71 protein-coding genes, 3 tRNA genes and 1 pseudogene are annotated in these 91,823 nt (G+C 71.9%); 40 read left to right on the forward strand and 35 right to left on the reverse strand.

Features of this window, described 5'->3' with window-relative positions; genetic code table 11:
* Window positions 1–151 precede the first annotated feature (151 nt).
* The 4 genes from ACWGJB_RS01850 to ACWGJB_RS01865 all read right to left on the reverse strand — a co-directional run bounded on the left by ACWGJB_RS01850 (window position 152) and on the right by ACWGJB_RS01865 (window position 6,203).
* The gene (locus ACWGJB_RS01850; RefSeq protein ID WP_453378303.1) at window positions 152–2,752 is read right to left on the reverse strand and encodes a flippase-like domain-containing protein; all 2,601 of its coding nucleotides are present in this window, start codon (window positions 2,750–2,752) and stop codon (window positions 152–154) included.
* A 66-nt stretch (window positions 2,753–2,818) separates the two neighbouring features.
* Entirely contained in the window at window positions 2,819–3,295 is a 477-nt protein-coding gene (locus ACWGJB_RS01855; protein WP_453378304.1) for a DUF1003 domain-containing protein, read from the reverse strand.
* 190 nt (window positions 3,296–3,485) lie between these two features.
* A complete protein-coding gene (locus ACWGJB_RS01860; protein WP_453378305.1) occupies window positions 3,486–5,126 on the reverse strand; it encodes an ABC-F family ATP-binding cassette domain-containing protein in 1,641 nt (546 codons plus the stop codon).
* Between the two features lie 57 nt (window positions 5,127–5,183).
* Window positions 5,184–6,203, reverse strand: coding sequence for an oxidoreductase (locus tag ACWGJB_RS01865; RefSeq protein WP_453378306.1), 1,020 nt, complete (start codon window positions 6,201–6,203; stop codon window positions 5,184–5,186).
* A 65-nt stretch (window positions 6,204–6,268) separates the two neighbouring features.
* Here ACWGJB_RS01865 and ACWGJB_RS01870 point away from each other — a divergent pair, with 65 nt between their 5' ends.
* Window positions 6,269–7,252, forward strand: a complete 984-nt coding sequence (locus ACWGJB_RS01870; RefSeq protein ID WP_453378307.1) for an FAD-dependent oxidoreductase — start codon at window positions 6,269–6,271, stop codon at window positions 7,250–7,252.
* A gap of 4 nt (window positions 7,253–7,256) precedes the next feature.
* On the opposite strand, the gene ACWGJB_RS01875 is transcribed toward ACWGJB_RS01870, so the two are convergent.
* Window positions 7,257–9,212 carry a Xaa-Pro dipeptidyl-peptidase gene (locus tag ACWGJB_RS01875; protein ID WP_453378308.1) on the reverse strand — a complete coding sequence of 652 codons (1,956 nt, stop codon included), beginning with the start codon at window positions 9,210–9,212 and terminating at the stop codon, window positions 7,257–7,259.
* Between the two features lie 220 nt (window positions 9,213–9,432).
* Here ACWGJB_RS01875 and ACWGJB_RS01880 point away from each other — a divergent pair, with 220 nt between their 5' ends.
* Window positions 9,433–10,902: a M1 family metallopeptidase gene (locus ACWGJB_RS01880; protein WP_453378309.1), complete on the forward strand. Its 1,470-nt coding sequence runs from the start codon at window positions 9,433–9,435 to the stop codon at window positions 10,900–10,902.
* A 66-nt stretch (window positions 10,903–10,968) separates the two neighbouring features.
* Here the strand turns inward: ACWGJB_RS01880 and ACWGJB_RS01885 are convergent.
* Together ACWGJB_RS01885 and ACWGJB_RS01890 are read right to left on the reverse strand one after the other, a co-directional pair.
* Window positions 10,969–11,460 (reverse strand): annotated as a pseudogene (locus ACWGJB_RS01885) (macro domain-containing protein).
* Window positions 11,461–11,502: 42 nt separating this feature from the next.
* Window positions 11,503–12,972, reverse strand: coding sequence for an amino acid permease (locus tag ACWGJB_RS01890; protein ID WP_453378310.1), 1,470 nt, complete (start codon window positions 12,970–12,972; stop codon window positions 11,503–11,505).
* Window positions 12,973–13,277: 305 nt separating this feature from the next.
* On the opposite strand from ACWGJB_RS01890, the gene ACWGJB_RS01895 reads away from it, so the two are divergent.
* Window positions 13,278–14,000 (forward strand): MerR family transcriptional regulator, encoded by a 723-nt coding sequence (locus tag ACWGJB_RS01895; RefSeq protein ID WP_453378311.1) that lies wholly within the window; start codon window positions 13,278–13,280, stop codon window positions 13,998–14,000.
* Window positions 14,001–14,068: 68 nt separating this feature from the next.
* Here the strand turns inward: ACWGJB_RS01895 and ACWGJB_RS01900 are convergent, their stop codons facing one another.
* The 4 genes from ACWGJB_RS01900 to ACWGJB_RS01915 are packed head-to-tail and all read right to left on the reverse strand — an operon-like array spanning window position 14,069 to window position 19,701.
* Window positions 14,069–16,246: a 3-hydroxyacyl-CoA dehydrogenase NAD-binding domain-containing protein gene (locus ACWGJB_RS01900; protein WP_453378312.1), complete on the reverse strand. Its 2,178-nt coding sequence runs from the start codon at window positions 16,244–16,246 to the stop codon at window positions 14,069–14,071.
* Window positions 16,247–16,286: 40 nt separating this feature from the next.
* On the reverse strand, window positions 16,287–17,501 hold the full coding sequence (locus tag ACWGJB_RS01905; RefSeq protein WP_351743409.1) for an acetyl-CoA C-acetyltransferase: 1,215 nt from the start codon (window positions 17,499–17,501) through the stop codon (window positions 16,287–16,289).
* A gap of 38 nt (window positions 17,502–17,539) precedes the next feature.
* The gene (locus ACWGJB_RS01910) at window positions 17,540–18,553 is read right to left on the reverse strand and encodes an LLM class F420-dependent oxidoreductase (RefSeq protein ID WP_453378313.1); all 1,014 of its coding nucleotides are present in this window, start codon (window positions 18,551–18,553) and stop codon (window positions 17,540–17,542) included.
* Window positions 18,553–19,701, reverse strand: coding sequence for a CaiB/BaiF CoA transferase family protein (locus ACWGJB_RS01915; protein ID WP_453378314.1), 1,149 nt, complete (start codon window positions 19,699–19,701; stop codon window positions 18,553–18,555). Before ACWGJB_RS01915 ends, ACWGJB_RS01910 begins: the two co-directional genes overlap by 1 nt.
* 179 nt (window positions 19,702–19,880) lie before the next feature.
* Between ACWGJB_RS01915 and ACWGJB_RS01920 the strand changes: the two genes are divergently transcribed.
* Window positions 19,881–21,059: a saccharopine dehydrogenase family protein gene (locus tag ACWGJB_RS01920; protein WP_453378315.1), complete on the forward strand. Its 1,179-nt coding sequence runs from the start codon at window positions 19,881–19,883 to the stop codon at window positions 21,057–21,059.
* Window positions 21,060–21,075: 16 nt separating this feature from the next.
* On the opposite strand, the gene mmpA is transcribed toward ACWGJB_RS01920, so the two are convergent.
* The 4 genes from mmpA to ACWGJB_RS01940 form a co-directional block, all read right to left on the reverse strand.
* A complete protein-coding gene (gene mmpA, locus ACWGJB_RS01925) occupies window positions 21,076–21,222 on the reverse strand; it encodes a morphogenic membrane protein MmpA (RefSeq protein WP_453378316.1) in 147 nt (48 codons plus the stop codon).
* A 62-nt stretch (window positions 21,223–21,284) separates the two neighbouring features.
* Window positions 21,285–21,974 carry an endonuclease V gene (locus ACWGJB_RS01930; RefSeq protein ID WP_453378317.1) on the reverse strand — a complete coding sequence of 230 codons (690 nt, stop codon included), beginning with the start codon at window positions 21,972–21,974 and terminating at the stop codon, window positions 21,285–21,287.
* 125 nt (window positions 21,975–22,099) lie between these two features.
* Window positions 22,100–22,432: a plasmid stabilization protein gene (locus ACWGJB_RS01935; RefSeq protein ID WP_453378318.1), complete on the reverse strand. Its 333-nt coding sequence runs from the start codon at window positions 22,430–22,432 to the stop codon at window positions 22,100–22,102.
* Window positions 22,433–22,479: 47 nt separating this feature from the next.
* Entirely contained in the window at window positions 22,480–23,583 is a 1,104-nt protein-coding gene (locus ACWGJB_RS01940; protein ID WP_453378319.1) for a WD40/YVTN/BNR-like repeat-containing protein, read from the reverse strand.
* Window positions 23,584–23,786: 203 nt separating this feature from the next.
* Here ACWGJB_RS01940 and ACWGJB_RS01945 point away from each other — a divergent pair, with 203 nt between their 5' ends.
* The 5 genes from ACWGJB_RS01945 (at window position 23,787) to ACWGJB_RS01965 (ending at window position 29,124) form a co-directional block, all read left to right on the forward strand.
* On the forward strand, window positions 23,787–24,203 hold the full coding sequence (locus ACWGJB_RS01945) for an SsgA family sporulation/cell division regulator (RefSeq protein ID WP_453378320.1): 417 nt from the start codon (window positions 23,787–23,789) through the stop codon (window positions 24,201–24,203).
* A 295-nt stretch (window positions 24,204–24,498) separates the two neighbouring features.
* Window positions 24,499–26,136 carry an ABC-F family ATP-binding cassette domain-containing protein gene (locus ACWGJB_RS01950; protein ID WP_453378321.1) on the forward strand — a complete coding sequence of 546 codons (1,638 nt, stop codon included), beginning with the start codon at window positions 24,499–24,501 and terminating at the stop codon, window positions 26,134–26,136.
* A 98-nt stretch (window positions 26,137–26,234) separates the two neighbouring features.
* Window positions 26,235–27,011, forward strand: a complete 777-nt coding sequence (gene ddaH, locus ACWGJB_RS01955) for a dimethylargininase (RefSeq protein WP_453378322.1) — start codon at window positions 26,235–26,237, stop codon at window positions 27,009–27,011.
* Window positions 27,012–27,238: 227 nt separating this feature from the next.
* On the forward strand, window positions 27,239–28,213 hold the full coding sequence (locus ACWGJB_RS01960; RefSeq protein WP_453378323.1) for an acyl-ACP desaturase: 975 nt from the start codon (window positions 27,239–27,241) through the stop codon (window positions 28,211–28,213).
* A 65-nt stretch (window positions 28,214–28,278) separates the two neighbouring features.
* Window positions 28,279–29,124 carry a hypothetical protein gene (locus ACWGJB_RS01965; RefSeq protein WP_453378324.1) on the forward strand — a complete coding sequence of 282 codons (846 nt, stop codon included), beginning with the start codon at window positions 28,279–28,281 and terminating at the stop codon, window positions 29,122–29,124.
* On the opposite strand, the gene ACWGJB_RS01970 is transcribed toward ACWGJB_RS01965, so the two are convergent.
* Window positions 29,121–29,744, reverse strand: a complete 624-nt coding sequence (locus ACWGJB_RS01970; protein WP_453378325.1) for a hypothetical protein — start codon at window positions 29,742–29,744, stop codon at window positions 29,121–29,123. The two genes, ACWGJB_RS01965 and ACWGJB_RS01970, sit on opposite strands and share 4 nt — an antisense overlap.
* A gap of 179 nt (window positions 29,745–29,923) precedes the next feature.
* Between ACWGJB_RS01970 and ACWGJB_RS01975 the strand changes: the two genes are divergently transcribed.
* Window positions 29,924–30,436 (forward strand): hypothetical protein, encoded by a 513-nt coding sequence (locus tag ACWGJB_RS01975; protein WP_453378326.1) that lies wholly within the window; start codon window positions 29,924–29,926, stop codon window positions 30,434–30,436.
* Between the two features lie 205 nt (window positions 30,437–30,641).
* Here the strand turns inward: ACWGJB_RS01975 and ACWGJB_RS01980 are convergent.
* Window positions 30,642–30,717, reverse strand: a tRNA-Trp gene (locus ACWGJB_RS01980).
* Between the two features lie 90 nt (window positions 30,718–30,807).
* Here ACWGJB_RS01980 and ACWGJB_RS01985 point away from each other — a divergent pair.
* Both ACWGJB_RS01985 and ACWGJB_RS01990 read left to right on the forward strand, forming a co-directional pair.
* Window positions 30,808–32,211, forward strand: a complete 1,404-nt coding sequence (locus ACWGJB_RS01985) for a DUF2201 family putative metallopeptidase (RefSeq protein WP_453378327.1) — start codon at window positions 30,808–30,810, stop codon at window positions 32,209–32,211.
* Window positions 32,212–34,026, forward strand: coding sequence for an AAA family ATPase (locus ACWGJB_RS01990; protein ID WP_453378328.1), 1,815 nt, complete (start codon window positions 32,212–32,214; stop codon window positions 34,024–34,026). It abuts the gene before it with no gap.
* A gap of 3 nt (window positions 34,027–34,029) precedes the next feature.
* On the opposite strand, the gene ACWGJB_RS01995 is transcribed toward ACWGJB_RS01990, so the two are convergent.
* From ACWGJB_RS01995 to ACWGJB_RS02015, 5 genes are all read right to left on the reverse strand, one after another.
* A complete protein-coding gene (locus ACWGJB_RS01995; protein ID WP_453378329.1) occupies window positions 34,030–35,205 on the reverse strand; it encodes a ribonuclease inhibitor in 1,176 nt (391 codons plus the stop codon).
* Window positions 35,199–36,527, reverse strand: a complete 1,329-nt coding sequence (locus ACWGJB_RS02000; protein WP_453378330.1) for an SDR family NAD(P)-dependent oxidoreductase — start codon at window positions 36,525–36,527, stop codon at window positions 35,199–35,201. Before ACWGJB_RS02000 ends, ACWGJB_RS01995 begins: the two co-directional genes overlap by 7 nt.
* Window positions 36,528–36,557: 30 nt before the next feature.
* Window positions 36,558–36,629: transfer RNA gene (locus ACWGJB_RS02005), tRNA-Glu, on the reverse strand.
* A gap of 11 nt (window positions 36,630–36,640) precedes the next feature.
* Window positions 36,641–36,712 (reverse strand) — tRNA-Gly (locus ACWGJB_RS02010).
* 139 nt (window positions 36,713–36,851) lie between these two features.
* Window positions 36,852–37,145, reverse strand: coding sequence for a WhiB family transcriptional regulator (locus ACWGJB_RS02015; protein ID WP_453378587.1), 294 nt, complete (start codon window positions 37,143–37,145; stop codon window positions 36,852–36,854).
* 220 nt (window positions 37,146–37,365) lie between these two features.
* On the opposite strand from ACWGJB_RS02015, the gene ACWGJB_RS02020 reads away from it, so the two are divergent.
* Window positions 37,366–38,154, forward strand: a complete 789-nt coding sequence (locus ACWGJB_RS02020; protein ID WP_453378331.1) for a VOC family protein — start codon at window positions 37,366–37,368, stop codon at window positions 38,152–38,154.
* A gap of 12 nt (window positions 38,155–38,166) precedes the next feature.
* Here ACWGJB_RS02020 and ACWGJB_RS02025 read toward each other — a convergent pair whose 3' ends face one another.
* From ACWGJB_RS02025 to ACWGJB_RS02035, 3 genes are all read right to left on the reverse strand, one after another.
* On the reverse strand, window positions 38,167–39,204 hold the full coding sequence (locus ACWGJB_RS02025) for a LacI family DNA-binding transcriptional regulator (RefSeq protein ID WP_453378332.1): 1,038 nt from the start codon (window positions 39,202–39,204) through the stop codon (window positions 38,167–38,169).
* Between the two features lie 111 nt (window positions 39,205–39,315).
* The gene (ligD, locus tag ACWGJB_RS02030) at window positions 39,316–40,335 is read right to left on the reverse strand and encodes a non-homologous end-joining DNA ligase (protein ID WP_453378333.1); all 1,020 of its coding nucleotides are present in this window, start codon (window positions 40,333–40,335) and stop codon (window positions 39,316–39,318) included.
* Between the two features lie 111 nt (window positions 40,336–40,446).
* The gene (locus ACWGJB_RS02035) at window positions 40,447–41,004 is read right to left on the reverse strand and encodes a hypothetical protein (protein ID WP_453378334.1); all 558 of its coding nucleotides are present in this window, start codon (window positions 41,002–41,004) and stop codon (window positions 40,447–40,449) included.
* Window positions 41,005–41,158: 154 nt separating this feature from the next.
* Between ACWGJB_RS02035 and ACWGJB_RS02040 the strand changes: the two genes are divergently transcribed.
* The gene (locus tag ACWGJB_RS02040; protein ID WP_453378335.1) at window positions 41,159–42,223 is read left to right on the forward strand and encodes an ATP-dependent DNA ligase; all 1,065 of its coding nucleotides are present in this window, start codon (window positions 41,159–41,161) and stop codon (window positions 42,221–42,223) included.
* A gap of 122 nt (window positions 42,224–42,345) precedes the next feature.
* A complete protein-coding gene (locus ACWGJB_RS02045) occupies window positions 42,346–43,320 on the forward strand; it encodes a DUF3048 domain-containing protein (RefSeq protein WP_453378336.1) in 975 nt (324 codons plus the stop codon).
* Here ACWGJB_RS02045 and ACWGJB_RS02050 read toward each other — a convergent pair.
* Window positions 43,317–43,781, reverse strand: a complete 465-nt coding sequence (locus ACWGJB_RS02050) for a MarR family winged helix-turn-helix transcriptional regulator (protein WP_453378337.1) — start codon at window positions 43,779–43,781, stop codon at window positions 43,317–43,319. The genes ACWGJB_RS02045 and ACWGJB_RS02050 overlap by 4 nt on opposite strands.
* A gap of 223 nt (window positions 43,782–44,004) precedes the next feature.
* Between ACWGJB_RS02050 and pcaH the strand changes: the two genes are divergently transcribed.
* From pcaH to ACWGJB_RS02075, 5 genes are all read left to right on the forward strand, one after another.
* The gene (pcaH, locus tag ACWGJB_RS02055; RefSeq protein ID WP_453378338.1) at window positions 44,005–44,778 is read left to right on the forward strand and encodes a protocatechuate 3,4-dioxygenase subunit beta; all 774 of its coding nucleotides are present in this window, start codon (window positions 44,005–44,007) and stop codon (window positions 44,776–44,778) included.
* 6 nt (window positions 44,779–44,784) lie between these two features.
* Window positions 44,785–45,387 (forward strand): protocatechuate 3,4-dioxygenase subunit alpha, encoded by a 603-nt coding sequence (gene pcaG / locus ACWGJB_RS02060; protein ID WP_453378339.1) that lies wholly within the window; start codon window positions 44,785–44,787, stop codon window positions 45,385–45,387.
* A gap of 5 nt (window positions 45,388–45,392) precedes the next feature.
* Window positions 45,393–46,724 (forward strand): 3-carboxy-cis,cis-muconate cycloisomerase, encoded by a 1,332-nt coding sequence (gene pcaB, locus ACWGJB_RS02065; protein WP_453378588.1) that lies wholly within the window; start codon window positions 45,393–45,395, stop codon window positions 46,722–46,724.
* Window positions 46,721–47,842: a bifunctional 3-oxoadipate enol-lactonase/4-carboxymuconolactone decarboxylase PcaDC gene (pcaDC, locus tag ACWGJB_RS02070; protein WP_453378340.1), complete on the forward strand. Its 1,122-nt coding sequence runs from the start codon at window positions 46,721–46,723 to the stop codon at window positions 47,840–47,842. Before pcaB ends, pcaDC begins: the two co-directional genes overlap by 4 nt.
* A gap of 64 nt (window positions 47,843–47,906) precedes the next feature.
* Window positions 47,907–48,698 carry an SDR family NAD(P)-dependent oxidoreductase gene (locus ACWGJB_RS02075; RefSeq protein WP_453378341.1) on the forward strand — a complete coding sequence of 264 codons (792 nt, stop codon included), beginning with the start codon at window positions 47,907–47,909 and terminating at the stop codon, window positions 48,696–48,698.
* An 81-nt stretch (window positions 48,699–48,779) separates the two neighbouring features.
* Here the strand turns inward: ACWGJB_RS02075 and ACWGJB_RS02080 are convergent, their stop codons facing one another.
* Window positions 48,780–51,461, reverse strand: coding sequence for an ATP-binding protein (locus tag ACWGJB_RS02080; protein WP_453378342.1), 2,682 nt, complete (start codon window positions 51,459–51,461; stop codon window positions 48,780–48,782).
* Window positions 51,462–51,642: 181 nt separating this feature from the next.
* Here ACWGJB_RS02080 and ACWGJB_RS02085 point away from each other — a divergent pair, with 181 nt between their 5' ends.
* The 3 genes from ACWGJB_RS02085 (at window position 51,643) to ACWGJB_RS02095 (ending at window position 55,279) form a co-directional block, all read left to right on the forward strand.
* Window positions 51,643–52,914 (forward strand): MFS transporter, encoded by a 1,272-nt coding sequence (locus ACWGJB_RS02085; RefSeq protein ID WP_453378343.1) that lies wholly within the window; start codon window positions 51,643–51,645, stop codon window positions 52,912–52,914.
* 3 nt (window positions 52,915–52,917) lie between these two features.
* The gene (locus ACWGJB_RS02090; RefSeq protein ID WP_453378344.1) at window positions 52,918–54,060 is read left to right on the forward strand and encodes an anhydro-N-acetylmuramic acid kinase; all 1,143 of its coding nucleotides are present in this window, start codon (window positions 52,918–52,920) and stop codon (window positions 54,058–54,060) included.
* Window positions 54,061–54,226: 166 nt separating this feature from the next.
* Window positions 54,227–55,279 (forward strand): DUF2510 domain-containing protein, encoded by a 1,053-nt coding sequence (locus ACWGJB_RS02095; protein WP_453378345.1) that lies wholly within the window; start codon window positions 54,227–54,229, stop codon window positions 55,277–55,279.
* A gap of 153 nt (window positions 55,280–55,432) precedes the next feature.
* Here the strand turns inward: ACWGJB_RS02095 and ACWGJB_RS02100 are convergent, their stop codons facing one another.
* A complete protein-coding gene (locus ACWGJB_RS02100) occupies window positions 55,433–56,047 on the reverse strand; it encodes a TetR/AcrR family transcriptional regulator C-terminal ligand-binding domain-containing protein (protein ID WP_453378346.1) in 615 nt (204 codons plus the stop codon).
* A gap of 250 nt (window positions 56,048–56,297) precedes the next feature.
* Between ACWGJB_RS02100 and ACWGJB_RS02105 the strand changes: the two genes are divergently transcribed.
* A complete protein-coding gene (locus ACWGJB_RS02105; RefSeq protein WP_453378347.1) occupies window positions 56,298–57,131 on the forward strand; it encodes a phosphatase PAP2 family protein in 834 nt (277 codons plus the stop codon).
* A complete protein-coding gene (locus tag ACWGJB_RS02110) occupies window positions 57,128–58,090 on the forward strand; it encodes a hypothetical protein (RefSeq protein ID WP_453378348.1) in 963 nt (320 codons plus the stop codon). Before ACWGJB_RS02105 ends, ACWGJB_RS02110 begins: the two co-directional genes overlap by 4 nt.
* Before the next feature lie 85 nt (window positions 58,091–58,175).
* Here ACWGJB_RS02110 and ACWGJB_RS02115 read toward each other — a convergent pair whose 3' ends face one another.
* The 4 genes from ACWGJB_RS02115 to ACWGJB_RS02130 all read right to left on the reverse strand — a co-directional run bounded on the left by ACWGJB_RS02115 (window position 58,176) and on the right by ACWGJB_RS02130 (window position 62,774).
* Window positions 58,176–58,937, reverse strand: a complete 762-nt coding sequence (locus tag ACWGJB_RS02115; RefSeq protein ID WP_453378349.1) for a phospholipid scramblase-related protein — start codon at window positions 58,935–58,937, stop codon at window positions 58,176–58,178.
* A 67-nt stretch (window positions 58,938–59,004) separates the two neighbouring features.
* Window positions 59,005–61,053 carry a phosphocholine-specific phospholipase C gene (locus ACWGJB_RS02120; RefSeq protein WP_453378350.1) on the reverse strand — a complete coding sequence of 683 codons (2,049 nt, stop codon included), beginning with the start codon at window positions 61,051–61,053 and terminating at the stop codon, window positions 59,005–59,007.
* 199 nt (window positions 61,054–61,252) lie between these two features.
* Window positions 61,253–61,714, reverse strand: a complete 462-nt coding sequence (locus tag ACWGJB_RS02125; protein WP_450757520.1) for a hypothetical protein — start codon at window positions 61,712–61,714, stop codon at window positions 61,253–61,255.
* 124 nt (window positions 61,715–61,838) lie between these two features.
* The gene (locus ACWGJB_RS02130) at window positions 61,839–62,774 is read right to left on the reverse strand and encodes a hypothetical protein (RefSeq protein ID WP_453378351.1); all 936 of its coding nucleotides are present in this window, start codon (window positions 62,772–62,774) and stop codon (window positions 61,839–61,841) included.
* A gap of 395 nt (window positions 62,775–63,169) precedes the next feature.
* On the opposite strand from ACWGJB_RS02130, the gene ACWGJB_RS02135 reads away from it, so the two are divergent.
* The 4 genes from ACWGJB_RS02135 (at window position 63,170) to ACWGJB_RS02150 (ending at window position 68,887) form a co-directional block, all read left to right on the forward strand.
* Window positions 63,170–66,211, forward strand: coding sequence for an AfsR/SARP family transcriptional regulator (locus ACWGJB_RS02135; protein WP_453378352.1), 3,042 nt, complete (start codon window positions 63,170–63,172; stop codon window positions 66,209–66,211).
* Window positions 66,212–66,296: 85 nt separating this feature from the next.
* Window positions 66,297–66,962: a M15 family metallopeptidase gene (locus tag ACWGJB_RS02140; RefSeq protein ID WP_453378353.1), complete on the forward strand. Its 666-nt coding sequence runs from the start codon at window positions 66,297–66,299 to the stop codon at window positions 66,960–66,962.
* Window positions 66,963–67,149: 187 nt separating this feature from the next.
* On the forward strand, window positions 67,150–67,632 hold the full coding sequence (locus ACWGJB_RS02145; protein ID WP_453378589.1) for an RNA polymerase sigma factor: 483 nt from the start codon (window positions 67,150–67,152) through the stop codon (window positions 67,630–67,632).
* A 106-nt stretch (window positions 67,633–67,738) separates the two neighbouring features.
* Window positions 67,739–68,887: a C40 family peptidase gene (locus tag ACWGJB_RS02150; RefSeq protein WP_453378354.1), complete on the forward strand. Its 1,149-nt coding sequence runs from the start codon at window positions 67,739–67,741 to the stop codon at window positions 68,885–68,887.
* Between the two features lie 196 nt (window positions 68,888–69,083).
* Here ACWGJB_RS02150 and ACWGJB_RS02155 read toward each other — a convergent pair whose 3' ends face one another.
* Entirely contained in the window at window positions 69,084–69,761 is a 678-nt protein-coding gene (locus ACWGJB_RS02155) for a hypothetical protein (RefSeq protein ID WP_453378355.1), read from the reverse strand.
* 99 nt (window positions 69,762–69,860) lie between these two features.
* Between ACWGJB_RS02155 and ACWGJB_RS02160 the strand changes: the two genes are divergently transcribed.
* Complete coding sequence (locus tag ACWGJB_RS02160) at window positions 69,861–70,697, forward strand: hypothetical protein (protein WP_453378356.1); 837 nt, start codon at window positions 69,861–69,863, stop codon at window positions 70,695–70,697.
* A 19-nt stretch (window positions 70,698–70,716) separates the two neighbouring features.
* Here ACWGJB_RS02160 and ACWGJB_RS02165 read toward each other — a convergent pair whose 3' ends face one another.
* Window positions 70,717–71,826, reverse strand: a complete 1,110-nt coding sequence (locus ACWGJB_RS02165) for a toll/interleukin-1 receptor domain-containing protein (RefSeq protein WP_453378357.1) — start codon at window positions 71,824–71,826, stop codon at window positions 70,717–70,719.
* Between the two features lie 346 nt (window positions 71,827–72,172).
* Between ACWGJB_RS02165 and ACWGJB_RS02170 the strand changes: the two genes are divergently transcribed.
* The 5 genes from ACWGJB_RS02170 to ACWGJB_RS02190 all read left to right on the forward strand — a co-directional run bounded on the left by ACWGJB_RS02170 (window position 72,173) and on the right by ACWGJB_RS02190 (window position 81,036).
* Entirely contained in the window at window positions 72,173–73,345 is a 1,173-nt protein-coding gene (locus ACWGJB_RS02170; protein WP_453378358.1) for an FxsB family cyclophane-forming radical SAM/SPASM peptide maturase, read from the forward strand.
* Between the two features lie 253 nt (window positions 73,346–73,598).
* Entirely contained in the window at window positions 73,599–74,885 is a 1,287-nt protein-coding gene (gene fsxC, locus ACWGJB_RS02175; RefSeq protein WP_453378359.1) for an FxsC protein, read from the forward strand.
* Entirely contained in the window at window positions 74,882–78,826 is a 3,945-nt protein-coding gene (gene fxsT, locus ACWGJB_RS02180) for an FxSxx-COOH system tetratricopeptide repeat protein (RefSeq protein WP_453378360.1), read from the forward strand. The genes fsxC and fxsT overlap by 4 nt, the downstream gene beginning before the upstream one ends.
* Before the next feature lie 58 nt (window positions 78,827–78,884).
* Window positions 78,885–79,832, forward strand: coding sequence for a hypothetical protein (locus ACWGJB_RS02185; RefSeq protein WP_453378361.1), 948 nt, complete (start codon window positions 78,885–78,887; stop codon window positions 79,830–79,832).
* Between the two features lie 34 nt (window positions 79,833–79,866).
* Window positions 79,867–81,036 carry a hypothetical protein gene (locus ACWGJB_RS02190; protein WP_453378362.1) on the forward strand — a complete coding sequence of 390 codons (1,170 nt, stop codon included), beginning with the start codon at window positions 79,867–79,869 and terminating at the stop codon, window positions 81,034–81,036.
* 64 nt (window positions 81,037–81,100) lie between these two features.
* On the opposite strand, the gene ACWGJB_RS02195 is transcribed toward ACWGJB_RS02190, so the two are convergent.
* Entirely contained in the window at window positions 81,101–81,670 is a 570-nt protein-coding gene (locus ACWGJB_RS02195) for a PadR family transcriptional regulator (RefSeq protein ID WP_453378363.1), read from the reverse strand.
* Window positions 81,671–81,723: 53 nt separating this feature from the next.
* Here ACWGJB_RS02195 and ACWGJB_RS02200 point away from each other — a divergent pair, with 53 nt between their 5' ends.
* The 5 genes from ACWGJB_RS02200 to ACWGJB_RS02220 form a co-directional block, all read left to right on the forward strand.
* Window positions 81,724–82,119, forward strand: coding sequence for a nuclear transport factor 2 family protein (locus ACWGJB_RS02200; protein WP_453378364.1), 396 nt, complete (start codon window positions 81,724–81,726; stop codon window positions 82,117–82,119).
* A gap of 86 nt (window positions 82,120–82,205) precedes the next feature.
* Window positions 82,206–82,595, forward strand: coding sequence for a class I SAM-dependent methyltransferase (locus tag ACWGJB_RS02205; RefSeq protein WP_453378365.1), 390 nt, complete (start codon window positions 82,206–82,208; stop codon window positions 82,593–82,595).
* A gap of 596 nt (window positions 82,596–83,191) precedes the next feature.
* Window positions 83,192–84,493 carry an MFS transporter gene (locus ACWGJB_RS02210; RefSeq protein WP_453378366.1) on the forward strand — a complete coding sequence of 434 codons (1,302 nt, stop codon included), beginning with the start codon at window positions 83,192–83,194 and terminating at the stop codon, window positions 84,491–84,493.
* A gap of 265 nt (window positions 84,494–84,758) precedes the next feature.
* Window positions 84,759–89,798: an amino acid adenylation domain-containing protein gene (locus tag ACWGJB_RS02215; RefSeq protein ID WP_453378367.1), complete on the forward strand. Its 5,040-nt coding sequence runs from the start codon at window positions 84,759–84,761 to the stop codon at window positions 89,796–89,798.
* Window positions 89,795–91,823, forward strand: a 2,029-nt coding sequence (locus ACWGJB_RS02220) for a condensation domain-containing protein (RefSeq protein ID WP_453378368.1), incomplete at its 3' end; no start/stop codon positions are given. The genes ACWGJB_RS02215 and ACWGJB_RS02220, both read left to right, overlap by 4 nt.

Raw genomic sequence — 91,823 nt, forward strand, 5'->3', positions numbered from 1 at the left:
TTTTTATCTCCCCCACGGGGGCGCGGGGGGGGGGGGGCGCGGGGGGGGGGGGGGGGGGTGGTGGGGGGGGGGGGGGGTGGGGGGGGGGGGGGGCCCCGCCGCCCCCCGCGCCCCCAAGGGGCGCGTTTCCTCTCCTCGTCACACGTAGCCGTCACACGTAGCCGCGTCGCTGGACGAAGCCGAGGGCCAGGGCGCCCAGTGGGACGTTGAGCCAGAACGTGAGCAGCCGGTAGACCAGGACCGCCGAGGTGGCCGGGCCGGCCGGCACGCCGAGCGCGGTCAGGCCGGCGATGAGGCCCGCCTCGAGCGCGCCCAGCCCGCCGGGAACCGGGGCCGCGTTGGCGAGCAGGCGGGCCGCCATGTAGGCGGCGCCGAGCTGGACGAAGGGGAGGTCACCGCCGAGCGCGTGCAGGCTGAGGGCTAGTCCGACGACCTGGACGAGGGGCAGGCCGAACATGCCGACGACGCCGAGGGCGAGTTTCGCGGGGTCGGCGGCGATCCCGGTCAGGGTCGATCCGGCCGCGCGCAGGAACGGCCACACCTTCTCGCGCAGGAAGCGGCGCCCCGGCGGGGTGAGGCCGAGCAGACCTCCGGCGGCCAGCACCACGGCGATCACGGGCAGGGCGTACGACCCGGCGGGCAGGTCCGGGTGCACTCCGCCGTGGCGCTGTCCGGCGGCGGCGAAGAACACGGTGGCCACCACGACGTTGGAGACCGCGCCGGCCAGACTCTGCAGCCCGACGGAGGCCGTCGCCGCGCCGGTCTCGATCCCCGTCTTCTGCAGGAAGCGCAGGTTCAGCGCCATGCCGCCGACATTGCCGGGGGTGATCCGGTTCAGGAAGGAGCTGGCGAACTGCACCTGGTACGTGGCCCGGAACGGCAGCCGCCCCGGGATGGTGCCCAGTTGCAGACAGGTCGAGAACGCCTGGGAGACGAAGGTGACGGGGACGACCGCGAGCAGCCACCACCAGTTCGCGTCGCCCAGCGCGCGGAGCGCGGCCGGGGCGTTGGCGAGCTGCGGCAGCACGAGATGGAGCACCAGGAACGCGCCGGCCAGGCCCAGGACGCTCTGCCAGGTGAACCGGGCGAGCCGGGCCGGCTTGGCGGCCGGGGCGTCGCATGCCGTGCGCACCTCGGCGGTGAGGTCGTGCATCAGGTTCGGCCGTCCGCCGGGGCGCAGGGTGCGGCGCCGGGTGCCCGCGGCGGCCTCCCGGGCGCGCGCCTGGTCGTAGCGGGCCACCTCGCGGCGCGCGGGACCGATCAGGGCGAGCGGTTGCAGATACGGCAGCGCGCTCACCAGCCGCTCGGGGCCGAGGCCGGCCAGGGCGCACGCCGTGGCGCGGACCGGTCCCACGCGGACGGCGCAGGTGGCGAGCAGTTCCGCGAGATCGCCGCCCAGTGTCTCGGGCGACGCGTTCAGCTGCGCCCGGGCGAACGCGGTGAGCCGGGGCCTGCCGTCCGGTTCGACGAGGATGTGCTCGGGGCGCAACGCCCGGTGTGCCAGCCGGTGTTCGTGGATGCGGGCCACGGCGGCCCACACCTCGCCGAGCAGCGTGTCGGTCAGTTCCTCGGCGGGGAGCGCGGACAGCGGGCGGGCGTCCTGCCCGACGGTCACCACGACCGCCCCGCCGCCGGTCACCGGGTAGGCGATGACCGGTTCGGCGACCCGGGCGCCGGTGCGGGCGGCGAAGACCAGCATGAGCAGTTCGTGTTCGGCGGCGGCGAGCGGTGTCTGCTCGCCGGGGTCGGCCGGGTGCCGCAGCAGGGTGCGCCGGGCGAGCCGGTGGAACAGGTCGCGGTTACGGTCCTCGGCGGCGAGGGCGCGTACGGTCAGCCGCGCGCCCTCGGCGGTCTCCGCGCCGTAGCGGAGGCCCTCACCGGGGAGTTGACGGTCCGCCGGGAGTTCGTGGAGGGCTGCCAGGGGGATCCCGCAGGCGATCAGAGCGTCGGCGACGGCCTGGGCCGGCGGCCGGTCGGGCGGGCCGCCGGCCAGGAGCAGCACGGCCGATCCGGCGGTGCCGCCGACGACGAGCGCCCCGAGCGCGTCCAGCGGGACCAGCGAGGCGGCCAGCACTCCTAGCACGGCGCACCCGACGGCCAGGGCCCACAGCGCCCGCCGCCACGGCCGTGTCAGCCAAGGGCCCGCGGCGACGACCGCCGACGCGCAGGCCGCCAGGTACACGGCCGACGGCCAGCCCGCGTGCACCAGTCCGCCGCGGCCGACGAGCACCTCGGGCCAGGACTCGGGTCTGCTCTCGGCCAGCGCGAGACGGGTGAGCGTCCAGCCTACGGCCGCACCCAGGGCCGCGGCGGGCAGCACCCTCGACACCGCGTCCAGGCGCCGCCGTACGACGAGGACGACCAGGGCGGCGAGCGGCGCGAGCACGGCGATCGCCTGCAGCGTGCCGACCAGTCCGTCGCGCAGGTCCGGCGGCAGCGCGGTGGCCGCGGAGAGCAGGCCCTGCTGCGCCCTGCGGGCGAAGTCACGGGTGGCGACCGCCAGCAGCACCGTCACGACGAGGGCGGCCAGGGAGACCAGCAGCCGCAGCAGGTCGGCGGCGCGGCGCACGTCGTGCGGCGGCCGGGCGTCGACGACGGGGGCCGCCGCGCTGTCCCCGGCCGCGCCCACGAGGTCCGAGGACAGCAGTAGGCCGTGCCGGTCGGTCATGTCCCGCCGCCGGCGGGGATGCGAGGACGGCCCATGCGCGGACTCCTTCGGGCACAGGTCCGGCTCGCCCGGACGCCCGCCCATGGTTCCATGCGACAACGGCCCGCGCCTCGGTCAGATGACTGTACGCAGACACAGTTGTCCGACGGCTCAGGTCCCCGCGGGCGGCCCGGCGGTGCCGTTCATCCGGGCGCGGTTCTCCGCGAGCAGTTCCTGGACGCGCCGTTCGACCTCCGCGGGGTCGACGCCGAGGGCGCGGCCCATGTGGATGGACCACACCTCCGAGCGGATGTTGGTCTCGAAGTCCAGGTCGGCGCGGACGTTCTCGCGGGCGGCCTGGCGGTTCTGGCTCACCATCACGAAGGTGGAGAGGAAGATCGCCTCCAGGCTGACGATCATGGTGAGCAGTCCGAAGGGGAACGGGTCCCAGATCGCGTCGTCGCCGAACACGCCCTCGTTCCAGACGATCCAGACCGCGAACCAGAGCGCGTGCAGATAGACGAACGTCATGGTTCCGGCGAAGGCGGTGATGGCGTCCGCGATCCGGTCCTGGGTCCCGCGCATCCGCGCGACGACGTCCTGTTCGTGCACGATCCGGACGGGCGGCCGTTTCGGCGATGTGGTCATGGGCTCTCCCTGCCTGATGATCCGCGTCGGATCGCAGCGTACGGGGGGTGGGCCATGGCGCCGTAGGGGGTGCCGAGTGGGTTGTTCGGCGGCTGCGTGTGTGTGTGGGGGGGTGCTCGCGCCCACGCGGCGGAGCCGCATGTCGATACAGCCCCGCGCCCCTGACGGGGCGCTTCCGGACCGGAAGTTGTCAGCGTTCCGTCACTTTGCCCGCCGAGACCTCCAGGCGGCGGGTCACGTGGACCGCGTCCAGCATGCGGCGGTCGTGGGTGACCAGGAGGAGGGTGCCCTCGTAGGTGTCGAGGGCCGACTCCAGTTGTTCGATGGCGGGCAGGTCGAGGTGGTTCGTCGGCTCGTCCAGGACGAGGAGGTTGACGCCCCGGCCCTGGAGCAGCGCCAGCGCCGCACGGGTCCGTTCCCCCGGCGACAAGGTGGCCGCGGAGCGCAGGACATGGTGCTGTTTGAGGCCGAACTTGGCCAGCAGAGTGCGGACTTCGACCGGCTCGGTGTCCGGGACGGCCGCGCAGAAGGCCTCCAGCAGGGCCTCGCTGCCGTGGAAGAGCTTGCGTGCCTGGTCGACCTCGCCGACCACGACTCCGGAGCCGAGCGCCGCGTGCCCCGCGTCCAGCGGCACCCGGCCCAGCAGGGCGGCGAGCAGCGTCGACTTGCCGGCCCCGTTCGCACCGGTCACCGCGACCCGGTCGGCCCAGTCGATCTGCAGGGACACCGGTCCGAACGTGAAGTCCCCGCGCCGTACTTCCGCGTCCCGCAGGGTGGCCACCACGGCACCGGAGCGCGGGGCGGCCGCGATCTCCATGCGCAGCTCCCACTCCTTGCGCGGCTCCTCGACCACGTCCAGGCGTTCGATCATGCGCTGGGTCTGGCGGGCCTTGGCGGCCTGCTTCTCGCTGGCCTCGCTGCGGAACTTGCGGCCGATCTTGTCGTTGTCGTTGGACGCCTTGCGCCGGGCGTTCTTGACGCCCTTGTCCATCCAGGAGCGCTGCATCTGCGCACGGTCCTGGAGGGCGGCCTTCTTGTCGGCGTACTCGTCGTAGTCGTCGCGGGCGTGCCGGCGGGCCACCTCGCGTTCCTCCAGGTAGGCGTCGTAGCCGCCGCCGAAGAGGTTGATCTGCCCCTGGGCGAGATCGAGTTCGAGGACCTTGGTGACCGTGCGGGTGAGGAACTCACGGTCGTGGCTGACGACGACCGTGCCGGCCCGCAGGCCGGTCACGAAGCGTTCGAGCCGTTCCAGACCGTCCAGGTCGAGGTCGTTGGTCGGCTCGTCGAGCAGGAAGACGTCGTACCGGGAGAGGAGCAGGGAGGCGAGACCCGCGCGGGCCGCCTGGCCGCCGGAGAGGGAGGTCATCGGCTGGTCGAGGTCGACGGCCAGGCCCAGGGAGTCGGTGACCTCCTCGGCCCGCTCCTCCAGGTCCGCGCCGCCGAGGCCGAGCCAGCGCTCCAGAGAGGTGGCGTACGCGTCGTCGGCCCCTGGTGCTCCGTCGACCAGGGCCTGAGTGGCCTCGTCCATCACGCGCTGTGCCTCGGCGACGCCGGTGCGGCGGGCGAGGAAGGCGCGCACGGTCTCGCCCGGCCGGCGCTCCGGCTCCTGGGGCAGGTGGCCGACGGCCGCGGTCGGCGGGGAGAGCCGCAGCTCGCCCTGCTCGGGGGTGGTGAGCCCGGCGAGCAGCCGGAGCAGGGTGGACTTGCCCGCGCCGTTGGCACCGACCAGACCGATCACGTCCCCGGGCGCGACGACGAGGTCGAGTCCGGTGAAGAGGGAGCGGTCGCCGTGCCCGGCGGCGAGGTTCTTGGCGACGAGGGTGGCAGTCATCAGAAGGCCGATCCTAATGCGCCGGGGAGCACACCTTCAGCCCCGTTTCTCCGCCGGTCAGCGCGTCGCCGCCACCAGGACGCTCCCGGAGGTCCGGGCCACGACATAGACCCCGTCCTTGGCCGCCTTGCCGTCGAGGGGGATGCGGTGGCTGCCGGGTTCCAGGACGCCGTCGAAGAGATCCTGGGCGCGCAGGCGGGAGAGCCGGTCCAGGCGGTACGCCGTGAGCCGGACCCGGCAGGGCGAGGTGACCTCGATGCCGGCCGTGCCGTCGGCGGCGACCAGGTGGGTCAGTCGGCGCTGCGGGAGCGGGCTGCGGTCGAGGGCGTGCTCGATCTGGGCGACGAGGAGGGGCACGATCGGGGCGAGCCCGTCGACGTAGGCGACCTCCACTCCGGCCCGGTCGAACGCCTTGCGTACGGCGGCCCGCTCGGTCTCGCCGACCGTGGGGCCGAAGGCCACGGCGCCGTAGCCGCGGAGTTCCTCGGCGGGGACGCCCTCGGCGTCGCGGGTGATGTCGGCGCCGATGCCGATGGTGCGCAGGGCGGCGGCCAGCTTGGCGAGGAGGGCGACGCGGGCGCCGATCAGCAGGACCCGGCGGCCCGGCGGGGGGCTGGAGTCTTCGAGGAGGGCGCCGAGGGCCTCGCGGTACTCGGGGCCGGGGAAGCGGAACGGGCCGATGCCGTGGTAGCCGTTGAGCTCCAGGTCGGCGTGTTCGTCGGTCTGCCAGGCGAAGTCCCGCCAGACGTAGTCGTCGCCGTCCCGCTCGATGACCGCGGTGACCGCGCCGCAGGCCAGGTCCTCGCACTCCGGGCAGCCGTAGATGATGTACCGCTCGCCGGGCAGCGGTGCGTCGGACTCCAGTAACAGGCTGCGGACCTGGGCGGTGAAGATCGCGGGCGGGATGTCGGAGGCGAGCGGGGAGACGGCGTCCAGGTCGGAGAGCTGGAAGAGCAGCGGGGACCCGTCGACGACGAAGTCCACGAAGTCCCGGTGAACCTGGTAGCCGCCGTCGGCGCGGACGCCGCCGGCGCGCATCGCCGGGGCCAGGCCGAAGGTCGCGTATGCGGCAGACATGCTGTGAGTATCCCCAGAGTGGGACGATCTGAGCGCAGCATGACATATTCGGCTAGCGTCCGGGCATGGACCGTGAGCTGGGTGACGAAGTGATCGTGGTCGGCGGCGGGGTCGTCGGGCTGACCACGGCGGTGGTGCTGGCCGAGAGCGGGCGCCGGGTGCGGGTCTGGGCGCGGGAGAGCGGCGAGCGTACGACCTCCGCGGTCGCGGGTGCGCTGTGGTGGCCGTACCGTATCGAGCCGGAGCGGCTGGTCGGCGACTGGGCGCTCGAATCCCTCGCCGTGTACCAGGAGTTGGCGGCACGGCCGGAGGAGACGGGCGTACGCCTGGTCGAGGGCGTACACGACGGGCTGCGGCTGGACGAGCTGGGTCCGTGGGCGGCCCGGGTGCCGGGGCTGGCCGACACGGCCGAAGGCCTCTCGGCGCGGCTGCCGTTGATCGACATGCCGGTCCATCTTGGGTGGCTGCGGGAGCGGTTGGGAAAGGCGGGCGGGAAGGTCGAGGAGCGGGGGGTGCGCGCGCTGGCCGAGGTGCCGGCGGCGGTCGTGGTGAACTGCTCGGGGCTCGGGGCCCGTTCGCTCGTGCCCGATCCGGCCGTGCGTCCCGTGCGCGGGCAGCTTGTCGTGGTGGAGAATCCGGGGATCAGCACCTGGTACACCTCCGTCGACAAGGCCGAAGGGGGGCCTGTAGGAGGGGCCGAGGGGGGTTCCGAGGGGGGTGTCTCCGCCTACTTCTTCCCGCAGCCCGGCGGGCTGCTGCTCGGGGGCACCGCGGAGGAGGACGCCTGGTCCCTGGAGCCGGATCCTGACATCGCGGCCGGGATCGTGGCGCGGTGTGCGGCGGTACGGCCGGAGATCGCCGGGGCCCGGGTGCTGGGGCACCGGGTGGGGCTGCGGCCGTACCGGGACGCGGTCCGGCTGGAACGTGAACTCCGCCCGGACGGGCGGGTGCTGGTGCACAACTACGGGCACGGCGGGGCCGGGGTCACGGTGGCCTGGGGCTGCGCCCGTGAGGCGGCCGGGCTGGTGGAGCCGGGCCCGGCCGCCTGAGCGGTCAGCTCGCGGGGACGCGCTGCACGGTACGCGGGACGCGCACGCCGGTCAGGGCGCCCGCCTCGGGAGCGGTCCAGCGCGCGGAGGTCGCGCGGGCGAACGCGGCCGCTCCCCCGACGAGCGGGACCTTGGCCGAGGTGCGGGACAGGTCCACGGTGAGCGTCGGGGTGCTGGACGGCGGATCGATGAGGTCCTTGTCCGTGCCCGCGACGATCAGCGCCAGTCGGTGCCCCTTGGGTACGACGTGGTCGGTGGCCGCCAGGTCGAGGGTGATCGTGTACTTCTTCCCCGGGGTGAGCGGGACGCCCTTGCCGGGGTCGGCGTAGGTGCCGAGGTCGGCCCAGCCGCGGCTGAAGACCGTGTAGTCGACGGCCTTGGTCCTGGCCGCGGTCTTCAGGAAGCAGGCGCTGTCGCCGGCCGTGCTCTTCCCCCAGCAGGTGCGGTCGCTGAGGGTGGTGATGCCCTCGGCGGCGTCGGCGTAGTCCCGGATGGTGTCCGGGCCGAGGTCGACCAGGACGGCGGTCAGGTGGGCGGTCGAGGTGGTCGGGGTGGCGGTGACCGTGACCTTGGAGGAGCCGGACAGCCGCAGGTCGTGGGTGAGCGGGGCGGTGAGGAAGCCGGCCTTGTCGGAGGTCGGGGTGGCGATCTGTGCGGCCCAGTCGGTCTCGCTCTGCTGCGGGTCGTCCGTGAACGTCTCGGTGCCGGAGCTCCGGCTCAGGCCGAGGGTGCCCACACCTGCCTGGGTACCGCCGGCCGGGCGCAGGGTGGTGGCCGCGGTGCCGCGCGGCGGCCAGACGGCGGAGGTCACCCACTGGTCGGGGTGGCGTTCGACGTCCGCCATCGGCTCGCGGTCGATGCCGTTGTGGTAGCCGAGGAGTTCGTGGTCGAACCAGCGGTGCAGGGTGTCGACCCAGGCGCCGCGCCGGTAGTCGAAGGGGTCGACGTGTCCGGTCTGGGAGAGCCAGATCTTGCGCTCGACGCCGTTCTTGGCGAGCGCGTCCCACCACTGGCCGAAGTTCTTGGTACGGACGTTGAGATCCTGCATGCCGTGCACGAGGAAGACGCTGGCCCGCACCTTGGCGGCGTCCTTGACGTAGTCCCGCTCGGTCCACAGGCCGGTCCAGTCGCCGGTGCGCGGTGCGCCGTCGACCAGCTTCTGCTGTACGGCACCGCATCTGGCGTAGGCCGCGTCGCTCTCCACCGCGCCGGCCAGCCAGTCGGGCCCGGAGTCGTAGAGCGGGGCGCCCTGGGCGAAGTAGTAGTCGTACCAAGAGGAGATGGAGCTGATCGGGACGATCGTTTTGAGGCCCTTGACGCCGGTGGCGGCGACGCCGTTGGCGATGGTGCCGTCCCAGCTCTTGCCGATCATGCCCGTCCTGCCGTTGGTCCAGCCGGCCTTGACGGCGGTCGTGCCGGTGCGGCTGCTGTAGGCCTTGGCGCGGCCGTTCAGCCAGTCGACGACGGCCTTCGCGGACTGGATGTCCGAGCGGCCGCCGACGTCGACACAGCCGTCGGAACGGTTGGTACCGGCCAGGTCGACACCGACGACGGCGTAGCCGCGGGGCACGAAGAAGTTGTCGTAGAACAGCGGCATCTGGACGACGTTACCGCCTGCGTCGTACGTCTTGAGCTGGCTCTCGTTGCCGCGTCCGCAGCAGGAGTAGTACGGGCTGGCGTCCATGATGACCGGCACCTTGCGGCCCTGCGCGGCGGGTTCGGCGGGCCGGACGATGTCGGCGGCGATCCGGTCGGTCTTCCCGTCGCCGTCGGAGTCGAGGCCGGTGTCCACCCAGACGGCCTCGCGGATGGCGTGGGCGTAGGAGTAGACCGGTTGGCTCTCGCGCGGGGCCGCGCCGGCCGCCTGGGCCGCGACCGGGCTGAGGAAGGCGGCCGTCAGGGCTGCGACGGCCGCGATGACGAACGGTCTCCAGATCGTGAAGCGCGTGCGTTTCGGCATGCCGCGGACGCTACCCCGGTCAACTCCTGTGCAGAAGAGGGCACCTGAGGGACCGACAGGACTGATTGCGGCCGAATGGCGATCGTGTGACAGCAGGGGCCGTGGACAGGCCAGGGGTCACAGGGACTCAATAGGCTCCGAACAGTTTCGTGCTCCATCGACTTGGCGTTCCCGCCCGGGCGTGGCGGGCGCCTCGGCCCCCTACCGACCTGGAGTTCTCGTGCACCGCAGAATCCTCGCGCCGGGCGCACTCGCGGCGGCCTCCCTGCTGCTGGCGATCCCGGCATCGGCCGCGAGCTACAGCCCCGGCGCGCCGGGCATCGGCGACCCCTACTACCCGTACTACGGCAACGGCGGTTACGACGTCTCCCACTACGATCTGCGTCTGCAGTACCAGCCGGCCACCGACGAGCTGGCCGGTACGGCGACGATCCTGGCGCGGACCACGCAGGACCTGTCCAGCTTCGATCTGGACTTCCTCCTCGACGTGAGCGAGGTGCGGGTCAACGGCGCGAAGGCGGACTTCACCACGTCCGGTCAGCACGAGCTGGTCGTCACCCCGAAGTCGCCGCTGGCGAAGGGCACGCAGGTCGCCGTCGTCGTCCGCTACAGCGGGGTGCCGTCGACGAAGAGCGCGTACGGCTTCAGCACCTGGCACCGCACGCCCGACGGGGCGGTCGCGGCGGACGAGCCCGAGTCCGCCTGGTGGTGGTACCCGAGCAACGACCACCCTCTGGACAAGGCGACCTACGACGTCTCGGTCGCCGTCCCCGACGGCACCCAGGTCATCTCCAACGGCCTGCTCCAGTCGACGAGTTCACAGCGCGGCTGGACCCGCTACAGCTGGCGGCAGAACAAGCCGCAGGCGACCTACCTGACCACGCTGGCCGTCGGGAAGTTCGACATCACGACGAGCACCTCCGAGGGCGGCGTGCCGGTCGTCAACGCCTACAGCAAGGACCTCGGCGACAACGACGGGGCGGCACGGGCGAGCGTGGAGCGCACCGGGGAACTCGTCGACTGGCTCTCCGGCTACTTCGGGCCCTACCCCTTCAGTTCGGCCGGCGGGTACGTGCCGAACACGACGACCGGGTACGCGCTGGAGACACAGACCCGCGTGTACTACAGCCCCAAGCAGTTCGCGAACGGCTCCAACACCTCCGTGGTCGTGCACGAGCTGGCGCACCAGTGGTACGGCGACGACGTCTCCCTCAAGGGCTGGAAGGACATCTGGCTCAACGAGGGCTTCGCCCGCTACGCGCAGTGGCTGTGGTCCGAGCACGAGGGCGAGGGCACGACGCAGGAACTCGCCGACTACGTGTACGCCTCGCATCCGGCCGACGACGCGTTCTGGACGGTCAGGCCGGGGGATCCCGGCCCGGACGACCAGTTCGACATCGCCGTCTACGACCGCGGGGCGCTGGCCGTGCAGGCACTGCGGAACGCGGTCGGCGACGACGCGTTCTTCACGATCCTGAAGGGGTGGCCGAAGGAGCACGCGTACGGCAACGCCTCGGTGGCCGACTTCCGGGAGTACGCCGAGAAGGTGTCCGGGAAGTCGCTGTCGGACTTGTTCGACGCGTGGTTGTTCGAGCCGTCGAAGCCGGCGGTGCCGGCGCTCAGGGCCGCGGGGGCGCCTGTTCAGCCGAGGTCCTGGAAGAAGATCGAGGCGACGAACGACATGCACTGAGGGGTTGCCGGGTTCGGTGGGGGGCTGCGGGACCGTCGTGGCTGGTCGCGCAGTTCCCCGCGCCCCTTATGGGGCGCTGTCCTCGCCGTAGTCGTACACGGTGACGGCTATTCCCCGTCCTACCAGCCGCTCCTCTATCACCGGCTCCACGCGGGACCACTTGCCGCCCGCCAGGCCGCAGCCTATGCGGGGCATGTGCACGGAGGCGCCGAGTTCGATTGCCTCGTCGGCGAGCTTGGCCAGCGCCGTGTCTATCGCCTCGTACCGGACCGGTGCGCCCCTGCTGCCGGTCTTCGTCCCCCGCTGGCCGATCATGTTCGCCACCCAGAGGTACCGCTCGACACGGACCAGTTGGGTCGCGCCCAGGCCGAAGTCGTTGTTCGCGCGGTCGCGGTGCCAGGCGCGGTACGCCTTCTCCGGCTCCGGCCAGCGGCGTGAGAGCGCGAGGACGAAGCCCTTCCCTCAACCCCCCAGGTCGTTGCAGACATGGGCGATCACCTTGACGCCCTTGCCCGACGGCGCGCTGGCGTCACCCCGGATGTAAGTGATCTCCGACATGACGCCACCGTAGGCGATGCCACTGACAATGGCGCCGACCTGCTACTTCGTGAGCTGCGACAGCTCCTCGTCGGCGGTCTGGAAGACCCTGCGGCGGACCCCGAACCAGCCCGCCACCAGCAGCGCGGCGATGACCGGGATGAGCAGGAGGGTCTTGCGGCCCACCTCCGGGTCCTTCCACATCATGCCGAGGCAGACCAGCAGGAAGGCGATCGTGGCGATCTCGGTGACGGGGCTGAAGCGGAGCCGGAACGAGGGGCGGTCGACCAGGCCGGCCTTCGCACGGCGGACGAAGATCAGGTGGCAGAGCATGATGATCACCCAGGTGCTGATGATGCCGAGGGAGGCGACGTTCAGCACGATCTCGAAGGCCTGGCTGGGCATCAGGTAGTTCAGGCCGACGCCGAGCACGCAGACCGCGCAGGTCAGCAGGATGCCGCCGTAGGGCACCTGGCTGCGGTTCATGCGGGCCGTGAACTTCGGGGCCGAGCCGGCCACCGCCATGGAGCGCAGGATGCGGCCGGTGGAGTAGAGGCCGGAGTTGAGGGAGGACATCGCCGCGGTCAGGACCACCAGGTTCATGACGTCGCCGGCGCCCGAGACGCCGATCTTGGAGAGGACCGTCACGAAGGGGCTCTGGTCGGCCGAGTACACCGAGCCCGGCAGGAGCAGGGCGAGCAGGACGACCGAGCCGACGTAGAAGATGCCGACGCGCCACATGATCGAGTTCACCGCACGCGGGACGACCTTCTCCGGCTCGGCGGTCTCGCCCGCCGCGACGCCGACCAGCTCGAGGGCCGCGTACGCGAAGATCACGCCCTGCATGACCAGGACGACCGGCATCAGGCCGTGCGGGAGGACACCGCCGTGGTCGCTGATGACGCTCAGGCCCGGGGTCCGGCCGTCGACCTTGTGCTGGGTGGCCAGCAGGAAGATGCCGATCAGCATGAAGCCGACCAGGGTCGCGACCTTGATGATCGCGAACCAGAACTCCATCTCGCCGAAGATCTTCACCGAGATGAGGTTCACCGCCAGGACCACGGCCAGGGCGATCAGCGCGAGCGTCCACTGCGGGATGCTGGTGAACATGCTCCAGTAGTGCGTGTACAGCGCGATGGCGGTGATGTCGGCGATTCCGGTCGTCGACCAGTTCAGGAAGTACATCCAGCCGGCGACGTAGGCACCCTTCTCGCCTAGGAACTCACGCGCGTACGACACGAAGGATCCGGACGACGGCCGGTACAGGACCAGCTCGCCGAGGGCGCGGACGACGAAGAAGGCAAAGATTCCGCAGACCAGGTAGGCGAGAGCGAGCGCCGGGCCCGCGTTGTGGAGGCGTCCGCCGGCGCCGAGGAAGAGGCCGGTGCCGATCGCGCCGCCGACGGCGATCATGTTGACGTGGCGGGGCTTGAGGTCCTTGCTGTAGCCGGCGTCGCCCGCGTCCGCGGGCGTCTGGGGCGCGTCGGTCCGGGTGGCTACGGCCTGTGCCGTGTCCACGGCGTTCTTGCTCACAGGTGGGTCCACTCTCTGGTGCGCCCGAGCGGGTCGCGCTCGGGTGTCCGGACGTACTCGGTCCGCGCGAGCGGGTCGCGCTCGGGTGTCCGGACGTACTCGGTCCGCGCGCTCGGTGGTGGGCACAGACCAAGGTGCCACCTTCCCCCGGCCACCTGGGCGTATGCGATGGCACAGATCACAGAGCGGCGCTTCTCACAAGATTGTGATCATGACATTTGAATGAATATATGTCGAACAGATGACCGCGCAGCTCGCCCACATCCCGGTGTCACAGTGCCGCTGTGACAGCGATACTGCTACGCATGACGACCGACACCGACGGCGAGTCCGAGCCGGCGCTCACGATCGACGAGCTGGCCGCCCGAGCCGGCACCACGGTCCGCACGGTCCGGTTCTACGGCACCAAGGGTCTGCTTCCGCCCCCGGTGATCGGTGCCCGCCGGGTGGGCCGGTACGGGCCCGAACACCTGGCCCGGCTGGCGCTCATCGAGGAGCTTCAGCAGCAGGGCATGACACTGGCGGCGATCGAGCGTTATCTGCTTCGGTTGCCGCCCGGGCTGAGCCATCACGACCTGGCCATCCACCGGGCCGTGGTGGCCTCCTGGGCCCCGGACGCCGAGGAGACGGTGAGCGCCGGGGAACTGCGGCGGCGGGCCGGGCGCCGACTGGACGAGGGGGACGTCGAGCGGCTCGTCGCGATGGATGTCGTACGGCCCGACGGTGACGCCTACCGCATCGACCCGGGCCTGTTCCGGCTCGCCGTACAGCTCCTGGACGTACCGCTGTCCGAGAAGGCCATCCTGGCCGCGCGCACGGTGCTGACCGAGCACTCGCGCGCGGCCGCCCACGCGCTGTCGCAGCTGTTCCGGGCCGAGGTGGCGGAGCGGACCGAGCAGGACGTGAAGTCCCTGTCCGCCCATATGCAGCCGCTGGTGGTGCAGGCGCTCCTGGCGACGTTCCAGCGCTCGCTCAGGCAAGAGGTGCACCAGTGGCTCGCCGGCTCGGAGGAGGGCCGGCCCTCCTGAGGACGGGACCAGGCCGGACGCCCAGGGGGCGTCCGGCATGTGGTGTGCCGTCGAGCGGCACGGACCGCTCAGCGGGCGTCGGTGAAGGTCTCCCCCTTGTCCGCCTTCTCCACCAGCAGTGCGGGCGGGGTGAAGCGGTCGCCGTAGGTCTCGGCGAGTTCGCGCGCGCGGGCCACGAAGCCCTGCAGGCCACCGTCGTAACCGTTGATGTACTGGAGGACACCGCCGGTCCAGCCCGGGAAGCCGATGCCGAAGAGCGAACCGATGTTGGCGTCCGCGACCGAGGTCAGGACGCCCTCCTCCAGGAGGCGGACGGTGTCCAGCGCCTCGGCGAAGAGCATCCGCTCCTGCATGTCCCGGAACGGGATCTCGTGGCCCGGCTGCGTGAAGTGTTCGCGCAGACCCGGCCAGAGCCGGGCGCGCTTGCCGTCCTCGGCGTAGTCGTAGAAGCCGGCGCCGCCGCTGCGGCCGGGGCGGCCGAACTCGTCGACCATGCGGTCGATGACGGCCTCGGCGGGGTGCGCGGTCCAGGTGCCGCCGGCCTCCTCGACGGCCAGCTTCGACTCGCGGCGGATCTTCTGCGGCAGGGTGAGGGTCAGCTCGTCCATCAGGGAGAGCACCTTGGCCGGGTAGCCGGCCTGGGCCGCGGCCTGCTCGACGGAGGCGGGCTCGATGCCCTCGCCGACCATGGCGACGCCCTCGTTGATGAAGTGGCCGATCACCCGGGAGGTGAAGAAGCCGCGCGAGTCGTTGACGACGATCGGCGTCTTGTTGATCTGCCGGACCAGGTCGAAGGCGCGCGCCAGGGCCTCGTCACCGGTGCGCTCGCCCTTGATGATCTCGACGAGCGGCATCTTGTCGACGGGCGAGAAGAAGTGCAGGCCGATGAAGTCCTCCTGGCGCTCCACTCCCTCGGCGAGGGCGGTGATGGGGAGCGTGGAGGTGTTGGAGCAGAGCAGGGCGTCGGGCGCGACGACCGCCTCGATCTCCTGGAACACCTTGTGCTTGAGCGAGGTGTCCTCGAAGACGGCCTCGATGACCGCGTCGCAGCCGGCGAGGTCCTGCGGGTCCGCGGTGGCTGTGATGCGGGCCAGCAGCGCGTCCGCCTTCTCCTGGCTGGTACGGCCCTTGGCGACGGCCTTGGCGCACAGCTTCTCGGAGTAGGCCTTGCCCTTCTGCGCGGCCTCGGCGGAGACGTCCTTGAGGACGACGTCGATACCCGCGCGGGCGCAGGAGTAGGCGATGCCGGCGCCCATCATGCCGGCGCCGAGGACGGCGACCTTCGTGACCTTGCGGGGCTCCACACCCTTCGGCCGGTTGGCGCCGGAGTTGACGGCCTGGAGGTCGAAGAAGAACGCCTGAATCATGTTCTTCGAGATCTGCCCGGCGGCCAGCTCCACGAAGTAGCGGGCCTCGATGACCTGGGCGTTGTCGAAGTCGACCTGGCTGCCCTCGACGGCGGCGGCGAGGATGCGGCGCGGCGCCGGATAGGGGGCGTTGCTGGTCTGCTTGCGCAGGCTCGCCGGGAAGGCGGGCAGGTTGGCCGCGAACTTCGGGTTGGCGGGTGTGCCGCCGGGGATCCGGTAGCCCGGCGTGTCCCAGGGCTGCCGGGACTCGGGGTTGGCGTCGATGAAGGCGCGGGCCTTGGCCAGCAGCTCCTCCGGCGTTTTGGCCACCTCGTGGATCAGGCCGTTCTCCTGCGCCCGGCGGGCGTTGTACTGGGTGCCCTGGAGGAGGACCTTCAGCAGCGCGTCGGCGATGCCGAGCAGGCGCACGGTACGGACGACTCCGCCGCCGCCCGGGAGCAGGCCGAGGGTGACCTCGGGGCAGCCGATCTTGGTGCCGGGGGTGTCGAGGGCGACGCGGTGGTGGCAGGCCAGGGCGAGTTCGAAACCGCCGCCCAGGGCCGCGCCGTTGATCGCGGCGACGACCGGCTTGCCGAGGGTCTCGATACGGCGCAGGTTGCGCTTGATGGCGAGGCCGCCGTCGAAGAGGTCCTGGGCGGTCTCGGGGGTGACCCGGATGAGGTCGCGCAGGTCGCCGCCGGCGAAGAAGGTCTTCTTGGCGGAGGTGAAGACGATGCCCCGGATCGAGTCCTGCTCGGCCTCGAGGCGGTCGGCGACCGCGGCCAGGGACTCGACGAAGGCCGCGTTCATGGTGTTGGCGGACTGGTTGGGGTCGTCCAGGACCAGGGTGACGACGCCGGTGTCGTCCTTTTCCCAGCGGATGGTGGTGCTCTCGGTCATGTGAGGGTCTCCGTGAGGTCTCTTGGTTCCGCCGGGGTTTTCAGACGCGCTCGACGATCGTGGCGATGCCCATGCCGCCGCCCACACACAGGGTGGCGAGGCCGTAGCGCTTGTCCTGGCGCTCCAGTTCGTCGACGAGGGAGCCGAGGATCATCGCGCCGGTGGCGCCGAGCGGGTGGCCGAGCGCGATGGCGCCGCCGTTGACGTTGACCTTGTCCAGGGACAGGCCCATGTCCTTCACGAAGCGGAGCACGACCGCCGCGAACGCCTCGTTGATCTCGACCAGGTCGATGTCGTCGATGGTGAGGCCGGCCTTGGCGAGGGCCTTGCGGGTGGCGGGGGCGGGGCCGGTGAGCATGATGGTCGGCTCGGAGCCGGAGACGGCGGCCGCGATGATCCGGGCGCGCGGGGTGAGGCCGTAGCGCTCGCCGATCTCCTTCGAGCCGATGGCGACCAGGGAGGCGCCGTCGACGATGCCGGAGGAGTTGCCCGCGTGGTGGACGTGGTCGATCTGCTCGACCCAGTGGTACTTCTGCAGCGCCACCGCGTCGAAGCCGCCCAGCTCGCCGATGTCGGCGAAGGAGGGCTTGAGCTTGGCGAGGGAGTCGGCGGTGGTGCCGGGGCGCAGGTGCTCGTCGTGGTCGAGGACGACCAGGCCCGCGCGGTCCTTCACGGGGACCACGGAACGCTCGAAGCGGCCCTCCTTCACGGCCGTCGCAGCCCGCTCCTGGGAGAGCGCCGCGTACTCGTCGACGTCCCGCCGGGAGAAGCCCTCGATGGTGGCGATCAGGTCGGCGCCGATGCCCTGCGGCACGAAGTTGGTGGCCAGGTTGGTCATCGGGTCGTTGAACCAGGCGCCGCCGTCGGAGGCCATCGGCACCCGGGACATGGACTCGACGCCGCCCGCGAGGACGAGGTCCTCGAAGCCCGAACGGACCTTGGCGGCGGCCATGTTCACGGCTTCCAGGCCCGACGCACAGAAGCGGTTCTCCTGCACGCCGGCCACCGTGTCGGGCAGTCCGGCGGCGATCGCGGCGATCCGCGCGATGTCGGAGCCCTGGTCGCCGACCGGGCCGACGACACCGAGCACGATGTCGTCGATCGCGGCCGGGTCCAGGCCGGGGAAACGGCCCTGGATCTCGTGGATGAGACCGACGACCAGGTCGATGGGCTTCGTGCCGTGCAGGGCGCCGTTCGCCTTGCCGCGGCCGCGCGGGGTGCGGATCGCGTCGTACACGTACGCTTCGGTGCTCACTGACAAGCCTTTCAACGAGGGTTTGGGGCGGTGGGGGGTCAGAGCCAGTTCTTGACGGTCTCGACCAGGCGGGCCGGGTCCGGGCCTACAGGGGTGACGTCGAGGGTGGTCACGCCCGCCTCGCGGAAGGCGGCGATGCGGTCACGGACGTAGCCCTCCGGGCCGCACAGGGATATGAGCTCGCAGAACTCGCCCGGTACGGCGGCCGCCGCGTCCCGGTGGCGGCCGGCCAGGTACAGCTCCTGGATGAGCCTGGCCTCCTTCTCGTAGCCGTAGGCGACGGCGAGGTCGTTGTAGAAGTTCTTGCCCGGTGCGCCCATGCCACCGACGTAGAGGGCGATCCTGGGGCGGACCAGGTCGCGTGCGGCGGCCGCGTCCTCGCCGATGGCGAGCAGGCCGCCGGCGACGATCTGCAGCGGTCCGAGGGCCGGGTCGCGGCGGGCGGCGCCCTCCGCCAGCGGGGTCCCCCAGACGTCCTGTGCCTTCTCCGGGATGAACAGGGTGGGCAGCCAGCCGTCGGCGATCTCGGCGGTCATCCGGACGTTGGCGGGGCCGAGGGAGGCGACGTAGAGCGGGACCTCGGCGCGGACCGGCCTGGTGAGGATCTTCAGGGGCTTGCCGAGACCGCCGGGGCGGGGCATGTCGGTGATGCCGTGGTGGTCGATGGTCTCGCGGCGCAGGATCCGCCGGGTCAGCTCGATGACCTCGCGGGTGCGGCCGAGGGGCTTGTCGTAGGCCTTGCCGTGCCAGCCCTCGACCACCTGCGGGCCGGAGGCGCCGAGCCCGATGATCGCCCGGCCACCGGAGATCGCGTCGAGGCCGGCGGCCGTCTGGGCGATGAGGGCGGGTGTGCGGGAGTAGACGTTGAGGATCGCGGAGCCGATCTTCATCCGCTCGGTGCGGGCGGCCAGGTATCCCATGATGGTGGGCGAGTCGAAGCCGTAGGCCTCCGCGACCCAGACCGTGTCGAGGCCCACCGACTCCAGCGCGGCCGCCTGGTCCGCCGCGGTGCGCGGGTCGCCCGAGTAGTCGAGGAAGGTCGAGAGCTCCATCAGGTGGCGTCCTTGTCGTCGTCGAGCAGGGCGGGCACGGCCCAGTCGCGGGCCACCTCGGTGGTGTCCCCGCCCGGCCGGGCAGGGGCGGTGCGCACGGCCGTGGGGGTCACGGAGAAGCGGGGGGCGGGGGCCGGCTGGGTGATGCCGCCGTGGTCGGTGAAGGTGCCGCGAGCCGCCAGGTGGGGGTGGTGCGGGGCCTCGCGCAGGGAGAGCACGGGGGCCACACAGGCGTCGGAGCCTTCGAAGACGGCCGTCCACTCGTCCCGGGTACGGGCCTTGAAGCGGGCGGCGACGCGCTCGCGCAGCTCGTCCCACCGGGTCCAGTCCTTACGGGCGTCGGCCAGGTCGTCCAGGCCGCCCAGCAGCCGGAGGAACTCGGCGTAGAACTGCGGCTCCAGGGCGCCGACCGCCATGTGTCCGCCGTCGGCGGTCTCGTAGGTGCCGTAGTACGGGCAGCCGCCGTCCAGCAGGTTGGCGGCGCGCCGGTCCTGCCAGCCGCCGGCCGCCACCATGCCGTGGATCATCGCGGCGAGATGTGCGGTGCCGTCCACGATGGCGGCGTCCACGACCTGGCCGGAGCCGGTCGCGCGCGCGTGGTGCAGCGCGGCCAGGACGCCGACGACGAGGTAGAGGGAGCCGCCCGCGTAGTCGCCGAGCAGGTTGGCGGGGACCGCCGGGGGTTCGTCGGGGCGGCCGATCATGCCGAGGGTGCCGGTGACGGCGATGTAGGCGATGTCGTGGCCCGCGCGGTGGGCCAGCGGCCCCTCCTGGCCCCAGCCGGTCATCCGGCCGTAGACCAGGCGGGGGTTGCGGGCGTGGCACTCTTCCGGGCCGACGCCGAGCCGCTCGGCGACTCCCGGCCGGTTGCCCTCGATCAGGACGTCGGCGCGCTCGGCGAGGTCGAGGACGCGGGCCGGTCCGTCCGGGGACTTCAGGTCGACCAGCACCGAACGCTTGTTGCGGTTGGTGACGTCGTACGCGGGGTCGATGGCGAGCCCGGGGCCGCCGGGCCGGTCGACGCGGACCACGTCGGCACCCAGGTCGGCGAGGAGCATGGCGGCGAACGGGCCCGGTCCGATGCCGGCCAGCTCGACCACGCGCACGCCGGAGAGCGGGCCGTGTCCTGGCGTCCCTGCCGTGGTCATGCCGCCCCCAGTCATGTGACACAACTGATGTAACACCGATGATGCTAAGAACACGTTCCACTGGGCACAAGGGTGAACGAGCAAGCGCTTAGTCAAGATACCCGGTGGGGGTGCGTCCGCACTCCTCACGCTAGCCTCAGCCACCGACAACGGCGCGGGTTGCAGGACCGAGAGGTGTCATGAGCAGGCTGAAGACGACGGACCGTCCCTACGACATCGTGCTCTTCGGGGCCACCGGCTTCGTCGGCGAGCTCACCGCCGACTACCTCGCCGCCCACGCACCCCTGGGGCTGCGGTGGGCGGTCGCGGCCCGGGACGAGCGCAAGCTGGAGGCGCTGCGCGAGCGGCTGCCGGAGGGCACGGAGGTCGGACTGCTGCGCGCCGACGTCGCCGAGCCCGCCACCATCCGCGCCCTCGCCGAGCAGGCGCGCGTCGTGGCCACGACGGTCGGCCCGTACGGCCGTTACGGCGAGGACCTGGTCGCGGCCTGCGCGGACACCGGTGCGGACTATCTGGACCTGTGCGGGGAGCCCGAGTTCGTGGACCTGACGTATGTGCGGCACGACGCACGCGCGCAGGAGACCGGGGCCCGCCTGGTGCACGCGTGCGGCTTCGACTCGGTCCCGCACGACCTGGGCGCCTACTTCACGGTCCGTCAGCTGCCCGAGGGAGTGCCGCTGACCGTGGACGGCTTCGTGACCGCCGACGCGACCTTCTCCGGCGGCACCTTCGCCTCCGTCCTCGACCAGTTCGCGCGCCCCCGGCAGATGATCGCCGCCGCCCGGGACCGCGCCCGGTACGAGCCCCGGCTGATCAGCCGCCGGGCGACCGCGCCCGCCGGGCCGCCGCGCTTCGCCAAGGAGATCGGTGCCTGGGCGCTGCCGCTGCCCACCATCGACGCCCAGATCGTGCGCCGTTCGGCGAAGGCCCTGGACCGCTACGGCCCGGACTTCCGTTACCGGCACTACGCGGCCGTCAGGCATCTTCCGGTGGCGCTCGGCGGGGTGGCGGCCGTGGGCGCGGTCGCCGCGGCCGCCCAGCTGCCGCCCGCCCGGCGCTGGCTGTCGGACCGGCTCCGGCCCGGGGAGGGACCCAGCGCGGAGAAGCGGGCCCGCAGCTGGTTCACGGTCCGGTTCGTCGGCGAGGGCGGCGGACGACGGGTCTTCACGGAGGTCTCGGGCGGCGATCCCGGCTACGGCGAGACGGCGAAGATGTTCGCCGAGGCCGCGCTGTCCCTGGCCTTCGACGACCTGCCCGCGACGGCCGGCCAGGTCACCACGGTGCAGGCGATGGGCGACGCACTGACCGAGCGGCTGCGCGCGGCCGGGATCGGCTTCCGGGTGGCCGCGATCCGCTAGCGGGCTTCGGCCCGGGTCAGGACTGCCAGGCCAGCACGGTGCAGAGCATCCCGACGATCCAGGCGAACCCGGCCACCACGGCGAGGACGAGCGCCGCGTTTACGGCGCGCTCGACGGGCTGGGCGGGGTCGGCCACGGGCTTGGGGGCGCGGTGTGTCGTCATGCGGGCCAGCCTGCCGCCGGGACCGGGGCGGCCACATCCGTACTCGTACTCAGTACGGGTACTCAGGCCCGGGCCTCCCGCAGTGCCCTGCGACACAGCGCGTCCGCGCGGCGGGTGGTCTCCGGCAGGCGGTATCGCGGGGTGAGCGCCAGCGTGTGGGCGCAGGCGTTGTCCAGGCTCACCCGGTGGCCGACGGAGACGAACACCGGCTTGACGCCGTCCCGGGTGCGCAGCGCGCGGCCGACCTCCTCGGTCCCGGCGAGGAGCGGTGCGTGGCTGCCGCGCGGTGCGTCCGGGTCGTCGTACGCGAAGGTGAACGGGTTCTTGGCAACGCCGATGGTGGGCAGGCCGGTGAGGACGCCGAGGTGGCTGGCGAGGCCGAAGCGGCGCGGGTGGGCGAGGCCGTAGCCGTCGCAGACGACCAGGCCCGGCAGACAGGGCAGGGCGTCGAGGGCGGCCCGTACGGTGGGGATCTCACGGAAGGCGAGGAGGCCGGGCACGTACGGGAAGGAGACCCGGCCGACGGCGGTGGCCTCGGCCACGGGCTCCAGGGTCGCGGCGTCCAGCACGACGGCCGCCGCCGCGACCAGGTCCCGTTCGTCGTCGTAGGCCACGTCGACGCCCGTGACATGACCCGTGCCGGGCGCCGGTCCCGGCTCGTCGAGGACCACCCGCCCCCGCAGCTCGTCCTGCACGGCCAGCGCCGCTTCCTCGGTCGTGGGCCAGCCCGCGGGTACGCATACGGTCGTCATGGTGGCCACGAGCGTACGGCGCGCCACGCGCGCGTGCGGCGACGGGTCGGACCAGGATCCGGCGTACGGCGGACGGCCGCGGCAGGACCGGGCGTACAGCCCGACTCGCGCGGGTGCGGGGCAGGTCAGCTCTTCTTGGCGTTCAGAGCGCGTTGCAGTTGTGCCTTGTTCATGTCGGAGCGGCCCTCGATGCCGCGCTGTTTGGCCTCTTCGTAGAGCTGGTCGTAGGTCGGGCCCGCGGCGCCGCTGTGCGAGCGCTTGCCGCCGCGCCGGCCGGAGGACATGTCCTGGAGGGACGTACGGCTGGCGGTCTCGGACTCGCCGGAGCGGGCGCGTTCCTTGTTGACGGTCCGCGCGGCGATCTCCTCGGCGCGCTGTTCGCTCTCGCCCCGGTCGAGCGCGCTCTCCTTGATGTGCTCGTACTGGCGTTCCCGCTTGGGGCTGGATCCACGTGGCATGGCCACCGCTCCCTTCGTGGGTGTGCTCGCCACCGGGTACCCACGCGTCAGCGCTCCAGACGCGCCACCCGGCCCTGCTCACCGGCGGCCCAGCAGCTCAGGTCCGGGGTGCAGTCGACGGTGTCGTACGAGCCGGTGTCGACGGTCCGCCAGGTGCGGCCGCCGTCGGTGGTCAGGTCGGTGCCGGTGGGGCCGACGGCGAGGGCGGTGGTGCGACTGTGCGGGAGCCAGGCCGCGCCGGAGCGGTAGGCGGGCGGCGGTGTCGTCGCGGGCTGCCAGGTGCGGCCGCCGTCGCGGGTGACCGCGGCCGCCTGCGGGGAGGGCTGGTCGGGGCGGTAGTCGCCGCCGACCGCGAGGCCGTGGGTGGGGTCGCGGAAGGCGAGGGCGAAGACGCCCTTGGCCGGATCACCGGCCGGGACGGGTGTGTCGGTGGCGGTCCAGGTCAGTCCGCGGTCGGTGGAGTGCAGCACGCGCGCGTGCGCGCCGCCGCCGGTGGCCAGCCAGGCGTCCTTCGGCCCGGAGGCGACCAGGCACTGGCCACTGGCGGCGAAACCGGCCTCGCCGTCCAGGGCGGCCGGCATCCCGGTGCTGGGCAGCACCCGCCAGGAGCGGCCGCCGTCGCCGGTGGCCAGGATGCGGAACTTCCCGTCCACCGGGTCGCTCATGGCAAGGCCGTGGCGGTGGTCGAAGAAGGTCATGCAGTCGTAGAAGGCGGCGGGGTCGGTGTTGCGGAACGACTCGGTCCAGGTCGCCCCGCCGTCGTCGGTGCGGTAGACGCGGGACGCCTCGCCCTCGCCGATGGCCAGCACCACCGCGCGGCGCGCGTCGAACGCCTCGACGTCCCGGAACTGGAGGTCGCCCGCGCCCGGCGGGGAGACGTTCCGCCAGGTCGTCCCGCCGTCGGTGGTGCGCAGCACGGTGCCGGCCGTGCCGGCCAGCCAGGCGGTGTGGCGGTCGACGGCGGCCAGGCCGCGGAACCGCACGTCCGGTGTGCCGGTGTCCTTGAGCACCCAGTGCGGTGCCGGTGTCGCCGCGCGCGCGGAACCCGCGGTCAGCGCGGCCAGCGCCGCCGCGCACGCCACCCCCACCGTCACCGCCCGGCTCGTACGTCCCGTCCGTCCTGCCCGCCGCGTGCTCCCCAAGCGCCTCATGGCGCGGGAAGTTAGCCCACTGTCCCGGCGCCGTCCAGAGGGCCCTGCCGTCGCAAGGGCCAGGTAAGCCCCAGGTGTGAATGAGCCCGGTGACCGAGGTCACTCGCACTTCGCGTGCACGGATCGGCCGCTTCCGTCGTCTCTTCCAGTGTCAGGTCTTGTACGCCCGGAAATTCGTCCAGCCGTCACTAGGGAGCAAGGGTTTGTCCACTCTCATCGAGCAGCCCGTGGAGGCCCGCCTGGTCGCCGCGTCGCCGCGTATGCCGAGCATTCCCGCCAGCCTTCGCTACGACAGCGAGGACCCCTTCGCCGTCCGTATGACGTTCCCGGCCCCGGCCACCCTGGAGGGCGTCGACGTCTGCTGGACGTTCTCCCGTGAGCTGCTCGCGGCCGGCCTGCACGCCCCGGAGGGCAACGGGGACGTCCGGGTGCGGCCGTACGGCTACGACCGGACCGTGCTGGAGTTCCACGCCCCCGAGGGCACCGCCGTCGTCCATGTGCGCACGGGCGAGATCGAGCGGTTCCTGGAGGCGACCGGTGACCTGGTGCCCACCGGCCTCGAACACCTCCGGCTGGACCTCGACCACGACCTGGCCGAGCTGATGCGGGACGCCTGCTGAGCCGCCCCGCAGCGCCGGCGGGCCGCCGAGCGGGCTCGTGGTTAATTGCGTTGACACCCCGTTGGGGGCCCTCCTAACTTGTACAACGGTTCTGTTGCCGTCGATAGGAGAAGGACGTTGCTCGTCTGAGGACTCGAGACACCGCGTCACACCCGCGAGGTGTGTCCGTGGCGTTCGACCTCGGCGTGCGAGCCGTCCTCCGGCACAGGTATCTCTTCCCTGGCCCCTCGGCTGCTGTCCCGCGGTGTCTCGACACGCGTCTGTCCCCGACACCGCAAGCAACCGCGAGGCGCCCATGTCTGCATCTGTCACCTGCACTTCCCTGTCCTTCTCCTGGCCCGACGGCTCCCCCGTCCTCGACGGCCTCGATGTCGCCGTAGGCCCCGGCCGGACCGGTCTCGTCGGCGTCAACGGATCAGGGAAATCCACGCTTCTCAGGCTCATCGCCGGTGAGCTCACCCCGTCCGACGGCACCGTGAAGGTGGCCGGCGAGGTCGGATACCTCCCGCAGAGCGTCACCCTGGACACCGCGCTGCGCGTCGAGGAGACGCTCGGCATCGCCGCCCGGCGGGCCGCGCTGCACGCCATCGAGGCGGGCGACGCGTCCGAGGCGCACTTCGAGACGCTCGGCGACGACTGGGACGTCGAGGAGCGCGCCCTGGTCACGCTCGGCGAGCTCGGACTCGGCCACATCGGACTCGACCGGACCGTCGGCGAGGTCTCCGGCGGCGAGTCGGTGCTGCTGCGGCTGGCCGCGCTGCTCCTGGACCGGCCGGACGTACTCCTGCTCGACGAGCCCACCAACAACCTCGACCTGTACGCCCGCAGGCGGTTGTACGCGGCCGTCGCGTCCTGGCCGGGCCTGCTGATCGTGGTCAGCCACGACCGTGAACTCCTCGACCTGGTCGACCAGATCGCCGACCTGCGCGCCGGGGAGGTCACCTGGTACGGCGGCAACTTCTCGGCGTACGAGGAGGCGCTCGCCGTCGAACAGGAGGCGGCCGAGCGCATGGTGCGGGTCGCGGAGGCCGATGTCCGCAAGCAGAAACGCGAACTGTCCGACGCCCAGGTCAAACTGGCCCGCCGCAAGCGGTACGGGCAGAAGATGTTCGAGCAGAAGCGCGAGCCGAAGATCGTCATGGGGGCGCGCAAGCGGGCGGCCCAGGAGTCCGCGGGAAAGCACCGCATCATGCACGAGGAGCGGCTCAGCGAGGCGAAGGAGCGGCTGGACGAGGCGGTGGAGGCGGTACGGGACGACGACGAGATCCGCGTCGAACTGCCGTACACGGCCGTACCGCCGGGCCGGAACGTGCTGACGCTGGAGAATCTGGAGCTCGCGCACGGCTCGCGTGTGAAGGGGATCCTCGATCTGCGCGGGCCCGAGCGGATCGCGCTGATCGGGCGCAACGGAGCGGGCAAGACGACGCTGCTGCGCACGATCGCCGGGGAGCTGGCGCCGGTGGCGGGCGAGGCGCACGCGCATGTGCCGCTGCGTTTCCTGCCGCAGCGGCTGGACGTGCTGGACGGGGAGCTGACCGTGGCCGAGAACGTGGCCAGGTTCGCGCCGGGCGCCACCAACAACCGGATCCGGGCCCGGCTGGCCCGCTTCCTGTTCCGGGGCGCCCGCGCCGACCAGCGGGCGGCCACGCTCTCCGGCGGCGAACGCTTCCGGGCGGCGCTGGCCGCGCTGCTCCTGGCCGAGCCCGCTCCGCAGCTGCTGATGCTCGACGAGCCGACGAACAACCTCGACATGGCGAGCGTGCGGCAGCTCACCACGGCCCTGGAGGCCTACCAGGGCGCCCTGATCGTGGCCAGTCACGACCTGCCCTTCCTGGAGTCGATCGGGATCACCCGCTGGCTGCTGATGGCGGACGGGGAGCTGACGGGCACCACACCGGAGGAGGTGGCGCGTCTCAGGACGGGCACAGCCTGACAACGAGGGTTTTGTCGGCACGGACCCGCGCTGAATGATGGCGGTCCGGCGCCCCGACATTGGGCGCCGGACCGAACCGCCGACCCCGGAGACCCGTCGTGCCCAGCAAGAAGGCCCTCATCCGCCGCCCCAGCCCGCGCCTCGCCGAAGGTCTGGTGACGCACATCGAGCGGGAGAAGGTCGACGACGAACTCGCCCAGAACCAATGGGAGGAGTACGCGGAGACGCTGCGCGCGCACGGCTGGGAGACCGTCGAGGTCGATCCGGAGGACGACTGCCCGGACTCGGTCTTCGTCGAGGACACGGTCGTCATGTACAAGAACGTGGCGCTGATCACCCGGCCCGGTGCCGAGTCCCGGCGCGCGGAGACCGCCGGGGTCGAGGAGGCGGTGGCCCGCCTCGGCTGCTCGGTGAACTGGATCTGGGAGCCGGGCACGCTGGAGGGCGGTGACGTCCTCAAGGTCGGCGACACCCTCTACGTCGGCCGGGGCGGGCGGACCAACGCGGCCGGGGTGCAGCAGTTGCGGGCGGTGTTCGAGCCGCTGGGCGCGCGTGTCGTCGCCGTACCGGTGAGCAAGGTGCTGCATCTGAAGTCGGCGGTGACCGCGCTTCCCGACGGAACGATTCTGGGGCACATCCCGAACGTGGACCGGCCTTCGCTGTTCCCGGGCTTCCTGGCGGTGCCCGAGGAGGCCGGCGCCCATGTGGTGCTGCTGGGCGGCGGCAAGCTGATGATGTCGGCGAGCGCCCCGAAGACGACGGAACTGCTGACCGACCTGGGCCACGACGTGGTCACGGTGGACATCTCCGAGTTCGAGAAACTCGAGGGATGTGTGACGTGCCTCTCGGTGCGGCTGCGGGAGTTGTACGTCTGACCGGGTGATCGAGTCATCCCTCCGGCCCTGGGACCTGCGGGTCCCGGGACCTTTTGGCATGTCCCGATTCGCCCTGGCACAGCACCTGATCAGCGATCTTTACGGCGCGCTTAACCTACGGCTTCGTAACCTACGGGTTCGTAGCCTACGATCACGTAGGTTCCCGGCACCGCTCGCCGGTCCTCTCCCGTTCATTCGCTCTTGTTCGGCGTCCCCCTGGAGTTCTCGTGACGATCACTTCTCCCCATCTCGGCAGCTCGTCCGCCTGGACCGACGCGCGGCTGCTGTACGCCCTGGAGGAAGTGGTCGAGAAGGAGCTGAACCGCCATCTGAAGGTCGCCAAGGACTGGATGCCGCACGAGTACGTGCCGTGGTCGGACGCCCGTAACTTCCCCGGCTTCTTCGAGGACGGTCAGGCCTGGGGCAAGGAGCAGTCCAAGGTCACCGAGATCGGGCGGATCGCCCTGGTGGTGAACCTGCTCACCGAGGACAACCTGCCGAGCTACCACCACGAGATCGCCTCGCTGTTCGGCCGGGACGGCGCCTGGGGTACCTGGGTGCACCGCTGGACCGCCGAGGAGGGCCGGCACGGCATCGTGATGCGCGACTACCTGCTCGCCTCGCGCGCGGTGGACCCGGACCAGCTGGAGCAGTTCCGGATGTCGCACATGAGCGAGGGCTTCGAGTCCGACAACCGGCACTCGATGCTGCACTCGGTCGCCTACGTCGCCTTCCAGGAGCTCGCGACCCGCATCTCGCACCGCAACACCGGCCACCAGTCCGGCGACCCGGTCTGCGACCGCATGCTGTCCCGCATCGCGACCGACGAGAACCTGCACATGGTCTTCTACCGGAACCTGCTCAAGGCGGCCTTCGAGCTCGCCCCGGACCTGACCATGCAGGCGGTTCGGGACGTCGTCGTCGACTTCCGCATGCCCGGCCACGGCATCCCCGGCTTCGAGCGGGCCGCCGCCCAGATGGCGATCGGCGAGGTCTACAACCTGCGCATCCACCACGACGACGTGCTCCAGCCGGTGCTGCGCCACCTGAAGGTCCTGGAGATCGACGGCCTCGGCCCGGAGGGCCTGAAGGCGCAGGAGGAACTCGGTCTGTTCATGGGCGGGCTGGACGCGGAGGCCCTGAAGTTCGACGAGAAGCTGGCCGCGCGCAAGGCACGGATGGCGGCGCGCGCCGGGGCGTGACCCCCGAGAACGGGCGCGCGGATTTACCGGTGCGCCCTGTCGGTGGCCTGCGGCATCATGCGCGCATGCGTGCTGACATCACCTCCGGCCGGGCGGTCGGCTTCCTGCTGGACCTGATCGACTCCGTGGACGCCGACCGGGTACGCGCGCGTGTCGGGCTGCCCCGGCCGGCGCCGGAGGACCTCCGGGAGGCCCGGCGCCGGCTCCCCTCGGGGCTGCCGGCACTGCCGTCCTCGGTGCTGCTGTGGATGCTCCAGGAGGACGACCCCGAACTCAACGCCGTCGTCTGGCGCCTCCTCACGGACCGGGACACGGCGCTGCGGCGGGCCGTCCTCAACGGGGTGCCGTTCGGCCCGGGCCGGCTGCTCACGGTGGAGGTCGCCCCGATCCTGCGCGACAACTACGAGCCGCCGCCCGTCCCGGACCGGGTCGCCCGCCTCGGGCTGGTCCCGGCCCTGCGCGAGTCGACCTCCATGGCCGCCGCGCGGGAGGCCACCTCCATGGTCTACCGGCGCGAGCACTGGCAGACGGTCGCGGCGGCGGACCGCGAGAACTCCCTTCCCGGCTACGTCCGGTGGGCCCTGGCCGTACGCCCGGACTGCCCGCCCCCGCTGCGCGCCCAGTTCGGCGCGCATCGCAAGTTCGACTTCCGCGTCCGCCAGGCCGGGATCACGACGGGACCCGCCGAGTACGCCGTGGGCCACGGCCCCGCCCTGGACGTGCTCAAGGTGCTCTCCCTCGGACACGTGATGTTCCCGCGCCGGATCGCCGAGGCCGAGGACGCGCTGCGCCCGCTCGTCCGCGACCACCTGGGCGACCACGAGGAGGCCTGGGCGGTACTGGCCCAACTGCTGGAAACCTTCCACGGCACGACCGAGGAACTGGTCGTGACCGCCGGGGCCATCGCCTAGGACAGGCCCTGAGCCGCCGCCCGCTCCTTGTACCGGCCCGGATAGCGTTCGGTGAACTTCACCGCCCAGACCAGCAGGGCGATGGGGACGACCCAGTTGAACCAGTCGCTCTGCCCGGGCAGTCGGATGGCCAGCCAGGTGGACAGCGCCATCAGCGCGAAGACCACGCCCCAGGCCGCGGTCAGCACCATGTTGACGTGGCTGAACACGGGCGAGCCCCAGTACTCGCGCGGCACCGAGTGGCGGGCGTACTGCGCCGTGAAGGGGTCGGACAGCAGGGAGCCGAGTGCCACGACGGCCACCACCGCGCTGGAGACGACCTGGGCGTACGTCTCCAGCCAGATCAGCTCGTGGCGGTCCAGGGCGAGGGCGAGGACGCAGAGCACCGCGAAGAACACGATGGCGACCATGTCCAGCAGGAAGAACCGGCCCCGGAGCATGTCCTTGCCGGACAGCACGACCGCGGCGACCAGTGCCGCCAGCGCCACGTACTCCCAGGTGCTGGGACTCGCGACGACACTGAAGATGATCCACGGGGCGAAGGAGAGGAAGACGCTCCCGGTACCGACGGGCTTCTCGGCCCGGGTTCGGACGGCCGGCCGCTGTTCCGTGTGTCCCATGGGAGCTCCTCCCATCGCCACCTGGCTCTCCTACCAGCGTGCCGCGCCGGCGGGCCGTCCGCATGCTCTCCGGTGTGCGCCGCCGAACCGGGGCTCCTGGCGTGGGAAGGGCGGGCCACCGGGACGGGCCGGGACCGTCCCGGTGGCCGGGACGGCCGGATCCGCTGCTGGGAGCCGCCGTGCCGTACCGGTTCAGCAAGAACGACCGGTTCGACTACGAGATCCGGCTCGCCCTCGGCTCGGTCTGGCGGCAGGGCGCCGACGTGGGCGAGATGACGGCGGCCGTGGCCACGGCGGCGGACGGCGACGGGGGGACCTGGTTCCGGGCCTGGTCCGGGCTGGCGGACCGGGTCCGCGAGCAGGCCGACCGGAGCGCGGCCGAAGGCTCTACGATCTCCGCCCGCGACGCGTATCTGCGGGCCGCGGGGTACTTCGGCACCGCGCTGGTGGCCGTGGACGCCTGCGCGGATCCGGAGGCTCGGCTGCGCGAGGTCTTCCCGCGGCACCGGGACTGCCTCGACCGCTTCCTGAGCGCCTGGGACCCGCCGGCGGACCGGGTGGCGATCCCCTACGAGGACGAAGCGCTCCCCGGTTATCTCATCGGACCGCCCGGCGCCGACGGTCCACGGCCCACGCTGATCGCCGACAACGGCAGCGACGGCCCCCTCAGCGGCGTCTGGACCCGCTGCTGATCGCCGACCCGGAGGGCGAGCACTTCTGGCCGGGCGCCTCGCGGCGGCTCTACGACGTGCTGCCGGGCCCGCGGCGGCTGGTGCGCTTGACGGCGGCGGAGGGCGCGCATCTGCACTGCGAGCCGATCGGCCGCGCCGTCTTCGAACAGCGGGTCTTCGACTGGCTGGACGCCCTGCTGGCGTCCGTCCAGAAACCGTTCCGGGGGGCGGGGCGGCCGGATTCGAACCGGCGTGTTCTGGTTCTGGAGACCGGTGCGCCTGCCTCTGCGCTACGGCCCCGCCCTTGCGGCCGATCGTAATGCCTTGGCCCGATGTCGGTGGCGGCTGGTACCAATGGAGCATCGGGGGAACTGCGCGGCGGGGGGCTGCACATGGCGTACGGAGAGCGGGTGCGGCCACGCCCGCCCGTGGTCGATCTGGCCGACCGCAGGGCACTTGAGGCCTACCGGCCGGCGGATCCGGAGACGGTCGCACAGGCGCGGCGGCTGAAGGAGGCCGCCCTGCTGGACTTCGGGCTGACCGAGTCGGCGGTGGCGTCGTGGCTGTACTCGAAGTGTCCGCACCAGATCCCGACGACGGCGATCGACACGGCGGCCGTGGTCGCCTCCGGCGACGGCACCTGTCTGCTGCTCTACAACCCGGACTTCTTCGTCGGACTCGGCCTGGACGGCGTGAAGTTCGTGCTGTTCCACGAGGCCCGGCACCTGGTGCACCGCCATCTGCTGGCCGACCCGGAGCTGCGCGAGGACCCGGTGTTCACGCTCGCCGCCGAGGTCGCCGTCAACCATGTGGCCCTGGTCCGCCTCGGCCGCGACGAACTGCCGCTGCTGGACGGCCGTCCGACGGGGGTCGATCCGCGCACGGTGTACGAGGCCTACCGGGAGGACCTGACGGCCCACGGTCTGGAGCCGCTGGTGTACGAGCGGTTCGTCGAGACCGACATGCGGATCTACGGCGAGCTGAAACGGATGTGCGAGCCGCCGGTGCCGCCGCCGCTGTGCCCGCATCTGGTGGCCGGTCTGGTCCCCGCCGACCAGGAGACCGTCGACGCGGTGACCTCGTCCGCGCTGCTCAACTCGCTGCTGGCGGCCCGGCGCGGCCACGCGGGCGCGGAGCGCGAGCTGCTCGACCTCATGAACCGTACGGAGGAGGGGTCGGCGCGGGCCGCGAAGCTCTGGGGGAGCCTGGGCGCGGGCATGCTGCGCGGCGAGACCAGCCGCACCCGGACCGTCGACTGGTGGCAGCGCTGGCTGGTCGACGTCCTGGGCTCCCGGCTGCGCGACGGCGAGCGGCTGGTGTACCCGAAGAAGCGCGGCGCCCTGCTCGCCGCCCTCGGCCAGGACCCGGTGCTCGCCCGGCGCGGCCCGGTCCGCGACAAGGTGCTCGTCATCGCCTACGACACCTCGGGCTCGATGCCCCACCAGGTGATCGACTGGCTCACCCGGCTCGTCGGCCGGATCGACGGGGTGGCGGCGCACTGGCTGTCCTTCGACGCCGTGGTGATGCCGTTCGCACCCGGCGCGCACGTATACGGCGGTGGCGGCACCAGCTTCCAGGTGGTCGCCGACTATGTGGAGGGCCGTACCGAAGTGGCGGGCCGGCGTTGCGAGGTGACCCCGGACGCGGTGGTCGTGCTGACCGACGGATACGCGCCGCCGGTCACCCCGGCCGAGCCGGAGAAGTGGATCTGGCTGATCACTGAGGGCGGCGACGACTGGCCCGAGAGGCACACACCCGCGATGGACTGCCATCGCGTCACCACGGGATCGCGGTAGATGAGCACACGGACGAAGACCACGGAGAAGCAACGGACCACGGAGCCGTCCCGGCTGGAGTCCTTCATCGACGCGATGATCGACATGCGGCAGACCGGGCAGATCTTCGGCGAGCACGGCATCGGCAAGACGGCGACGTTCTTCTCGCACCTCGCCCGCGCCCACCAGGACACCACGCTGGTGTATGTGCCGGCGGCGAATCTGACCCCGGACGACCTGCTGGTCAACGCACCGGTCCGGGACCCGCACACGGGCGAACTGGTGCTGCGCCAGCTGGTGATGAGCCAGCTCAGGCCGGGCCGGCCGTTCGTGCTGCTCATCGACGACTCGCTGCAGGCGGGCGACACGATCCAGTCGCAGCTGATGCAGATCGCCTGCGACTGGTCGCTCGGCGAGCACGATCTGCGCGCCCTGGGCTGTGTCGGCGTGTTCCTCACCGACAACGAGTCGCTGACGGAGACCTCTGCCCGCCGTGGCGACCTGGCGCTCCTCGACCGCATGGTGACGCTGCGGATCACCGCCAACGACACCTCGTGGCGGCGGCATCTCGCGGCCGAGTACCGCCCGTGGGACCTGCGTCCGGTGTTCTCCCTGTGGGCGTCGCTCTCCCCCGCCCTGCGCGAGCTGCTCTCCCCGCGCACCCTCGACCATGTGCTGGCCAACGCGCGCGAGGGCTTCCCACTGCGCTGGGGCCTGCCACTGGTCGACGGCGAGCGGCTGCGGCTGGCCGAGCCCGGCCCGGACGGCCGCCCCGGACAGAACCGGACGGCCGAGATCCTCGACCGGATCGCCGCGAGCGTGGGCGTGGCCAACCCGGCGACGATCGCGGACCCGGTACGGCAGGTGGTGCGGGCCGCGCTGCGCAACCGCTGGACGGTGCTGCTCCAGGGGCCGCCTGGCTGCGGCAAGACGGAGCTGGTGCGGGAGACCGTGCGCGAGGGGCTCGGCCGGGACGCCCTGTACTTCTCGCTGCCGGTGACGAACGTCGAGGACCTGTGCGCGCCGGTCCCCTCCCCGGACGGCACGCTGGACAACCTCCTGGCCGCGCCGTTCACGGGTCCGGAGCCCAAGGCGATCGTCTGGGACGAGTACAACCGGCCCAAGGACAAGGCCGCGTTCGCCAAGCTGATGGAGGTCACCCAGGAGTGGTCCCTGGCCGGGCGGCGGATCGAGAACCTGCGCGCGCAGATAGCCGTGCAGAACCCGCCGTACCACCTGGGCCGCAAGCTCCTCGTGGCACGGAACAACATCGCCCAGGCGACCCGTTTCACCGCCTCGCTCATGGTCGAGCCCGAGGACATCCCGGCCAACGAGTGGCTGCTCGCGCACTACGGCCGGGACGCCGAGACGGCCCTGGAGTGGTGGAAGCACGACATCGACGACGAGGGGCGGGCCTGGATCACCAAGCGGACGCTGGAGCGGCTGATCAAGCTGCACCGGCGGGGGCTGCCGCTGGAGATGGGCACGATCTACCTCGGCGACGGCGAGTACGCGCCGGTGCCGCTGACGGCGCTGGTCGACCGTTTCCGGGGGCGCCCGGTCACCGGCCTGCGCGAGCTGGCCCGGGACGTCGACGCCTGGGAGGCCCGGCTGCGCCGGGCCGACGGGCTCTCCGACGAGGGCGGCGACGACAGCGACGTGGTCCACCAGATCCTCGCCAACGCGGAGCTGTCCCAGCTGAAGCGGGACCGGGCGGTGGTGGTCCGCCTGGTGGCCCTGCTCCCGGCGAAGCTGCGCGCGACCTACCTGGTGGGTGCGTCGGAGCGGCAGCAGCGGTACTGGATGGAAGTGTTCAGGCAGATGCGCGGGAGCTGAGGGTCAGCCCTCCTGCGGTGCCGTGCGGTGCACACTGCGTACGGCGGCCACGTCGACCGGGACCGTCGGGGCCGGGAGGTGGGCGCTGAGGTCGTCCAGCCGGCGTTTGACGCTGGCTGCTATGCCGGCGCCGAGGCGGTAGCGGGTGGCCGTGCCGGCGTGGGCCGCGTGGTCGAGGAGGCGGTGGGCCTCACGGCTGCGCATGCCGGTGTGGGTCAGGACGAGATGGGCGAGGCGGTGCCCGGCGCCGGCGAGGGCCTGCCCGATGGTGTCGGCGGCGGCCAGGTCCAGCCGGTTGTCCGGCGCCGCGAGCACGGCGGCCGCACGGACCCGCCCGAGGTCGAGCAGGGTGACCCCCGCCGAGGCGGCCGCCGTCACCAGGCGGGCGGCGGCCGAGGGACCGATGCCGTTGCTGGCGGCGGAGAGGCGGCCCAGGCGTCCGTACGGGGCCCGGTCCAGGGCGTCGGCCAGCAGCAGCGCACCCGCGTCGCCCAACCGGGCCGCGGACACGTACAGTTCGTCGACCGCGCCCCCGGCGACGACGGCGGCCAGCGCCCGGGCACCGGCCTCGCCCAGCGGGTTGCCGCCGACGAAGAGCCGCTCGATCCGGCGCCCGCCGTCGGCGGCCACCAGCAGCGCGTCGGCCAGCACCGCCGCGCCGGCCGGGTCGAGCCCGGTCTGGACGAGGTCGAGGGTGCGCAGGGAGCGGGCGGACTCGACGAGTTCGGCGGCGGCCCGCCCGCCGCCGCTGCCCAGCGGGTTCCGCTTCAGCCAGACGCCGGTGACGACCTGGGGCGAGGCGCGCAGCTGGTCGGCGATCCGGCAGGCGCCGCCCGCCGTGATGCCGTTGCAGCCGAGGTAGAGGGTCTCGACCTCGGCACCGGACCCGGCCACCGCGGCGGCGCCCTCGTCACCGAGCGCGTCCGTACCGAGCAGCAGATGCCGTACCGGAGTGGGGCCTTCGGCCAGGGCCTCGGCGATCAGGGCAGCGCCCGTCGCGCCGACGCCCTGCTTGCACAGGTCGAGACGGCCGTCCGGCAGCACGGTTCCGGCCGTGAAGTCCAGCCGCTCCCCCGCCGGGCGTCCGGCCCGCAACCAGTGAAGCAGCGGGGCGAGTTCGGCGGCCGGGCGCGGCACGACAGGCGGCACCCCGGCGAATGTCGGCTCCTCGTTCACCACGCGGCCTCCAGGTAGTCCTTCAGGAACACCCCGGACACCGGGTCGCCGGCCTCACCGCGCACGATCGGGTCGTAGACGCGGGCCGCCCCGTCGACGATGTCGAGCGGGGTACGGAAGCCCACGCCCGCCATCCGGGCCTTCTTCGGGGCCGGGTTCTCGTCGGTGATCCAGCCGGTGTCCACCGCGCACATGTGGACGCCCCGCTCGGCGAGTTCGGCGGCGCTGGTGCGGGTGAGCATGTTGAGGGCGGCCTTGGCCATGTTGGTGTGCGGATGGCCCGCCATCTTGTTGCGGACGGCGAACCGGCCCTCGACCGCGGTCACGTTGACCACGTACCGGCGCGGGTGCGGCGAGGCCAGCAGCAGTGGCAGCAGCCGGTCGCAGAGCAGGGCCGGGGCAAGGGCGTTGACCAACTGGGTCTCCAGCACCTCGGCCGGGTCCAGGTCGCCGAGCCGGGCCGACCAGGAGTTCTCCGGCGAGGGGTCGGGCAGCAGCCCGGCCTCGTCGGCCTCCCGGAGTGCGACGGGCAGCGACGCGGCTCCGTGCGCCGGCGTCCGCAGCGGTGTGAACCCGGGGGCCGGTCGGGCGCCCGGCGGCAGCGCGGCGCGTTCGCCGGAGGCCAGCAGGGCGTAGGACTCGGGTGGTCTGCGCACGGTCTGGGCCGCGTTGTTGACGAGGATGTCGAGCGGCTCGCCCTCCTGCCGCAACTCCTCGCACAGTCCGAGCACTTGACGTGGATCACGCAGGTCGACGGCGAGCACGGCCAGCCGGTCCCGCCATTTCGCGCTGCCTGGGGCCGCTTCGAAGCGGCGCACGGTGTCGTGCGGGAAGCGGGAGGTGACCAGGACTTCGGCGCCGTCGCGCAGCATCATCAGCGCCAGCTGGAAGCCGATCTTCACCCGGCCTCCGGTGAGCAGCACCCGGCGGCCGCTCAAGTCGGTGCTCAGGGCGCGGCGGGCGGTGTTGTCGGCGGCGCAGTCGGGGCAGAGCCGGTGGTAGAAGGTGTCGACCTGTCGGTAGGGCGACTTGCAGACATAGCAGGTGCGCGGCTTCTGGAAGACACCCCCGGCACCGGGTACGGCCAGCGGCGCGTCCTCGCGGCGGTCCAGGGCGCCGGTCGCGGTCGCGGCCATCACGGCGGCGTCGGCGGACGACAGTTCGGTGCCGCGGGTCCTGCGGCGGCGCAGCCGTCCGTCGCGGGCGAAGGAGGCGGCGACCTGCTCGGCACGCAGCCGCACCGGGTCGTCTACGGGCAGCGCCCGCAGCTTCCCCACCACGTCGTGGAAAGCGGCCAGTTCCGCCTCGGTGATCGCCTCGCCCATCCGTCCCGCCGCCCCGTGTCCGCCGTACCGTGGTCCCGGCCGGATTCGAACCGGCGTATCCACCTTGAGAGGGTGGCGAGTCTGCCTCTGCTCTACAGGACCTCGTCACGCGGCCCGGACGACCGGATTCGAACCGGCGTGTCCGCCTTGGCAAGGCGGTGCGCCTGCCTCTGCGCTACGTCCGGCCGCGTCCCGGGATCGTAACCGGGCGCGGCGAGGGACCGTACACATTTTCCGGGGCGGTCGTGGTCCGGCTCTTCCGGGTGGTCATGGTCGGGCATTTCCGGGGCAACCGTGTGTCAGCTCTTCCGGGGCGGTCGTGGGTCAGCGGGAGGCGCGCCGGAGTTCCAGTCGCTCCTTCTCGGACAGGCCGCCCCAGACGCCGAAGCGTTCGTCGTTGTCCAGCGCGTACTCCAGGCAGGCCGAACGCATCTCGCACATACCGCAGATGCGCTTCGCCTCGCGCACCGAGCTGCCGGGCTCGGGGAAGAAGAAGTCCGCCCCGGTCTGCGCGCACAGCGCCTGCGCATGCCAGACCGGGACGGGCGTGCGGGGAGGGATGGTGGTGTCGAAGTGCATGGCCAGGATCGTGCCGTGCGGCGAAAAACGTTCGATCAACGCCCGCTCAACGAGGGCGCGACGGACCACAGCAGCCTCGATCATGCGCGACGACGCCACGCCTGCGCACGGCGGCGCGCGCAACGGAATCAAAACTCGGCGAGTGCGTCAAGTGACCCACGGTAACCAGCTTGGGGTGGGCGCGCTCCGGCAGCGATTGTCAGTGGGCGGTGGAAGACTCGGCTCTGCAATGCACGGGACCCTTCCGAGGAGGGCGAAGATGCTCACCACCCGTTTCGTCAACGGCGCTCCCAACTGGATCGACCTCGGCACCCCCGAGATCGACGGCGCCGTCTCCTTCTACAACGGCCTCTTCGGCTGGCAGTTCCAGTCGGCGGGTCCGGACGCCGGCGGTTACGGATTCTTCCAACTGGACGGCAGGACCGTCGCCGGCGGTATGCAGACCAGTCCCGAACAGGGCCCGCCGAGCTGGACCGTGTACTTCCAGAGCGAGGACGCGCAGGCCACCGCCAAGACCGCCGAGCAGGCGCACGGCAGCGTCCTGGCCCAGCCGATGGACGTGATGGGCCGGGGCCACCTGGCGATCCTCGCCGACCAGGCGGGCGTGCCCTTCGGGATCTGGCAGCCCGGGCTGACCAAGGGCGTGGACATGGCGAGCGATCCGGGTTCGCTGTGCTGGGTCGAGCTGTACACCCCGGACATCGCGGCGGCCGCCGCTTTCTACCACAAGGTGCTCGGTCTGGAGACCTCCGGCGTGCCCTTCCCCGGCGGCACATACACCTGTGTCAACCCGGCGAACGGCGACGACGACTCCATGTTCGGCGGGATGGTCCCGCTGGCCGAGGACCCTGCCGAGGCCCAGATCGGCGCGTACTGGCTGCCGTACTTCGAGGTAGAGGACCCGGACGCGGTGGTGGAGAAGGCGCAGCAGACCGGTGGCAAGGTGCGGATGCCGGCGACCACGCTGGAGGGTGTGGGCCGGATGGCCAAGCTGGCCGACCCGTACGGCGCCCGGTTCGCGGTGATCAAGGGCGAGCAGCAGGGCTGAGGCGGAGACCGCCTATGCGGTGGCACGCCGTATCAGTGTCGTGGGCAGGATGACGCTGGACGGCGCGCCCGTCGCCGGGTTCCCCCGGGTCAGGGAGGCCAGCAGGAGCCGGGCCATCAACCGGCCCATCTCCTCGATGTCCTGACGGACCGTCGTCAGTGACGGCTCGGTCTGTTCGGTGACGGGCAGCACGTCGTCGAAGCCGATCACGGCCACGTCCTCGGGCACCCGGTGGCCGCGCTCGCGCAGGACGCGCAGGGCGCCGAGTGCGGTGAGGTCGTTGGCCGCGAACACGGCGTCGACATCCGGGCAGCGGTCGAGGAGTTCGCCCATGGCGCGCTCGCCGCCGGCCGGGGTGAAGTCGCTGGGCACGACCAGCCGCGGATCGGCCTCCCCCATGGCGGCCATGACGTCCCGATACCCCTGGAGGCGGTCGGCGGCCGACGTCTGGTCCAGGGGCCCGGTGATGTGGGCGATCCGGCTCCGGCCGAGGCCGGCGAGATGGCGTACGGCGTCCTGGGCGCCGCCCCGGTTGTCGCAGTCGACGTACACGGCGCTGTTGGTGCCGTCGCTCCAGCCGGGCCGGCCGCCGAACACGGTGGGGACTCCGGCGCCCTCGATCAGACCGGGCAGCGGGTCGTCGAGGTGGAGCGAGAAGACGAGCGCGCCGTCGACATGGCCGCCGGCGAGATAGCGGGCCACGCGTGCGTGGTCGTCCCGCCCCTCGGTGAGCAGCAGCACGAGCTGGTTGTCGTGGGCGGTCAGCTCCTTGCTGATGCCGCGCAGTTGGAGGGCGAAGAAGGGGTCGGTGAAGATCCGGGTCTCGGGTTCGGCGATGACGACGGCGATCGCGTCGTGCCGTTTGGTGACCAGGCTGCGGGCCGCCTGGTTGGGGACGTAGCCGAGTTCCTCGACCGCCTTCCGGACCCGCTCGACGAGGGGTTCGCGCACCCCGTCCCCGCCGTTGACCACCCGTGACACGGTGGCCCGGGACACCCCGGCCCGTGCGGCCACGGCCTCCAGTGTGGGGCGCGACACTGCCTCGGACACCTCGGCCCTCCTCATCGGCGGCTGACGATCAGCATAGCCCCGGACGGGAGGGTGGACGGGAGCGCCCGCCGGTCCGCCGGGCCACCGGGGAATCAGCCCCAAGCCCTCGCGTCAGGAGGGCTGTTCGGGCCGTGCGCGGCTCGGCTGGACGCGTTTGGGCTCGCCCGGCATCTTCGGATACTCGGGCGGATACGGCAGGTCGCCGAGACCGTGCTCGTGTTCGTCGCGGCGGGCGAGTTCGAGGAGCGCGTCGAGGGAGTAGGCGTGGTCGTCCATGTCGGCGTGCACATCGCCGACTTCGGCGAAGCGGGCCGGCATCGTGACGAGGTCGAAGTCGCCCGGCTGCACGTCGTCGACCTCCTCCCAGCGCAGGGGCGCGGAGACCGGGGCGTTCGGACGGGGCCGCAGGGAGTAGGCGGAGGCGATGGTGCGGTCCCGGGCGGTCTGGTTGTAGTCGACGAAGATGCGCTCGCCGCGCTCCTCCTTCCACCACTTGATCGTCACCTGGTCCGGCATCCGGCGCTCCAGCTCACGGCCCAGGGCGATCGCCGCGCGCCGCACCTGGGTGAAGGTCCAGCGGGGTTCGATGGGCACGAAGACATGCAGCCCCCGGCCGCCGGAGGTCTTGGGCCAGCCGCGCAGCCCGCCGAACTCCTCGAGGACGGCCCGCAGTTCGTGGGCGGCGCGAACGGCGTCGGCGAAGTCGGTGCCGGGCTGCGGATCGAGGTCGATACGGAGTTCGTCGGGGCTGTCCACGTCGGCGCGGCGCACCGGCCAGGGGTGAAAGGTGAGGGTGCCGTACTGGGCGGCCCACACCACGGCGGCCTCCTCCGTGGGGCACATCTCGTCGGCGGTGCGGCCGCTGGGGAAGGTGATGTGGGCGGTGGGGATCCAGTCGGGCATGCCCTTGGGCGCGCGCTTCTGGTAGAACCACTCGCCCTCGACGCCGTCGGGGTAGCGCTGGAGGGTGGTGGGGCGGTCGCGCAGGGCGCGCAGGATGCCGGGGGCCACGGCCGCGTAGTAGCGGGCGACGTCCAGCTTGGTGAAACCGCGCTCCGGGAAGAACACCTTGTCGGGGCTGGACAGCCGTACGGTCCGGCCGGCCACCTCCAGTTGCACCGCATCACCCATGCGGCCACGGTAGGCGCACCACCTGTCCCGCGCATATCGGCTACGCCCGACCCACACACATCGGCCAGGCCCGGGGCGCGCACATCGGCCAGCCCGGGGCGCGCACATCGGCTAGGCGCGGGGCACGGACCAGGTGACGGCGGGCCTGCGCCGGACGTCGTAGACGATCCGGTCGGGACGGCTGCCCTTGGCCATGCCGAACGTGATCTTCCCGCGCAGACAGCTGCCCGGTCGCACGGTGCCCGCCGAGACGGGATAGGTCGGCGCCGGTACGCCGTATCCCCTGAGCCCGAGCGGCTTGACCTCGGTGCCGTCCTTGAGCCGGAGGGTCCACGGGGACTGCGCGACGATGACGTTGGTGCTGTCGGCGTCGGCGCACGTCTTCACCTCCAGCACGGCCCACTCGGGGTCGGGGAAGTCGGCGAGGTTGGTGGGGAGGTGCACGCCCTTGACGGGCTGGGTGTAACTGACGGCGGTCGTGGTGGCGCTGATGTGACTGCCGTCGCCGTCGATGTCCTTCCAGTGCCGGCCGGAGCCGAGCGTGAGGGCCTTGGTGGCGGCCGACGTGCGGGACGCCGCGGCGCCGGCCGTGTCGGCGCCACCGCCGGTGCAGGCCGTCGCGGTCGCGGCCAGCAGCAGGACAGCGGTGACGGCCGTGCGGATACGCATGAATGTTCCCCCATGGAGCGTGTTACCGAATGAGCATCATGCTGTCTGTGCGGGCGCTGTGCGGACACCGTGTCCAGGTTGTGATCAACAAGCGCCGTTCCGGGGGGGTGCACGCGACGAGCGCGGTCCGGGGTCCGCTCGTAGAGTCGTGGGCATGGATCTGCCGGTGATGCCACCCGTGAAGCCGATGCTCGCCAAGTCGGTGGCGTCGATCCCGCCGGACATGCAGTACGAGGCGAAGTGGGACGGCTTTCGCGCGATCGTGTTCCGGGACGGCCCCGAGGTGGAGCTCGGCAGCCGTACCGGAAAGCCGTTGACCAGGTACTTTCCCGAGCTGGTGGCGGCGCTGACGGAGCGGGTGCCCGAGCGGTGCGTGCTGGACGGGGAGATCGTGATCGCGCGGGAGGGCCGGCTGGACTTCGACGCGCTGACCGAGCGGATCCATCCGGCGGACTCCCGGGTGCGCACCCTGGCGGAGCGGACGCCCGCCTCCTTCGTCGCCTTCGACCTGCTGGCGCTGGCCGACGAGTCCCTGCTGGACGTTCCGCTGACCGACCGCCGCGCCCTGCTCACCACGGCGCTGGCCGGGGTCACCCCGCCCGTGCACCTGGCGCCGGCGACGACCGATGTGGACGTGGCCCGGCAGTGGTTCGAGCAGTACGAGGGCGCCGGCCTCGACGGGGTCATCGCCAAGCCGCTCACCCTGCGCTATCTCCAGGACGAGCGCGCCATGTTCAAGGTGAAGCACGAGCGGACCGCCGACGTCGTGGTGGCGGGCTACCGCCTGCACAAGAGCGGCCCGGTGGTCGGCTCGCTGCTGCTGGGCCTGTACGACGACCGGGGCGCCCTCCAGCATGTGGGCGTCTCGGCCGCGTTCCCGATGAAGCGGCGGGCCGAGCTGATCGAGGAACTGGCGCCGCTGCGCATGGACGACGCCTCCGGGCACCCCTGGGCGGCCTGGGCGGAGGAGGCCGCCCACGAGTCGGCCCGGCTGCCCGGCGCGCCGAGCCGCTGGTCGGGCAAGAAGGACCTGTCCTGGGTGCCGCTGCGGCCCGAGCGGGTGGCCGAGGTGGCGTACGACCACATGGAGAACGGCGCCCGCTTCCGCCACACGGCCCGCTTCCGCCGCTGGCGCCCGGACCGCACACCGGACAGCTGCACCTACGCCCAGCTGGAGGAACCGGTGCAGTACGACCTCTCGGAGATCCTGGGGTCATAGCCCCAACACCCCTCCCCCCGGGCGGGTCACCCGGCGGTGCGTGATCGGTTTCGACCGGGTATGGCCACCGGTGAGCCGATGAGCACACAATCAAGGGGACGAACGGGGTGGCAACGGTGGGCATGCGACACAGGGCGCCGACGCGCCGGACCGCGCTGACGGCCGCACTGGCCGCGGCCGTGCTGACGGCCTCCCTCACGGCCGGCTGCAACCGGCACGGCCCCTCGGACGACGGCCGGGCTCCGCACGACAGCCAGGCACCGGACGGGCAGCACACCGCCGGCACCGGCTCCGTACTGGCCGTGAAGATCGACAACGTCGCCGCGGCCCGCCCGCAGACCGGACTGGACTCGGCGGACGTGGTGTACGCGGAGCAGGTGGAGGGCGGGCTCAGCCGCCTGATGGCGGTGTACGCCACCAAGCTCCCCGAGGTCATCGGCCCGGTGCGCAGCGCTCGCGAGTCCGATCTGGAACTGCTGCGCCAGTTCGACCGGCCGACGCTCGCCTTCTCCGGTGCCCAGCGCAAGCTGCTCCCGCTGATCGACCAGGCACCGCTGCGGCCGAAGACCCCCGACGCGGCGTCCGACGCCTACTACCGGGGCAGCGACAAGCCGGCCCCGCACAACCTGTATCTCCGCCCGGCGAAACTGATGGCCGGCGTACCCGGCAAGGCGGCGCTCACCACCGGCTTCCGCTACGGCCCGGCCCCGGCCGGCGGCACGGCCACCGCCACCCGCACCGTGCGGTATCCGGCGGCCCACTTCACCTTCACCTGGTCTGCCGGCGAGAAGCGTTGGCTGGTGTCGATGGACGGCACCCCGGCCCGGACCACGGCCGGGAAACGGGTGGCGGCCGCGACGCTCGTGGTGCAACACGTGCGGGTACGCACGTCCACGTTTCACGACGTGCTCGGCAACTACACGCCGTTCACCGAGACGGTGGGGACGGGGAAGGCCGAAGTGCTGCGAGACGGGCGGTCGTTCGAGGCCACCTGGACACGGCGGGAGGCCGACGACGGTACGACGTTCACCGGGGCGGACGGCCGTCCGGTGGACTTCGCCGAGGGGCAGGTCTGGGTGGTGTTCGCGAAGTCCTAGGCCTGCGGGACGAGGGGCTCCGCGGGATTGCGCAGCCCCTCCGCCGCGTCCGAGACCCGGCGGATCAGATCGAAGAACTGGGTCTGCTCCTCGGCCGAGAGGGGGGCCAGGAACACCTGGTTCATCCGGGCGGTGCGCACGGCGAGCTTGCGGTGGGTGCGCAGCCCGTCGTCGGTGAGGCGCAGCAGAGAGCGGCGGCCGTCCTGCGGGTCGCGCACCTTGTCGACCAGCCCGCGCCGGCCGAGCCGGCTGATGACCTCCGCGATGGTCGACCGGTCCAGACCCACCCGCTCCCCCACCGTGCGCTGGTCCAGTCCCGGCTCGGCGACGAGCGTGTTCAGGACGGCGAACTGCGGCGAGGTGATCTCCTCCGAGACCATCGTGTTCCACAGCAGGTAGTGGGCCTGCTGAAGCCGCCGGGCCAGGTGCCCGGGGTGGGTGGTGAGGTCCACCGCGGCCATATGCGCCCCCAAGGTCCGAATTGGTTGGTGCACTGAACAATACTCGTAGTCACCACATCCCGTCCGTACACCCGTCTGCCATTACCCGAGGCCTTGACGGGCGACGGCGCCAGTGGCAGCGTGAAGGGGATCTCGCTGAAATACTCAGTGCCCTGACTAATTCCTTGATCGAGATGGGGCTTCGCGGATGGACAAGGTGGGGCGCTTCACTTAAGGACTTCTCATGACTCTCACGCAGGCCGACATCGACGTCGAAATCGCCGCCGAACACTCCGCCTACGAAAAACGGGTGGCCGAAGGCGCCCCCGTCGAACACCACCCCCGTCGGGACTACGCCCCCTACCGTTCCTCCGTCCTCCGGCACCCGAAACAACCGCTGGTCGCCATCGACACCAGCAAGGATCCGGAGCTGGTGGAGCTGCACTCCCCCGCGTTCGGGGAGCGGGACATCACCGGGATAGACAATGACCTGACCCGGCAGCACGCCGGTGAGCCCATCGGTGAGCGGATCACCGTCTCCGGGCGGCTGCTGGACCGGGACGGCCGGCCGATCCGGGGCCAGCTGATCGAGATCTGGCAGGCCAACTCGGCGGGGCGCTACGCCCACCAGCGCGAGCAGCACGATGCCCCGCTCGACCCGAACTTCACGGGTGTCGGTCGTACGATCACCGACGCCGACGGCGGCTACCGCTTCACCACCGTCCAGCCGGGCCCCTACCCCTGGCGCAACCACCTCAACGCGTGGCGTCCGGCGCACATCCACTTCTCGATGTTCGGCACGGCGTTCACCCAGCGGCTCGTCACGCAGATGTACTTTCCGAGCGACCCGCTGTTCCCGTACGACCCGATCATCCAGTCGGTGACGGACGACGCGGCCCGGCAGCGCCTGGTCGCGACCTACGACCACAGCCTGTCCGTGCCGGAGTTCTCGATGGGCTACCACTGGGACATCGTGCTGGACGGCCCGCACGCCACCTGGCTCGAAGAAGGACGCTGAGCTGTCATGACGAAGATCGACACAAGCAGCCCGGAGCAGGTGCTGCCCACCCCGTCGCACACGGTCGGACCGTTCTACGGCTACGCGCTGCCGTTCCGCGGCGGCGAGGAGATCGCACCCCTCGGCCACCCGGACACGATCACGGTCCACGGGTACATCCTCGACGGCGAGGGCAACCCGCTGCCCGACGCGTTCGTGGAGCTGTGGGGTGCGGACCCCGAAGGGAACGTCTCCACCACCGACGGCTCGCTTCGCCGCGACCCGGCGACCGGTGACCACCTCGGCCGCAACGGCGTGGAGTTCACCGGCTGGGGCCGGATCCAGACGGACGCCGACGGGCACTGGTACGCGCGGACGCTCCGGCCGGGTGCCCGCGGCGACAGCGCGCCCTATCTCAGCGTGTGCGTCTTCGCCCGCGGGCTGCTCACGCACCTGTTCACCCGGATCTATCTGCCCGGCGACGACACCGCGCTCGGCGCCGACCCGCTGCTCACCCGGGTGGGCGAGCGACGCGACACACTGATCGCGGGCGACGAGGGCCGGGGGACCTACCGTTTCGACATCCGCCTTCAGGGCGAGGGCGAGACGGTCTTCCTGGAGTTCCGGTGACGACAGTGGGTTACGGCGGCGGTGACGCCGGGCTGCTCGGTCCCGGATGGGCCGGGTCCGCCGCCGCGTCCGCGACCGCAGACGCAGCCTGGCTGCGGGCGCTCCTTGACGCGGAGGCGGCCCTCACCCGCGCCCAGGCCGCCCTGGAGCTGGCCCCGGCCGAAGCCGCGGCGGCCGTGACGGAGGCGGCCGACACCGGCCGCTTCGACGTCGGGTCGCTCGCGGAGCGCGCCCGTGCCGGCGGCAACCCGGTCATCCCGCTGGTCGCCGATCTGACGAAGGCGGTCGGCACGGAGTACGGGCCCTATGTACACCGGGGCGCCACCAGCCAGGACATCATGGACACGGCGACGATGCTGGTCGCCGCCCGCACCCTGGACCTGGTCCTCGCCGACCTCGGGCGAACCGAGCAGGCGCTGGCCCGGACGGCCGCCGAGCACCGTGACACGCCGATGCCGGGCCGTACGCTCACGCAGCACGCCGTACCGACGACCTTCGGGCTGAAGGCGGCCGGCTGGCGTTCGCTGGTCCTGGACGCCCGGGACCGCATGGAGCGGGTCCGGGAGTCACTGCCCGTGCAACTCGGCGGCGCGGCGGGCACGTTGGCGGCCTTCGGAGCGTACGGCACGGAACCCGTCGAAGAGCTGCCTGCGGCGTACGCACGTGAACTCCGGCTCGCCGTCCCGCTGTTGCCGTGGCACACGCTGCGTACGCCGGTCGCCGATCTCGCCGGATGCCTCGCCGCCACGGCCGGCGCACTCGGCAAGGTCGCCGTGGATGTGCTCACGCTGTCCCGTACCGAGATCGGTGAGCTCTCCGAGGGCAGCGGGGGCGGTTCGTCGGCGATGCCGCACAAGGCGAACCCCGTGCGGTCCACGCTCGTCGCGGCCGCCGCCCGGCGGGCCCCGCAGCTCGCGGCCGTCCTGTACGGCTCCCTGGTCGCGGAGGACGAGCGGCCGGCCGGTGCCTGGCACGCCGAGTGGGAGCCGTTGCGGGATCTGCTGCGCGCCGTCGGGGGCGCGGCCCGGGACACCGCGGAGCTGACGGAGGGGCTGCGCGTGCACCCGGAGGCGATGCGCCGGAACCTGGATCTCACCCGTGGGCTGATCGTCTCCGAGCGGCTGTCCGCCGCGCTGGCCCCCGTGCTCGGCCGGGCCCGCGCGAAGGAGCTGCTCACCGAACTCGCCCGCCGTACCCACGCCGAGCAGCGCCCGCTGCGTGAACTCCTCGCCGAGGAGCCCGAACTGAAGGACATCGACCTCGACGACCTGACCGACCCGGCCCGCTACACCGGATCCGCCGGCGCCCTCACCGACCGTGCACTGGAGCGACGTTGACCGAGAACCTCCTCAACCACCGTGCCGAAGGTCCCACTTCCGCTCCCCCGCTTCTGCTCGGGCCGTCGCTCGGCACCTCGTACGCCCTGTGGGACGCGGTGGCGCCCGAACTGTCGACCGGCCACCGGGTGGTGCGCTGGAACCTGCCGGGGCACGGCGGTTCGGCACCCGGTCTGATCAAGGCGGGAGCGACCGTCGGTGACCTCGCCGACCTGGTGCTCACGCTCGCCGACTCGCTCGGCATCGAGCGGTTCGCGTATGCCGGGGTGTCGCTGGGCGGCGCGGTCGGGCTGCACCTGGCCGTCCACCATCCGGACCGGCTGGAGAGCCTGGGCGTGATCTGCTCCTCCGCCCACTTCAACGGGTCCGGGCCCTGGGAGGAGCGGGCCGAGCGGGTACGCCGGGAGGGCGTGGAGTGGCTCGCGGAGAACGCGGGCAGCCGCTGGTTCACGCCCGGCTTCACCGTGCCGCGCCTGGTCGAGGACCAGCGGACGGTGGACCCGGACGCGTACGCCGCGTGCTGCGACGCGCTGGCCGCCTTCGACCTGCGGGACCGGCTCGGCGAGATCGCCGTACGCACCCTGCTGATCGCGGGCCGTCGGGATCCGGCGACCCCGCCGCCGCATCTGCGGGAGATCGCGGACGCGGTTCCGGCGTCCACGCTGGTCGAGCTGCCGGGCGCCTCGCACCTGGCGCCCGCGCAATGCCCCGAGGCCGTCCTCACCGCGCTCCGCTCACACCTCGACGGCGGCGCCAAGCGGGGCATGGCGGTGCGCCGGGAGGTGCTGGGCGACGCCCACGTCGACCGGGCGCAGGCCCGCCAGACGCCGTTCACGGCGCGCTTCCAGGACTTCATCTCGCGCTACGCCTGGGGCGAGATCTGGACCGACCCCACCCTCTCCCGCCGCGAACGCAGCATGATCACCCTCACCGCGCTGGTCGCGCACGGCCACTACGACGAGCTGGCCATGCATGTGCGGGCCGCCCGGCGCAACGGGCTCACCCCGGAGGAGATCGGCGCGGTACTGCTGCAGACGGCCGTGTACTGCGGGGTCCCGGCGGCGAACTCGGCGTTCGCGACGGCCCAGCGGGTGCTGGCGGAGGAAGAGGAAGGGTGACCCTCGCAGTCGTAGCCCCAGCAGTATCAGGCAACCGGCGGTGGCGCGTGCCTACGCTGGAAGCATGTCCACCATTCTGATCACCGGTGCCACCTCCGGGCTCGGCCGGTACGTCGCCTTCGAGCTGGTCCGCTCGGGCCATGTCGTCCTCGCGCACGGCCGGGATCCGGGCCGTACCGAGGCACTGGTCCAGGAGCTGCGTGCCGAGGGCGACGCGGAGGGCTTCGTCGCGGACCTGGCCTCGCTGGCACAGGTCCGCGAGCTGGGCGCGCGGGTCGCCGAGGCGCGTCCCGACCTGGACGTGCTGATCAACAACGCGGGCGTCGGCGCGGGTACGCCCGGCGCCGGACGCGAGCTGAGCGCCGACGGCCACGAACTGCGGCTGGCCGTCAACTACCTGGCCCCGGTGACCCTGACCCACGCCCTGCTGCCGGTGCTGCGCGCCCGCACCCCGGCCCGGATCGTCAACGTGGGCTCGGCAGGCCAGGAGCCCCTGGACTTCGACGACCCCGAGTTCACCCGCGGCTACCAGGGTTTCGCGGCCTACTGCCGAGCCAAGTTCGCCCTGGCGGCCCACACCTTCACCCTGGCGGAGGAGCTGGCGGGCACGGGGGTCTCGGTGAACGTCCTGCACCCCGCGACTTTCATGGACACGGCGATGGTGCGGGAGGGTGGGGTGGCGCCGTGGAACTCCGTGGCGGACGGTGCCCCAGGGGTATTGGCACTGGCCACCCAGGACCTCGGAACCGGCGGCTACTTCGACGGCACGAGTCCGGCAAGAGCCCACGAGGCGACGTACGACAAGGATGTGCAGAAACGCCTGTCAGCGGTAACTGATCAACTCCTAGCCCTGTAACGCCCCTTCAGGGGCGCGGGGCTGTAGCGATATGTGGCTGCCGCTGCGTGGGCGCGCTCGGCCACAGCCGGCCCGCACCAGTCACCGCAGCCCCCGGCCCGTATCCAGAACCTCCCGCGCCTGAGCGACCAACCCGTCCGCCCCACACGACCGAGCCAACGCCAGCCCCCGGTTCAGCTCGGCCACCGACCGCGCGGCGATCCCGTACTCCACCCGCGCCGCCGCATGCTCGTACTGACACGGCGACGCCTCCAGATAGGCGACCGCCTGCGAGGCGAGCCGCACCTGCCGCTGCCCGGTCTCCAGCGCGGCAGCGCACCTCAGGGCCTCACCGATCGCCGTGTCCGTGCCGAACCGCTCGGCCTGCCGCCGTGCGTCCGCGGTCAGCTGTACCGCCCGCGCCGGGTCCTCGCCCGCGAGGGCCCGGGCGAGGTCGAGCGCCCAGGGCACCACCACCGGATTGAAGTGACCGCGCGCGGCGGCCGCCTTCTCCGCGGCCTCCAGTTCGTTGACGGCCTCCTTCGTCCGGCCGACGGCGAGCAGCAGCCGGCCGCGTACGGACCGCGGGTCCGGCATCACGATCGTGGAGGGGTACGGCGGTGCGAAACCGTACTGCTCGGCCGTCTCCCAGGCCTGCTGTACATGGCCGCGGGCAAGCAGCGTGTCGACCAGGTTGCAGGTGGCGGTCCAGTACAGCGGCAGTCTGCGGCCGACCCGCTCGGCGATCCGCAAGGACTCCCGCAGGGATGTCTCCGCGTCCCGCAGCCGGCCGCGCCTGCGGTGCCCGAGGCCCACATAGGCATGGGCGAGGGCGAGATGGCCGCCGCTCCAGCCGGCGGACTCGTAGGCGCGCAGGGCCTCGTTGTAGAGGCTCTCCGCGCGGTCGAGGCGGTCGGTGTAGACGTAGGCGTTGGCGAGCATCAGCAGCAACTCGATGCCCCACTCGGTGTCGGTCCAGCCGAGTCCGGGAGCGAGCCGGCCGTTGACGAGGGCGCGGTCGCACAGTTCCACGACCTCTTCGGCGCTCTGCCCCTGGATGAGAAGGTCGAAGCCGCGCAGCATCAGCAGGGCGCGCTCGGAGTTGTCCCGGCCGGTGCAGGTGTCGGCGAGCTCGCCGAGGCGTTCGGAGCGGCGCGGGGAGACCGCCTCGCCTGCGATGCCCTCCCACATGAACTGGACGGCCTGGAGCCGGAGTCTGGCGGGGCCCTCCTCGTGCCGGGCGGCCTCCGCCTCGACCGTGCGGACGGCTTCCTCCAGCTGGTCGTTGTGGAGGAGTGCCTGGGAGAGGCGGAAGACGGCGTCGACGCGTTCGGCGCCGCCGAGGCCGGGCATGCCGAGCGCACTCCGCAGATGGCCGATGGTGACCGCGGGCTTGGTGAGCAGGGTGGCGCAGCCCAGTTCGTAGAGCACGCGCGCGTGGACCTCGGGTACGGGCGGTTCCAGCAGGGCGCGTTCGAGACAGCGGCGGGCCGCGTCCGGGGCGCCGACGGCGAGGTGTTCCTTGGCCGCGTCCCGCAGCTGCTGGACAAGTTCCTCGTCGTCGTCCGGATGCACCTTCAGCAGATGGCGGGAGGCCTCGGCGATGCCCCGGCCGTCGTCGATGACTATCTGGGCGGCGATGCCGTGCATGGCGGTGCACATCGCCGGCGGGATGGAGTTGTAGACGGCGCTGGCGATCAGCGGATGGACGAACTCCAGGTCGCCGGTGTGGGAGCGGGAGCCGGCCGGGTCGGGTGTGGTGAGGATACGGGCGCTGCACAGCAGTTCGGCGCAGCGCTCGGCGTCCTCCATGCTCATGGTGGCGAGCTGGGCGACCAGGTCGACGGAGATGCCGGTGCCGAGGATGGCGGCGGCCCAGGCGAACCGGGTGGCGTCGATGCCGAGGCCTTCGAGGCGGGTGACGAGTCCGCCGCCGCGGGCCGACCGGTTGAGCGCGCGCAGTTCGCCGGCCCGGGCCTCGACGGGTTCGACCTCGCTGTCCTGGACCTTGGCGAGGAGCTCGACGGTCTCGTAGGGGTTGCCGCCGGTGACGGCCCAGACCTCGCGGCAGAACGGGGCGTCGGCGTGCGCGCCGAGGGTGGCGAGGGTCAGCCCGGCGGTGGCGTCCGGGGTGAGGGCGCTGAGATTGTGCACGGGGTTCGCGGCCGCGGCGGCCACGGTGTCGAGGTAACGGGCGCTGTCGCCGCTGACCTCGCCGGGGCGGCGGGCGACCAGGACGAGCACGGGGAGGTCGTCGAGGCGCTCCACGAAGGCGGCGAGCCAGGCCAGGGTCTCCTGGTCGGCCCAGTGCGCGTCGTCGATCAGCAGCACCAGCGGCCAGTCGCGTTTGGCCAGCCGGCGGACGGCGGCGACCAGGCCGTCGCAGACGCCCTGCGGGTCGGCCTGGCGCTCGCCCGGGTCGGTGATGCCGAGGGCGGGGCCGGCGATGTCGTACCAGTCGCCGAGGTACTCCCGGGCCTCGGCTGGGAGCAGGGAGACCAGGGCCGGCTGGAGCAGCTGCCGTACCACGTTGAAGGGAACGCTGCGCAGGGTCTCGCCACCGCGGGTGGACCAGACCGTGCAGCCGCGGCGCTGGGCGATCCGGCGGGTCTCGGCCAGCAGCGCGGTCTTGCCGAGTCCGGCCTCACCGCGCAGGACCAGCAGGTTCCCGGGGGTGGACCGGTCGGCGCAGAGGAGGTCGAGCGCCTCGGTGATGGCGGTGATCTCCGCGTCGCGCTCCCAGAGGGGAGCAGAGGAGCCCTCTGGGGGTAGTTCCTCCGTCATCCCGTTACCTCCCCAAGTCGCCCGAACGACGTACAGACCACGAGCGTAGCCGTCCTGTTGGCTGTCCGGAGGCGGGTCCGGGCAGCTGTTGCCGTGACGGGTGACAGCGGGTGTGGCGGGACGACGCATGACGGCCCCGACCTGCCGGTGTCGAGCGAACGGACCGTCAACAGGCGTGGAAATGAAGCTGAGTTTCGAAGATCGGGCAGTACGGGAACGGAATCGTCCCCTCCGGGCGCTGGCGGCGGGCTCGGTGGGCAATTTCATCGAGTGGTACGAGTTCGGCGTCTACGGCTATTTCGCGACGGTCGTCGCCGAGCGGTTCTTCACCCCGGCGGGCGGCAGCGCGGCCGAGGGGCTGGTGCGCACCTATGCCTCGTTCGGGCTGGCGTTCTTCTTCCGTCCGCTGGGCGCGGCCCTGTTCGGCCGGCTGGCCGACCGGCTGGGCCGGCGGCCGGTGCTGATTCTCGTGGTCGCGCTGATGACCGGTGCCACGGCGCTCATCGGCCTGCTGCCGACGTACGCGCAGGCCGGTGCGCTCGCACCCTGGCTGCTGACGCTTCTGAGGGCCGTTCAGGGACTGTCCGCAGGAGGGGAGTTCGGTGGTGCGGTGGCGATACTGACCGAGTTCGCGCCGCCGGGGCGGCGGGGGCTGTACGGGGCGTGGCAGTCGTTCACCGTGGCGCTGGGGCTGCTGGGCGGGGCGGGCCTGGCGGCCGGCCTCGCCTCCGTCCTGACCGAAAATCAACTCGGGTCATGGGGCTGGCGGTTGCCGTTCCTGCTGGCGCTGCCGCTGGGCGCGCTCGCGCTCTGGCTGCGGGTGGGGCTGGACGAGACGCCGGAGTTCCGGGAGCCGGACGTGCGGGCGGTGCGGGTGTCGGCCGGGGCGGTCGCGCTGGCCGTCGGGCGGGTGATGGGCTGGTCGGCGGCCGGGTACACCTTCCTGGTCGTGCTGCCGTCGTACCTCCAGACCGCGCTGCACACCGGCTTCCGTGCGGCCCTGCTGGCGACCGTGCTGGCGAACCTGGGTTTCGCGGCGGCGATCCTCCCGGCGGGGCTGCTCAGCGACCGGGTCGGGCGGCGGCCGGTGATGCTGACGGGCGCCGGTCTCGTGGTCGTGCTCGCCCTGCCGCTGCTCGACCTCCTCCAGGACGGTGGGGTGTCCGCCGGGGTGAAGGGCGCGGCCCTGTGCGGTGCCGGCGCGGTGGTGGGGCTGATGGCCGGACCGGGGCCCGCGCTGCTGGCCGAGATGTTCCCGGCGCGCGCCCGCTGCACGGGCCTGGGACTCGCCTACGCCCTGTCCAATGCCGTGTTCTCGGGCTGTGCGGGCCTCATCATCACGGAGGCGGTGAAGCGCACCGGGAACCTGGACGTTCCCGGCTACTACGCGGCGGCGGCCTGCGCGGTCAGCGTGCTGGCGCTGGCGCGGTCACGGGAGACGAAGGCGGGCTGAGCGGTGCTGGTGATCGGTCTGATGTCCGGGACGTCGTACGACGCGGTCGACGCGGCCGCCGCCGAGCTGCGCCTGGCCGGCGACACACTGCTCCTGAAGCCGCTGGGGCTGGTGAGCACGCCGTACGACGACGAGCTGCGCGAGGCTCTCGCGGGCGCGCTGCCGCCGGCCGCCGTACCGCTCGCGCGGGTGTGTCTGCTGGACACCCGGATCGGGCAGGCGTTCGCGGCGGCGGCGGTCCGGGCGAACCGTGAACTGTGCGGCGGACGGGCCGAGTTGGTGGCCTCGCACGGGCAGACGGTCTTCCACTGGGTGGCCGACGGCCGGGTGCACGGGACGTTGCAGCTCGGGCAGCCGGCCTGGATCGCGGAGGCGACGGGGCTGCCGGTGGTCGCCGACTTCCGCCCCCGGGACGTGGCCGCCGGGGGCCAGGGCGCGCCCCTGGTGAGCCTGGTCGACCTGCTGTGGCTGCGCGGCCGGCCGGGCACGCCTGTGGCGCTGAACATCGGGGGGATCGCCAACCTCACCGCGCCGGACGGCACGGCCTTCGACACCGGGCCGGGGTGCGCGCTGATGGACGCCGCGGCCCGGGAGTTCACCGGCGGCCGGCTGACGTACGACGTGGACGGGGCGCTGGCGGCGTGCGGCCGGCCGCACGGCCCCCTGCTGGACCGGTTGCTGGCGGACCCGTACTACGCGCTGCCCGCGCCGAAGACGACCGGCAAGGAGCTGTTCCACGCCGGGTACTGGCGGGTACCGGAGGACCTGTCGGCCGAGGACGCGCTGGCGACGCTCACTGAACTGACGGCCCGGACGGTGGCGGACGCGGTACGCGGCGTGGGGGCCACGGAGGTGATCGCCTCGGGCGGCGGCACCCGCAACCCGGTGCTGATGCGGCTGCTCCGCGCCCTGCTCCCGAAGACCCCCGTCCGCGCCTCGGACGAACTCGGTCTGCCCTCGGCGGCGAAGGAGGCCTACGCCTTCGCGGTCCTCGGTTTCCTCACCGCACACGGCCTCCCGGGCACCGCCCCGACCGCCACCGGCGCCCGCCATCCGAGCGTCCTGGGCTCCCTGACCCCGGGACGGCACGGTCTGCGGCTGCCACCGCAGGCCCCGAACCCGCCGGTACGGCTGCGGATCGAGTGAAGTCCGACGGCTCGGTACGGCGGCTCTGTTGCGGGTGGAACGAAATGCGCGGGGGTCGGTACGGCGGCTCGGCTGCGGGTCGAACGGAATGCGTGCGGGTCGGGATATCCGAAAGTCGCCGGATCCTCTCATCCGACTTTCACCGATGCCTCATACGGTGGGGGGCATGACGCAGGTGACTCCCCCCGGGTGGTACCCCGACCCCGGGCAGACAAGTGACGGTCCGGCCACTGAGCGCTGGTGGGACGGCAAGGCGTGGACGGAGCAGACCCGCCCCGCCGGGTCGGGTGCCGACTGGGGTCCCCCGACGCAATCGCCGGCCGACGGGGCCTACCCGGCCTATCCGGAGCATCCGGGGTATCCGGGATATCCGGCGCCGCCGCCCACCGGGAAGCGCGGGCTGCGCACCGGGGTGGCCGTCGGCGTTGCCGTGGCGGTCCTCGCCGCCATCGGGGTGGGCGCCTGGGCGCTCACCGCGAACGGCAGTGACAGCGGCGGTGGACAGGCCTCGCAGCAGGGCTCGGGCGGCCAGGGCGGCGGTTCCGGCCAGGGCGGCCCCGAGGGGCAGAACGGCGGGCAGGGCTTCCCGTTCGGCGGGTCGGGCGGCTCGGGCTCCGGCGGCGGCTCGGGCTCGGGCGGTTCCGATGGCGGCGCGTCGCCGTCGCCCGGCCAGTCCGAGGCTCCGAAGGTCCAGGGCGGCGGAACGGTGTCGGACTCCATCAACGCCATCGGCATCCCGGTGCCGAAGGGCTGGACCGGGCAGGCGATCAACGTCGGCGCCCAGATCACGTCCGACAACTCCTACAAATGCCCCGGCGACACCTCCCAGACCTGCACCGCCGGCGGCGCCTACTCGGCGCCGGCGCTGGTGCTGGGCACCAAGGGCGACACCGCCGAGGAGGTCGCCAAGGCGGACATCTCGGCCAACGCCACGGAGTCGTACGGCGGCAAGACCTACGGCTCGATCACCTCGCACGAGGTGCTCGCCTCCAAGGCCGTCACCGTGGCCGGGCAGAAGGGCTATCTGGTCCGCTGGAAGGCGGTGACCAGCAAGGGCGCCGACGGTTATGTCGAGTCGCTGGCTTTCCCCTCGCCCTCCAGCGCCCAGCAGATCGTGGTGGTCCGGTTCGGTGTCGACGTCGGTCAGAGCCAGTCCGTGATCGACACGATCACCAAGGGCATCAAGGTGTCCTCCGGCGGCGACGGCCAGACCGTCTGACCCGCCCCCGCCCCGGAACGCCGATCGGCCGGGTGGAGCGCCCCTCCGCTCAAAGGGGAGCCCCACCCGGCCGGGGGGTGCGCGCCGCCCCCGTCCCCACGGTGCGGCGCGAGCAGGTCACCGTCCAGTCATCCCGTGGACGGCGGCCTGGGTCTAGGTCAGTCCGAGTGCGGGCAGCACCACTGCCTCCACGAAACGGACGAGATAGTCGGCGTCGGCGTACTCGCCGGTGAGCACGGGCCGTACCCGCAGGACGCCGAACATCATGGCGGGCACGTAGTCCAGCGCGGGGTGACCCTCGGGCACCTCGCCGCGCTCGACACCCCGGTCCAGGATCTCCTGGAGCGCGGCGATCTCGGGTTCGACCAGCGCCTCGCGCAGTGCCTGCGCCAGTTCCACGTCCGAGTGGAGCGCGTGGCTCAGCGCCGAGAGCAGCTTGGTGTCCTTGCGGGTCCAGGCGCCCGCGGCCCGCGCGACCTCGCGCAGGTCCTCGGCGAGCGACCCGGTGTCGACGCCGCCGAAGCGTACCTCGCGGCTGGCCCGCAGCGCGGCCGCGACGAACTGCGGCTTGGTCTTCCACTGCCGGTAGAGCGTGGACTTGCTGCACCGGGTGCTGGAGGCGACCCCTTCCATGGTCACGGAGTCGTAGCCGCATTCGCGGATCTGTTCGAGCACGGCATCGAAGAACTCCCGCTCACGCTCCGGCGTGATCTTGGAGCGGCGCGAGGCGGCGACCGTCTCCGGTCCGTCCGCGGCCTGCGACGTCATGTGCCCTACTCCTCACTCGCGCATCACTTGCGGATCATCTGGTCCCCGCCCCCCGTTCGGTCCGGGCGGAAACCTACAACCAGTGTGGCCTACGTCTATCGATACGGCACTGTACCGGTACACGGCCGTATCGGTACAGTGCCGTATCGGTACACTCACGTATCGGTACGCTTTCGTATCGATGAGTATCGGTGAGTTCGGGCCACCGCCCGGACTCGGCACAGCACCACCGTCAGTGAGGGGGCCTGGGATGAGATCCCAGTCCGAGCCGGCAGCAGCGGAGCCGGGGGCGATAGCCCGGCCACCGCTGGTCCGTGAGCTCCTGCTCGTCGCAGGACTCTTCCTCGTCTACAAGTTCGGGCGGCAGCTGGCCACCGGCCACACCGCCGAGGCCCTGCACAACGCCCACCGGATCTGGGACCTGGAACGGACGCTGCACCTGCCCTCGGAAGTCGACGTGCAGTCCGCACTGCTGCACGGCGACACCTTCGTCCGTGTGGCCAACACCTACTACGCCACGGTTCATTTCCCGGCCACGCTGGCCTTCCTGGTCTGGCTCTACCTGAAGCGGCCCGCGCACTACGTCTGGGCCCGCCGGGTCCTCGCCGTGGTCACCGCCGCCGCCCTGGTGCTCCCCTTCACCTTCCCGCTGGCACCGCCGCGGATGCTGGCCGCCAGCGGCCTCGTCGACACGGCCCGGGTGTACGGCCCCTCGGTCTACGGCCCGCCCGCCAGCGACCACCTCTCCAACCAGTTCGCGGCGATGCCCTCGCTGCACTTCGGCTGGGCCCTGATGGTGGCGATCGGCCTGATCGTCGCGACCCGCTCCCGGTGGCGCCCGCTGTGGCTGCTGCACCCCACGATCACCCTGCTGGTGATCGTGGGCACCGCGAACCACTACTGGCTGGACGCGATCGTCGCCACCGTGATGCTCGGTGCCGCTCTGGCCCTGATCCGCCCCCAGACTTCGTCCGGGGGGACCCCCACCTCGCTTCGCTCGCCGCACCGCACGGCCACCACGGCCGGACGCGGCAGCCGCCGGTTCGTGTCCGAGGAGCCCGCGCTGGCAGGGGCGGGCCGATGAGCACCGCGACCCTGATCGCCGTCCTCCTCTCCCTGGTCTCGGCCGTCGCCTACGCGGCCGCCGCCGTCGCCCAGGAACGGCTCGCGTCGAAGACCGCCGGCGCAGGTCTGGTACGGCTGCTCGGCTCCGGTGCCTGGTGGGCGGCGGTCGGCCTCAACGCGGGCGCCGCGCTGCTGCACGTCGTGGCCCTCAAGTACGGCCCGCTCACCCTCGTACAGCCGCTGGGCGCACTCACCCTGGTCGCGGCCGTGCCGATGGGGGCGCGGGTGGCCGGGCGCCGGGTCAGCGCGACGGAGTGGCGGGGCACGGCCCTGACTCTGCTGGGCCTCGGTGCCCTGCTGGTCACGGCCTCCGGCCCCGCACCCCATCGGGTGCTGAGCCTCACCGAAGCCGTCGCGGTGGCCGGTACGACCGCCGCCCTGATCGGCGCCCTGTCCCGCCCCGGCACCCGCCCGGGCCTCCGGCACGCGACCGCGTCCGGCTTCGCCTCGGGCGTCGCCTCGGCCCTCACCCAGACGGTGACGGTGGCGGCGACGGACCGCTCCGGCCCGGTGCTGAGTGTCCAGGTGATCGTGGTGGCGCTCCTGGTGGCCGCGTTCGCGGTGGGCGGTCTGCTGCTCTCCCAGACGGCCTACCGAGGCGGCCTGGGTGCCCCCCTCGCGGTGGTCACCCTGTCCAACCCGGTGGCGGCGGCGGTCATCGGCCTGACCCTGCTGGGCCAGGGCCTGCAGGGCGGCGCGGCGGGCATCCTGCTCGCCCTGGCGGGCGCGGGCCTCGCCTCGTGGGGCGTGGTCCTGCTGACCCGGGTGGCACCGGCGACGCCAGTGGTCGAACTCGTACCGGACGAGGAACACCCGGTGGCCGCGGTTCTGGCCCTGGAGTCGGCACGGGCTGCGGCGGAACAGGCCCTGCTCCCGCAACAGCAGAAGCCAGAAACCGGACAACTCACCTCGCTCTGAGCGCCCCTTCAGGGGCGCGGGGCGGTATCGATATGCGGCTCCGCCGCGTGGGCACGACCAGCTCCCACGGGCCCGCAGACGACCCTCAGCCCAGCCCCCGTGAATCCTGCTTCAGTGCCGTGTCCACGGTCAGCGCCGTCGCCACCACCAGGCTCCGCAGCGGCTCCGGCAACTGGTGGTGGATCTGCAGCACGTAGTTGTCGGCGGTCGTGAACATCGTCTTGGCGAGCCCCTCCCACGTCTTCGTGATCCGGGCCACCTCCGTGTCGGTGTGGTCGACGATCGCGAAGTTCCACGCGCGCCAGTTCTCCGCCTTGATCGCACCGACCTTCTGGTCACCCGCGATCATCGCGAAGTTGATCTTCCCGATCATGTTCTGCTGGACGATCTCGCCCACCTGCGAGCCGTCCGGACGCGTGACGATCACCCGGGACTTGAAGATCTTCGCGGGCCGGGTCAGCAGCAGCTGCGGCTGACCGGACGCGTCACGGATCTCCAGCCGGTGGGTCATGTACTGGTCGAGGCTGGAGACGAAGCGCAGGATCTTCTTCAGCGCGCTCTGGCCGACTTCCGCCACCGAACCGATCTCCCGGCCGTGCTGGTCCATGACCTTGTACTCGTTGGTCAGCTCGATCAGCTTGGCCTTCTGGTTCACCACCAGCACCGGCTCGCCGAACAGGCCGCCGCCCCCGGCGCCCCCGGCCTGCTGCGCGGGCACCGCGCCGGGCGCGGCTCCCTGCGGATTCGTGCGGTCCGTCCACTGGGCGCCGTCCCAGTACCGGAGCGTCTGGGACGCACCGTGCGGATCGGGGTACCAGCCTGCAGGAGTGTTCGATTGCGTGGTCACCGGGGCACACTACCCCGATGTGACCGGTACCTGATCAGTTCCGCACGATGCGGCCCTCAGCCCCTTGTCAGTCGGTGCTGATCGCCGGGTCGCTGACCCCGGGCCGCCCGTTCTCCACATGCCCCGCGAACCGCCGCACGAAGGTCGCGTCGGCCTCGGAGGTGACCGTCAGGTCGTACCACTGGTCACTGTGGTTGAGGTGGGCGATGTGCTTGACGGTGGCCCCGGCGCGCACCGTGAACGTGCGGCCCCGGCCGCCGTACCCGTCCGCCACCTTCAGCTTCGCCGTACCGCTGCCCTTGTTGGTGAAGGTCAGCTCGATGTCGTCGCCGTGCGGCCGGGCGGTGACCTCGGGTCCCGCCACCTTGCCGGGGCCCTGGAAGCCGCGCAGGAAGCCGTTCGGGCCGTGCACGGTCAGGTCGTACGAGCCGCCCGAGTACACCGAGTTCCAGGTGTCGGAGACGGACTTGCCGGCTTCGGTGGTGTAGCTCCAGGGGCCGTCGGTGCGGTTGTTGGAGGTGACCAGGAAGGCGGCGCCGGCCTGCGCGCCCGACGCGAAGGTCAGCGTGAGCTTGCCGGCCGCCGCGTCCAGCGCACCGTCCACCAGCGGGGCGTACTTGAGCGGCCGGGTGGGCCGGGAGCCGCGCTCCTGCTTGGGCAGGGCCGGGTTGGCGGGCGGGGTGGGCACGTAGTCGGGGTGGCGGTTCTTGTCCGGCGGCCGGTAGCCGTCGGTCGAGGGCAGCGCGACGGGCTTGGTGTCCTTGCGGGAGAAGTCGAACGCGGCGGTCAGGTCGCCGCTGACGGCGCGCCGCCAGGGCGAGATGTTCGGCTCGTGGACACCGAAGCGGTTCTCCATGAACCGGATGACCGAGGTGTGGTCGAGCGTCTCGGAGCAGACGTAACCGCCCTTGCTCCACGGGGAGACGACGATCATCGGCACCCGCTGACCGAGGCCGTAGGCGCCGGCGGCGTGGCTCGCGTCGCCCTTGAAGAGGTCCAGGGTCGGGTCCACCGTGGACTTGCCCTGGGCGGCGGAGGCCGGCGGGAACGGCGGTATCAGGTGGTCGAAGAAGCCGTCGTTCTCGTCGTAGGTGACGAACAGGGCGGTCTTCGCCCACACCTCGGGGTCGGCGGTGAGCGCGTCGAGGACCTGGGAGATGTACCAGGCACCGTAGTTGGCGGGCCAGTTGGGGTGCTCGGTGAAGGCCTCGGGGGCGACCACCCAGGAGATCTGCGGCAGCTTGCCGGCCTTGACGTCGGCCTTCAGCCGGTCGAAGAAGCCCTCGCCCTTCGTGGCGTCGGTGCCGGTGCGGGCCTTGTCGTACAGCGGGTCGCCGGGCTGGGCGTTCTGGTACTGCTTGAAGTAGAGCAGCGAGTTGTCGCCGTAGTTCCCCCGGTAGGCGTCCTGGATCCAGCCCCAGCCGCCGGCCGCGTCCAGGCCGTCGCCGACGTCCTGGTAGATCTTCCAGGAGACGCCCGCCTTCTCCAGGCGCTCGGGGTACGTCGTCCAGGAGTAGCCGGCCTCGTCGTTGCCGAGGACCGGGCCGCCGCCCTGGCCGTCGTTGCCCGTGTACCCCGTCCACAGGTAGTAGCGGTTCGGGTCGGTGGAGCCCATGAACGAGCAGTGGTAGGCGTCGCAGATGGTGAAGGCGTCGGCGAGCGCGTAGTGGAACGGGATGTCGTCCCGGTTCAGGTACGCCATGGTCGTGGAGCCCTTGGCCGGCACCCACTTGTCGTACTTGCCGTTGTTGACGGCGGTGTGCGTGTCGGCCCAGCCGTGCGGGAGGTCCTGGATGAAGGCGAGGCCCAGGTCGTCGGCGTCCGGGTGGAACGGCAGGATGTCCTTGGTGCCGTTCGACTGGCGCCACACCGACTTGTTGTCCTGGGTGACCGGACGCGGGTCGCCGAAACCGCGGACGCCTCTGAGGGTGCCGAAGTAGTGGTCGAACGAACGGTTCTCCTGCATCAGGACGACGATGTGCTCGACGTCCTCGATCGACCCGGTGCGGTGGTTCGCGGGCAGTGCGGCGGCCCGCTGGATGCTGCTGGACAGCGCCGTGAACGCCGTGGTGGCGCCTGCGAGTTGAAGAAAGCGGCGCCGGTTTACTTCGGTCATGGGTGTGCGACCTCTCATCCTGGCGTACGGGATGGCCGGAACAGGGCGGATTGTGCGCGGCTGCGAGTGTTCCAAGGGCATCGAACGTCAGGGAAGGGTCCGGTGGCGCCGATGTGAATCTCGGCGGTACGGGAGGTAGGTAGTCGGTAAGGAGCCGGGACCGGCCACGGCCCGGGACGGCCGTGGCCGGCGTACCGCCTCAGCTGATGAAGGAGCCCGGGGCGCAGGCGCTGGACGCCACCCACACGTGGGACATGATGTTGTCGTTCATGTTCGCGCCGTTGGTGAAGGTGTCGCGGGTGAGGTTGTCCACGTACAGCTCGCCCGGCTTGAGGCAGCCGTACGCGGAGGACGGGTAGTTGGTCAGGTAGTAGAAGGCGACGACGTCCTTGCCGCCGACGAAGCCGCTGTTCATCACGGAGGAGGCGGCGTTGACGTCGCTGCCCTGGAAGGGACCGGCCGCGTCGCCCCAGTCGGGGTCGTTGCCCGGGGTGACACCGAGCAGCTCGCCCTGGCAGTCCCAGTCTCGCCAGGCCCGCACGTTGCCGTCCCGGCCCGGCCACTTCGCGTTGCAGCCGGAGACCGCGTGGGCGTTCGCCGGCACGGCGAGCCCGAGGGCCGCGAGACCCAGGGTGGCGATGGCGAGGGTCAGTTTGCGCATGACGGATTCCGTTCTGCCTCGTCGGAGGCGGTGGGTGTGGGTGAGGGCCGCGGCGGGGTGCCGCGGAGTTCGTGGGGCGCCTGGCGGTGTCCGGCGCGGGGTGGGGACCAGCCCCGCCCCCGGGTCAGGCGCGGGCGGGGACGAGCCGCTCGGCGCGTGCCAGCGCCTGCTGCCGCAGCTGCCGGTAGGCGTCCAGCTGGGCGCCGTACTCCGCGTTCAGCTGGGCCAGGTAGTGGGCCTCCCGGTCCTGGCCGACGGACTTGAGGGAGACCTGGCGGGCGCAGGTGGCGTCGGCGACCGCGATCCGGGTCTCGGCGGCGAAGCTCCGGGCCTCCTCGGCCCGGCTCTGGACGGCGGGGTGCTCCCGGGTGGCCTGCCGGGCCGCGTCCGGGTCCGGGTAGGGGTGCCCGGCCCGCTTCATGCAGCTCGCCCAGTCGTGCACGGCGGCGGTGAACCGCCGGTCGTGCAGCAGCTTGCCGACGTACAGCGGGCGCAGGTTGCTCGCGGTGGTGTCCAGCCGGAACCAGGTGGCCGCATCGCCGTACAGCGTGTGCTCGGCCGCCGCGTCGCAGCCGCCGGACTGCTTGCTGACCGAGCCGCCGCCGGGGACCGCGGTACGCAGCAGCTCCGTCTTCCGTCCGCCGTCCAGCGCGGTGTCGTAGGCAGTCCTGCGGTCGGTCGGGAGTCCCTTGCGGTAGGCGATGTTGGGGTTGTGCAGACGGGCGCGGTCCTCCTTGGCGGCGATCCGGCTGCCGTAGCCGTAGGTCCGGGCCCAGCGGACGTCGTCCTGGACGTAGCCGAGCGGTCGGCTCTCCGCCAGGGACAGGGAGCTGTCGGACCAGTAGCGGAAACCGTGCCGGGCCATGCACTGGGTGATCAGGCGTTGTTCGGCGTCCGAGACCCTGAGGTCCTCGGCGTAGGTCAGCTCGCGCGCCTTGGCCGCGGCGACCGGTGCCGGGCCGCCGCCGGACTCCTGGGAGCAGCCGGTGAGGGCGAGCACGGCCACGGTGGCGACGGTGCTCAGGTACGCGACCTTGCGACGGAGGGCGGGGCGCTTCATCGGGCAACTCCCTGGGCTGCGGCGAACGGCTCGGTGCTTTCGGGCCGTTGACGGTGCCGGCGGGGCGTTCGTATGACATGCGACCGCGAGGAATTTCCGGCGCGACGGATTTCGTGGCGGATCCGGGGGCGCGGTCATACGAGGGCCGCGGGCCACCCGTCTGACGCACAGGGACCGCTGTGGCCACCCACAGAAACCAGCCAACTGCGCCAATCGGGAGACCCCTTCCCCGGGCCTTGTCGGCCCCGCCCCTGTTCGGCGTACCGGGCGTCGCGGAGGGTTCCGTACCACCGATCGGACAGCACGGATCCGGTCACGACGGCCCGGTCTTCGCCCTGCTCGGACAGCGCCCGCCGATATCGTTGTCGGCATCCGCCAGGAGCGATCGGGGACCGATGTTCGAAGTACGTCTGCTCGGCCCGGTGGACGTCTGGGAAGGGGGCCGACGGGCTCCGCTCGGCGGTTCCAGACCCCTGGCCGTCCTCGCCGCACTCGTCGTGCACCTGGGCGAGGTGATCTCCACCGAGCGCCTGGTGGACTTCGTCTGGGACGAGGAGGCGCCGGCCACCGCGGGCGCCCTGGTCGCCACCCATGTCTCCGCGGTCCGCCGGGCGCTGTCCCGGGTCGGCAGCGCCGAGGTGATCCGCACCCGGCCTCCGGGCTATGTCGCCGACCTCGCCGCCGACCGGGTCGACGCCCGCCGTTTCGAGGACCTCCTGGCGACGGGGCGGTCCGCGGGGCGTCCGGAGGAGGCCGCCGAGGCGCTGGCCGAGGCGCTGGGGCTGTGGCGGGGCCGGGAGGCGCTGGAAGGCCTCGGCCAGTCGTTCGCCCGGATCGAGGCGGCCCGGCTCGGGGAGCTGCGGCTGGTGGCCCAGGAGGAGTCCTGCGGGCTGGCGCTGGAGCTGGGCCGCGCGGACGGCGCGATCGCGCCGCTGCTCGCCCATGTGGCCGCGCATCCGCTGCGCGAGCGGCCGCGCGGCCAGCTGATGACCGCCCTGTTCCGCACCGGCCGGGTCTCCGACGCGCTGCGCGTCTTCCAGGAGGGCCGTACGGTCCTCCGTGACGAGCTGGGCATCGACCCGGGCCCGGAGCTGCGCGCCGTCCACCAGGCCGTACTGACCGGCGACACGGGCGTGTTGGGGACCGGGCGGCCGGCCCGCACAGTGCCCGCCCCCCGGAGTGCCGCGCCCGCGCCCTCCCATCTCCCGCCCGACATCGCCGACTTCGTCGGCCGCGGCGAACAGGTCAAGTGGGCCACCGAGCTGCTGCGGAGCGTCGGCGACCCCGGCCGTACCGCGCCCCCGATCGGGGTGATCTCCGGGCGCTCCGGCATGGGCAAGACCGCCCTCGCCGTGCACGTCGGCCACCGCACCGCCGAACTCTTCCCCGACGGACGCCTGTTCGTGGACCTGAGGGCCGCCGACACCACCCCGCTGGAGCCCGCCGACGCCCTCGCCCGGCTGCTGCGCGCGATGGGGGTGGACCCGGACACGGTGTCCTCCGGCGTGGAGGAGCTCACCGGCCTGTACCGCACCCACATCGGGCACCGGCGGGTCCTGATCGTCCTGGACAACGTGGCCGCTGAGGCGGATGTCCGGCCACTGCTGCCGCCCGGCCCCGGCTCCGCGGTGCTGATCACCAGCCGCCGCCGGCTGGTGGCCCTGGAGGGCGCCGCCCATCTGGACCTCGCCGTCCCGGACGAGGCCGAGGCGCTCGACCTGTTCCGCCGGGTGGCCGGCGAGGGGCGGACGGGGGCGGACCCGGAGCGGGCCGCCGAGATCGTCGCCCTGTGCGGACGGCTGCCGCTCGCGGTGCGCATCGCCGGGGCCCGGCTGGCCGGCCGCCCGCACTGGGCGCCCGCCCGGCTCGCCGGACGGCTGCGCGACGAACAGCGCCGGCTCAGCGAACTCAGCGCCGGGGACCTGGAGTTGCGCACCAGCCTGGAACTCGGCTACGCCGACCTGGCACCGCAGGAACGCCGGGCTCTGCGCCGCCTGGCCCTGCTGGACCTGCCGGACTTCGCGGCCTGGATCGCCGCGCCGCTGCTCGGCATCGGGACCGAGGAGGCCGAGGAGGCCGTCGAGCGGCTGGTGGACTGCCACTTCATCGATGTGATCGGCGTGGACGGCACCGGCCTGGCCCGCTACCGCATCCATGACCTCGCCCGCGAACACGCCCGCGAGCGCTGCCTCTCCGAGGAGAGCCCCGAGGAACGTGCCGGCGCGGTGCTGCGCCTGGTCGGCTGCTGGCTGGACCTGGCCCGGAAGGCGGCCGCCCGCGGCCCCGGCGGTGCGGTACGGCACTTCCCGGAACCGGCCGCCGTACGCCCGCTCGACCCGGAGACCGAGGAGGCGCTGCTCGCCCGGCCCGCGGCCTGGTTCGCCGCCGAGCAGGCCGGACTGCTGGCCGCCGTGACACACTGCGCCGACCACGGCATGGCGCGCGCCGCCCGGGATCTCGCCGGGGCGCTGATAGCGAGTTCGGCGGCGTTGTACAACCAGTTCGACGCGTGGTCCCGCTCGCACACCGCGGCGATGGCGGCGGTGCGCCGCGGCGAAGACGTCGAGGGCGAGGCCTGGCTGCTGGCCGGGCTCGGCCAACTCCGTTATGAACAGGACCGGTTCGAAGAGTCCTACGCCTACTTCGCGGACGCGCTGCGGCTGTTCGAGGAGCGCTCGGCCGAGGGGGCGGCGGTGGCACTGGCCGGGATGGGCACCGTCCGCCGCGAACAGGCCCGCTACGCCGAGGCGTTGGAACTGCTGGAGACCGCGCTGGAGCGGTATGGCGACGACGGCGACATGGGCCCCCGGGCACGGGTGCTGTACGGCATCGGGTACGTGCACCGCGAGCAGGGCCGCGGCACCCCGGCCCGGGAGGCGCTGTCCCGCGCCCTCGACCTCTACCGGGCCGCCGCGGACCTGCACGGCGAGGGGCTCACCCTGCGCTCACTGGCCCTGTGCGACCGGGCCGAGGGCCGGTACCCGGAGGCCGAACGGCTGCTGCACGACGCCTTGCGGATCTTCACGGACCTGTACGACACCTTCGGCGCGATGTACACCGAACAGTCCCTGGCCAAGGTGGAGTTGCGCACCGGCCGTACGGAGGAGGCGCGGCGGCGGCTGGTGCGCTGCCTGGCGGTGGCCCGGGAGCGGCAGGACCGGTTCGGCGAGGCCCTGGTGCTCCGCACGCTCGGGGAGGTGCGGCTGGCGGCCGGGGACACCGACGGGGCCCGGGAGCCACTTGAGCACGCGGCGGCCCTCTGGGCAGAGCTGGGGCTGTCGCTGTGGCGGGCGCGGACGGTCTGGGACCTGGCCGAGGTGTGGACGGCGGACGGCGACCCGGAGACCGCGCGGGCGGCCCGGGCCGAGGCGCTGGAGGTGTTCCGGTCGGTGGGCGGACGGGAGGCCCGGGAGCGCCGGGACGACGAGCCGTCGTAACCGGATCGGGGCTGTAGAAGCCCTGGTGACACGCTTGCAGGGATCCTGCAGGGCAATTGCAGCGGCACCGGGCACTGTTGTCTGCGTGACGGACATCATCACGCTCTCCGACTCCCGGGTCGCGGCGGTCGTCGAGCAGGACTGCGGTGAACCGCTGGTCGATCTGCGCGGGACTCCCGGCCTGTCGATCGACCCCCGCCAGGCCGACAGGGACGGCAGTTACGCGCACCTGCGCTCCGGGGCGCTCGGCCGGCTCCTGGACGCGCAGTCGCTGCTGCCCGCCGGGACCAGGTTCCTGGTGGTGGAGGGGTACCGGCCGCCCGATCTGCAGCGCCGCTACTTCGAGCAGTACGCGGCGACGCTGCGCGCGGCCCATCCCGACGCCCCGCCGGACCGGATCCGCGAGCTGGCCAGCGCCTACATCTCCCCGCCGGAGGTGGCTCCCCACGTCAGCGGCGGGGCGGTGGACCTGACCCTGTGCGCCGCGGACGGCACCGAGCTGCCGCTGGGCACGGAGGTCAACGCCACCCCGGAGGAGAGCGCGGGCGCCTGCCGTACCGGGGCGGCGAACATCGGCACCGAGGCGCGTGCCAACCGGGCGCTGATGGCACGGGCGCTGAGCACGGCCGGCTTCGTCAACTACCCCACGGAGTGGTGGCACTGGTCCTACGGCGACCGGTACTGGGCCCTGCTGAGCGGCGCGCCGGCCGCCCGCTACGGACCCGCCGACGCCTCCGTCCGGGCCGTCTGACCAGCGGACCGAACCTTCTCCTCGCACGCACCACGAAGACCGCCAAGACCACGAACGCCACTCAGCACACGAACGACGGGGGACGACCATGGAAGGCCACGGCGGCACATGTACGCAGGCCCCGCGCAAAGCCGTACCGAGCCCGCGGGAAGCCGTGCGGGGAGCGGGCGAGGTGGGTCAAGTGCCCATGAATCCAGGGGACTTCGACGCCTCCTTCACCGCCGACATGCCCAGACTGCGCAGACGCCTGCTGGCTCTGACGGGCAATCCGCACGACGCCGACGACCTGTTGCAGGAGACGTATCTGCGGCTGTCCCGGCGGGCCCGCGCCCGGAACCTGACGCACCAGCAGCATCCGTACGCCTACACCTGCACGGTCGCGCTGAACCTGTTGCGCGACTCCTGGCTGCACCCCTCCCGCCGTGAGCGCACCACCGACCGGCTGCCCGAGGCGGGCTGGGACGGCGGGCTCGGCTCGTACGAGGCCTCGGCCACCGCCCTCGCGCTGCTGAGCGTGCTCTCGCCGAAGGAGGCGGCCGCGGTGATCCTCGTCGATCTGGAGGGTCTCACCCACGACACGGCCGGGGAACGGCTCGGCGCGCATCGAGGCACCGTCCAGCGCAACCGGATGCGGGCGCTGGCCAAGATGCGCGCCGCGCTGGCCGGTTGAGCACCGAGTGCCGCGTCCCGACGGGGGTGGGACGCGGCACCCGGGCAGGTCACCGGACCCCCGTACACCTCCGTACACGGCTCCACGTCGACTAAGGATGTACACCTTGAGACTCTCCGAACCCACCACGCCGGGCCGGGCGATCGCCGCCGCGGCGGCGATCGCACTGATCGCCTTCCTCCCCGCCACCGCCCACGCGGCCGCCCCGCGCGCCGCCCAGGACGCGACCTGCGGGGTGCTGGCCTCCGGCGCCTCGGCCACCGCGGAGGCCGCGGTCGGCGCGGCCTGCTCACAGATCGGTGTCTGGTACAGCTGGGGCGGCGGGCACGGCGCCACTCCCGGTGCCACGTACGGCTACTACGACGGCTCCGACCCCGACAGCCTGCACGACAACGAGCGCAAGGGCTTCGACTGTTCGGGCCTCATGCGGTACGCCTACTACCGGGCGACCGGCCGTGACCTGCTCAACGGCACCGCCGACGACCAGTACCACAGCTCGCAGGCCACGGCCCGCTTCTCGGCCTCCCAGGGCACCGCTCCCCTGGTCCCCGGTGACCTGATGTTCTGGGGCAGCGGGCACATCCACCATGTCGCCATGTACCTGGGCGCCGGGCAGATGGTCGAGGCGTACGAGTCGGGCACCCACATCCGGGTCGCCCCGGTGCGCACCGGCGGCGACTACGCGGGGGCGATCCGCATCAACCCGTCCGGCACTCCGGTGCCGCCGCCGGCCAACGGCGGTACGACGTTCGAGACCTGGGGCACGGGGGTGCGCACGCACTCCACGCCGAGCGTGCGCTCCTCCGTCGTGGACACCTTCGCCGGACCGACCCAGGTCTCGGTCCAGTGCCAGGAGCACGCGGAGACGGTGACCGCCGAGGGCTACACCAACGACATCTGGTCCAAGCTGGCCGACGGCTCCTGGCTGACCAACATCTACATCAAGGGCCCGGCCGAGCTGCCCGGCATCCCTGACTGCGGCGGTGACACCCCGCCGCCGCCGGGCGGCGGGAGCACGGCGTTCCAGACCTGGGGCACGGGCGTGCGCACGCACAACGAGCCCAATGTGAACGCCGGCGTCGTCGACTACTTCCCGCAGCCCACGACGGTCAACGTGGTCTGCCAGTCCCACGCCCAGACGGTCACGGCCGAGGGCTACACCAACGACGCCTGGTCCAAGCTGACCAACGGCGCGTGGATGACGAACATCTACATCAAGGGCCCGGCGTGGCTGCCGGGGGTTGCCACCTGCTGACGGAGTACCCCGTGCGCCCGGCCGCCTTCAGGGTCCCGGCCGGGCCCATGCCGCGCGGTGGTCGGTGACGGTTCGGTTCTGCTCGGCGGTGTGAACGCCGTTGAGTGAACGGCCCGTTCTCCCGTGATCAGGACACCGAGCCGGTGCGGTTGTCCGCCGGTCAGTTCCCACCGGACCACGTGACCGTCTACGCCTGTCATCCGGTGGTGTCGAGGCCCCCCAGCATCAGATCCGGCTCGCGTACACCGGCGAGCCGGGCGAAACTCAGCACGTAGGCTCTGGTATTCACCTGCAGACTGGACAGCTCCCGACGGCACTCGGCTGCCTGTGGCCAGTCGGACTCGTCCAGTTCGGGATGGGCGTTCTCGAACTCCCGCAGTCGTGGGTGCCACTTGGAGAGAAACGGCCTCAACTCGCGGTTGAGCAGGTTCACCGCCAGGTACTCGACTGTGACACCGTCCCCGTGGCCGGTCGGCCGGGCGGCCCTCAGGATGTCCCGGGTCGTGCCGAACAGCCCGTACAACGAGGTGAGCGCCTCGCGGAGGAATCCCTCGTCGTCATTGAGGTGTTGAGTGGAGATACGGGTGACCGACTCGACGAAGAGCTGCCACGAGACGGCCCGGGTGTGGTCGTTGACGACAAACGTCAGTTCGCTCAGCTGGGGCACGGTGATCCGCACCTCGGTGAGACTGGCGTTCCGGCGGTAGAAGTCGGCCCCTGCCAGGGCCAGCGCCCCCACTGCCGCCCCGACGACGGTGAAGGCATAGGGGCCACCCGTACGTTGCAGAACGTACACGGCCGCTCCCGCGGCGCCGCCCCCGACGGCCGCCCCCAGGGTGCGGACCACGCGACTACCCGAGAAGCTGAAGATCATCCCCGGCAGTCTAGCCGCGACATCGCGTTTCCCGCAGGGCGTTGGACGCGATGCGGGGCACGGTGGAGCCCCTCGGACACCGGACTGAGAGAATGAGGCATGGCGACTTCACTTCCTCCCGGCACGCTCAAGGGCCGCACTCTCGCCGTGTCGGTCTCGCAGAGCCCCGATCTGGCCGGCCTCGGGCTGAGCGAGGCGCAGCTGCGGCAGACGCTCGGGGATGTCACCCGCCTCGTCCTGGAAGCGGGCGGGCACCTCGCCTACGGCGGACACCTCGACCCCGCCGGCTACACCGCGGAGCTGAGCGCCGCGGTGGAGCGGCACGGGCACGGTGACCGGCCACTGCTGGTGTGCCTGGCCTGGCCGGAGCATCGCAGGCTGCCCCTGTCAGAGCTGCGGACCCGTCTCGACCTCGGCCGGGCCGGCCGCGTCGTCTGCCTGGACCCGGCCGGGCATGAGACGGATCCGGCCGCCGGCCGCGGGGAAGCCGCCGAGCCCACCGATCCGGCCGTGGCCCGTTCCTCGCTCACCGCCATGCGCCGCTATGTGCGGGACCGCTCGCACGGCCGCCTGCTCGTCGGCGGTCGACGCGCGGGTTTCCAGGGTGAGTTGCCCGGTCTTCTGGAGGAGGCCCTGCTGACCCTGGACTCCGAGGATCCGCGGCCGCTCTACCTGGCGGCCGGCTTCGGTGGGGTGACCGCCGACATCGTGCGCGCTCTCGGCATCGACGACTGCGCGTGGCTCTCCGGCGATCCCGAGTCCGCCCCGGACGACTCCCGACTGCTCGCGGGACTCGAGCGCCTGCATGCCCGCAGGGAGGCGCCGGGGTTGTCCAACGGCCTGACGCCGGAGGAGAACCGACGCCTGGCCGTCTCCCGCTCCCCCGCCGAGATCGCCGAACTGGTGGCTCTGGGGCTGGGACGTCTCGCGGACTGAGGACACGGCGGCGGTGGCGTCAGGGCTGCGCCGACGGGCCGGTTCGCAGGTATCCCAGCAGGCGGTGCAGGTCGCCGTCGCCGGTGGCGGGGTCGATCCGGTAGATCGTGACGGAGGCGGAGCCGGGGAATTCAGGCAGGTCCTCATCCCTGAATCTCGGGAAGACCACTCGGAGGATGCGCTTCTCCCACGTATCCCAGTGGTCGTAGACGTGATCCAGCAGATAGCCGCCCTCCCAGATCGCGCCCCGGCCCACGCCCGGCTTCTCCCCGTGCTCCACACGGCGCCGGTAGGCGGGGGACGCCACCATGAGGATGAAGTCGGCTTCCCTGAGTTCCCTGTTCATCCAGCGCAGCCAGTTCTGCGGTTCGTGGGCCGCGTCCAGGTCCAGCCGCGCGGCGATGCCTCCGTTCTTCAGCAACTCGGACAGGGACTTGACCTCCGTGACGTGCCCGGGGTCCTGGTCGTCGTGGGCGTACGAGATCAGTACACGAGGCGCCGGGGTCGCAGGCTTGGCCGGCTGGGGCAGGTTCGGCTGGGGCACGGAGGATCCTGTGGGTCGGGGCCTGGGGAGGAGGGGAGTCGACCGGGGTGTGTCATCGAGTGACAGTGCCGGGAGGGAAGCGGCCAGTCCGGAACAGACCCCGGCGGCGAGTTGCGCCAGAGCGGAGCGGTAGGCGGGCGAGTCCGGGCTCTGCTCCCGTACGACCTTGTACAGGCCGTACCTGTTGTAGTCGGCCATCACGTCCCCACCGAGCATGCGGGGCCGGGGCCGGGGCAGGCCGGGCCGCGGGTCACCGGCAGTCCGCCAGCGGACCAGCACCCGCGCCGACTCACAGGCAGCCGGTCCGCGTGCGGCGGGAACCTGCCCCAGGCGGCGCTCGAACACCGTCCAGTCACCGACGCAGCCGCGGTCCTCGAAGTATTCCGGCGACCAGAGCACGACGAGCGCCCCCGCGCCCGCGACGAGCAGGCGACGCTGCTCGGCGGAAACGGTGGGGTCACAGGTGCGAGCGTCGATCTTGCGGCCGAGCAACCGGGTCACCGCCTTGGCCAGGTCCTCGTGGAAGCGCCCCGCGTAGGAGGGATTCTCGGCGGCGGCGAAACTCGTGACGAAGCAGCTTGCCATGGACAACCCCCTTCACTCCCCTTTGTCCATGTGCGCCCCCGGTTACGCCCCGGGAGCCGCGAACGTTGGCCAGTTGACGCCTCACCGCGACGGAAGCATCGTCCCTAAGCTGAATGGGGGACATTCATCGCACGGTGCTGCTGATCATTTCGGTCACGGATGCGCATGCCCCCCATCGGGACGGACGGGGGCAGAGATGAAGAGTGCACGGGATTTTCCTCCAGCGAAACCGGATTCGGTTTTACAGGTTCATCCGTCGCCTGACGGTACGTCACTCGCGGTGCTTCCGCACCGATGGCAGGGACCCACTTTCCAGGAAAACTGCCCCCCGACCGACCATTGGCCAATGCCTCGCGTATCCGTGACACGCGACAGGCGTGCCGTGCTGACAGCATTCGACCAATTCGTGGTCAAGCTGCATAGCCGATGCAATCTCGCGTGCGACTACTGTTACATCTTCGAAATGCAGGACACCGGCTGGCGCCGGCGTCCGCGCACGATGCCGGTCGCGGTTCGGGACCGGGTGGTACACCGGATAGCCGAGCATGTGCGCCGACACGGGCTGAGCCGGATCAGGGTGATCCTGCACGGCGGTGAACCCCTGCTCGCAGGTCCGTCGGTGATCGACGAGTTCGCCGCCGAGGTGCGCCGGACCGTCGGAGCGACGGGCGCCTGTGTGGAGTTGGCCGTGCAGACCAACGGCACCCTGCTCACCGAAGCCATGATGGAGGTCTTGCTGCGGCACGACATCCGCGTCGGCATCAGCCTCGACGGCGACGAACGTGCCCACGACCGCCACCGGCGCCGACGCGGCGAGAACGGCGGTGCGCGGCAAGGCAGTCACGCCCAGGTGGCCGCGGCTCTCGCCCGGCTCGGGAGCCCGCCCCACCAGCGGCTGTTCGGCGGACTGCTGTGCACGGTGGACCTCGCCAACCCGCCCCTGGACACCTACGAGGCGCTGCTCGCCCACCACCCCCCTGCCATCGACTTCCTCCTCCCCCACGGAACCTGGGACAGTCCACCGACCGGCGCCGGAAAGACGGGGGCACCGTACGGGGACTGGCTGTGCACGGTGTTCGACCGCTGGGAGGACACCGGCCGGCCGGTGGGGGTGCGGCTGTTCGAGTCGGTGATCGCCATGTGCCGGGACCACACCGGCAGCAGCGCCGAGGCACTCGGCACCCTGCCGGCCGCCGTCGCGGTGGTGGAGACGGACGGGGCGCTCGTGTGGTCGGACTCGCTCAACGTCGTAGCCGACGGAGCGTCACACACCGGTGCGAACGTTTTCAGTCATTCCTTCGACGGCGTGCTGGCACTGCCCGGCGCGCCGGAGCACGGCATCGGGTCACTCTGCCCCACCTGCCGGTCATGCGCCCTGGTGGAGATCTGCGGCGGGGGACTCCGTGCTCACCGCTATGGCAGAGGACAGGAATTTGCCAATCCGTCGGTGTACTGTCTGGACCTCACTCGGCTCATCCAGCACATCGACCACCGAACAGCACCGGCGGGCCGGGGTTGAACATGCGCCCGAAATCGAGTGTCGATCAGTACAGATATCCGGAATTTTTAGCCACTTCAAAGGAATCCGAGAGATGGCTCGGTTTCAAACCAGCCCCCATGAGGGCAAAATTGCCTATCATAGACCTGAATTGGCGTCGATGTACAAGCTCGGGCAGACCGACGAGCAAACCGATGCCGATGTGGGGCAATGGGGCGGTGACAGGCCATCGTCGTGCGGGAGGCTGGTCCCTTGGGGGGGTGCTGTGGGGCCGTTGTTCTACACCAGTTATGCCGGTTCGACCGGTGACAGAGGTCCGGTCCAGCGGTTCCACTCCGACGTCCAGAACGAGGTCTACGGCATACTGGGGCGCCGTCCCCGCAACGAGGGCAGCCTGCAGCGTGCGGAACCCGCGCTCGGGCCCGACCCGGCCGTCCTGGCCTGCCGATCCCTCCTGGTCCTCTACTCCGCCGACTACCTCAACGACCCCCGGTGCGCAGTGGAGTGGTCCGTCTTCCGTGAGCGTATGCAGCGTCGGCTGTGGCGGACCGGGGAGCCGGCGGATGCCCTGGTCGGCGTGTTGTGGCGGGCCGACTCTCTGGTGCTGCCCCGCACGGTGGCGCGCACCGGCCAGCTGCTGGACGACCTCGGCGAGGGTTACCAGGGACCGGGCGTGGCCGGCCTGCAGCGCGACCCGAGCGCCTGGGAAAGATACCGCGGGCTGGTACGCCGAGTGGCGGAACGCCTCACGCGCGCGGTGCGCACACCGCTGCCCGTCATGACCGCGGCGGAGGGCGGCACCGTGGAGCCGTACTTCGGTCCGGCGCAAGGGCAACGCGCCGTCCGCGGTGGGCCCTCCTCCGAGTCGCCGCCGCCCGTCGAGCGCCACTTGGTGCTGGCCCTGCTGGCCGGTACCAGAGCGCGGATGGCGCGACTGCGACAGTCCGTCGACACCTACGCGGAGACCGCCGAGGAGTGGCGCCCCTTCCACCCGCACAGCGAGGAGCCCGCCGCCGCCGTCGCCGCCCGGGCGGCGTACGCCTGTGGCGTCGATCGGCTGACGCTGCTCGCCCTGGACGACTCCGGCACGGACCCGCTGAGCGAGATCGCGGCGCCCGCCGTTGTCGTGGTGCTGGTCGATCCGTGGATGACCGGAGATTCATCCATTTCGGTGCACTGGGAGCGACTGGCGCGTTCGGGGGCGCGCGTCGCGGCGGTGGTCACCGTACTGCCGCGTCTGGACGAGGAGAGCCGACGCAACGCGAACCGACTGCGCGAGGCGCTCGCGCGGACCCCGGCCCGGCAACTGGGCGCCGCGCATCACGAGGCGGGTTCACCCGACTCACTCGCTCACGCCATGGCGGCAGTGCTGGCCGACGCCTTCGCCGAGGCCGGGGAGGAGGGGCCGCTGCCGGGCAGAGCGGATGAGGCGCCGCCTCTCGAGAACAGAGCAGAGCGCATCCGGCGCAGGGAGCGCGAGCGGGCAGGCTGGCTCAGGCACCGAGGGCCCTGGCCACCGCTGGTCAGTGGAACACCCAGGGAATCGTGGGGCGGGGGATGACCACACCCGGTCGACAGACGAAGATCATCACTTTTTCCTCCTACAAGGCGGGCGCCGGGCGCACCATGACCCTGGCGAACATCGCCTGGATCATGGCCAGTCAGGGCAAGTCGGTACTCGCGGTCGACTGGGACCTGGAGGATCCGGCGCTGCATCTGTACTACTCCAAGTACCTCCCCGATCGCGATCTGCGTACCAGCGACGGGATCCTGGACATGTTCGCCACCTTCGCGGCCACGGCGACCAGCCAGGAACCGGGTGTGGAACATCTGCGTGAACTGCACCTCGATCACACCGACTTCAAGCGCTACGACGTCGACGTCCACTATCCGTTCCCGAACGACGGCCATCTGTACTACCTGGGCCCAGGGCGGCAGGACGACGAGTACCGCGAGCGGCTGCGTGCCTTCAGCTGGGACCGGTTCCAGGGCACCGCCGACGGGGTGGAGTTCCTCGCGGCGCTGCGGTCCCGGATGCGCGAGAGCGATTACGACTACATTCTCATCGACAGCCGGGCCGGGTTCTCGGCGGACGCCGGTATCTGCACGCTCGCGTTGCCCGACACCGTGGTCATCGGCCTCAGCCTGAACCGGCAGGCCATAGAGGGCGCCCGGGACATCGCGCGACGAGTCAAGGCCCAGCCCAGACCCATCGCCCTCCATGTGCTGCCGCTGCGCGTCGACCCCGGCATAGAACCGACGCGCGTCGAACGCGCCCTCGCCGATGCCCGTACGGCCCTCGACCCCTACCTGGGCCTCACCGGGGAGGAGTCGCTCGACGCCTACTGGAACGAGGTGCTGATCCCCTATCAGCCCCGTTTCGCCTTCGGCGAGGAACTCGCCGTCCTGATCGAGAACCCCCTTCGGACACACACCGTGGTGCACGCCTGCGTCAAGGCCGCCCAGCGGATCACCGACGGTGCCGTGGCCGCGTTCGAGCTGGCTCCGAAGGATCTGCGCGAGGACTACGCCACCTGGACCGGGCAGTCCGAGCGCGACGTCGCACCGCTGACCGTGACCGTACTGAACGCCCCCGACGACCAGTTGTGGGGCGACTGGATCAGCGAACAGCTTGCCGCCGCCGGTGCCAAAGTGCAGCAGGCCCAGCCGGAGACCGATCCGTTCCCCTTCGGCCCGGAGGAGGACGAGGACGGCGGACTGGAGTGCGGGCCGGACTCCGACTACGTCGTCGCCCTGCTCTCCCGTCGTCTGGAGGGCACGGCGGCGGGCCAGACGATCGCGAGCCTCGCGGTGGGGGCGTCCGTGGGGGACGCCCAGCCGCCGAAGGTCGTGGGCCTGCGGATCAGTACCGCACGGCTGGTCCAGCACTTCGACTGGCCGGACGCCGTCAACCTCGCCGGGCAGGAGGAACGCGCGGCCCATCGGACCCTGCTCTCCCGCTTCTCCCCGGAGATCGCCGGCGCACCGTTCCGCCCGGCGGACCGGACGCGCTTCCCCGGCCGGCAGCCGGAGGTGGTGTCCCTTCCCATGCGGGACGTCCGCTTCGTCGGCCGTACCCGTCACCTCGTCGAACTCCACCAGGGGTTCGCCTTCTCGACGGCCGACCACATCGCCCCGCGGGTCCTGTGGGGCATGAAGGGCACCGGCAAGCGCCAGGTCGCCCTGGAGTACGCGCACCGCTTCGCCTCCCAGTACGACCTGGTGTGGTGGATCCCGGCCGGCAGCGCCGACGACATCCAGGCCGCGCTGCGCGCACTGGCCCGGGAACTCAACGCCGCCAAGCACGGCGCACGCAGCGGCGAGGACCCGGCCGCCCTGCTGAACGATCTGCGCACCGGGCGGTACTGCACCCGCTGGCTGCTGGTTTTCGACGGTGCGCCGAACAGCGAGGTCCTCGCGCCGTTCCTGCCGACCACCGGACTCGGACATGTTCTGATCACCTCGCTCAGCCCCGAGTGGCCGCCCGGGTTCGAGACCCAGCAGATCGAGTCGTTCACGCGTACCGAGAGCCTGCACCTCCTTCGGAACGGGCTTCCGGGAGCGGAGTCGGATGCCCTGGACCGACTGGCCGAGCGGCTCGGGGACCACCCGCTGATGCTCAACACCGCGGTGGCGGAACTGAGTTCGTATCCCGCGCAGACGGATGCGTACATCGCCCTCATCGACCGGGTGGAGTCGGGTGCCTCGGGCGAGGTCCCCGTGCAGTACCGCACGCTGGACGCGGTCTACCGGGTGCGGTACGAGGGACTGCGTCGGCAGCACCCGGCCGCCGCCCGGCTGCTGGAGCTGTGCTCCTTCCTGTCGGCTGACGGCGTGGGCATGCGGATCATCGAGTCGGACGGCATGATCACGCGGCTCATCCCCTTCGACGAGAGCCTCGTGGACACCCTGCGCCTGGGGAATGTGCTCAACCAGCTCTCGGTCGCGACGCTCGCCGTGGTGGACGCCAAGGCGGGGCGCTTGAAAGTGCACCGGATCCTTCAGGACCTGGTACGTGGCTGGATGACCCCCGAGGAGCGGGCGAAGACCCGTGAGGATGTGCTGGCCGTGCTGGCCGCCATGGTGCCCACGGACCGCCGACGGCACGAACCCGAACACCGAAAGAACTTCGCCGAACTCGACCGGCATCTGGAGCCCTCCGGTGCCTTGGAGAGTTCCGATCCGCAGGTGCACCGCTGGCTCGTCAGCCAGGTCTACCACCGGCGGACGTCGGAGCGGTGGGAGGAAGCCCGCGCCCTGGGCGAGCGCATTCTGACCGGCTGGCGCGCGGACCCGGCCTTGGGTGACAGCAAGACCATCGTGCTGCGGATGGAGTCCGAGGTGGCGGCGGCCTCCCGTGCGCTGGGCCGTTACCGGCGCGCGCTGGAACTGTCCCAGCACTCGGTCCAGATCCAGCGCGAACGCGACAGCAACGACGTGTACACCCTGATGGCAGCCCGTGGTTACGCCGCCGATCTGCGCGCCACGGGCCGCTTCCGGGACGCCTTCGACGAGGACAGCCGCACCTATGTGGGACTGGTCAAAGCGATCGGCAAGGAGCACAACGCCACGCTCGACGCCGCCATCAACCTCGCTCTGTCCAAGTTCTACATGGATACGGTCAAGGCGGCCGTCGACCTGGACCGCGACGCGTACGCCATCCGCAAGCGACTGTACGGCGAGAACGACTTCCGGCCCTGGATCTCGTACGCGAATCTCGGCACCCACTTCCGCGAGCGGGGCGAACTGGCCGACTCCGAGAGGTACTTGACCCGTAGTTGCGAGCGGTTCCGCACTCTGACGGGGAAGGACTCCCACTACTACCTGGGCGTGCTGGCCAGTCTGGGCATGACCATGGTGCGCAAGGGGGACACCGACGAGGGGCTGCGGCGGCTGCAGGACGCGCGGGCCGGCTTCAGCCGGCAGTGGGGGGACCGCCACCCCGGCACCATGGCCTGCGATCTGTCCATCGCGATCGGACTCCACGCCTCCGGCCGGTACACAGACGCGGCGGACAGCATGCCCGACCTGCTCGAACGGTATGAGGAGGTGTTCGATCCCGCGCATCCCTTCACCAGCATCTGCCTCAGCAATATGTCTCTGTACCTACTGGCGGCCGGGGACCCGGACACGGCACTCTCGCACGCACGCAAGGCTGTGTACCAACTTGAGAAGGCGCTTGGGTCAGGCCATCGGTACGCGCTCGTCGCGCGTATGAACCAGAGCAACTGCCAGAGCGTACTGGGGAGGGACACCAGCACCGAGGACATCGGCATCCACGAGGACTGCGCACAGGCAGCGGCATGGGGGGAGCGGCATCCGGTGACTCTGACCGCGCTGGCCAACCGACTGGCCTCCGGGCCTGACGACCAGACCGGCTTGAGAGAAGACCTTCGGCACTGGGTCTCCGAGAGCCTTGGTACCGGACACCCCCTCGCGGACGAGCTGCTGGCCGATCCGTATCGCAGACTCGGGGCGGATCTGGAGGTGCGGGATGTCTGACCCGCAGGGCGCCACCGCGGACGCCACGACTCGATATCCTGACGGGGAGACACCACAGATGGCCCAACTGGCGGAACAGCTGAACCGGTTACTCCACTCCGACGGTCTGGCGCACTTGGTGCTCTACGACGGCGACACGGCAAAGGTCGTACTGGACGCTTTCGCGGAATCACCCGGCAGCAAGTCCGCGCTCTCCCCGGAATCCGCCGCCCATGAACGGAGCGGGCGCCAGCTCTATTATATTCTGGAAGAACTCGAACCGGATTTCACAGCGTTGCGTACCGGATCGCTCATTCGCACCATATTGCGCGTGCCGACCGGTGCCGTCCTCTATTACCTGGTGGAACCGGGATTCCATCTCTACGGCGCGACCGCAGCCGTGGAGCGTCTCGACGAACTCGATGCCAGGATGGCCGAATGCGTCAATGGACTCCGGCTGCCGGCGCGATACAGCCCGCTGAACTACGGCTCGTGGTTCAACGACGCGCCATGGATGCGGGAACCCACCACCGGGTCCAGGCCGCCGGCCGACCCCTACCCCGAGCGGGAGGCCTCCCTCCCGGTCGGCCCCTACGTGGCCGAGAATCGGCGCGAGGCCCCGGCCCCGCCGCCCGATGTCGCGGATGCCCTGCGGTCGTCACTCGACATCGAGGGGCTGCACTACATCGCCTATCACAAGTCACCCACAGCAGCCTGGGGTTATGACATCTTCGACCATCCGGGGCTCGGCAGCTTCTTCCGGGTGCAGACTCCGGAACGGCGCAGGGGCCGGTACGGCCGGATGGGGCAACTGCTGCCCGGTGTCGCCCGGCGGATGAACTTGTCCCTGCAGGCGATCCTGCGCGGTGAACTCATCCACGTGGTCCTCGACGTGGAGCAGGGCGCCGTGTACTTTCACACCCTCCCCGGCCAGCGCTTTCTGATGGGAGTGACCCTTGACCAGTCGAGGGTCACGGAGGCGGACCAGACGGTCTCACGTCTCGGGAACGAACTGGCCGAAGCCTGACAGGGTGCTGCGAACGGCCGGAAGGACGTTGGTCATGGCACGCCAGGACGGTCGTTCCGCGCCGGTACCCGCAGCCCTGAGGTCACTTCTGGGCCCGCTCCTGCTGCCCCTGTCCCTCGCCGGCACCGGCTGTCTCGTCGGCCAGTGGCTGACACTCGACGTCCAGGCGCAGGGGGGTCTTTACGGCTGGCTCAATTCGGGTCTCCTGGCGGTCGGGCTCTACGGCAGCGCCCAGGGCATCCGTCGCCCGCAGGCACGGGCGGATCTCTACCGGATCGTCGTCGCGATCACCTTCGGGGTGGTGGTCAAAGCCGCGTTCATAGCAGGGGTGTTGTGGCTGGCTTTCCCCGACCATCCCGAGTACCTGGTCCTGGCGGTCGCCATGGCACAGATCGATCCGTTGTCGGTGTCCGCGATGCTGGAGAGCCGTGACATGTCACCGCGTGCCAAGTCGTTGCTCGCGGCCTGGGCCTCGTTCGACGACCCGGTGACCACTGTTCTGGTGGTGATTCTGGGGTCGATGGTTCTGGACGACGGCGCGAGTGTCGCCTCCGGCACCCAGGACTACGCCACCACGCTGATCGGCAACTTCGCCCTCCTGGCCGTGGCCGCCGGGGCGTGGGCGGTCCTGCGGGAACGCGGACCGGCGGACGGTGGGCCGTTCTGCGGCCTGCCCCGGCCCCGGCAGATCCGGCGGAGCTTTCAATACGCCGCCCTCGGGGTACTGCTCGCCGCTGCCACCTGGCAGTTCCTGATGCTCGGCCTCGCGCTGTCGGCGCTGTTCTTCCGGCCCGAACTCGGTGTGTGGCTGGGGCGGGCGACGAACACCGCACTGGTCGTGGCCACCTTCGTGCTGGGCGTGCTGCTGGCCGCAGGCGCCGATCCCTTCGCCGGAGCGGTGCTGGGGCTCGCCACCTTCGCCGCACAGATCGTCGTGGCCGCGGTGGTCGGCCTCGGGTACTCCCGCCACGATCGGGCCGCACTCTGTCTGAGCCAGCAGAACGGCATCACGGCGATCATCCTGGCGCTCCTTCTGGAGCCCAGGCTGCCCGGAGCCGTCGCGATCATCGCGCCGGCGATCCTCGTGGTCAACCTGCTGCACCTGACGTCCACGGGGCTGTTGGCGCGCAGCCGACGGGCCAAGGCGGTCGCGGGCCCCGTGGACACGTCGCCGGAGAGTGGCATTCCCAACGCCCTTCAGTGACTCGAAGGACGCGCACCCTATTCACTTTGTCGAGTAATCGCCCTTCGCTCCTGGCTCATCGCCCCTACTCAGCCTCGTGAGCCGCCCGCTCCCCAAGTCTGCGCAGCGCCAGCTCGCCCCAGTGCAGGTTCTCCCGTTCGAAGGACATCCCGCGCAGCAGGGTGAGGTACGGGCCGATGCGCTCCGCCTCCGCGAAGTAGGCCTCCTCCGAGCGCCCGGCGAGCAGGCGCCGCCGGATCCGTTCGTAGCGGGCCAGTTTGGCGGCGGCCCAGTCCATTCGCTCGGCGACGGCGGCGCGGACCGCCTCGATGTCGCCGGCGTCCGCGCACTGCACCTTGACCAGCAGTTCGTCGCGGACCACCGCGGGCCGGACCGGGGGCTCGGCGGTGTACGCGCGCACCGCCTCGCGGCCCGCCGCCGTCAGGGAGAACAGCCGCTTGTTGGGTCGGCGTTCCTGCTCGACGACGCGTGCGGTGACCAGTTCCTCGGCCTCCATCCGGTCCAGTTCGCGGTAGAGCTGCTGGGGCGTGGCCGTCCAGAAGTTGGCGACCGTCGCGTCGAATCCCTTCGCGAGGTCGTACCCGGAGGCCTCGCCCTCCAACAGGGCGGCCATCAACGCGTTCCGCAGAGCCATGGGTGCACGCTAGCATGCACCTACTCAATTTATTGACTAGGTGAGGTGGACCCATGCATCCCTTCCGCAAGGCCGTCGAGAGCGACGACCTGGACGCCGTGGCCGCCCTGCTGGCCGACGACGTCGTCTTCACCAGCCCGGTCGCCTTCAAGCCGTACGCGGGCAAGGCGATCACCGTCGCGATCCTGCGCGCGGTGACCCAGGTCTTCGGCGACTTCACCTACGTACGGGAGATGGCGAGCCCCGACGGCCGTGACCACGCCCTCGTCTTCACGGCGACGGTGGCCGGCAAGAAGCTCCAGGGCTGCGACTTCCTGCACGTCGACGAGAACGGGAAGATCGACGACCTCACGGTGATGGTGCGCCCGCTCTCCGCCGCCCACGCGCTGGCCGAGGCCATGAACGCCCGGTTCGATGCGATCGCCCAGGAGGCCGCCGCCGCGCGGTGACCCCGGCCTGAGCACCGGTCCCGGCTTCCGCCATCGCCCGATCGAGGGACTGGTGGGAGCCGGGCACCGCCCACAAGACTCGGGCCATGACCTCCACCGACCCGTCTCAGGGGCTCGCCTGGGACACCCCCGCCGCCGCGGCCGCCTACCGCGACCGTGACATGAGGCTGGCACGGCAGCTGATCTTCCCTGCGGTGCTGGACCGCGTCGGCACTCCCCCGGGTCCCGGTGCCACCGTCCTCGACATCGGCTGCGGCACCGGTGCGCTGACCGTGGAGCTGGCCCGGGCCGGCGGCTGGGTCACGACGGTCTGTCACTTCCGTCCGCTGTCCGCCTACACCGCGCTGCTCACCGGCGCCGGTTTCGCCGCACCGGCCACGGCCGCACCGGCCGTGCCGGAGTCGGAGCGGGCCGCCGGGTCCGGGCTCGCCCCGTACCTGGTGCTGAGCGTGGTCCGGGCCCCGGACCACGGCTGAGCGGACGGTCCGCGGGCTTGCGTCGCGGGGCGCCCGCCGCCGTACCGGTCCAGCGGTTGTCCGGGCCGGCGAGCACTCCGGGCGGCCCCGCACCTGACGAGCCGGCGACCGTGCGGGCTGTCCGGCGCCCGCGGCCGGGTGAACCGTGGCGGCGGTCACGGTGCCTTCCCTGTCGGGCGGTTGAGCCGACGCCCCCGTAGGAACCCCGGCGGGCCGGCCGCCCGTCGCGAGGCAGCGGGCGGCGGTGCGCCCGCGCTATCGTGGGGGTTCGACCGGTCGGGTGCGACAGGTGGGACGGGCGGTCCACACCACACCCCGGCCGGGTCGCGCGCTCCGCGCGGCCGGGCGGAGTCACGCGCCGGCCGAGGGAGTGGATCACCTCCGGTCGCGTCGTCGCGCCGCGTTCCCGTGCGGACCGGCGTCCGGCCCAGGCTCCCGGGCGATCAGGGTCATCGAACGGTCGTGGCCGCGTGCCACGCCGTGGAGCGGACCGCCGCCGGCACGCGCCGGCCGGTCCCTCCGGTCGTCGGCGTGCCGTGCGTCCACGGGCATCCCGCCGCACGTCATGCCCGACGACCTCAGGAAGGCCCGCTCCCGTGCGCATATCAGCCCCTGACGACACCGCCGCCCCCACGACCCGGCCACCGGTGCGCTCCCGCGTCCTGTCCTGGATCCCCGGCCTGCTGTACGACACCGCGTTCCGCCGCTACTGGACGGCGCAGACGGTGTCGTACCTCGGCGACCAGGTGTCCGCGCTCGCCATCCCCCTCATCGCCGTCACCGTCGTGCACGCCGGCGCGGCCCAGATGGGCTATCTCGCCGCCGCGGTCTGGCTGCCGCACCTGCTGTTCGGACCGTACGCCGGGCTGTGGGCGGACCGCCGCCGGCACCGCCGCCGCGTCATGATCGCCGCCGACCTGGGCCGCTTCGCCCTGCTCGTCAGTCTCCCGGTCGTCCATGCCCTCTCCGCGCTGACCTTCACCAGTCTGTTCACGGTGGCGTTCGGCGTCGGACTGCTCTCGGTGCTCTTCGAGGTGTGCAATCCGCCGCTGTTCAAAGCGCTGGTGCCGCCGGGCGGTTACGTGGCGGGCAATGCGCTCGGCAGCGGCAGCCGGGCCATGGCGAAGGTCGTCGGGCCCAGCGCCGGCGGCTTCCTGGTGCAGTTGTTCTCGGCGCCGCTCGCCCTGCTGGTGGACGCCCTGTCGTACCTCGTGTCGGCGGTCCTCCTGGCCCGTATCGCACCCGAGGAGGCACCGCCGTCCGAGGACCGCGTCCGGCTGCGGGCGGCCGGGCGGTTCATCCTCCGGTCCCGGGCCATCCGGGCGGCGCTGGCCGCCACGGCGACGGTCAACTTCTTCTGCTTCGTGACGACGACCCTCTTCGTCCTGTACGCCACCACGACCCTGGGCCTCGGCGCGGGGCTGCTCGGCACGGTACTGGGCGCGGGGGCCGTCGGCGCCGTGGTGGGGGCCGTGTGCGCGACCCCGCTGACCCGGCGCCTCGGGGTGGGCCGGACGTTCCTGCTCGGCTGCCTGACGACGCCGGCCCCGCTGCTGCTGATCCCGGCGGCGCACGGGTCCGGGCCGGCGGTCCTGGTCATGCTCGTCAGCGCCCAGTTCGGTTCGGCGCTGGGCGTCATCTGGATCGACATCACCGCGGCCACCCTGCTGACCTCGCTGGTCCCGGACGCCATGCGGTCGAGTGTGTTCGGCGCCTACCAGGGGGTGAACCTCGGCATGCGGCCGCTCGCCGCGCTGATCGCCGGGGCCGTCGCCGGACCGCTCGGGCTGCGGACCACGCTGTGGATCGCCGCGGCCGGCGCGCTCACCGCCTGTCTGTGGATCCTGCCCTCGCCGCTGTCCCGCAGGACTCCGCCCGCGGCCGGCCAGGAGGCGTGAGCGGCACAACCGGCAGGTGGAAGTGCCGCTCAGAGTGCCTGTGACAGTGCCGTTCCGGGCGTCGCGGCGCGGTTAGCGTGGCTTCACCGATCGATGATCGCCGTCGCACACACCCCCCGGATGTCCGCCCGCGTCTGCCCGCATCCGCCGAACCAAGGCGACCGGGACGGCGGGGCGGCGCCCGCGGCCGGCCCCCGGGCCGGGCGCGGTCCCCGCCCCGCCGTCCGGCCACCGCCCGTCCGTCAAAGCCCTCATGGAGACTTCCGTGACACCAGCAGATTCCGGACACTTCCTCGACAAGTTCCTCCGGCAAGTCGCCGCGACCCCCGACCGGCCCGCCGCAGAGCTCGGCGACCGGCACCTGACGTACGCCGAACTCGACGCCCGCGCCGCCGAACTGGCCGCCCGGCTGCGGTCCCTCGGCGTGGGTCCCGGAGCGACGGTCGGCGTGTTCCTGGAGCCGTCCCTCGACCTCGTGGCCTCCGTCCTGGCCGTCGCCCGCGCCGGTGCCGCCTGGCTGCCGCTGGACCCCTCGTACCCGGCCGACCGGCTGTCGTACATGATCGGTGACTCGGGCGCCGCGCTGGTCGTCGCCGACGCGACCGCCCCCGAGTGGCTGCGCGGTCTGGGCGTACTCCTGGCGGACCCCGCGGACGACACCCCGGCGGCCGGGCCCGTCCCGCTGCCCCGGCTGCGCCCGGAGTCCCCGGCGTACGTCATCTACACCTCGGGGTCCACCGGCCGCCCCAAGGGCGTGACGCTCACCCAGCGCGGACTCGCCAACCTGGCCGACGCCCAGCAGACCGCCTTCACGGTGCACCCGGGCCACCGGGTCCTCCAGTTCGCCTCGCCCAGCTTCGACGCGTCGGTGTTCGAGCTGGCCATGGCGCTGTGCTCGGGCGCCACGCTGGTGCTGCCGCCGCGCCGGGACCTCCTGTACGGCCCTGGGCTCGGCGACTTCCTGGCCGACACCCGGATCACCCACATCACGCTGCCCCCGAGCGTGCTCGCCATGGTGCCGGAGCAGGAGCTGCCGTACCTGGAGACGATCGTCTGCGCCGGGGAGGCGCTGCCCCAGCAGCTCGTCGACCGGTGGGCGCCGGGCCGTGCCATGTTCAACGCGTACGGCCCGACCGAGACCACCGTGTGGGCCTCGGTGTCCCGGACCGAGCCGGGCGGCGGCAAACCCGTCATCGGCCGGGCCATCGACGGCGTCCGCCTCTACGTCCTGGACGAGTCGCTGCGCCCGGTGCCGCCCGGTGAGCCGGGTGAACTGGTCGTCGGCGGCGAGGGCGTGGCCCGCGGGTACATCGGCCGCCCGGCGCTGACCGCCGACCGTTTCGTGCCCGACCCGGACGCCCCGGGCGAGCGGGCGTACCGCACCGGGGACCTGGTGCGGATGACGCCGGAGGGGGAACTGGACTTCCTCGGCCGCATCGACCAGCAGGTCAAGCTGAACGGCTTCCGCATCGAGCCGGACGAGATCGCCGGTGTGCTGCGCGAGCACCCCGCCGTGCACGACGTCGCCGTCGTGGTGGGCCGGGTCGGTGACGAGGACCGGCTGGTCGGCTATGTCGTGGCGCCGTCGGCCGGGCCCCTGGAGCTGCGCGGGTTCGCCGCCGAGCGGCTGCCGCACTTCATGGTGCCGTCGATCGCGGTGATCGACCGGCTGCCGCTGCTGCCGAACGGCAAGCTCGACCGGGCCGCGCTCCCCGCCCTGGACCGCACGTCGCTGGGCCTGGGCGAGGGCGGGGCGCAGGCCACGACCGAGACCGAGCGCCGGTTGGCGGAGATCGCCGCCGAGTTCCTCGGTATCGACGGTGTCGGCGTCGACGACGACTTCTTCCTGCTGGGCGGCCACTCGCTGCTCGCCGGCCGCCTCGCGGCGCGGGTGCGCTCGGAGTTCGGGACCGAGCTGCCGATATCGAGCATCTACGAGGAGCGCACGGTGGCCCGGATGGCCGCCGAGCTGGACCGGCTGGGCCGCAGCGCGCCGCCGTTGCCGCCGGTGGTGCGGGTCCCCCGGGACCGTCCGCTGCCGCTGTCGTTCCCGCAGGAGCGGATCTGGTTCCTGGAGCAGCTCTCCCCCGGCAACCTCGCCTACAACGCCCAGGCCACCATCCGGCTGCGCGGCCCGCTCGACGTGGAGGCGCTGAGTGCCACGATCACCGAGGTGGTCCGCCGGCACGAGATCTTCCGTACGGCGTTCTCGACGATCGACGGCGTCCCGGTGCAGGAGGTCCGCCCGCCGATGGCGGTACGACTGCCCGTCGTCGACCTCGAGGACGTGCCGGAGGAGGACCTGGAGCGCCGTACCGAGGAGGTCGTGCGGGACACGATCCGCCGCCCCTTCGAGCTGACGGATCCGCCGCTGGCCCGCTGGCTGCTGATCCGGCACGCGCCCGACGACCACACCCTGGTCCAGGTGGAGCACCACTTCGTGCACGACGGCTGGTCGTTCGGCGTGCTGCTCGACGAGATCCGCGCGATCTACCCGGAGCTGGTGGCCGGCCGTCCGTCGCCGCTGCCCGAACCGCCCATCCAGTACGCCGACTTCGCCGCCTGGCAGCGCGCCTGGATGCGCGACGAGGTGCTGGACCGTCACCTGGACTACTGGAAGAACCACTTGAAGGACGCGCCGCTGGTCCTGGACCTGCCGACGGACCGGCCGCGGCCGCGTGTCCCGTCCTTCGAGGGCGCGGCCCTGCGGGTGGAGCTGCCGGCCGAACTGAGCCGTGCGCTGCGGGAGTCCAGTGAGCGCTCGGGGGTGACGCTGTTCGCCTCCATGCTGTCGGGCTTCGCCGCCCTGCTGAGCCGCTACTCGGGGCAGCGCGACCTGGTGGTGGGCACGGGTGCCGCCAACCGCCGGCTCGCGGAGACCGAGCGCATGCTGGGCATGGTGGTGAACACCCTGCCCCTGCGGCTGGACACCTCGGGTTCCCCCGGCTTCGACGGGCTGCGGCAGCGGGTGAACCAGGTGCTGGTGGAGACCGCGGACTGGCAGGACGTGCCGCTGGACCGGCTGGTGGAGGCGGTGGCGCCGCCCCGGGTGCCGTCCATCAACCCGCTGTTCCAGGTGATGTTCAGCTTCCACAACGCCATCGTGCCCGACCTGGAGTTCGGGGGTGTGCGGGGCACCGTCCTGGAGCGCCACAACGGCTCGTCCAAGATGGACATGAACATCGTGGTGGTGCCGCGGGCCCAGCAGCGCGCCGGGCGTGCGGACCACCCGGACCGCGACCGGATCACGCTGATCTGGGAGTACGCCTCCTCGCTGTTCGACGAGGCGACGATGCGGCGGATGGTCGACCAGTACATCACCCTGCTGCGGTCGGCGGTCGCCGAGCCGGACCGGCCGATGGACCGGATCGGGCTGGTGTCCGGGGACGCGGCGGACCGCGAGCGTCCGGCGCTCGGCGGCGGGCTGGGCGAGCGCGTCGCGTTCTCCGGCGGGCTGCTGACCGATCTGGTGGACGCCGTGGCCGCGGCCACCCCGCACGCGCCGGCCGTCACCGACACCGAAGGCACCTTGTCCTACGCCGAGTTGACAGGCCGCGCGAACCACCTGGCCGAGCGGCTGCGGGCGGCGGGGGTCACGGCGGACACGCCGGTCGGCCTCTGGATGGACCGGTCCGCCGAGATGGTGGTGACGCTCCTGGCGATCATGAAGGCGGGCGGTGCGTTCCTGCCGCTGGACCCCGACCTTCCGGTGGGCCGTGTCGTGACGCTCCTCACGGACGCCGGGGCGCCCCTGATCTGTGTGGACGGACAGCGGGCCGAGTCACTCGCGGGCGCCGCGCTCGCGGTCCTGGACTGCGGTCCGGGGACGCTGACCGAGTCCGCACCCACGGCCCCGGACAACGGTGTCACCGGGGACCACCTGGTGTCGGTGTACTACACCTCCGGCTCAACCGGCACCCCCAAGGGCGTCGCCTCCACCCACACCGGCTGGACCAACCGCATCCAATGGATGCAAGCCCAATACCCCCTCCACCCCGGCGACACCGTCCTGCACAAAACCGTCCTCAGCTTCGACGACTCCGCCGTCGAAATCCTCTGGCCCCTCATCGCCGGCGCCACCGTCATCACCCTCCCACCCGGACTCCACCGCGACCCCCGCGCCATCGCCGACTGGAGCCACCACCACCACATCACCGCCCTCCACTTCGTCCCCTCCATGCTCACCCTCTTCCTCGACGAAATCACCCCCACCCGACCACCCCTCACCCACCTCCGCCACGTCATCTCCAGCGGCGAAGCCCTCCGACCCGACCTCGTCACCAAATTCCACCAACGCCTCGCCCCCACCGGAGCCCACCTCCACAACCAATGGGGCGCCACCGAAGTCTCCATCGACTCCACCAGCCACACCTGTGTCCCCGCGGACGAGCGGGCGGGTGACGTCTCCCTCGGCGAGGCGATCGCGAACAACCAGGTCCTGGTGCTCGACGAACACCTCAACCCGGTGCCGGACGGTGTCCCCGGCGAGCTCTACCTGGGCGGCGTGGGCCTCGCCCGCGGTTACCTCGGCGACGCCCGCAAGACCGCGGCGGCCTTCGTCCCGCACCCGTTCGCCGACGGTGAGCGGCTCTACCGGACCGGCGACCGGGGCGTGCGGCGCCCGGACGGCAGGCTGACTTTCCTCGGGCGTGCGGACAGCCAGGTCAAGATCCGCGGCATCCGCATCGAACCCGCCGAGATCGAACACACCCTCCGCCGCCACCCCCACGTCCACGACGCCGTCGTCACCAAATGGGAAACCACCCCCGGCGGCCACCGCCTCGCCGCCTACATCACCACCGACCACGACATCACGGAAGACGCCCTCCGCACCGACCTCAACACCCACCTCAGCGACCAGCTCCCCCTCTACATGATCCCCTCCAGCATCACCGTGCTGGACCGCATCCCCGTCAACGCCAACGGCAAGACCGACCACCGCGCGCTGCCCGAGCCGCGGTACGAGGCGGACGCGGTCGCGGTGCGGCCGGCCACCGAGGCCGAGCAGCTGATCGACGGCATCTGGGCGGAGGTGCTGGACCGGTCCGACCTGGACATCCACGCCAACTTCTTCGCCCTGGGCGGGCATTCGCTGCTGGCCACCCGGATCGTCTCCCGGCTGCGGTCGGCGCTGTCGGTGGACGTCCCGCTCGCTCTCATCTTCGACAACCCCACCATCCACACCATGGCCAACGCCCTGGAGAACCTGCTGCTGGACGCGGTCGGCGACGCGGACACGGCTTCGGACTCGGACACGGCTTCTGCTTCGGCCTCGGACACCACCGCCGAGAGGACCCGCTCATGACCACGAGCCGGATTCCCCAGGCCGACCCCAAGGCCGATCCGCAGGAAGCGCGGCGCGCGCAGGTCAGGTCGCTGCTCCAGGGTGCCCGTGCCGCCCAGCGCGCCGACGCGGCGGCGACGGCGATCCCGGTGGCGGACCCGGGCGCGCCCGTGGCGTCGTACTCGCAGGAGCGGATGTGGCTCCTGGAGCAGATGATGCCGGGCTACAACACGTCCACGGTGATCCGGGTCCGGGGCACTCTCGACGTCGGTGTGCTGGCCCGGAGCTTCGCGGTGATCGCCCGACGGCACGAGGTGCTGCGGACGGTCTTCGACGAGTGGGACGGCGCCCCCGTCCCCCGGGTGCTGCCGGCGGGGCCGGTGCCGGTCCCCGTGCACGAGGCGGCCGGGGACGGTGCCGCAGAACGGTACGCGGCGGGCGTCGCGATCGCCCGGGAGCTGATGCGCGAGCCGTTCTCGCTGTCGGACGGTCCGGTGTTCCGGGTCGCCGTGGTGCGGCTGGCCGCGGACGACGCCCTGCTGGTGCTGGTGGTCCACCACATCGCGATCGACGGCACCTCGATGCGGGTGCTGTGGTCGGAGCTGTCCCGGGCCTACGAGGCACTGGCAGCCGGCCGGGAGCCGGAACTGCCGCCGCTGCCCCTCCAGTACGGGGACTACGCGGCGTGGAGCCGGGTCCATCAGACGCCGGAGCGGCTGCGGCACCAGCTGGACCACTGGCGGGAGCGGCTGGCGGACGCGAGCGCCGACGAACTGCCCACGGACCGGCCCCGGACGGCCGTGCGGAGCGGGAACGGCGCCCAGGTCTCCTTCACGATCGACGGCGAGCTGGGGGCGGCGGTCAACCGCTTCTCGCGGCAGCACAACGCGACCCCGTTCATGACGCTGACCGCCGCGTTCAGCGTGGTCCTGGCCCGGCACTCCGCCACCCGGGACGTCACCCTGGGCACCCCGATCGCCGGCCGGGTACGGCCCGAACTCGACGCGTTGATCGGCTACTTCGTCAACACCTTGGTGATCCGCACCGAGTTGGCCGACGACCCGTCGTTCGCGGCGCTCCTGGCCCGGACCCGGGCGAACACGCTCGCCTCCTACGAGCACCAGGAACTGCCCTTCGAGGCGCTGCTGGAGGAGCTCCGGCCGGAGCGGGACCCGAGCCGCAACCCGCTGTTCCAGGTGCTGTTCGCCCTGGGCGACGAGGAGACGGACGACCTGGTGCTGCCCGGTCTGACGGCCGAGCGGGTCGAGGTGGTCGACGGCAAGTCGAGGTTCGACCTGAACGTGGCCCTCACCCGGGCCGGTGACACGTTCACCGGGATCGCGTACTACGAGGCGGACCTCTTCGACGCCGCCACGATCGACCGGCTGATGCGGCACTTCGTCGCCTTCCTGCGCAACGCGCTGGCGGATCCCACCCGTCCCGTCTCGGGTGTCGGCATGGTCGACGCGGGCGAACGCGAGCGGCTGCTGGCGGCGGGGCTGGGCGAGGCGGTGGTGTTCCCGGAGGGTCTGCTGACCGATCTGGTGGACGCCGTGGCCGCGGCCACCCCGCACGCGCCGGCCGTCACCGACTCCGAAGGGACCCTGTCCTACGCCGAGTTGACAGGCCGCGCGAACCACCTGGCCGAGCGGCTACGGGCGGCGGGGGTCACGGCGGACACGCCGGTCGGCCTCTGGATGGACCGGTCCGCCGAGATGGTGGTGACGCTCCTGGCCGTGCTCAAGGCGGGCGGTGCCTTCGTCCCGCTGGACCCGGATCTTCCGGTCGGGCGTGCGGTGCGGATACTCGCCGACGCCGGTGCTCCGGTGGCCTGTACGGACGCCGAGCGTGCGGCTCTCCTCGCCGACGCCCAGGGCGGCTTCACCGTTCTGGACTGCGGTCCGGGGACGCTGACCGGGACGTCCCCGACCGCGCCCGACAGCGGCGTGACCGGGGACCACCTGGTGTCGGTGTACTACACCTCCGGCTCAACCGGCACCCCCAAGGGCGTCGCCTCCACCCACACCGGCTGGACCAACCGCATCC

The sequence above is a fragment of the Streptomyces sp. NPDC054813 genome (assembly GCF_053611365.1).

Coding starts and splice junctions, on each gene's coding strand:
- ACWGJB_RS02120 (WP_453378350.1), bottom strand. CDS start 61,053: ATGACCGAAGTAAACCGGCGCCGCTTTCTTCAACTCGCAGGCGCCACC.
- ACWGJB_RS02020 (WP_453378331.1), top strand. CDS start 37,366: ATGCTCACCACCCGTTTCGTCAACGGCGCTCCCAACTGGATCGACCTC.
- ACWGJB_RS02170 (WP_453378358.1), top strand. CDS start 72,173: ATGCCTCGCGTATCCGTGACACGCGACAGGCGTGCCGTGCTGACAGCA.
- ACWGJB_RS01850 (WP_453378303.1), bottom strand. CDS start 2,752: ATGGGCGGGCGTCCGGGCGAGCCGGACCTGTGCCCGAAGGAGTCCGCG.
- ACWGJB_RS02035 (WP_453378334.1), bottom strand. CDS start 41,004: ATGCGTATCCGCACGGCCGTCACCGCTGTCCTGCTGCTGGCCGCGACC.
- ACWGJB_RS01930 (WP_453378317.1), bottom strand. CDS start 21,974: ATGACGACCGTATGCGTACCCGCGGGCTGGCCCACGACCGAGGAAGCG.
- ACWGJB_RS01990 (WP_453378328.1), top strand. CDS start 32,212: ATGAGCACACGGACGAAGACCACGGAGAAGCAACGGACCACGGAGCCG.
- ACWGJB_RS02160 (WP_453378356.1), top strand. CDS start 69,861: ATGGCGACTTCACTTCCTCCCGGCACGCTCAAGGGCCGCACTCTCGCC.
- ACWGJB_RS01865 (WP_453378306.1), bottom strand. CDS start 6,203: ATGTCTGCCGCATACGCGACCTTCGGCCTGGCCCCGGCGATGCGCGCC.
- ACWGJB_RS02130 (WP_453378351.1), bottom strand. CDS start 62,774: ATGAAGCGCCCCGCCCTCCGTCGCAAGGTCGCGTACCTGAGCACCGTC.
- ACWGJB_RS02125 (WP_450757520.1), bottom strand. CDS start 61,714: ATGCGCAAACTGACCCTCGCCATCGCCACCCTGGGTCTCGCGGCCCTC.
- ACWGJB_RS02195 (WP_453378363.1), bottom strand. CDS start 81,670: ATGGCTCTGCGGAACGCGTTGATGGCCGCCCTGTTGGAGGGCGAGGCC.
- ACWGJB_RS02185 (WP_453378361.1), top strand. CDS start 78,885: ATGGCCCAACTGGCGGAACAGCTGAACCGGTTACTCCACTCCGACGGT.
- ACWGJB_RS01870 (WP_453378307.1), top strand. CDS start 6,269: ATGGACCGTGAGCTGGGTGACGAAGTGATCGTGGTCGGCGGCGGGGTC.
- ACWGJB_RS02110 (WP_453378348.1), top strand. CDS start 57,128: ATGAGCACCGCGACCCTGATCGCCGTCCTCCTCTCCCTGGTCTCGGCC.
- pcaH (WP_453378338.1), top strand. CDS start 44,005: ATGACTCTCACGCAGGCCGACATCGACGTCGAAATCGCCGCCGAACAC.
- ACWGJB_RS02045 (WP_453378336.1), top strand. CDS start 42,346: ATGCGACACAGGGCGCCGACGCGCCGGACCGCGCTGACGGCCGCACTG.
- ACWGJB_RS02165 (WP_453378357.1), bottom strand. CDS start 71,826: ATGGCAAGCTGCTTCGTCACGAGTTTCGCCGCCGCCGAGAATCCCTCC.
- ACWGJB_RS01935 (WP_453378318.1), bottom strand. CDS start 22,432: ATGCCACGTGGATCCAGCCCCAAGCGGGAACGCCAGTACGAGCACATC.
- ACWGJB_RS02105 (WP_453378347.1), top strand. CDS start 56,298: ATGAGATCCCAGTCCGAGCCGGCAGCAGCGGAGCCGGGGGCGATAGCC.
- ACWGJB_RS02205 (WP_453378365.1), top strand. CDS start 82,206: ATGACCTCCACCGACCCGTCTCAGGGGCTCGCCTGGGACACCCCCGCC.
- ACWGJB_RS01900 (WP_453378312.1), bottom strand. CDS start 16,246: ATGACCGAGAGCACCACCATCCGCTGGGAAAAGGACGACACCGGCGTC.
- fxsT (WP_453378360.1), top strand. CDS start 74,882: ATGACCACACCCGGTCGACAGACGAAGATCATCACTTTTTCCTCCTAC.
- ACWGJB_RS01950 (WP_453378321.1), top strand. CDS start 24,499: ATGTCTGCATCTGTCACCTGCACTTCCCTGTCCTTCTCCTGGCCCGAC.
- ACWGJB_RS02145 (WP_453378589.1), top strand. CDS start 67,150: ATGAATCCAGGGGACTTCGACGCCTCCTTCACCGCCGACATGCCCAGA.
- ACWGJB_RS02190 (WP_453378362.1), top strand. CDS start 79,867: ATGGCACGCCAGGACGGTCGTTCCGCGCCGGTACCCGCAGCCCTGAGG.
- pcaG (WP_453378339.1), top strand. CDS start 44,785: ATGACGAAGATCGACACAAGCAGCCCGGAGCAGGTGCTGCCCACCCCG.
- ACWGJB_RS02075 (WP_453378341.1), top strand. CDS start 47,907: ATGTCCACCATTCTGATCACCGGTGCCACCTCCGGGCTCGGCCGGTAC.
- ACWGJB_RS01860 (WP_453378305.1), bottom strand. CDS start 5,126: ATGACTGCCACCCTCGTCGCCAAGAACCTCGCCGCCGGGCACGGCGAC.
- ACWGJB_RS01965 (WP_453378324.1), top strand. CDS start 28,279: ATGCGTGCTGACATCACCTCCGGCCGGGCGGTCGGCTTCCTGCTGGAC.
- ACWGJB_RS02155 (WP_453378355.1), bottom strand. CDS start 69,761: ATGATCTTCAGCTTCTCGGGTAGTCGCGTGGTCCGCACCCTGGGGGCG.
- mmpA (WP_453378316.1), bottom strand. CDS start 21,222: ATGACGACACACCGCGCCCCCAAGCCCGTGGCCGACCCCGCCCAGCCC.
- ACWGJB_RS02100 (WP_453378346.1), bottom strand. CDS start 56,047: ATGACGTCGCAGGCCGCGGACGGACCGGAGACGGTCGCCGCCTCGCGC.
- ACWGJB_RS02080 (WP_453378342.1), bottom strand. CDS start 51,461: ATGACGGAGGAACTACCCCCAGAGGGCTCCTCTGCTCCCCTCTGGGAG.
- ACWGJB_RS01940 (WP_453378319.1), bottom strand. CDS start 23,583: ATGAGGCGCTTGGGGAGCACGCGGCGGGCAGGACGGACGGGACGTACG.
- ACWGJB_RS01915 (WP_453378314.1), bottom strand. CDS start 19,701: ATGACCACGGCAGGGACGCCAGGACACGGCCCGCTCTCCGGCGTGCGC.
- ACWGJB_RS01875 (WP_453378308.1), bottom strand. CDS start 9,212: ATGCCGAAACGCACGCGCTTCACGATCTGGAGACCGTTCGTCATCGCG.
- ACWGJB_RS02040 (WP_453378335.1), top strand. CDS start 41,159: ATGGATCTGCCGGTGATGCCACCCGTGAAGCCGATGCTCGCCAAGTCG.
- ACWGJB_RS01910 (WP_453378313.1), bottom strand. CDS start 18,553: ATGGAGCTCTCGACCTTCCTCGACTACTCGGGCGACCCGCGCACCGCG.
- ACWGJB_RS01970 (WP_453378325.1), bottom strand. CDS start 29,744: ATGGGACACACGGAACAGCGGCCGGCCGTCCGAACCCGGGCCGAGAAG.
- ligD (WP_453378333.1), bottom strand. CDS start 40,335: ATGGGTGATGCGGTGCAACTGGAGGTGGCCGGCCGGACCGTACGGCTG.
- ACWGJB_RS01855 (WP_453378304.1), bottom strand. CDS start 3,295: ATGACCACATCGCCGAAACGGCCGCCCGTCCGGATCGTGCACGAACAG.
- ACWGJB_RS01895 (WP_453378311.1), top strand. CDS start 13,278: ATGACGACCGACACCGACGGCGAGTCCGAGCCGGCGCTCACGATCGAC.
- ACWGJB_RS02085 (WP_453378343.1), top strand. CDS start 51,643: ATGAAGCTGAGTTTCGAAGATCGGGCAGTACGGGAACGGAATCGTCCC.
- ACWGJB_RS01985 (WP_453378327.1), top strand. CDS start 30,808: ATGGCGTACGGAGAGCGGGTGCGGCCACGCCCGCCCGTGGTCGATCTG.
- ACWGJB_RS02135 (WP_453378352.1), top strand. CDS start 63,170: ATGTTCGAAGTACGTCTGCTCGGCCCGGTGGACGTCTGGGAAGGGGGC.
- ACWGJB_RS01920 (WP_453378315.1), top strand. CDS start 19,881: ATGAGCAGGCTGAAGACGACGGACCGTCCCTACGACATCGTGCTCTTC.
- ACWGJB_RS02200 (WP_453378364.1), top strand. CDS start 81,724: ATGCATCCCTTCCGCAAGGCCGTCGAGAGCGACGACCTGGACGCCGTG.
- ACWGJB_RS02050 (WP_453378337.1), bottom strand. CDS start 43,781: ATGGCCGCGGTGGACCTCACCACCCACCCCGGGCACCTGGCCCGGCGG.
- ACWGJB_RS02000 (WP_453378330.1), bottom strand. CDS start 36,527: ATGGGCGAGGCGATCACCGAGGCGGAACTGGCCGCTTTCCACGACGTG.
- ACWGJB_RS02095 (WP_453378345.1), top strand. CDS start 54,227: ATGACGCAGGTGACTCCCCCCGGGTGGTACCCCGACCCCGGGCAGACA.